This is a genomic window from Methylobacillus draconifructus (genome assembly GCF_045984385.1).
GTDB classification, from domain to species: domain Bacteria; phylum Pseudomonadota; class Gammaproteobacteria; order Burkholderiales; family Methylophilaceae; genus Methylobacillus; species Methylobacillus flagellatus_A.
This window is the reverse complement of the sequence record NZ_JBJQIJ010000001.1, coordinates 689904-789593: the sequence shown is the minus strand read 5'-3', so window position 1 is coordinate 789593 and position 99690 is coordinate 689904. Positions and strand designations below refer to the sequence as shown.

Annotated in this window: 99 protein-coding genes, 3 tRNA genes, 1 other RNA gene and 1 pseudogene (1 of these 104 cut by a window edge); 57 read left to right on the top strand and 47 right to left on the bottom strand. The window is 55.8% G+C overall.

The window, feature by feature from the left end; genetic code table 11:
• The first annotated feature begins 774 nt into the window (after window positions 1-774).
• Both ACKF11_RS03890 and ACKF11_RS03885 read left to right on the top strand, forming a co-directional pair.
• A complete protein-coding gene (locus ACKF11_RS03890; protein WP_407996020.1) occupies window positions 775-1257 on the top strand; it encodes a DUF2846 domain-containing protein in 483 nt (160 codons plus the stop codon).
• 4 nt (window positions 1258-1261) lie between these two features.
• The gene (locus ACKF11_RS03885) at window positions 1262-1924 is read left to right on the top strand and encodes a thermonuclease family protein (protein WP_407996019.1); all 663 of its coding nucleotides are present in this window, start codon (window positions 1262-1264) and stop codon (window positions 1922-1924) included.
• A 216-nt stretch (window positions 1925-2140) separates the two neighbouring features.
• On the opposite strand, the gene ACKF11_RS03880 is transcribed toward ACKF11_RS03885, so the two are convergent.
• The 3 genes from ACKF11_RS03880 to ACKF11_RS03870 all read right to left on the bottom strand — a co-directional run bounded on the left by ACKF11_RS03880 (window position 2141) and on the right by ACKF11_RS03870 (window position 4256).
• Window positions 2141-2785, bottom strand: coding sequence for a PEP-CTERM sorting domain-containing protein (locus ACKF11_RS03880; RefSeq protein WP_407996018.1), 645 nt, complete (start codon window positions 2783-2785; stop codon window positions 2141-2143).
• Window positions 2786-3238: 453 nt separating this feature from the next.
• The gene (locus ACKF11_RS03875) at window positions 3239-3745 is read right to left on the bottom strand and encodes an FxDxF family PEP-CTERM protein (RefSeq protein WP_309564978.1); all 507 of its coding nucleotides are present in this window, start codon (window positions 3743-3745) and stop codon (window positions 3239-3241) included.
• 349 nt (window positions 3746-4094) lie between these two features.
• Window positions 4095-4256: a hypothetical protein gene (locus ACKF11_RS03870; RefSeq protein WP_407996017.1), complete on the bottom strand. Its 162-nt coding sequence runs from the start codon at window positions 4254-4256 to the stop codon at window positions 4095-4097.
• 42 nt (window positions 4257-4298) lie between these two features.
• Here ACKF11_RS03870 and ACKF11_RS03865 point away from each other — a divergent pair, with 42 nt between their 5' ends.
• From ACKF11_RS03865 to ACKF11_RS03845, 5 genes are all read left to right on the top strand, one after another.
• The gene (locus ACKF11_RS03865) at window positions 4299-4490 is read left to right on the top strand and encodes a hypothetical protein (RefSeq protein WP_407996016.1); all 192 of its coding nucleotides are present in this window, start codon (window positions 4299-4301) and stop codon (window positions 4488-4490) included.
• Window positions 4491-4492: 2 nt separating this feature from the next.
• A complete protein-coding gene (locus tag ACKF11_RS03860) occupies window positions 4493-5374 on the top strand; it encodes a cytochrome c oxidase assembly protein (RefSeq protein WP_407996015.1) in 882 nt (293 codons plus the stop codon).
• 59 nt (window positions 5375-5433) lie between these two features.
• On the top strand, window positions 5434-5871 hold the full coding sequence (locus tag ACKF11_RS03855) for a DUF3293 domain-containing protein (RefSeq protein ID WP_407996014.1): 438 nt from the start codon (window positions 5434-5436) through the stop codon (window positions 5869-5871).
• Window positions 5872-6150: 279 nt separating this feature from the next.
• A complete protein-coding gene (locus ACKF11_RS03850; protein WP_309564966.1) occupies window positions 6151-6315 on the top strand; it encodes a hypothetical protein in 165 nt (54 codons plus the stop codon).
• Window positions 6316-6415: 100 nt separating this feature from the next.
• A complete protein-coding gene (locus tag ACKF11_RS03845) occupies window positions 6416-6589 on the top strand; it encodes a hypothetical protein (protein WP_407996013.1) in 174 nt (57 codons plus the stop codon).
• 202 nt (window positions 6590-6791) lie between these two features.
• Here ACKF11_RS03845 and ACKF11_RS03840 read toward each other — a convergent pair whose 3' ends face one another.
• A complete protein-coding gene (locus ACKF11_RS03840; protein WP_407996012.1) occupies window positions 6792-6983 on the bottom strand; it encodes a hypothetical protein in 192 nt (63 codons plus the stop codon).
• A 34-nt stretch (window positions 6984-7017) separates the two neighbouring features.
• Window positions 7018-7284, bottom strand: a complete 267-nt coding sequence (locus tag ACKF11_RS03835; RefSeq protein WP_407996011.1) for a hypothetical protein — start codon at window positions 7282-7284, stop codon at window positions 7018-7020.
• A 164-nt stretch (window positions 7285-7448) separates the two neighbouring features.
• Here ACKF11_RS03835 and ACKF11_RS03830 point away from each other — a divergent pair, with 164 nt between their 5' ends.
• The gene (locus ACKF11_RS03830) at window positions 7449-7862 is read left to right on the top strand and encodes a hypothetical protein (protein ID WP_407996010.1); all 414 of its coding nucleotides are present in this window, start codon (window positions 7449-7451) and stop codon (window positions 7860-7862) included.
• Between the two features lie 939 nt (window positions 7863-8801).
• A complete protein-coding gene (locus ACKF11_RS03825) occupies window positions 8802-9104 on the top strand; it encodes a hypothetical protein (RefSeq protein WP_309564963.1) in 303 nt (100 codons plus the stop codon).
• A 46-nt stretch (window positions 9105-9150) separates the two neighbouring features.
• Here ACKF11_RS03825 and glgX read toward each other — a convergent pair whose 3' ends face one another.
• The 5 genes from glgX to ACKF11_RS03800 form a co-directional block, all read right to left on the bottom strand.
• Entirely contained in the window at window positions 9151-11214 is a 2064-nt protein-coding gene (gene glgX / locus ACKF11_RS03820; RefSeq protein ID WP_407996009.1) for a glycogen debranching protein GlgX, read from the bottom strand.
• Between the two features lie 223 nt (window positions 11215-11437).
• Window positions 11438-11644 (bottom strand): cold-shock protein, encoded by a 207-nt coding sequence (locus tag ACKF11_RS03815; protein WP_407994141.1) that lies wholly within the window; start codon window positions 11642-11644, stop codon window positions 11438-11440.
• Window positions 11645-11851: 207 nt separating this feature from the next.
• Window positions 11852-12238, bottom strand: a complete 387-nt coding sequence (locus tag ACKF11_RS03810; protein WP_407996008.1) for a surface-adhesin E family protein — start codon at window positions 12236-12238, stop codon at window positions 11852-11854.
• Window positions 12239-12348: 110 nt separating this feature from the next.
• A tRNA-Asp gene (locus tag ACKF11_RS03805) sits at window positions 12349-12425 on the bottom strand.
• Window positions 12426-12484: 59 nt separating this feature from the next.
• Window positions 12485-12560: transfer RNA gene (locus ACKF11_RS03800), tRNA-Val, on the bottom strand.
• A 206-nt stretch (window positions 12561-12766) separates the two neighbouring features.
• Here ACKF11_RS03800 and ACKF11_RS03795 point away from each other — a divergent pair.
• A complete protein-coding gene (locus ACKF11_RS03795) occupies window positions 12767-13306 on the top strand; it encodes a peroxiredoxin (RefSeq protein ID WP_407996007.1) in 540 nt (179 codons plus the stop codon).
• 51 nt (window positions 13307-13357) lie between these two features.
• Here the strand turns inward: ACKF11_RS03795 and ACKF11_RS03790 are convergent, their stop codons facing one another.
• Window positions 13358-13723, bottom strand: coding sequence for a thioredoxin family protein (locus ACKF11_RS03790; RefSeq protein ID WP_407996006.1), 366 nt, complete (start codon window positions 13721-13723; stop codon window positions 13358-13360).
• Between the two features lie 481 nt (window positions 13724-14204).
• On the opposite strand from ACKF11_RS03790, the gene ACKF11_RS03785 reads away from it, so the two are divergent.
• Together ACKF11_RS03785 and ACKF11_RS03780 are read left to right on the top strand one after the other, a co-directional pair.
• The gene (locus ACKF11_RS03785) at window positions 14205-16394 is read left to right on the top strand and encodes an HDOD domain-containing protein (RefSeq protein ID WP_407996005.1); all 2190 of its coding nucleotides are present in this window, start codon (window positions 14205-14207) and stop codon (window positions 16392-16394) included.
• A gap of 10 nt (window positions 16395-16404) precedes the next feature.
• Complete coding sequence (locus ACKF11_RS03780; RefSeq protein WP_407996004.1) at window positions 16405-18612, top strand: EAL domain-containing protein; 2208 nt, start codon at window positions 16405-16407, stop codon at window positions 18610-18612.
• A gap of 165 nt (window positions 18613-18777) precedes the next feature.
• Here ACKF11_RS03780 and ACKF11_RS03775 read toward each other — a convergent pair whose 3' ends face one another.
• Window positions 18778-19293 carry a hypothetical protein gene (locus tag ACKF11_RS03775; protein WP_407996003.1) on the bottom strand — a complete coding sequence of 172 codons (516 nt, stop codon included), beginning with the start codon at window positions 19291-19293 and terminating at the stop codon, window positions 18778-18780.
• Window positions 19294-19629: 336 nt separating this feature from the next.
• Here ACKF11_RS03775 and ACKF11_RS03770 point away from each other — a divergent pair, with 336 nt between their 5' ends.
• Together ACKF11_RS03770 and ACKF11_RS03765 are read left to right on the top strand one after the other, a co-directional pair.
• Window positions 19630-20160: a DUF4142 domain-containing protein gene (locus ACKF11_RS03770; RefSeq protein ID WP_407996002.1), complete on the top strand. Its 531-nt coding sequence runs from the start codon at window positions 19630-19632 to the stop codon at window positions 20158-20160.
• Between the two features lie 249 nt (window positions 20161-20409).
• Window positions 20410-20652: a hypothetical protein gene (locus tag ACKF11_RS03765; protein WP_407994148.1), complete on the top strand. Its 243-nt coding sequence runs from the start codon at window positions 20410-20412 to the stop codon at window positions 20650-20652.
• 266 nt (window positions 20653-20918) lie between these two features.
• Here the strand turns inward: ACKF11_RS03765 and ssrA are convergent.
• Together ssrA and ACKF11_RS03755 are read right to left on the bottom strand one after the other, a co-directional pair.
• Window positions 20919-21279, bottom strand: a transfer-messenger RNA (tmRNA) gene (ssrA, locus tag ACKF11_RS03760).
• A 352-nt stretch (window positions 21280-21631) separates the two neighbouring features.
• Window positions 21632-22075 (bottom strand): hypothetical protein, encoded by a 444-nt coding sequence (locus tag ACKF11_RS03755; RefSeq protein WP_407994149.1) that lies wholly within the window; start codon window positions 22073-22075, stop codon window positions 21632-21634.
• Window positions 22076-22579: 504 nt separating this feature from the next.
• On the opposite strand from ACKF11_RS03755, the gene ACKF11_RS03750 reads away from it, so the two are divergent.
• On the top strand, window positions 22580-22855 hold the full coding sequence (locus ACKF11_RS03750) for a hypothetical protein (protein ID WP_309564951.1): 276 nt from the start codon (window positions 22580-22582) through the stop codon (window positions 22853-22855).
• 535 nt (window positions 22856-23390) lie between these two features.
• Here the strand turns inward: ACKF11_RS03750 and ACKF11_RS03745 are convergent.
• Window positions 23391-24308 carry a LysR family transcriptional regulator gene (locus ACKF11_RS03745; protein WP_407994150.1) on the bottom strand — a complete coding sequence of 306 codons (918 nt, stop codon included), beginning with the start codon at window positions 24306-24308 and terminating at the stop codon, window positions 23391-23393.
• 88 nt (window positions 24309-24396) lie between these two features.
• On the opposite strand from ACKF11_RS03745, the gene ACKF11_RS03740 reads away from it, so the two are divergent.
• The 3 genes from ACKF11_RS03740 (at window position 24397) to ACKF11_RS03730 (ending at window position 26259) form a co-directional block, all read left to right on the top strand.
• On the top strand, window positions 24397-25050 hold the full coding sequence (locus ACKF11_RS03740) for an SDR family NAD(P)-dependent oxidoreductase (protein WP_407996001.1): 654 nt from the start codon (window positions 24397-24399) through the stop codon (window positions 25048-25050).
• 228 nt (window positions 25051-25278) lie between these two features.
• A complete protein-coding gene (locus ACKF11_RS03735) occupies window positions 25279-25599 on the top strand; it encodes a c-type cytochrome (RefSeq protein WP_407996000.1) in 321 nt (106 codons plus the stop codon).
• Between the two features lie 132 nt (window positions 25600-25731).
• On the top strand, window positions 25732-26259 hold the full coding sequence (locus ACKF11_RS03730) for a thermonuclease family protein (protein ID WP_407995999.1): 528 nt from the start codon (window positions 25732-25734) through the stop codon (window positions 26257-26259).
• Between the two features lie 7 nt (window positions 26260-26266).
• Here ACKF11_RS03730 and ACKF11_RS03725 read toward each other — a convergent pair whose 3' ends face one another.
• Window positions 26267-26707 (bottom strand): hemerythrin domain-containing protein, encoded by a 441-nt coding sequence (locus tag ACKF11_RS03725; protein ID WP_407995998.1) that lies wholly within the window; start codon window positions 26705-26707, stop codon window positions 26267-26269.
• Window positions 26708-26814: 107 nt separating this feature from the next.
• The gene (gene smpB, locus ACKF11_RS03720; protein ID WP_407996035.1) at window positions 26815-27297 is read right to left on the bottom strand and encodes an SsrA-binding protein SmpB; all 483 of its coding nucleotides are present in this window, start codon (window positions 27295-27297) and stop codon (window positions 26815-26817) included.
• Window positions 27298-27423: 126 nt separating this feature from the next.
• Between smpB and ACKF11_RS03715 the strand changes: the two genes are divergently transcribed.
• Both ACKF11_RS03715 and ACKF11_RS03710 read left to right on the top strand, forming a co-directional pair.
• Window positions 27424-27861, top strand: coding sequence for a type II toxin-antitoxin system RatA family toxin (locus ACKF11_RS03715; protein WP_407995997.1), 438 nt, complete (start codon window positions 27424-27426; stop codon window positions 27859-27861).
• Window positions 27858-28193: an RnfH family protein gene (locus ACKF11_RS03710; RefSeq protein WP_407995996.1), complete on the top strand. Its 336-nt coding sequence runs from the start codon at window positions 27858-27860 to the stop codon at window positions 28191-28193. Before ACKF11_RS03715 ends, ACKF11_RS03710 begins: the two co-directional genes overlap by 4 nt.
• A 71-nt stretch (window positions 28194-28264) precedes the next feature.
• Here the strand turns inward: ACKF11_RS03710 and ACKF11_RS03705 are convergent, their stop codons facing one another.
• Entirely contained in the window at window positions 28265-28735 is a 471-nt protein-coding gene (locus ACKF11_RS03705; RefSeq protein ID WP_407995995.1) for a DUF4124 domain-containing protein, read from the bottom strand.
• A gap of 161 nt (window positions 28736-28896) precedes the next feature.
• Between ACKF11_RS03705 and guaB the strand changes: the two genes are divergently transcribed.
• The 4 genes from guaB (at window position 28897) to trpS (ending at window position 33820) form a co-directional block, all read left to right on the top strand.
• On the top strand, window positions 28897-30357 hold the full coding sequence (guaB, locus tag ACKF11_RS03700) for an IMP dehydrogenase (protein ID WP_407995994.1): 1461 nt from the start codon (window positions 28897-28899) through the stop codon (window positions 30355-30357).
• 14 nt (window positions 30358-30371) lie between these two features.
• Window positions 30372-31097: an SIMPL domain-containing protein gene (locus ACKF11_RS03695; RefSeq protein WP_407995993.1), complete on the top strand. Its 726-nt coding sequence runs from the start codon at window positions 30372-30374 to the stop codon at window positions 31095-31097.
• Between the two features lie 65 nt (window positions 31098-31162).
• Window positions 31163-32743: a glutamine-hydrolyzing GMP synthase gene (guaA, locus tag ACKF11_RS03690; RefSeq protein WP_407995992.1), complete on the top strand. Its 1581-nt coding sequence runs from the start codon at window positions 31163-31165 to the stop codon at window positions 32741-32743.
• Window positions 32744-32800: 57 nt separating this feature from the next.
• Window positions 32801-33820 carry a tryptophan--tRNA ligase gene (trpS, locus tag ACKF11_RS03685; protein ID WP_287110414.1) on the top strand — a complete coding sequence of 340 codons (1020 nt, stop codon included), beginning with the start codon at window positions 32801-32803 and terminating at the stop codon, window positions 33818-33820.
• 107 nt (window positions 33821-33927) lie between these two features.
• Here the strand turns inward: trpS and ACKF11_RS03680 are convergent, their stop codons facing one another.
• The 6 genes from ACKF11_RS03680 to ACKF11_RS03655 all read right to left on the bottom strand — a co-directional run bounded on the left by ACKF11_RS03680 (window position 33928) and on the right by ACKF11_RS03655 (window position 42514).
• Window positions 33928-34734: a DUF8611 domain-containing protein gene (locus tag ACKF11_RS03680; RefSeq protein WP_407995991.1), complete on the bottom strand. Its 807-nt coding sequence runs from the start codon at window positions 34732-34734 to the stop codon at window positions 33928-33930.
• Window positions 34735-35038: 304 nt separating this feature from the next.
• Window positions 35039-36217 (bottom strand): GIY-YIG nuclease family protein, encoded by a 1179-nt coding sequence (locus tag ACKF11_RS03675; protein WP_407995990.1) that lies wholly within the window; start codon window positions 36215-36217, stop codon window positions 35039-35041.
• On the bottom strand, window positions 36210-38273 hold the full coding sequence (locus ACKF11_RS03670; RefSeq protein WP_407995989.1) for a DEAD/DEAH box helicase: 2064 nt from the start codon (window positions 38271-38273) through the stop codon (window positions 36210-36212). The genes ACKF11_RS03675 and ACKF11_RS03670 overlap by 8 nt, the downstream gene beginning before the upstream one ends.
• The gene (locus ACKF11_RS03665) at window positions 38270-38410 is read right to left on the bottom strand and encodes a hypothetical protein (protein ID WP_407995988.1); all 141 of its coding nucleotides are present in this window, start codon (window positions 38408-38410) and stop codon (window positions 38270-38272) included. Before ACKF11_RS03665 ends, ACKF11_RS03670 begins: the two co-directional genes overlap by 4 nt.
• Window positions 38407-39747, bottom strand: a complete 1341-nt coding sequence (locus ACKF11_RS03660; protein ID WP_407995987.1) for a YopA family protein — start codon at window positions 39745-39747, stop codon at window positions 38407-38409. The genes ACKF11_RS03665 and ACKF11_RS03660 overlap by 4 nt, the downstream gene beginning before the upstream one ends.
• Window positions 39734-42514 (bottom strand): class I SAM-dependent DNA methyltransferase, encoded by a 2781-nt coding sequence (locus ACKF11_RS03655; protein ID WP_407995986.1) that lies wholly within the window; start codon window positions 42512-42514, stop codon window positions 39734-39736. Before ACKF11_RS03655 ends, ACKF11_RS03660 begins: the two co-directional genes overlap by 14 nt.
• 348 nt (window positions 42515-42862) lie before the next feature.
• On the opposite strand from ACKF11_RS03655, the gene ACKF11_RS03650 reads away from it, so the two are divergent.
• From ACKF11_RS03650 to ACKF11_RS03640, 3 genes are read left to right on the top strand one after another with little or no spacing between them, the layout of a single operon-like run.
• Window positions 42863-43360 (top strand): GreA/GreB family elongation factor, encoded by a 498-nt coding sequence (locus ACKF11_RS03650; RefSeq protein ID WP_287110415.1) that lies wholly within the window; start codon window positions 42863-42865, stop codon window positions 43358-43360.
• Window positions 43361-43372: 12 nt separating this feature from the next.
• Window positions 43373-43975, top strand: coding sequence for a nitroreductase family protein (locus ACKF11_RS03645; RefSeq protein WP_407995985.1), 603 nt, complete (start codon window positions 43373-43375; stop codon window positions 43973-43975).
• 39 nt (window positions 43976-44014) lie between these two features.
• Window positions 44015-45610, top strand: coding sequence for an ABC-F family ATPase (locus ACKF11_RS03640; RefSeq protein ID WP_407995984.1), 1596 nt, complete (start codon window positions 44015-44017; stop codon window positions 45608-45610).
• Window positions 45611-45654: 44 nt separating this feature from the next.
• Here the strand turns inward: ACKF11_RS03640 and ACKF11_RS03635 are convergent, their stop codons facing one another.
• From ACKF11_RS03635 to yegD, 3 genes are all read right to left on the bottom strand, one after another.
• Window positions 45655-46752 carry an HD domain-containing phosphohydrolase gene (locus ACKF11_RS03635; protein WP_407995983.1) on the bottom strand — a complete coding sequence of 366 codons (1098 nt, stop codon included), beginning with the start codon at window positions 46750-46752 and terminating at the stop codon, window positions 45655-45657.
• Window positions 46753-46764: 12 nt separating this feature from the next.
• Window positions 46765-51144, bottom strand: a complete 4380-nt coding sequence (locus tag ACKF11_RS03630; RefSeq protein ID WP_407995982.1) for a response regulator — start codon at window positions 51142-51144, stop codon at window positions 46765-46767.
• A 470-nt stretch (window positions 51145-51614) separates the two neighbouring features.
• Window positions 51615-52823, bottom strand: a complete 1209-nt coding sequence (gene yegD / locus ACKF11_RS03625) for a molecular chaperone (protein WP_407994164.1) — start codon at window positions 52821-52823, stop codon at window positions 51615-51617.
• Between the two features lie 278 nt (window positions 52824-53101).
• Here yegD and ACKF11_RS03620 point away from each other — a divergent pair, with 278 nt between their 5' ends.
• From ACKF11_RS03620 to ACKF11_RS03600, 5 genes are all read left to right on the top strand, one after another.
• The gene (locus ACKF11_RS03620; RefSeq protein ID WP_309564928.1) at window positions 53102-53974 is read left to right on the top strand and encodes a DMT family transporter; all 873 of its coding nucleotides are present in this window, start codon (window positions 53102-53104) and stop codon (window positions 53972-53974) included.
• Window positions 53975-54062: 88 nt separating this feature from the next.
• Window positions 54063-54153: transfer RNA gene (locus ACKF11_RS03615), tRNA-Ser, on the top strand.
• Between the two features lie 202 nt (window positions 54154-54355).
• Complete coding sequence (locus ACKF11_RS03610) at window positions 54356-54922, top strand: FxDxF family PEP-CTERM protein (RefSeq protein WP_309564927.1); 567 nt, start codon at window positions 54356-54358, stop codon at window positions 54920-54922.
• 164 nt (window positions 54923-55086) lie between these two features.
• Window positions 55087-56505: a membrane-bound lytic murein transglycosylase MltF gene (gene mltF / locus ACKF11_RS03605; protein WP_407995981.1), complete on the top strand. Its 1419-nt coding sequence runs from the start codon at window positions 55087-55089 to the stop codon at window positions 56503-56505.
• 138 nt (window positions 56506-56643) lie between these two features.
• The gene (locus ACKF11_RS03600; RefSeq protein ID WP_407995980.1) at window positions 56644-58404 is read left to right on the top strand and encodes a cation:proton antiporter; all 1761 of its coding nucleotides are present in this window, start codon (window positions 56644-56646) and stop codon (window positions 58402-58404) included.
• Between the two features lie 55 nt (window positions 58405-58459).
• Here the strand turns inward: ACKF11_RS03600 and serS are convergent, their stop codons facing one another.
• The 7 genes from serS to ACKF11_RS03565 all read right to left on the bottom strand — a co-directional run bounded on the left by serS (window position 58460) and on the right by ACKF11_RS03565 (window position 67047).
• Window positions 58460-59752 carry a serine--tRNA ligase gene (gene serS / locus ACKF11_RS03595; protein ID WP_407995979.1) on the bottom strand — a complete coding sequence of 431 codons (1293 nt, stop codon included), beginning with the start codon at window positions 59750-59752 and terminating at the stop codon, window positions 58460-58462.
• Between the two features lie 44 nt (window positions 59753-59796).
• Window positions 59797-61119, bottom strand: coding sequence for a replication-associated recombination protein A (locus ACKF11_RS03590; RefSeq protein ID WP_407995978.1), 1323 nt, complete (start codon window positions 61117-61119; stop codon window positions 59797-59799).
• A gap of 30 nt (window positions 61120-61149) precedes the next feature.
• On the bottom strand, window positions 61150-62415 hold the full coding sequence (locus tag ACKF11_RS03585) for a FecR family protein (protein WP_407995977.1): 1266 nt from the start codon (window positions 62413-62415) through the stop codon (window positions 61150-61152).
• A complete protein-coding gene (locus ACKF11_RS03580; RefSeq protein WP_407995976.1) occupies window positions 62399-63730 on the bottom strand; it encodes a surface lipoprotein assembly modifier in 1332 nt (443 codons plus the stop codon). The genes ACKF11_RS03585 and ACKF11_RS03580 overlap by 17 nt, the downstream gene beginning before the upstream one ends.
• Before the next feature lie 39 nt (window positions 63731-63769).
• Window positions 63770-64375: an outer membrane lipoprotein periplasmic chaperone LolA gene (lolA, locus tag ACKF11_RS03575; RefSeq protein WP_510338910.1), complete on the bottom strand. Its 606-nt coding sequence runs from the start codon at window positions 64373-64375 to the stop codon at window positions 63770-63772.
• Window positions 64376-64393: 18 nt separating this feature from the next.
• Window positions 64394-66691, bottom strand: a complete 2298-nt coding sequence (locus tag ACKF11_RS03570; protein WP_407994172.1) for a DNA translocase FtsK — start codon at window positions 66689-66691, stop codon at window positions 64394-64396.
• 152 nt (window positions 66692-66843) lie between these two features.
• Entirely contained in the window at window positions 66844-67047 is a 204-nt protein-coding gene (locus ACKF11_RS03565) for a hypothetical protein (RefSeq protein ID WP_407994173.1), read from the bottom strand.
• Between the two features lie 334 nt (window positions 67048-67381).
• Here ACKF11_RS03565 and ACKF11_RS03560 point away from each other — a divergent pair, with 334 nt between their 5' ends.
• The 3 genes from ACKF11_RS03560 to ACKF11_RS03550 are packed head-to-tail and all read left to right on the top strand — an operon-like array spanning window position 67382 to window position 69452.
• Window positions 67382-67852 (top strand): Dps family protein, encoded by a 471-nt coding sequence (locus tag ACKF11_RS03560; protein ID WP_309564917.1) that lies wholly within the window; start codon window positions 67382-67384, stop codon window positions 67850-67852.
• 58 nt (window positions 67853-67910) lie between these two features.
• Entirely contained in the window at window positions 67911-68861 is a 951-nt protein-coding gene (gene trxB, locus ACKF11_RS03555) for a thioredoxin-disulfide reductase (protein ID WP_309564916.1), read from the top strand.
• A 51-nt stretch (window positions 68862-68912) separates the two neighbouring features.
• Window positions 68913-69452 (top strand): Smr/MutS family protein, encoded by a 540-nt coding sequence (locus tag ACKF11_RS03550; protein WP_309564915.1) that lies wholly within the window; start codon window positions 68913-68915, stop codon window positions 69450-69452.
• 157 nt (window positions 69453-69609) lie between these two features.
• Here ACKF11_RS03550 and ispF read toward each other — a convergent pair whose 3' ends face one another.
• The 4 genes from ispF to ACKF11_RS03530 all read right to left on the bottom strand — a co-directional run bounded on the left by ispF (window position 69610) and on the right by ACKF11_RS03530 (window position 72636).
• Complete coding sequence (gene ispF / locus ACKF11_RS03545; protein ID WP_407995974.1) at window positions 69610-70092, bottom strand: 2-C-methyl-D-erythritol 2,4-cyclodiphosphate synthase; 483 nt, start codon at window positions 70090-70092, stop codon at window positions 69610-69612.
• A complete protein-coding gene (ispD, locus tag ACKF11_RS03540) occupies window positions 70089-70796 on the bottom strand; it encodes a 2-C-methyl-D-erythritol 4-phosphate cytidylyltransferase (protein WP_407995973.1) in 708 nt (235 codons plus the stop codon). The genes ispF and ispD overlap by 4 nt, the downstream gene beginning before the upstream one ends.
• Window positions 70797-70935: 139 nt before the next feature.
• Window positions 70936-71316 (bottom strand): YbaN family protein, encoded by a 381-nt coding sequence (locus ACKF11_RS03535; protein WP_407995972.1) that lies wholly within the window; start codon window positions 71314-71316, stop codon window positions 70936-70938.
• Between the two features lie 111 nt (window positions 71317-71427).
• Entirely contained in the window at window positions 71428-72636 is a 1209-nt protein-coding gene (locus tag ACKF11_RS03530) for an ammonium transporter (protein WP_407995971.1), read from the bottom strand.
• A 234-nt stretch (window positions 72637-72870) separates the two neighbouring features.
• On the opposite strand from ACKF11_RS03530, the gene pap reads away from it, so the two are divergent.
• Window positions 72871-74364: a polyphosphate:AMP phosphotransferase gene (gene pap / locus ACKF11_RS03525; RefSeq protein WP_407995970.1), complete on the top strand. Its 1494-nt coding sequence runs from the start codon at window positions 72871-72873 to the stop codon at window positions 74362-74364.
• A 71-nt stretch (window positions 74365-74435) separates the two neighbouring features.
• On the opposite strand, the gene ACKF11_RS03520 is transcribed toward pap, so the two are convergent.
• Window positions 74436-75107 (bottom strand): hypothetical protein, encoded by a 672-nt coding sequence (locus tag ACKF11_RS03520; RefSeq protein ID WP_407994179.1) that lies wholly within the window; start codon window positions 75105-75107, stop codon window positions 74436-74438.
• Window positions 75108-75409: 302 nt separating this feature from the next.
• On the opposite strand from ACKF11_RS03520, the gene ACKF11_RS03515 reads away from it, so the two are divergent.
• Genes ACKF11_RS03515 through gluQRS form a run of 3 tightly spaced genes read left to right on the top strand, consistent with a single transcriptional unit; the run spans window position 75410 to window position 77819 of the window.
• Window positions 75410-76582: a PilT/PilU family type 4a pilus ATPase gene (locus ACKF11_RS03515; RefSeq protein ID WP_407995969.1), complete on the top strand. Its 1173-nt coding sequence runs from the start codon at window positions 75410-75412 to the stop codon at window positions 76580-76582.
• Window positions 76582-76908, top strand: a complete 327-nt coding sequence (locus ACKF11_RS03510) for a DUF3301 domain-containing protein (RefSeq protein ID WP_407995968.1) — start codon at window positions 76582-76584, stop codon at window positions 76906-76908. The genes ACKF11_RS03515 and ACKF11_RS03510 overlap by 1 nt, the downstream gene beginning before the upstream one ends.
• 11 nt (window positions 76909-76919) lie before the next feature.
• The gene (gluQRS, locus tag ACKF11_RS03505; RefSeq protein ID WP_407995967.1) at window positions 76920-77819 is read left to right on the top strand and encodes a tRNA glutamyl-Q(34) synthetase GluQRS; all 900 of its coding nucleotides are present in this window, start codon (window positions 76920-76922) and stop codon (window positions 77817-77819) included.
• On the opposite strand, the gene ACKF11_RS03500 is transcribed toward gluQRS, so the two are convergent.
• The gene (locus tag ACKF11_RS03500; protein ID WP_407995966.1) at window positions 77809-79488 is read right to left on the bottom strand and encodes a sensor domain-containing diguanylate cyclase; all 1680 of its coding nucleotides are present in this window, start codon (window positions 79486-79488) and stop codon (window positions 77809-77811) included. The two genes, gluQRS and ACKF11_RS03500, sit on opposite strands and share 11 nt — an antisense overlap.
• Before the next feature lie 158 nt (window positions 79489-79646).
• Between ACKF11_RS03500 and hslO the strand changes: the two genes are divergently transcribed.
• A complete protein-coding gene (gene hslO, locus ACKF11_RS03495; protein WP_407995965.1) occupies window positions 79647-80528 on the top strand; it encodes an Hsp33 family molecular chaperone HslO in 882 nt (293 codons plus the stop codon).
• Between the two features lie 10 nt (window positions 80529-80538).
• Here hslO and ACKF11_RS03490 read toward each other — a convergent pair whose 3' ends face one another.
• On the bottom strand, window positions 80539-81321 hold the full coding sequence (locus tag ACKF11_RS03490; protein ID WP_407995964.1) for a TrmH family RNA methyltransferase: 783 nt from the start codon (window positions 81319-81321) through the stop codon (window positions 80539-80541).
• 96 nt (window positions 81322-81417) lie between these two features.
• On the opposite strand from ACKF11_RS03490, the gene rpiA reads away from it, so the two are divergent.
• The 4 genes and pseudogenes from rpiA to ACKF11_RS03470 form a co-directional block, all read left to right on the top strand.
• Complete coding sequence (gene rpiA, locus ACKF11_RS03485; RefSeq protein WP_407995963.1) at window positions 81418-82110, top strand: ribose-5-phosphate isomerase RpiA; 693 nt, start codon at window positions 81418-81420, stop codon at window positions 82108-82110.
• Window positions 82111-82749, top strand: coding sequence for a dihydroxyacetone kinase subunit DhaL (gene dhaL / locus ACKF11_RS03480; protein ID WP_407995962.1), 639 nt, complete (start codon window positions 82111-82113; stop codon window positions 82747-82749).
• A 27-nt stretch (window positions 82750-82776) separates the two neighbouring features.
• Window positions 82777-83766 (top strand): dihydroxyacetone kinase subunit DhaK, encoded by a 990-nt coding sequence (gene dhaK, locus ACKF11_RS03475; RefSeq protein ID WP_407995961.1) that lies wholly within the window; start codon window positions 82777-82779, stop codon window positions 83764-83766.
• 165 nt (window positions 83767-83931) lie between these two features.
• Window positions 83932-84060, top strand: a pseudogene (locus ACKF11_RS03470) (IS110 family transposase); the annotation flags it as partial.
• Window positions 84061-84365: 305 nt separating this feature from the next.
• Here the strand turns inward: ACKF11_RS03470 and ACKF11_RS03465 are convergent.
• The 4 genes from ACKF11_RS03465 to ACKF11_RS03450 all read right to left on the bottom strand — a co-directional run bounded on the left by ACKF11_RS03465 (window position 84366) and on the right by ACKF11_RS03450 (window position 86432).
• Window positions 84366-85097: a hypothetical protein gene (locus tag ACKF11_RS03465; RefSeq protein WP_407995960.1), complete on the bottom strand. Its 732-nt coding sequence runs from the start codon at window positions 85095-85097 to the stop codon at window positions 84366-84368.
• A 192-nt stretch (window positions 85098-85289) separates the two neighbouring features.
• A complete protein-coding gene (locus ACKF11_RS03460; RefSeq protein WP_407995959.1) occupies window positions 85290-85628 on the bottom strand; it encodes a tRNA-binding protein in 339 nt (112 codons plus the stop codon).
• A 3-nt stretch (window positions 85629-85631) separates the two neighbouring features.
• Window positions 85632-85970: a zinc ribbon domain-containing protein YjdM gene (locus ACKF11_RS03455; protein WP_407995958.1), complete on the bottom strand. Its 339-nt coding sequence runs from the start codon at window positions 85968-85970 to the stop codon at window positions 85632-85634.
• 183 nt (window positions 85971-86153) lie between these two features.
• Entirely contained in the window at window positions 86154-86432 is a 279-nt protein-coding gene (locus tag ACKF11_RS03450) for a hypothetical protein (protein ID WP_407995957.1), read from the bottom strand.
• Window positions 86433-86601: 169 nt separating this feature from the next.
• Here ACKF11_RS03450 and ACKF11_RS03445 point away from each other — a divergent pair, with 169 nt between their 5' ends.
• The 6 genes from ACKF11_RS03445 to ACKF11_RS03420 all read left to right on the top strand — a co-directional run bounded on the left by ACKF11_RS03445 (window position 86602) and on the right by ACKF11_RS03420 (window position 92536).
• The gene (locus tag ACKF11_RS03445; RefSeq protein WP_407995956.1) at window positions 86602-87105 is read left to right on the top strand and encodes a DUF3617 domain-containing protein; all 504 of its coding nucleotides are present in this window, start codon (window positions 86602-86604) and stop codon (window positions 87103-87105) included.
• Between the two features lie 17 nt (window positions 87106-87122).
• Window positions 87123-87836: a pseudouridine synthase gene (locus ACKF11_RS03440; protein ID WP_407995955.1), complete on the top strand. Its 714-nt coding sequence runs from the start codon at window positions 87123-87125 to the stop codon at window positions 87834-87836.
• Between the two features lie 205 nt (window positions 87837-88041).
• Window positions 88042-89622: a DEAD/DEAH box helicase gene (locus ACKF11_RS03435; RefSeq protein WP_407995954.1), complete on the top strand. Its 1581-nt coding sequence runs from the start codon at window positions 88042-88044 to the stop codon at window positions 89620-89622.
• Between the two features lie 12 nt (window positions 89623-89634).
• A complete protein-coding gene (gene recQ, locus ACKF11_RS03430; protein WP_407995953.1) occupies window positions 89635-91467 on the top strand; it encodes a DNA helicase RecQ in 1833 nt (610 codons plus the stop codon).
• A gap of 17 nt (window positions 91468-91484) precedes the next feature.
• Window positions 91485-91940, top strand: a complete 456-nt coding sequence (locus tag ACKF11_RS03425) for a YaiI/YqxD family protein (protein WP_407995952.1) — start codon at window positions 91485-91487, stop codon at window positions 91938-91940.
• A gap of 29 nt (window positions 91941-91969) precedes the next feature.
• Window positions 91970-92536 carry a lipocalin family protein gene (locus ACKF11_RS03420; protein ID WP_510338909.1) on the top strand — a complete coding sequence of 189 codons (567 nt, stop codon included), beginning with the start codon at window positions 91970-91972 and terminating at the stop codon, window positions 92534-92536.
• Window positions 92537-92597: 61 nt separating this feature from the next.
• Here the strand turns inward: ACKF11_RS03420 and ACKF11_RS03415 are convergent, their stop codons facing one another.
• Window positions 92598-93113, bottom strand: a complete 516-nt coding sequence (locus ACKF11_RS03415) for a BON domain-containing protein (RefSeq protein ID WP_407995950.1) — start codon at window positions 93111-93113, stop codon at window positions 92598-92600.
• A gap of 238 nt (window positions 93114-93351) precedes the next feature.
• On the opposite strand from ACKF11_RS03415, the gene ACKF11_RS03410 reads away from it, so the two are divergent.
• Window positions 93352-94050 carry a DUF2490 domain-containing protein gene (locus tag ACKF11_RS03410; RefSeq protein ID WP_407995949.1) on the top strand — a complete coding sequence of 233 codons (699 nt, stop codon included), beginning with the start codon at window positions 93352-93354 and terminating at the stop codon, window positions 94048-94050.
• Between the two features lie 23 nt (window positions 94051-94073).
• Here the strand turns inward: ACKF11_RS03410 and ACKF11_RS03405 are convergent, their stop codons facing one another.
• The gene (locus tag ACKF11_RS03405; protein WP_407995948.1) at window positions 94074-95486 is read right to left on the bottom strand and encodes a sensor histidine kinase; all 1413 of its coding nucleotides are present in this window, start codon (window positions 95484-95486) and stop codon (window positions 94074-94076) included.
• A 119-nt stretch (window positions 95487-95605) separates the two neighbouring features.
• On the opposite strand from ACKF11_RS03405, the gene ACKF11_RS03400 reads away from it, so the two are divergent.
• From ACKF11_RS03400 to cydB, 6 genes are all read left to right on the top strand, one after another.
• Complete coding sequence (locus ACKF11_RS03400; protein ID WP_048811867.1) at window positions 95606-95770, top strand: DUF1328 domain-containing protein; 165 nt, start codon at window positions 95606-95608, stop codon at window positions 95768-95770.
• 75 nt (window positions 95771-95845) lie between these two features.
• Complete coding sequence (locus ACKF11_RS03395; RefSeq protein ID WP_407994202.1) at window positions 95846-96259, top strand: hypothetical protein; 414 nt, start codon at window positions 95846-95848, stop codon at window positions 96257-96259.
• A gap of 114 nt (window positions 96260-96373) precedes the next feature.
• Entirely contained in the window at window positions 96374-97006 is a 633-nt protein-coding gene (locus ACKF11_RS03390) for a response regulator (protein ID WP_309564886.1), read from the top strand.
• A gap of 109 nt (window positions 97007-97115) precedes the next feature.
• Complete coding sequence (locus ACKF11_RS03385) at window positions 97116-97538, top strand: response regulator (RefSeq protein ID WP_407994203.1); 423 nt, start codon at window positions 97116-97118, stop codon at window positions 97536-97538.
• Between the two features lie 147 nt (window positions 97539-97685).
• Window positions 97686-99116, top strand: a complete 1431-nt coding sequence (locus ACKF11_RS03380) for a cytochrome ubiquinol oxidase subunit I (protein ID WP_407995947.1) — start codon at window positions 97686-97688, stop codon at window positions 99114-99116.
• 3 nt (window positions 99117-99119) lie between these two features.
• Window positions 99120-99690 carry the 5' portion of a cytochrome d ubiquinol oxidase subunit II gene (gene cydB, locus ACKF11_RS03375; protein ID WP_407994205.1) on the top strand. It continues 437 nt past the right edge of the window, so 571 of the gene's 1008 nt are visible here — the first part of the coding sequence; it begins with the start codon at window positions 99120-99122; the stop codon falls past the right edge of the window.

Here is a 99690-nt window from a genome sequence, read left to right as displayed (position 1 = left end):
GTTCAGTGACTTGCTTGACGGCGGCCTGTTTGAATTCTTCGGTGTAACGTTGTTGCTTGCTCATGATGTCTCCTCAACTTCCATAGTTTGAGACTCTTGAGCTGTCTAGGAAAGTGGGGGCGATTCAAGTTCCGTGCCCCAGCTGATGAGGACAGTTTACGTTCGGTTGATGAAATCAGTTTTTCTGAACTAACCTCACTCGCCAACAATGTTATCGAGCAAGGAACTGAAGGAGAAGCTCTATATCAGACAATGGCTCGCAAACTAGGACTCCAACAATTGCGAATTTCTAGTCGAGTACGTTTAGAAAAGGTTGTTCAGCCACTTCTTGCGAGTTCAAGATAGTTCAATCTGGCCGCTAGTACTAATTAAAAAATTGTTCTAGAAGTTGTAGCAGGACATTATTGAAGGAAAATGCATGAGGGCTCACATTGGGATTACATTGGCATTCACTGTAGCCGGCTGTGCTACCGGGACAAACGGTCCCGTCCAAATATCTGACAACCTCTACTTGATTGGTGGGCAGGGGAAATTCACAGAGCAGTCCGGGAGCGTTGTGAAAGCCCGATTTTTCCAGGAAGCCATTACATTCTGTAATTCCAAGGGATTGAAACTAGTACCGGTGAAAGACTCTAGCCAAGATGCCAATGATCATCAAGAGGCATCTGCCGAGGTTCAGTTTCGGTGTGAGTGACATTTTCTTTACCTACTACCAAATGATCTACGCTTGCAGGAATTAACAGCCGCACCATTCAGGTGAGGTCAGGGGGAGAGATGTTTTACAAATTTAGCATAGCCATCATCTTGGCTATCTTACTGTCCGCATGTGCTGGGAACCAAGTTAAATATAGCCAGATGCCTATACCAGAGGCTGATCCAGATCACGCTTTGATTTACATTTACCGCACAACAAACCATGCTCTTGCCTTAAGAACTGTATATTTCAATATTGATGATGTTGAACTTGCCGAGCTTAACCGTGGCAATTTCACATGGATCAAGGTTCCTGCTGGTTCGCATGATTTTTCATTCAATTGGGCATGGGATGTTAGCTTCGGAAGAAAGACCGGCAAAGTTCAGACCTTTGAAGGTGGAAAGACTTATTACTACCGATTCAACCCAGGCGCAAACATTATTGGTGCATTAATGTATTTCACGTCCGTGATGGTTGAGGTGACTGATGTTGAGGCTGCGCAAGAAATGAACAATCTGGATTACAAAGCTGCTAAAACGTCAGCTGCGATAACCATCAAATAACTCTATGAAGCTTTTAATAACGGCTCTGCTCTTCTGCGCAGTAGCCCAAGCCGCCACCCTAACCGGCAAGGTCGTCAGCGTAGCCGATGGCGATACCCTCACCATCCTAGAAGGCAAGACCCAACACAAGATCAGGCTCAACGCGATCGATGCGCCAGAGAGTAGGCAGGACTTTGGCAACGCTTCCAAGAAGTCACTATCGGAGATTTGCTTTGATAGGCCGGCAGAGGTGGTTGTCCAGGGAACAGATGACTACGGCCGCAGTATTGGAGAGGTCAGTTGCCAGGCTGCAGATGGCAGGTGGGTATCAGCCAATACTTATCAGGTCAGTACCGGTATGGCCTGGGTGTATCGCCAATATTCCAATGATCCTGAGCTTCTGAGGCTTGAGGAACAAGCACGATCGCAGAGCCTGGGCTTATGGAGCCAGCCCTCTCCTATTCCACCATGGGATTTTAGACATGGAACGAGCCAGGCCACACAGAGAGCAGCGGCCGTAGTACAGACTGTGACTGTCTCTACAGCTGGGTTCACCTGTGCCGGCAAGCGCTTCTGCACGCAGATGACGAGCTGTGAGGAGGCTAAGTTCTATTTGAGGACATGCGGGATATATCGCCTGGATCGCGATGGTGATGGGATACCGTGTGAGTCGATCTGCAAGAGGTAATCGTAGGGCAGCAGGATCTGCTGGGGCTGTGGGCTGATGGGAAAGTTGTACCGCCTTGGGAGTTTGGGAAGAGAAAGAAATAACTACAAACTCGCTCCGGCGGTTTTTTTATTGCCTGCTACTTGATGTAAGTGTGCCAGGTGACACAAAGAGCCCTAACCTTTAATGCTGAAACAAAAACAGGGGCATAAGCCCCTGTGATTGATGTGCCTTAGGTTAGGCTGATTTGCGGCGGCGTGCTGCAAAGCCCATAACAGCGAGGCCTAAGCCCAGCATTGCATAAGCAGAGGGCTCTGGCACTGAAGATACAAAGAATTGGAAAGATAGCGTATCAAATGTCCAGTACACATTCGCATTATGAATATTGCTGTTGATCGCCAAATTCCAATAGCCACCAAACCCGGTCAGCTCAGGATAATCAGCAGTGAAATCAACATACTTGCTCACTTCAAAATTGCCATTGAATGGCAATACATCAAAGTCTGTCCTGAAATAAGATTGATAGTTGAGATCAAGGCCAAACCCACCCTGCAAAGTAGCGTAGAAACTACCATTTGCAACTTCATCAGTAATCGCGCCAGAAATCTTGCCAGTAAAGCTAACCTTAGCGCCAGTAATGAATCTATCTTCGGTAAGCACCATTAAACCAAACTTATCAAGTTCTTGATATACATTACCAGCTGATAAATTTTGTCCGGAGATATTATAAGTTTTGCTTAAAGTAGTGCCATCGAAAGCGAATGTACTTTGGTCCAGCAGATTAATGGTATAGCCATTGCCCTCGAATTCAGTAACTTCCGCATGAGCGGAAAATGGCATGGCGAAAGCTGACAACAACATCGGCAGAATGAAACTACGCATGTAAATCCCCTAGTAAGTTTACAACTGTTAATTTTTATTAAGCGGGAGCAAGCATGCCTGAACATGCTCTTACTCAGCAATAGTCTGAACAGACTAGATGGGAATATTTATCATTCATGATTTGAGCGAAGCAATACCGATCTTTGCAGTCTGAACTCAGAGAAGTTAAAAATGAAGTAATCCGAATAAAATGGGTATTGAGAAAAACCAGAGTGACATTGGTCTAATTGGGGTAACTTTGGGGGTAACAAATAAAATTAAAATCCCACAATCATTGCAGATACTAAGTAAAATAAAATTGTTCGGTTGATGACGGGCCAATTGACTGTCCAAACGAATTCAAAACCATCTACAGATAACGACCTTCGATAGAGTCTTCATCTGCTTCTGTTTCAAATCTGTCTTCAAAAAGCAAAAAAGCCACCCGAAGGTGGCTTTTATCAGGTTGGAGAATTAGCCCAGGTTTTTATTCCTGCGCATAGCGACAGCACCTATCAGTGCTAGACCGACACCCAGAAGTGCATATGAACCCGGCTCAGGCACGGCCTGAACGCTAATTGCACCGCTGTAGACCCCGCCAGCTACTCCATTGGCGGTGCCTTCTACATTGATGTAATAGTTTCCGGCCTCAAGATTGGCAAAAGTGAATTCGCCGCCAGCCACAGAACCTGCAAGCCATGTGTCAGAGCTGTTGTAGAGGCTGAAGCTGAGGTCGCTAAAGCCTAGAACGTTCACATCGCCGTTGGTAAGCGGCAAGTCGCTGAGCGAGAATGTGCCTGTGGAGACATCAGCCAAGCTGAAGTTGAAGGTATTGGTGAATGTAGTATCAGCGGCTACAGTATTGGTATAAGTATTGATACCAGCATGCAGTTCGCCAAGATCCACCACATCGGCGGCATACGCGCCAGAGGAAGCAACTATGAGCGTTGCGGAACCAATCGCTGTTTTGAGAATATTCATACAGACTCCTTAAAAGTTGTTGTAGATGAAATTCCCCCCAGACAAATTATAAACAGACCTGCCTCGCCACAAAGAACTTATAGTTATTCCTATATAACTTTCAAATAACCTCATCCTTAAAAATTTCCAGAATTAATAATATGCAAACCCTTGCTATCATTGCGTTCGCGGCTCTTTCCGCCGAGCTACACCGACCAGGTGCTATCTGCTGTGTATGAGGTCCCAATGGACTATGCTTTTCATGCATTCAGCAAGGTTTTATTACATTCCATTACCAAGATTAGCCCCGTTCGGAGAATGCAATTGCATCAATTCTGATGGCGTTTTGACCCCAAATCGAGGCGGATAATTATGTTTTCACATCCCGCAGGAATATTTCTGCCACCTTATTCAGCATGTTGCGCGCGGTAGATTCGTCATAGCGCTTATAGTGGCCCTCGCCAAGCAGGTTCACCAGTTGCTGCCAAGTATTGCTGGAGATTTTGCTGGGGGAATCGATACCCTGCGCCATGAACACTTTCCAGGTGTTGACAGCAATCTCCTGGGAAATGCGGTGGCCCTGCGCGCATGGCGGCAGGTGGAGGCAAAGGATAAAGCGGACCCTGCCGGACGCAGGCAATCAAGCCGCGTCGAATCTCGCCAGGCTTTTGTCGCCTGGATTGCGCTCTTGAGCGGCATATTGTTTTCCATCGTGACCGCCATGTTATGGTTGACCGCCTGGCTGATTTCTCCCTGCTATCAATGAACATGCTATTCATTATCCTGTCCGTGGGTATCGCTTTTAGCCAAGAGGCAGAAGCTCATGGCCTTGCCGATATCCAGCCTTTGCCTTGGGTATGGACATTCGAGCCGTGGGTGCTTGCGTGCCTGCTGGCAAGCGCCTACGGTTACGGAAAAGGTGTTTTACGGCTGTGGCGCAAGGCCGGCATCGGCCATGGCGTCAGCCGCAGCCAGGCTGCCTGCTTTTCTTTCGGCTGGCTGGCCTTGGGCGTGGCGCTCTGCTCCCCGATCGATACGCTCAGCGGCTGGCTGTTTTCCGCGCATATGCTGCAGCATGAAATCCTCATGATTATTGCCGCCCCGCTGATAGTGGCGGGCCGCCCGCTCGGCGCATGTGCTTGGGCCTTGCCCGAGTCCTGCCGCCATCGGCTGCATTTTGCAACGCATATGCGCTGGCTCCGCCTCGGCTGGCTGTGGCTGACAGCCCCTTTGTCCGCCTGGTGGCTGCATGCCTTGGCGCTCTGGCTATGGCATATCCCCGCGCTGTTCCAGGCGGCGCTCCGCAATGAAGGCATCCATGTGCTGCAACATGCCAGTTTCTTTCTATCCGCACTGTTGTTCTGGTGGGCAGTGATCAATGGGATGCATACTGCCCAGCGCGGATGGAGCATGTTGCTGGTATTTACCACCATGCTGCATACCGCAGCGCTTGGCACCCTGCTAACGCTCTCCACGGCGATATGGTATCCGGCCTATCTAAGGCCGACGACGGCATTGGGTTTGGACCTATTGGAAGATCAACAGCTTGGAGGCCTGATCATGTGGGTTCCAGCAAGCTTGGCTTATTTGCTGGTGGCGCTCTTTATCAGCTTGCGGTGGCTGCTTCCCCAGCCCGGAACCGACCGGTAGGCCGGATTGCCGCTTTATTTGTAAAACACTTTTGTCGACTAACTTTTTTGGACTCTGTCATGAATATCTCGCAAGCGCAAACCGTCCTATCGCCAGAATTGATTGAGGCATATCAGGATGCCGACTATGTGGTGAACCATGAGCAACAGGCCTTCGTAATGCGAATCGGCCTTGGCAGCCCGGAAATGAACATAATCCTAGAGCAGCATGCGGATACCGCCGCGGCCATCATTTCCGCGTTCAACCCGCTCAGCAAGCCAGCGGATGAGGCCATCAACATCCAAAACACCGAGAAACTGGGCAAGGAGCTCAGGAGCCGTCATCTTGAATTCAGGAAAGGCTTGGCAAGATCAAGGTCCAACCAGTGGCCTGAGGAAAATTTCGCAGTGATCGGCATAACCCTGGATTCTGCAATGGAGCTAGGCAGGCAGTATCACCAGAACGCCATTGTGTTTTACGAGAAATCCGGCATCGCACAATTAATTCTTCTGCGATAGAAAACTGCCCGCTATTGAAGCTTTTTTATTAAGAGCCCAAACATACCGATGCTTCCAGATAAAGCTGGTACTCGAATTGCGATATGCGTTTTGCGCGAAACAGCCAAGCAGCCGGTCCGTTGCGGAAATCTGACAAACCTATCAGCCAATGACGGATGAAGTGGTAAGCGCGAACGGCATAAAGTGGAATCACGTTGCTTTTAACCAATGATCCTCGCTCCAGATGAATTACATTTTCAGCAACGTACCGTCTGGACAAGGACCCAAAGGAGATAAACCATGGCAAATACTACACAAAACAAACAAGGCGGTACCCATGAGCAGCACGTCAAGGCTGGCAGCCAAAGCCACAAAAACCAGCCGCAGTCGGCAGGCAGCAATACCCGCGGCGGTAGCCGGGAGCAGCATGCCAAGGCAGGTAGCCAAAGCCATAAAAACCGCTAAGCAAGTGTAGGCATACATCAGCGAATGGGTCCACCCTTTGCTGATGCTCGCATGCAAAAGGAAAGCCCGCGATACGCGGGTTTTCTACTAAGAGGTTCATATGGACGCCGATAATATCCTTTCCCAGATCGTCTCCTCCAACCTGAGAATGCAAGACTTGTTGATCAGTGCATTGGAAGTAGTGCCAACGAATTGCGACCTGCATGAGAAAATTCATGAAGCAGTACAAAGCAACATAGCCTTGGTAGATAGCCTGTCGAAAGATCCTGAATAATCAAGGCAGTGCTAATAAGGCCGTGTTTGAAAACTACACTCCAGACGCGGCCGCGCCGTGCTTAATTGACGCCCGGTTGTTGTGCATCCTTGCCTGATTCACGAAATTATCCCAGGGGCGATCTTTTTCAAGCGGGCGGGAACGCCGTTACTTAATGTAGTTTTCAACGCATCGACCATTCCCACGTCGGCCAATTTCACCTCTATAAGGAATTTCTGGCCACTAGCGGTTTCCATGGATCGGAAACCTGCCGAGTGGAAGTCGCCAAATACTGCATCATGGAAGTTTGTGGGATATTTTCAGATGTTTCGACCACAGAGTATTTCCCTGAGGAATAGGCTTTTAAAGTAAACAGCCTTTTAGCGTTATCCGTGGCGATTACTATCCATTTCATGGAGAAACTCCATCTGATCCATTGCAAAATTTGATCAAAAGATTTGATCCATCAATTTAATGGCATATTGACGAGCCTGAAGTTTTGCCTCTTCCCAAGATGACAGGGGCTTAACCCAAGGATGATGCTCTATGCGGTCAATCAAGACGGAATAAGTGAACCCTGCATCAACAAAATTAGACCCTTTGATTTGCACATCGAAATCTTTGTACTTAAATGACTCTATCATTTTAGCCCCCATTATTGACTTTCTACGACCGAATTTAAGCAGCTCTCCTGAAAAATACATATCAGCGGACATCTATGTCGTTTGTCAGCAAAACCCTAGCAACTTGTAAGAATTAATAACTTAAAAATAAGCGCCATAATCTTGTTTATAAATTGACAATCTCAAAAAACCCCAGGAATTAAGCAGCATAAAAAAGGTCTTATTTGTTCAACAAATGACACTGCAAGGAAATCATCATGCCGACAGATAATCTTGAACTTAACAACAATACCGACCGGGTCCGCAATGCTACGTCCGATACCGTCAACGATGAGATTGACCGTCAAACCGATCGCAATATTGAAACGTTTTCCGCGCTCGGCGAAGAGGAAATAAAAGCGCGTATCCAGCAATTGGATAAGGAGTGGGATATTGAGAGGGTATTGGAAGTCAATGCCTCTACCCTATCCCTCGCAGGGTTGGCGCTTGGGGTATTCGTCAATAAGAGATGGCTTCTGTTGCCTGCCGGTGTATTAACTTTTTTGTTGCAGCATGGCCTTCAGGGGTGGTGCCCTCCACTGCCCATCTTGCGAAGGCTGGGAGTTCGAACCAGAAGCGAAATCGATCGGGAAAAGTACGCCCTGCTTGAATCGATCAGAGGCGCTCGATAAGAGGAGCTTGAACTAAATTAGTTTTAAGCCTGTCGCCATCAAAAGGATGAACAATACGACTACTGCGATGACAAACCAAAAGAAAAAACCGGGCTCCTTCATAATCAATAAATAATGCCTTGATAGGATCTATACGCCTTTCAAATAGCATGAATTATTCGTGCTCAATGGCTGATCAGCCCAATCTCTTATTGTCCGTATATAAGTGAGCCTCGCCGGAAAGCTAGCTCGACCTGAGCCAATCAGCGGGACAATAATAGAAGTATTGCTGCAAAGCCTCTATAGGATGGGGCTGATTTTCTTGCAGGAGAATTCTGACAGGCTGAGCCGGCAGCCCGTTACAAGATACGCACGCTGGCTCGCAAGGCTCTAGGCCAGCTTACCGGCAGGAGGGTTGAAAGCAAGCCTTAGTGTTTTGGCTTTGATAAAGTTTGCTTTACAGTAGTTTTACAGCACCAAAAAATTGTATGTCAGCCAAGACATGGCAATAAACAAGATCGTAATTTCAGTCAGGCTAAATTTGAACATGATGCTTTTCCTTGTCGTCATGGTTAAGAGCATCATACCGCCGGCTGCCCAATGACTTGAAGGAGATGGTGTCCGATTTGCATGTCAGTCGTTTCTGAGTCATTACAGTGATGTTCGTGTTGCTTTTTATATATGCGAATTACATAACATCCATACGATTCTGTAGCGGTGCATAGTGGCCAGATTGAGAAATCCGGTAAAGACAGCCCTTCAAAGTATGATCAATCAGGATGGCCCCTCATACTCTCCTCTTTAATTTTTGCGTTACCGGCGTTATCAACTTCCAACAGCGGCACAATGCTTCCGCCTCCTCTTGTTCTGCTAAGCAATTCCTCTGCTTCAATCAGACGCTTTCTTACAGTACCCCTCACCTCACCGTGCTAGCTTGCCCTTTTTGAACCGGAGGTCGCCATGTCCAGCACTCGTTGCCAAAAATGCGGTAAGCAGACCGGTGCACTGAGCCTGTGGTGCCCATCTTGCGGATATAAAAAGGAAAGGCAAATAAAATGGTTTTGGGTGCTGGCGATTATATTGTCCACGCTGCTGTTTTTCGCCTATAAGAAAGCGCACACCTTTTCCGGCATGGCAATCCAGTATGACGACTCGGCAATCGCTGCATGTTGGGAAGACTACAACAGCAAGGCGCATGAAGACCCGATGAAGTCCTCAATCAAGATGTTCTGCAACAAGCTCGAAAACAGGAAAGCGGCATAAGCCAAGACTTGGCAATACTGAATACGCTTTATTTCTAGCGGCGCACCTACACGATCAGTTTGCCTTCGTAGACATAGATGGAGCGCGGCTCCAACTCCAACTCTTCCCCTTGCTGGTTGGGAATCGGCTTGAGCGGCGTATCCAGCAACAGCTTCCAATCATAACTATCGCAGTAGGGAATACGGGCAGGCACTGTCACATGCGAAGCATTGATCATGACCAATATCGCACGCCCTGTTTTGTCAGGAGGCACGAACTTGACTGTCATGGCTTTATTGCACGGATCATTCCAGTCCTCGTTGCTCATGGGTTCCCCGTTGACGTTGAACCAGGCCACGTCTGAGTTGCCATGCTCGTTCAGCTTGCCCGTGACAAATTCGGCACGCGAAATGGCGCTGTGCTTTTTGCGCAGTTGCGCCAGCTCCCCGACGAAATCGATCAAGGCGTCGTCGGCATTGTCCCAATTCACCCAGCCGATCTCGTTATCCTGGCAATAGGTATTGTTGTTGCCTTGCTGGCTATTGTTGAGCTCATCGCCCGCCAGCAACATGGGAATGCCTTGCGATAAAAACAGCGTAGTGAGGAAATTACGCTTTTGCTGGGCGCGGAGCGCCAATATCTCTTCCTGGTCGGTGTCCCCCTCGTGGCCGCAGTTCCAGCTGTGGTTGTCATTGGCGCCGTCTTGGTTGTCCTCGCCATTCGCCTCGTTGTGCTTTTCGTTATAGGAAACGAGGTCGTGCAGGGTAAAACCGTCGTGCGCCGTGATGAAGTTCACACTGGACCATGGCCGCCGATGCTGGTCGTTGAACAAATCGCTCGAAGCGGCGAAACGGCTCGCAAAGCGGGACAACATGCTCTCCTTGCCCGCCCAGAAATCGCGGGTGACATCGCGATAGTCGCCGTTCCACTCGGAGAAGCCGGGCGGGAACGAGCCAAGCTGGAAGCCTCCCGGACCGACATCCCAAGGCTCGGCAATCAGCTTGCAGCGGGTCAATATCGGGTCTTGCAACATGGCATGGAACAATGCATGGTCCCGGTTGAAGCCGTTGTCGTTTCTGCCCAGCGTCAATGCCAGGTCGAAACGGAAGCCGTCGATACCGTAGACGGAAGCCCAAAGCCGCAGGCTGTCCATGATCATCTGCATCACTTTTGGATGAGAGGTGTTGAGCGCATTGCCACAGCCGGTGAGGTTGTCGTAATAACGCGGATTGCCTGGCAGCTCCTTGTAGTAACTCAGGTTGTCTATGCCCTTCCAGCACAAGGTCGGGCCCAAGTGGTTGCCTTCGCAGGTATGGTTGTAGACCACGTCGAGGATCACCTCTATCCCGGCATCATGCAGGGCATCTACCGTCTTGGCGATTTCTTCCAGCGCGCCCGACCCCAGGTAAGACGGCTCGGGAGCAAAATACGCCAAGGTATTGTAACCCCAGTAATTGGACAGGCCACGATCGAGGAGATGGCGGTCCTGGGCGAACGCGTGAATCGGCATCAATTCAATGGCAGTGACGCCTATGCGCTGCAAATGGCTGATGATGGCGGAATCGCTAAGAGCCGCGAACGTCCCGCGGATATCGTCCGGAATAAGGGGGTGCTGCATTGTCAGGCCGCGCACATGGGCCTCGTATATGATGGTCTTGGGCCAGCGGATATCGGGCTTGGGAGATTTGACCAGAACATCAGGCTTGACCACGATGGCTTTGGGCATGAACTTGGCACTGTCGCGTTCGTCCATATGGAGGTCAGCATCCGGATCGTCGCTGATGGTGTAGCCGAACAACGCATTGTCCCACTGGATCTGGCCGGAAAGCTTGCGCGCATATGGGTCCAGCAGCAGCTTGTTGTGGTTGAAACGCAAGCCCTCTGCCGGCGCCCAGACGCCGTCGACCCGGTAACCGTAGAGCTGTCCCGGTTTTATACCTTCAAGATATCCATGCCAGACGCCATTCGTGCATTCTTTGAGAGTGATACGCTCGGTTTCCGACTCGCCATGCTCATCGAACAGGCACAGCGTCACGCTGGCAGCATGATCGGAAAATAATGCAAAGTTTGTGCCCTTGCCATCGAAATAGGCACCGCGGGGATAAGGTCTGCCTTCTTTGAGAGTGCTCATGACATCGTGGCCGGATTGTGATGGCTCGAATGTAATAGGAGCAGCTTAATATTGCCTATCAGAGGCTCGGCCGTAGCCGCGTAGGAAATTCTTACTTACCATCCTTACTCATGCTTCAAATGAGCAATCGACGCCCGTAAAAATGCCCGGACATGCCGGGCACTTGATGAGCCTCATCTGAAATGCATCTGCACTCCGTTAGCTCATTGCTTTATATCAAATCTTATTCAGGTTTGATGTTGCTGGCTTGCTTGCCCTTAGGACCATCTGTCACGTCGAAGCTGACACGTTGGTTTTCTGCCAGGCTTTTGTAACCGCCTTCGTTCACGATAGCGGAGAAATGCGCGAACAGATCACTGCCGCCGTCATCCGGCGTGATGAACCCAAAACCCTTGCTATCGTTAAACCACTTAACTACACCTGTTGCCATAATTGATTCCATTCATTTCAGTGTGGGGAAGGCACCCCAAAAGTTTGTATTTCAAATTCTGTAAAAAATCAAAGTTCAAACACCTTGATTAAGGTTTTACGTGCTTATTCCAGGGATGTCAATCAATAGTTGATAATAAATGCAAAATGACCTCGGCCGGCCATTAAGGCCATTCGCATAAAACTAATGTATCCCAGGACAACTTGCTCAGGATGACGGATTCACCATGCGCCTTACCTGGCATACCAGGCCTGCAATCGTCCTAGCGTCTTCATCATGCTGCAAGGATAGAAACTCGCGCGTGCCTGCGGTCTGGCTCAACAACTTGCCTTTAGCGTCGAATGACGCCGTAGCAAGCGTACGGTAAGTCTGCTTGCCACAATCGAACTCCAACTTCATCTGCTTGGCGAACGCCTGTTTGCCATGTACTTCGCGCTTGGCCAGTATTGAAGAATAAGCCCCTTTCTCGTCATAAGAATCCAGGTCCACCGACAACTCGGCCCCAGCTTTCTTGACCAACGACTCCCATTCCGTGGCCAGGGCGCTGGTTGGAGACAGGAACAAGGCTGCAGATAACAAGATGTATGGATACATATGCGTTAACTCCTGACAGTGAGCACGATGTTGCTATACATAAACGACCATGCATATCAGTCAAATGACGCATATAAAATAAAAAAGCGAACCCGAAGATTCGCTTTTTCTGGCGGAGCGGACGGGGCTCGAACCCGCGACCCCCGGCGTGACAGGCCGGTATTCTAACCAACTGAACTACCGCTCCATGACTCTGCACCAGGTTGTCATGCCTGATGGCTTACTGCTTTTTCAGCAGGCAAGGGATGGTGGGTGATGACGGGGTCGAACCGCCGACATTCGCCTTGTAAGGGCGACGCTCTACCAACTGAGCTAATCACCCGTGCCTGACTGAGGAGCGGCATTCTACAGCATTTTTTTGATTTGGGAAGAGGCCGAATTAATTTTTTTGCACAAACCCCAACCCCAGTAAACAGGGGCTCAATCATTTCGCCCCGGCGCGTTATACTGATGTCATTCTATTTCAATTACTTGCCAGGCCGCTTGCCTGTATAGGCCGCCTTGCTTGCATACTCTTCCGGAGAAAACATGTTGAAAATTTTTTCTATCGTTATCGTGTTGGGCTTGGCGGCCCTCCTCATCTTCCGTTCCGCCCATGCCGCGCCCGTTCCCAAACCGGGATCGCCGGCACCCAGCTTCACACTGCCGGATGCCAAGAAAGCACAGCACAGGCTCACGGATTATGCCGGCCAATGGCTGGTGCTGTACTTTTACCCCAAGGACGATACCCCGGGCTGCACCAAAGAAGCGTGCAGCTTCAGGGACGATCTGTTCCAATTGGAAAAACTCGGCGCAAAAGTGGTCGGCATCAGCGTAGACGACTCGGATTCGCATGCCAAGTTCGCCGAGAAATACAGCCTGCCCTTTCCCCTGCTCTCCGATGTGGACGGCAAAGTGGCGGACAGTTACGGCGCGTTGACCAACCTGGGCATCATCAAGATTGCAAAGCGCTATACCTTCCTGATCGACCCCAAGGGGAATATAGCCAAGACCTACCTGAGCGTGGACACTTCCCGCCACTCCCGAGAAATCATAGACGACCTGAAACAGCTCAAGACAGCGCAGTGACCATAAAAAACGCCGGGATAACCCGGCGTTTTTTTGAATTCATAACACAGCCTATGCCGATGTCTTCTCATTGAAGTGGCGATTGACTTCAGTCACATCGAAGGCGGCCCAGGCCTGGATCGCATTCTCCAGCTCGGCACGGCTCATTTCCCCGACTTGCGCATCCACCACGATCTGGTCGCGGATCGGCATCACTGCAGGAATCTGCTTCACGTTGAAATAATTGCTGATTTCCGGGTCCTCATCGACATTGACCATGGCGAACACCACATCAGGATGCGCCTCGGATGCAGCTTCGAAGACAGGCGTGAATGACACGCAGGGCTCGCACCACGGCGCCCAGAAATCGACGATCACAAACGCATTGCTTTCTATCGCTTGCTTGAAGTTACTCTTGTTCAAATGCTGCACGGCCATGATCACTCCTCGGTTCTATCTCATCGTTATCGTTACTTGGCGACTCTCATCGCCACACCAGTCTAGAGGCAGGCAACCGTGCTTGCAATGTCAAAAACTCCCGCCATTGCTAGAGTGTTTTGACCAATCGATAGACCATACCTCGTTTCATGTCGATGCCATAAAAGGCCGTACAATGAAAAACCAGCTGGATCGGCTAAATAAAAGGCTTCCAAAGCCGTTATTGACTGAAGCGCCGAGATCCGTACGCAAAAAAGTATTAACTATCTTGAAATGCAATGTTAAAGTACTTTCTTAAGAAATATTAAAAGCGATTTATTGATAAACCTAAAATCAATCTTTAATGGCACAAGGCCCCTCACGCTATAACGCCGTCCACACGGCTCGCACTCGAATAAAGTTCGGCACAATACTTATTACTCAAGCCGACAATAAGTGACTGGCCTACTATGCAAGACACCTAATGGGGAACGTTTAGAGAATGTGCAGTGCAGCAGGAGCCCAAATTGTTCTGAATAATGCCACAATCAGCGCATTACCTTCCGTTCCGCAAATCCTGACCAAGCTACTGGAAACGCTGCAGGACGAGAACTCTGGCCTAGAACAACTGGCCAACCTGATTGAAATGGACGTCGTCATCAGCGCACGCGTGCTGGAGGTCGCCAATTCGGCGGCCTACCGCCGCGACCGCCATGCCGTGCTTTCGATCCGCAGCGGCATCATCATCCTCGGCTGGGACATGGTCAAGATGCTGACGCTCAGCATCATCTGCCAACGCATGTTCAACGACTACTATGAACAGAGCAACCAGGACATCGAGCATTATTGGTACCACTCCCTACGTTGCGCCGTGATAGCCAAATCGCTTGCCACGCGCACCGGAGCCGCCTCCGCCGACGAAGCCTATGTCGCCGGGCTGCTGCACAACATCGGCAGGCTTGGCCTGCTCGCAGGATTCAAGAACAAATATCCGCCATTCTTCGCGATCGACGACTCATTGCCCGGCTACCTGGAAAGCGAGGTCGCCCATTTCGGCATCGACCATTGCGAACTCGGCGCCTGGATCATCCGCAACTGGAACATCAAATCCTTCCTTGAAGACGCGGTGGCGTACCATCATCTCCCTGCTGCGCAGGTGGAACACACGCCTGCCCTGGTCAAGATCGTCTACCTTGCCAACCTGCTGCTGACCGAACGCAGGTCGGAACGCCAATCGGCGCTGATCCTCGCCAACAAATGGTTCCAGCTCGACAGTACCGTCATCAACGACATCATGAGCCAGGGAATCTCCCAGGTGCACATCCTTTCCGACTCGCTTGGCATCAATATCGGCAATGCCCATACCAGCCAGCACAACTGGGACAAGCAAGAGCCGGACATCGAGGCTTTGGTACAGGCCCTAGGCAAGAACTTCAGCCCGACCCACGCTTCCTCATCCTCCAGCAAGAACAAGCTGGTCAAAGGCGTGATGGACACCGCCCTGATCAACCACCTCGAGTCCACCTGCGGCCAGGCAGAACAGCAAGACGGCTTTTTTGAGCTATTGTCCAAACTCTCCAAGCTGCTGTGCAATGCGCGGGAGGTGCTGTTGTTCGTGCCAGACGAGGCCAGGCAGCATCTCTCCGGCAAAGCCATTTCAGCCGACCAGGACTGGATCGAAAGCTTCCACCTTCCCATCAAGCCCGCCACCAGCATCATCACCGCGGCCTGGATCAAGAGGTCGCATTGCCATAGCTTCCAGGCTTTTGACGGGTTCAAGCCGTCGCTGCCGGACCAACAGATCATGCGGCTGTGCGGGGTGGACGGCATCCTTTGCTTCCCGATGTTTGCAAAAGACACAATCGTCGGCGTCATGGTGTTCGCGCTAGACCAGGCGGAATTCCTGATTGCAAAACAACAGCTGAACGTGCAATCCGCCCTGGCCAGAATCGTCGCTTCCCGCCTGGCGCCGGACCAAAAGCCGGCAGAACCCGAGCTTGAGGCCGCCGTGCATGAGGAGCGCCTCAAGCGCTTCGTGCATGAAACCAGCACGCCTCTATCCACGATCAAGAACTACCTCGCCATCCTCGAGCAAAAGATGCTGCTGAACGGCATGCCCAATCGCGACATCGCGATCGTGAACGAAGAAATCGACCGGGTCGGCTCGCTAATCGGCAACCTGTATTCCAAAGAACAGGATCATATTGCCGCCAGCACCGATATCAACGAATTGATCCAGGACATCGTCGCCCTGCATCGCCAGACCTACCTGAAGCCCGCTGGGGTAGAAGTCACGCTGAACCTGCATCCCAGCCTGCCCAAGGTCACGACCATCCCCTACCAATTGCGGCAAGTGCTCGTCAACCTGATCCGTAATGCGGCGGAAGCCATGCACAAGGGCGGCAAGCTCAGCATTTCCACCTTCGTGGAAAACCAGTCAGGCTCGGGCCAAGGCATCCTGATCCAAGTCAGCGACACCGGGCCAGGCATTCCCGAAAGCGTGCTCAGCAAGCTGTTCACGCCCGTAGAGACCACCAAGGGTGGGAAACACAGCGGCATCGGGCTGTCCATCAGCCACGATCTCGTCAAAGGGTTGTGCGGCAGCATTGCCTGCCGCACCTCCAGCGCGGGAACCAGCTTTGATATCCGCCTGCCCATCCAAGCCAGCCCGCAACCTGAGCTGATCAAATAAGGCAAACCCGATGGCCGCTTCCACCCCTTCGCAAGTCGTGAACAAACTGATGTCTAGGCCCAATGTATTGATTGTCGACGACAATGAGCGCCTGGCGCAAAGCCTGCAGCAATTGCTGCAATTACACGGTTACAACGCCGAAATGTGCTCATCTGGCGAGGACGCGCTGCAACTGGTCATGGACATCAAGTTCGACCTCATGCTGCTCGACCTCTCCATGCCCGATATGAACGGCTTCGACGTCCTGACCGAGCTCGCTACCCACACGGCCCCTCCTCCCGTCATTGTCATCAGCGGCACGAAAACCTTCAACGCCGCCATCGAAGCCATGCGCCTGGGAGCTTACGATTTCCTGCGCAAGCCATACCAGCCGGAAGAATTGCTGCATACGATTGAAAACGCGATCGAGAAATCGCGCCTGGAAACCCAGAATCGCAGCATCCACGCCAGGCTCGAGGAATCCGAAAACCTCTACCGCTACCTGGTCAACAGCTCGCCCGACATCATCTACACCCTGGATGACAGCGGACGCTTCACCTTCATCAACCACCGGGTAGAAACCCTGCTCGGCTACAGGCGCGAATCCCTGATCGGCAAGCACTACACGGAAATCATCTATAGCGATGATTTCGACCGCGCCTCCTATGCCTTTAATGAGCGCCGTACCGGCAACCGCGCCACACGCAACATCGAGCTGCGCTTGAAATGCAAGGACCGCGAAACTGAAGTGCGGCATTTTGAAATCAACTTCATCACCGTCGTTCTCAATGCGACCGGCACCTACGCCGGCACCCATGAGTCAGGCACCCCCTTCAGCGGCACCTATGGCGTCGCGCGCGACATCAGCGACCGCAAGAAGGTGGAAGAAGTCATCACCCGCCAGGCCTATCACGACACCCTGACAGGCCTACCCAACCGCGCCCTGTTCAAGGGCCGGCTCAATGTGGCCCTGAACCACGCCAAGCGCAACCAGCAGCAACTCGCCATCATGTTCCTTGACCTCGACCGCTTCAAATGGGTCAACGACACGTTGGGCCACTTTTACGGAGACGAGCTGCTCAAGCACGTTGCGCAACGCCTTTCAGGCTGTTTGCGCGCGCAGGACACCCTGGCGCGCATGGGCGGCGACGAGTTCACCCTGCTTTTGCATGACTTGCAGCAGCCCGACGACGCCAGCCTGGTCGCAGCCAAGATTGTGGAGGAACTCAAGCGCCCGTTCCTGCTGGACGAACGCGAAATCTTCATCTCGTCCAGCATCGGCATTGCGCTATACCCGGACCATGGCGACTCTATCGAAACGCTGATCAAGAGCGCGGACATCGCCATGTACCACGTCAAGTGGCGTGGCAAGAACGGCTATCAATACTACGAAGCCAGCATGAACGCCATGTTCCACAAAAAGCTTTCCATGGAAAACGAACTCAGGCGCGCGATCGAGAAAAAGCAAATCATCCTGCACTATCAGCCCCAGGTGGACGTGGAAACCCGCAAGATCATCGGCCTCGAAGCCCTGGCGCGCTGGCACCACCCCGAGCTCGGCATCATATCGCCCACGGAATTCATTCCCTTGGCCGAAGAAACCGGCCTCATCTTCTCGCTCAGCGAGATGCTGCTGGCAGAAGCCTGCCAGCAGATGCAGTCATGGGAGGAAGCAGGCTTATTGAGCTTCAGGCTCGCCATCAACATCTCGCCCCAGCTGGTGGAGGAGGAAAACTTCGTCGCCAAAACGCTCAACTACATCCAGGCCCAGCACCTCAAACCGGAATTCTTCGAAATCGAGATCACCGAAAACCTGTTGGTCAGGGACCTCGAGAACACCGTCGCAAAACTCAAGGCGCTGGGCAAGCAAGGCATCAAAATCGCCTTGGATGATTTCGGCACCTGTTACTCCTCCCTCTCTTACCTCAGGCAATTCCCCATCCACAATATCAAGATCGATAAATCCTTCGTCGGCGACATCAATACGCATAACGAAAGCGTGCCCATCATCACGGCCATCTCGGGAATCGCCAAAGGCTTCAAACTGGACCTGATCGCAGAAGGCGTGGAAACCTTGCAGCAGATGAGAACCCTGCACAGGATGGGATGCAGCAAAATGCAGGGCTATCTGTTCAGCAAACCCCTGCCCGCTCAAAACATCACCAAATTGCTCAAGCACCAAGCCAACCTGTTCCAGAAGAACGGCGAGCCCAATGAGGCTTTGATCACCCAGCACTAATAAACATCAGCGATTTGGCCGTCGCTCCAGTTAGGAGAAATAAGCATACGGGGTGAGAAGCTCTTTGGTGGTTGCAAACCCAAGCTACCATTCAGCTTTTCCTGGTTCCCAGATATGCAAAACGCGCCTTCAAGGCGCGTTTTGGCAACAAGGGCGAGGCCCTGATCAGGAATGGATATAATGGCCCTTATTGGATTCCCAGTCCTCAGCGAACCGACGGGAATCCTCATCGCTGCGGGAGCGGACGCCTATCAGTATCCCGCCCCTGTTCACGCCTTCCTCATATTCTTTGAGCCTGTCCTCAGGAATGGCCCAGCCCACCAAGGCTCCTACGATCCCTGCGGAGACGCCACCCGCGCCGGCGCCAGCCACTGCGGCCGCCAGGGGGCCAGCAATCACCAAGCCGAGCCCAGGCAGCGCCAACACTGTCCCGGTAGCGGCGATTGCGCCCGCAATCGCGCCGACAGAGGCGCCGATAGCCCCTCCTACCGCAGCGCCTTCAGCTGACTTGTTGCCTACCTCGGTAACAAGGGTCGTATCCTTGCCATAAAATCGTTCACGGGTCTCTTCCGACATGACAACATCGATCTCATCAGGCCGGTAACCAGCATTTGTAGCACTTAGATATGCGCGCTCGGCGCTATCCTTATCCTTGAATAATCCAGTTACAGTTCTTGTCATGGTATCTCCTAGATTTATATTTTGTTGATAAAACCCAGCGACATCACTATGAACCATTCGCGCCAAGGATGATGTACGAGAGAAGCTTAAAAAAGGGTAGGAGCTTAAGGAGGCGTGCGTAGGCGAAATGCACATCGCACAGTCTAGCTGGACCTGCGGATTATTCATGGATGAGATTGAGCTTGCCTATACCGGCAATGCGCCTTGATTGCATCACGGCATCTGGAGTACGACTATATTGTTAAATTCCGACATATCAATCAGACACCTTCTTATTAGTGCAATCATTTCAAAGTGATACGTTTCCCCTCTTCATTATCCAAGTGGGAGACCAGAATGAAAACACTGCCTTACGCATTAGCCAAGCCCTGCCTGATATTTGGGCTTGTATCATTGGTATACGCATCGTCCGGGATTGCCGCTGATCTATCCATGGCCGATAAGCACTTCATAGAAAATGCGGCTCAAGCGGGCAAGGCGGAAATCGCAGCTAGTGAACTTGCCAAGACCAAGTCCAAGAATCCGGAAGTGCTCAAGTTTGCCAACACCATGATTACCGATCATAAGAAGGCATACAGCGAATTGAGCGACCTTGCCAAGCAGAAAGGCGTTGAAATCCCAACAGAACCAAGCCTAGTACAAAAAGGAAAGGCCAAATTGCTGGAAAGCAAAGACGGCAAGGATTTCGATGAAGCTTATGCAGAGGAAATAGGCGTGGCCGCACATGAAGATGCAGTCAAGCTGTTTGATGAAACCTCGAAAGAAGCGGACGATGCCGACGTCAAGAAATTGGCGTCCAAGACCTTGCCCACCCTGCAGCATCACTTAGCGGAAGCGCGAAACCTGCAGCGCAAGGTAAAGAAATGATCGAATAGCCTCACTCTGTATTAGGAAAGCAGGGTTCGCCCTGCTTTCCGTACATCCTTTCCGAGGTAGCGCGCCGGTAGGCCAATGATAGCCTGAAGAGGCCATTGCTGAGCATAAGCAATGGAAACACCGCTCACCAATAGGGAAGCAATTAATTGAAAGCACTCACCATCTCGATTATTGCCATAATAATGCTTTTGCTGGTTAAGTGACGCACTTGGCCTCATGCTTTGAAAACGGCCCTACCTTATGACAGTACAATATCGAGTAATTGTGGAACAACTCCTTAAAACCCCAAGTACGTGGGGCGGCCCCAAATCAGCTTACTGGCCTTTGTTTTTCACGCCTTGGAGTGAAGATGCGCAGTATCATATCCTTGACGGTTTAAGACAGCATTTTCGCGAGCCTGAGTATCGGGTAGTCATTGAGGCATTATCTGAGTTACCGCAGGCTGATTCTGAGAAATCATCAAAATATGAGAATGGATTTTGAATGCTGTTTTTTAATGATGGAATTCGTAGTGCGATCTTGCCCCAATGCTTTCTTTCCCATAATCTCCTGCGGGAGATCGCTGACCGCTTCAAGACAATAGGTTGCTTTAAAAGCGTTAAACTTATTTGCATCAAATATAAATGGGTAAGTCCTGTTACCCAAAGTTATCTCATAACTCCTTGTTTGAAAGGAAATAAACAAAAACCCCGGAATCACTGGGATTACCGGGGTTTGTGTACCGCTTTGAATTGCGCTGAATTAGTATTTGGTGGAGCCGGGGGGAATCGAACCCCCGTCCGCAAGCCCTCCACAGACAGTTCTACATACTTAGCTGTGTTGTTTGATTTAACCTGATGCCCACCAACGAGCAAGCGAACAGCAGGCGAGTTACCTTGGATTTAATGTTGTATTAAGTAACCCAATACAACACGATCCTCTCTAAATGACGCTGCTGCGGTTACCCGCCCGGCCGAGAGGCCTTCCGGTGCAGCGTCCAGCCGGGATTAAGCGGCTAGAGCGTAAGTTTCGTCGTTTGCGACTATACTTGTTCTAGTTTATTTACGAGGTGACTAGGCCTCGGTATGCCCTGCGCTGCTTTGCAACCCACGTCGAAACCTGGTCGGCCCCTGATGGTTTAAAGCTATCGTATGACTCCCCTTGAGAATGAAAGTTCTCACGAGAGCCGGGAGGCGGATTATAACCTTTCTTCAGATTTCCCGCGCGTGTTTGTCATGTCTTGACGTTTGCCAAATGGGGATTGATACTGGATTATCAAGTAGCCAGGGGCTTTGTAGAGGAGTTGCTGATCGGCTCAACCATGAACTGGGAGCAAATGTCTGGGGGGAAGCCATTAATATCCCGCCTGAACCAACCAGCGCTACCAAGCATAAACGTGATTCTCACTGGCAAACATCGGCTTTTGTCTTACATTGTCCTTCAGGGAACACTAAAGACAGGTTTTGTCGCTTTGCCCGCTTAGTCAACCGGTCAACTGGTCTATCGAAGCCAACAAGGGCCATCCATCATGCAACCAGGAATATTCCAAGGGCGGATCAGAGATGATCACATAGACACGTTCTTCATTGTGCTCTTTAATAATCAACGCCTGGATCGCATGCCCCTGGGGAACCTCAAACCAGAGTGGAGCGTTGTCTTCGTCCTTTTCCATAAAGGCATGCACAGCCAGGCTCACGATCTCTGTGTCTAACTGTTTCCATTCACCAGCATCAAGCAAATCCTTGCGAGCCCATCCTCCTTGCAAGAACTCAGCAAGCTCGGGAGCGGTTTCCTCGTCACGCTTGCCCCACTTCAACCATTCGATTAGGCCCAACTTACGCTGTACGGGCAGATAAGCTTGGGGATCGGGAAAGTAAATCTCTAAATCCTCGCCCTTGGGATTGATGTATTTTACGCCGCCGGGCATAGGCTCACTCTGCGTAGGACATTAATTGGTAAAACACGAATAGCCCCACGCCATTGATCATTAACAGAATGAGCACCCAAATGCTAATTTCGGCGACTTCTTGTCGACTCAGCATACCAACCTCCTACGTAACGACTTAAGGTCAAGTGAGGTAAAACTGATACATCCAACAAATGACACCCATCAACAACGTCCCAACAAAAGCCAATCCCAGCGCAATCCAAGGTTCAAGCTCTGGTCGCATAGCGTCTCCCTTTAGGTTTTCCATTGTTTATCCTTAACTTGTTGAATCATTTTAAGAAGGATCATATAGAGGGAATTTCATTTTCACTATCGGGCGTTGTCTTACATTCTGGCACGCAAAAATCTCTTGGCCGCTTACCGCTATCGGAAAAGAATATGGCATCAATCAATGAAACTGTGAAACGCCAATGAAATGCTAGACGGCACCTTGGCGCATATTGATTGTCGTATGGTTTTACCCCTTACACGAGAGGTCTAAAGATGAGCACACCAGACAAGCGCCGTTTGAGTTCTCTGCAACGGACCCTATTAGGCTTGTTCATTGCCGTGCTGGCCGGCATAGGCATTTATCGCGTTATCGGACCGGAACCACCACTGCCTGAGCCAGCCCGTACCGAACTCGAGTCGCAGGCACGCGTTATAGAGCAGCGTGCTGCCGAGGATCAGGCTGATGGAGACAACAACCCCAGCAAATGGATGACAGTTCCATTGGCGGAAGAGCCTGTTGAACCAGAACCGCCGCGGGAGCAACATTGATAAAAGAGGTATTCCGATCCGAAAAGAAATATCTCTACTCTTCAAACCGTCAATAATGAGGCCGGCAACTCCATCTGCCGCACTGGTCTTTTAAGGCTCTGCTACGAAATAAAAAAACCTGTTTTCATCTCTTTTTGAACAGCAGTTTTTTTTTATTTTTAGATTTCCTGGCAAGGTCACTTTACCGGTATCGACAAAGAGTAGAACAGGCACAGCCCCAGCCCGCTGAATACGGATAAAAGAATGATAAAAATCAGGATGTTCGACAGGTTCTTCCGAGTCATCGTATCCAATCTCCTCAATAGCTTATAGCTTGGGTTCCCAGCATCCGATGAGGCGCATGGCGTGGAAACCTCCATCTCCGGCCTATCCATAAAGAATAACAATCTGCTTAAGTAATACTATCTTCGGAGCCGTATCGTCACTATCGGAGATTGTCCGACATTCCCTTACAGTGGAACAGCTTGAGACAAGCTTGAGGCCGATGTCTATGGAAGAGAACTGGTTGCGTATTCGCTCATCAATGATTGTTTGATCAGCCTAACCCCTTGCGTATTGATGCAGTGATTTCATCCACGAAGAGCCTGGTTTTTGTCGGAATGAGGCGTCCAGGCGGCATTACTGCATAAATCCCGCCTTCCCCCGCCCCCTCCCATCCAGGCAGGACTTCGATCAATGCTCCTTCACGTATTGCGGCAGCAGCTAACCAATCCGCAGTGAGTATGATACCGGCGCCTTGGATAGCAGCCAGGAGCAAGGCTTCTGAGTTATCGGTCACCAGCGGCCCTTCTGGGCGGATCGTCTTTCGTTGAGCGCCGTTCTTCAACCTCCATTCAGGCCAGGTCGACAGGCTGGTGAAACCCAGGCAAGGATAATGCGCCAAATCTTCAGGGCCGGCAGGGAGCCCATGCTCTGCGATGAATTTGGGAGCGGCAAGCAGCACGTAGCGGAATGGCGCAATTTTCTTCGCAGTCAGCGAACTGCTACTCAAGGAAGAGCCCAGCCTGATCGCGATGTCGTAGCCTTCGGCCACGAGGTCTACCAGGCGGTCGGTGAACCTGACGTCTACCTTGATCCGTGGGTGTTGCGCTATGAAGCCTGGAATAAGCGGAGCTATCCATTGCTTGCCGAATGTGAGCGGCAGCGATATGCGCAGCAGCCCCTGCGGGCTGGAGGCGAAACTGCTGGCTTCAAGGCTGGCGGCATCCAGTTCATCGATAATGGTGCGTATGCGCGGGTAGTAGAAATTGCCCACCTCCGTCAATACCACCCGCCGGGTGGTGCGAGTCAACAGCCGCACGCCGAGGCGGCTTTCCAGCTGGCTCACCCTGCGGGACAGGATGGTGGCATCCCTCCCAATGCGCTTGGCGGCGGCGGAAAAACTACTGGTTTCCGCCACTGCCATAAAGGCGACAAGCTCATCCAGGGAGACACGGCTTAGCAATTCATGCATTTTCTGCAGTTTTCATTTGCTGAAACTATCCATTATCCATTGATTCCACATCTATACAATATCCCTTCAATTTGACATGGAGATGGAGATGAAAACTTTCTTAAGCATTGGCACAGGCCCTGGAATCGGGTTTGAAACCGCAGCGCGTTTTGCCCGGGAAGGCTACCGCGTAGTGCTCAGCGCCCGCAATGCGGACAAGCTTGATGCGCTGGCCAAGGCATTGCGGGAAGCGAATCACCAGGTGGAGGTGCGCACAGTCGACGCCAGCAACCCGGCAAGTGTAATCGCCTTGGTCGATGAGATTGAGAATACCCTTGGGGCCATAGACGTTCTGCACTACAACGCGGCCAATCTTCGCCAGGCAACAGTGGAACAACAGCCTGCCGACAGCTTCGTCAGCGACCTGGCCGTCAACATTGGCGGCGCGCTTGCCGCGGTTCAGGCCATCAAGCCCAGGCAGGAAAATCGAGGGGAAGGCACCATCCTGATTACGGGCGGCGGTTTTGCGCTATATCCGAGCCCGGACTATTTATCCCTGAGCATCGGCAAGGCCGGTACACGCACCATCGCACTGGGGCTGTTCGAGTCGGCCAAGCAGAAGAATGTGCATATTGCCACTGTCACGGTCGCGACCTTCGTCTCGCCGGAGTCGAAAGAGGCAAAAGACATTGCGGAACAATTCTGGCAATTGCATTCGCAACCGCAAGCTTCCTGGACAGCCGAGGTGATGTATCCCGCGTAAGCCCCGAGCAACGTTCTTCATTAAACGCCCGCGCCCTGCGGGCTTTTTTATCAATACTACTGCCACATTCACTGCGGGCTACAGGCTGATCCAATGCCCCTCCGTGACAATTTGCCGCATTCATAAAACCGGCCCGAAGCCCTATCATTTAAACAATGCCTGGAACATGGTTTTTGCCGCGGGGCATTGCATCAAGGTTTTTCCAACAATATCTGGAGAAAGTGACATATGAAAAAATTCCTATGCGCAGGGTTAATGGCACATGCCCTATTCTGTATATCTGCAAACGCAGCGGATGCCGGCGCAGCGCAAGCATTGGCAAAAAAGAGCGGCTGTTTTGCCTGCCATAACGTGGATAAAAAAGTTCTGGGCCCGTCCTACAAACAGGTCTCGGCAAAATACAAAAACGATACAGGCGCCGAGGCCAGGCTGCTCGCCAAGGTCAAGACCGGCGGCAGCGGCACCTGGGGCGACATACCTATGCCGCCCAATGCCCACGTCAAGGATGAAGATATCAAGACCGTTATCGAATGGATCCTGACTTTATAATCGGGCGGCTTCCAGCCTGAATCCTTTATCAAGCCAATGATTGACTGGAATGATCAGCTGATGCTGCAGAGCATCGGCTGATCAGGCTCCCCGTTCTGGACAATGGGACGTCATGCGCGCAATAATCCACCCATGAAACCTGCCATTTCCGATATATCCGCAACCGGCATGCGCGGCAAAACACTCTTGCTAAAGGTGTTGGCTAGCGCACTGCTCGCTTTCAATGTGCATGCCGAAACGCTGACCGGCAAGGTCATCCATATTGCGGACGGCGACACCCTTACCATCATGGTGAACAATACCCAGCACAAGATCAGGTTGCTGGGCATAGACGCCCCCGAAAAAAACCAGGCATATGGCAAGCAATCGCGCGTGGCGCTCAACCGCGCCATCAATGGCAAACAGGTCACCGTGGACTGGAACAAGCGGGACGATTATGGCCGGATTGTCGGCAAGGTGGTCTACAACGGGCAGGATATCAACCTGCAGCAAATCCAGAAAGGCATGGCCTGGCACTACAAGTATTTCGAGCGGGAACAGGGGCCCGAAGACCGCTCAAGCTACGCCCAGGCAGAATACCAGGCCAAGCGCGACAAGCAGGGGCTATGGCAGGACGCCAAACCGGTTCCGCCCTGGGAATTCCGGCGCGGCAAGCCATAGCGAGCAATTATTGCGCAAGCGCCTCTTTGTAGTCACGCAGGTACTTGGTTGAAAGCTGCTGTTTTTCCTGCTGGTTGAGGATTTTGCCCGCCATCTGGAAAAACTTGTGCTCCTCCTCCTCCAGATGGTGCAGCACCTTGTGCTGCAATTCCTTGGCATGCACCAGCCATGCCGGTGAGGAAAGCTCGGTCTCGTTCAGCAATTCCAGGATTTCATCGATCTCGTGATGTTCCGCGATCCCATGCCGGGAAGGATCAATACCGTTGTCGTCCATCATGATAGGACGGTAGAAATGCCGCTCCTCCGCCCTTTCGTGGGCCTCGATTTCGAGCTGGACGTCCAGGAATAATTGCTTGCGCTCGGGCGTGTCCCCGCTGGTATTGACCAATTGCGCGAGCAGGTCGCGTTGGCGCTCATGGCTTTGCCGCAAGGCTTCGAAGATGTTCATTGTCGTGTCCCCGGTGAATGTACCAGCCATACCATACCAGGGAGCTGAACCATGGACAGTCAGCGCATCGCCATGATAAGTGTCAGATGATTCCGAGATACAGCAGGTCAGGAACCGGCCTGGGTCTTGACGTATTTCTTCATTAGCGAGCTTTGCTCGCGCTTCCAGTCTTTTTCCTTCTCGCTGTGGCGCTTGTCGTATTGCTTCTTGCCCTTGGCCAGGCCGATCTGCACCTTGATGCGCCCGCGGGTGTAATGCATGTCCAGCGGCACCAGGGTATAGCCGGCGCGCTCGACCTTGCCGATCAGCTTGGCGATCTGCTCGGAGTGCAGCAGCAATTTGCGCGTACGGATCGCATCGGGACGCACATGGGTGGACGCGGAGCCCAACGGCGTCACATGGCAACCGATCAGGTAGATCTCGCCGCGCTGGATGATGACGTAGGCTTCCTTGAGCTGGATGCGGTTTTCACGGATCGCCTTCACTTCCCAGCCTTCCAGCACAATCCCGGCTTCGTATTTTTCCTCGATGAAATAATCGTGAAACGCTTTTTTGTTCTGGGCGATACTCATGGTGTTTGCTGCTTCAATGTGATGCCGGTGCCCGGGCGTTTTCCCGCCTGGCTTGATATGCGATGGCAGGTCAATTCACGCCATTTTGCTAGCAACCGGAAAATATGACTTAAAATTGGCATTTTACTCTAGATCGCAACACGAATGGCACAGGTTGAAAAAACAGTCCTGGTCGGGCATTCCGCAGAGCGCATGTTTAATCTGGTGGACGATGTGGAATCCTATCCGCGCTTTCTGCCCTGGTGCGGCGGCGTGGACCTGCACCGCCGGGACGAAGCCGTGACCGAGGCCACGCTTCATATCGACTACCACGGCCTCAAGCAGAACTTCACCACGGAAAACCACAAGGTGTTTCCCACCAGCATGGAAATCCGCCTCAAGAGCGGCCCGTTCAAGCACCTCGAAGGTTTCTGGCATTTCATCCCGCTGGCAGACGATGCGTGCAAGGTGCAGTTCAAGCTGCAATATGAATTCTCAAGCATCCTACTGGAGAAACTGATCGCCCCGGTCTTCAGCCATATCGCCAACACCTTCGTCGAAGCCTTCGTGCAGCGGGCCGAAAGCGACAACAAGACGCCATGAGCGCCATGCTTGCCATCGAGGTCGCCTATGCGTTGCCGACCAAACAGCTCATCCTGAAACTGGAAGTGGAGCCCGGCACAACGGCAATCGAGGCCGTGAGGCAATCCGGTATTGCCGAGCACTTTTCCGGACTGGATATCGAAGCAAGCAAGCTGGGCATATTTGGCAAGGCGGTGGCGGCCAATACCGCGCTGCAGGCGCACGACCGGGTGGAGATCTACCGGCCGCTGCAGGCAGACCCGAAACTAGCGAGACGCAACCGCGCCAAGCAAAACGCCGCCGCCAGGAAAGTGCGGCGCAAGGCCCCGCCTGTTGCGGTCAGAACGCGTTGAGCGCCTGCCCTGGCCATTCATTAGGCATGCCTTACAAAGCATGGATCATGCTAGATAGTGTGACTATTTAGCTACTCTTCATCCGAGCAGTATTGCTTCACTTCCTTGGTGGCCTCTTCCAGGCCGCGCTGTATATCCTCGTCCCCCAGGTATTCGCGTTCGCCTTCGGGCGTCATCTTGTAAATACGCCCGCCCACCTTGAAATTCTGGTAATTCGCCCTGGCGTTCTGGCAATTTGTTTTCCTAGCCTCGTCTTCCACCCTTTTCTTTTCATCGTTGCGCCTTTCCTGCTCGGCCTCTGCCTGGCGACGCAAGGCCGCGGCATTGCGCACAGCCTGAGACTCGCCATTGCCCGCGGGAGCCACGGCTGACTTAGGCGCAGACCTGACGTTATCCACCAGCTCGTAAGGCACATCGCCAGGCGGTGGCGAATCGGAGTACAGCGTGACGCCGTTCTTGTCTTTCCACTTGTATACCTGGGCATGCGCCATCCACGGCAATACCATCATCATCACGAATGCCAGCCATCGAGCTTTACTCATGAACCCCCCCGAATCATCGAAATCCCGCCCACACAGTAAGCAGCTTCATCCCTGCCGTCAATTGAAAAACTCGGCTCCCAAATCATTATCGGCAAAATGTCGGGGAGATTTACCATGACGGCACTACCCGGTATAATTGCCTTTTGCCGGAAAGATATTTTATGCGTCTGTTGCAACAAGCGCTTACCTTCGACGATGTTTTACTGATACCTGCACACTCCAACGTGCTGCCCCGCGAAGTAAGCCTCGCTACCAAGCTTACCCGTTCCATCACTCTCAACATTCCCCTGATCTCCGCCGCCATGGATACCGTGACGGAAGCGCCGCTGGCGATCGCGCTGGCCCAGGAAGGCGGCATGGGGATCGTGCACAAGAACATGACCATTGCCGCCCAGGCCGCGCACGTTTCACGCGTGAAGCGCTTCGAGTCCGGCGTTGTGATCGACCCGGTCACCATCCAGCCCCATCTCACCGTACGTGACGTATTGGCGCTAACCCGCCAGCATAAGATTTCCGGCTTGCCGGTCGTGGACGGCAACAAGGTGGTCGGTATCGTCACCAACCGCGACCTGCGCTTCGAGACCAATCTCGACCAGGCCATCTCCAACATCATGACCCCGCGCGAACGCCTGGTGACGGTGCGTGAAGGCGCCAGCCTGGAAGAAGCCACCGCGCTTCTTCACAAACACCGCCTGGAGCGCGTGCTGGTGGTCAACGACGCATTCGAGCTCAAGGGCTTGATCACCGTCAAGGACATCCAGAAATCCAGCGACCACCCCAATGCCTGCAAGGACGAAAAGGGCCGCCTGCGCGTCGGCGCCGCCGTCGGTGTCGGTGACGGCACCGAAGACCGCGTTGCCGCATTGGCAGAGGCCGGCGTGGACGTCATCGTGGTGGACACCGCCCACGGCCACTCTCAGGGCGTGCTGGACCGCGTCAACTGGGTCAAGAAGAATTTCCCGCAAGTGCAAGTGATCGGCGGCAACATCGCCACCGCCAGCGCGGCCAAGGCATTGGTCGATGCCGGTGCTGACGGCGTCAAGGTCGGCATCGGTCCAGGCTCCATCTGCACCACCCGCATCGTGGCCGGCGTCGGCGTACCGCAAATCAGCGCGGTAAGCAACGTGGAAGAAGCCCTGCGCGGCACTGGCGTGCCCTTCATCGCCGACGGCGGCATCCGCTTCTCAGGCGACATTTCCAAGGCGATTGCGGCCGGCGCCTATTCCGTCATGCTGGGCGGCATGTTCGCCGGCACCGAGGAAGCGCCTGGCGAAATCGAGCTGTTCCAGGGCCGCTCCTACAAGTCCTACCGCGGCATGGGCTCCATCGGCGCGATGGAAAAAGGCTCCAGCGACCGCTACTTCCAAGACAACAACGGCAATGCCGACAAGCTGGTGCCTGAAGGTATCGAAGGCCGCGTGCCATACAAGGGCAGCGTGCTCGCGGTGATCCACCAGCTGATGGGCGGCCTGCGCGCCTCCATGGGCTATGTCGGCTGCAGCACCATCGAGGAAATGCGTACCCGTGCCGAGTTCGTGCAGATCACGGCGGCAGGCATGCGCGAATCCCACGTACACGACGTGCAGATCACCAAAGAAGCCCCTAACTACCGCGTCGACTAACCAGCGAGAAAGCCATGGCAACCGAAAAGACCGCATCCATCCCTGCTTATGCCATTCTTGGCGTGCTGCTGTTCGCAGGGTTATGCGGTCTCGGCTACCAGCTTGCGCATAGCGCGCTGCAAATCAAGCAGCTCGAGCGTACGGTGGAAGTCAAGGGCCTGTCCGAGCGTGAAGTCAAGGCCGATATCGCGATCTGGCCGATTACATTCAGCGTCGCGGACAACGACCTCAGCGCCTTGTACCAGAACATCCAGCAAAAGAACGCCAGCGTGCTCGCCTTCCTGAAGGGCAACGGCTTCAGCGCTGACGAGGCGAGCGTCTCCGCGCCTTCCGTCGTGGACAAGCAGGCGCGCGAATATGGCGACGCCGGCGCCAATTCCAGGTACCGCTACACCGCCAGCTCCACCATCACCGTGTATTCCGCCCAGGTCGACAAGGTGCGGGATACCATGATCAAGGTCGCTGAGCTGGGACAGCAAGGCATCCCGATTGCGGGCGACAGCTACAACACGCAGTTCATCTACAGCAAACTGAACGACATCAAGCCGGCCATGATCGAAGAAGCCACCAAGAGCGCGCGCGAATCCGCCAACAAGTTCGCCAAGGATTCCGACAGCACGCTGGGCAAGATCAAGCGCGCCAACCAGGGCACGTTCAGCATAGAGAACCGCGACGCCGGCACCGCGCACATCAAGAAGGTTCGCGTGGTTTCCACGGTAGAGTATTACCTTTCTGACTAATGCCAAGCGAGCTGACGCTACTTGGCCGGTCACCCTTCAACCTTATTCCCAGCGCTTGAGCTTCCATGCAACAAAAAATTCTGATTCTCGATTTTGGCTCCCAATACACCCAACTGATCGCCCGCCGCATCCGCGAGGCCAATGTCTACTGTGAACTGCACTCGTGGGACGTGTCGGATGAATTCATCCGCGAGTTCAACCCGGCAGGCGTGATCCTGTCCGGCGGCCCCAACTCCGTCTACGAGGACGAAACTCCCCGCGCGCCGCAAAGCGTGTTCGAGCTTGGCGTGCCAGTGCTCGGCATCTGCTACGGCATGCAGACCATGGCGGCACAGCTCGGAGGCTCGGTGGAAAATGCCGCCAAGCGCGAGTTCGGCTATGCTGAAATCCGCGCCCAGGGACACTCCGCCCTGCTCAAGGACATCCAGGACAAAAGCAATACCGAGGGCCACGGCCTGCTGGACGTGTGGATGAGCCATGGCGACAAGGTCACGGCCTTGCCCGAGGGCTTCAAGATCATTGCCAGCAACAGCGCAACCCCGATTGCCGGCATGGCGGACGAAAACCGCCGCTTCTACGCGGTACAGTTCCATCCTGAAGTCACCCATACCAAGCAAGGCAAAGCCCTGCTCAACCGCTTCGTACACGATATCTGCGGTTGCGACCAGAGCTGGAACATGCCGGACTATGTGGAAACCGCTGTGCAACGCATCCGCGAGGAAGTCGGCAGCGATGAAGTCATCCTCGGTCTTTCCGGCGGCGTGGATTCCTCAGTGGCTGCCGCGCTGATTCATCGCGCGATTGGCGACCAACTCACCTGCGTCTTCGTCGACAACGGTCTGTTGCGCCTCAACGAAGCCGAGCAGGTAATGGAAACCTTCGGCAAGAACCTCGGCGTCAAGGTCATCCATGTCGATGCCAGCGCCAAATTCCTCGGCGACCTCGCAGGTGTGAACGATCCGGAAGCCAAGCGCAAGATCATCGGCCGTGAGTTCGTGGAAGTGTTCCAGCAGGAAGCTGCCAAGCTACCGCAAGCCAAGTGGCTGGCACAGGGCACCATCTACCCCGACGTCATCGAGTCCGCCGGCGCCAAGACCAAGAAGGCCCATACCATCAAGAGCCATCACAACGTAGGTGGCCTGCCCGATACGCTGAAACTCAAACTACTCGAACCATTGCGTGAACTGTTCAAGGATGAAGTCCGCGAGCTTGGCATTGCCCTCGGTCTGCCGCACGACATGGTCTACCGCCACCCCTTCCCCGGCCCCGGCCTCGGGGTGCGCATCCTGGGTGAGGTCAAGCGCGAATACGCCGACCTGCTGCGCCAGGCCGATCATATTTTCATTGAGGAGCTGCGCAACACCAAGGATGCGGACGGCAAGTCATGGTACGACAAGACCTCGCAAGCCTTTGCCGTGTTCCTGCCAGTGAAATCCGTGGGCGTAATGGGCGATGGCCGCACCTATGACTATGTGGTCGCCCTGCGCGCTGTGGTCACCACCGACTTCATGACCGCGCACTGGGCCGAGCTGCCTTACGACCTGCTGGGCAAGGTGTCCAACCGTATCATCAATGAAGTGCGCGGCATCAACCGCGTGGTGTACGACATCTCGGGCAAGCCACCAGCCACAATCGAGTGGGAGTGATGGACAATATCCTCCCCGGCCAGCCTGCCCGGTTTCAGACAAATTGAGAACAAGACGATGAGCACAAAACCCATTATCCTCACAGGCGACCGCCCGACCGGCCCCTTACACCTCGGGCATTACGTCGGCAGCCTGCGCAACCGCGTGCATTACCAGCATGAATACAAGCAGTACATCATGCTCGCCGACGCCCAGGCGCTCACCGACAACATGGATGACATCGACAAGGTCCACCGCAACGTCATCGAGGTGGCTCTGGATTACCTGGCGGTCGGCATCGACCCCAAGCTGTCCACGATCTTCATCCAATCGCAAGTGCCCGAGCTCACCGAACTCGCCTTTTACTATCTCAACCTGGTGACGGTCGCCCGCCTGGAGCGCAACCCTACGGTCAAGGAAGAAATCCGCCTGCGCAATTTCGAGCGCGACATCCCCGCAGGATTTCTTACCTACCCTGTCAGCCAGGCAGCCGATATCACTGCCTTCAAGGCAACTTTGGTGCCGGTGGGAGAAGACCAGATCCCGATGATAGAGCAGACCAACGAAATCGTGCGCCGTTTCAACCGCCTCTACAAGCACCCGGTCACCAAGCAGGAAATCCTGGTGGAGACCAAGGCGCTGGTGCCGGAAATCGGCCGCCTGCCCGGTATCGATGGCAAGGCAAAGATGAGCAAATCCCTGGGCAATGTCATCAATCTGGGGGCCTCCGCCGATGAAGTCAGCAAGGCGGTGAAGAAAGTCTACACTGACCCCCTGCACATCAAGATCGAGGACCCAGGCCATGTGGAAGGCAATATCGCATTCACTTACCTGGACGCATTCGATACCGACAAGGCCGCAGTAGCCGAGTTGAAAGCCCACTACACCCGCGGCGGCCTGGCCGACAGCGTCGTGAAAAAGCGCCTGGAAGCCGTGTTGCAGGAACTGTTGACCCCTATCCGAACCCGTCGTGCCGAGCTGGCTGAAGACAAGGGTTACATCCTGCAGTTGTTGCGTGAAGGCACAGAGCAAGCGCGTGAAGTCGCCGCCAGGACCATGGACGAGGTGAAGGCTGCACTGGGGTTGAACTACTTCTGAACATCTATAGTTCGCTGACTCTAACCCTCAATTCTGCATCTATGAGATAGCCGATCATCAGAGCTTCTGCTTGCATAGTGGCATCACGGATACGTCCGACTTCACCACTACCTGCGGTTTGGTCGCTCACGCCACGCTTGCTCGACTAGTTCGGGGGTAATGGCATCCCGAAGCGCGCGTAGCGCATTGTCGGAATATCGGGGATGCTTCTGAGACCCGAACTCGAACACCATAACGTTGGCTGGATCTTCGTCTATGCGCAGGAAGTCGCGGACAGCCTTGGCCTTACTGTTTGTCAACCCCAGCTTTTCCGCCAGCGCACTCGGACTCCAGTGGTATTTTTTCTGAAGATCTACCTCACGAATGGCCACTGCACCCTCTGGATCATCGCCCGACACGAATCGAACCGCGGGAGCGTCCACAGCACGGGTGATCCGGACGCGAATTGTCGGTCCCTCTCCTTCAACATTTGTTGCCAGGGTCATTAATCGTGGAAATACCTGCTCTACTGGAACTCCCTCCTTCATGGCCTCTTCAATTCGGTCCAAGTCTCGCTTGGAAACTGCTACCTCTTCACTGACATGTGCCTCCATCGCCAAGAGTGCTGTGATTCGGCCTCTTGCCTCGTCTCTCGCCCTTCGGCCTGGAGCAAGTAGTTCTCGAATTTGCGCGTATTCCCGATTCACCAGCATTAAGAAATCAGGCAGCGGTTGAGTAGACAGAGGCAAGACCCGAACCGGAAGGTTATCCGCCAGCGTATCTTGAAAATGCTCGGTCAAAATCTCATCCAACACGGTTATCAACGCCCTCGCGTTGATATAGAGAGCGTCTTCAGGAACAACGATCATCCAATGCTGGGCTTGATCACGCATCGCGTCGATGACGCGGATGGTCCCGGCTTGTGCGGCGCTCATCCACCCTTTGGACTGAGCAATATTCAACGCCTTCTCGATACCAATGGAGGTCCCCTTTTCCTTGTCGAAGACGTCTTACCCTTTCTGAACCAACAATGCCTTAACCAACATTTCACTGGCGTGCTGGAGCATGAGCAGAACGCTTTCTGGTCTCCCATCGTCGTCGTGGTTATTGAACGCTTCTAGCCCACGCTTCAAAGACGCTATAGATTTCGCTTTCAGCGTCTTGGCTTCCCTCTTAAGCTTCACGATCATTCCAATCTTTGGCCAACTTTCGATATACGCTGCGGCGTAGCGAGCCGAACTACGTCACTCTCACCAACTTCGCCGCGCCAGGATCGTACACATACCCAGTGATACTCCCGTCCTTGATCCGTGCCACGGCCTCATCAATGACAAACAGCGGAACAAGAAACCACTCCTCCGGTTGCACTGGATGACCAAAGCGGTCATTGATTGTGATGTTCAGCCGTGCAGGTGCGAACAGTCGGTGGAACAGGTGCTCCATTCGCGTGCGGTTGATGCCCGCGAGCTTGTAGGTCGCTACAACCTCGACCTTTGTCAGCAGGTAGGTGGCATCGTGCTCGGCGTTGGCAATGCGCGTTTCCACCTTGCCGCCGGTTACCCCAATCTTGTGGATGACATCGCGATGCTCGGCCACGTAAGGGTGGTCTGACAGCGAGCGCAACACATAGATGGTGCCACTTTCCAGATCACCTTCTTCAAGTGAGTCGCTGAACAATGGCCCCATGTCCGGGTCGGTGATTCGCCGTGCGGTTTCGTCCTTGTACAGCGCACGCGCCAACGAAAGCCGCAGCAAATTGCTTTCCGTGCCGTTCGAGTAAATGACGCGCAGCCGGGCATCCTTCTTCCCCTGTGGCGAATCGAATTCTTCACCCACCTCAGCCACATACGCAGTCTGGCCATCCAGGATGAACCAGTGGCCCTCCTCGATCGTTGCGTACTGCCCGAACGGCCTGCTTATTCTCAGACCTGAAGCCAGATCACTGCGCACTTGTTCAAACAGTGGCTTGAATGCATCAAAATCCTCGCAGGGCTTGCGGTCCGCGATCTCTTCGGCGGCACGTTTTTGTGCACTGGCGCGGACGTGACGCAGAACCGTAATGTCATCCGTGCCAATCCCATCGGCCAGTTCAGCGGCCAGGTCGTCGATGTCAATGGGTTCGTCGGCTGCGCAAGCAATCGCCCCCCCGGCAAGCAACCCCTGATGGTCCAGCGGCTCCAGCAGGGCACGGCAATCCGGCAGCATACGCAGGCGATCTAGCCGCACGGCATACAGGCGTTCGAAGATGTCTCGGTCTTCACCGTGCTGCGGGGCGCGTCCATGTTTTTCCACGAAGCGCTGAATATCCTCGAAGCCAGCGATGATGCGTTCCTCGCTGGCTGGGCGTCCAGCTTTATTTTCCGGTGGGGCGAACTCGGCCAGCTCTGCCGCAAGATCGTCAAGATCAGTCTTACGCATACCTGCCCTCCGCCCTGTAGCGCATAAAGGCTGCCGCACCTTCAGCAAGATGCTTTTCCCATGGATCTTGCGCGGTCACGGATGGTGGCCGTCCGCGTTCGCGCTTGAATTCCACCGCACGTATGGCGATTACCTTGGCGTCGTCCGGAGTGATGGCGGTGCGCTTGGCGGTAATGGCCGCCGCCACTTGCTTCAAACTGTCTTCACTCATGGTCTTGGCGAGAATCGCATAGGCTTCGCCAAACGGGTTGATGCGATCAATCAGGTCGATGTCCAGCTCGCGCACATCCATCGCAAAGCGGCGCACACCTTGGATCAGCGCAGTATTGGGAGATCCTTCACTCTCGCTGGCCGTAGCAAACCGTTTGGCTTGCTGGGTCAGATTGAGAGCTGCAATGGCATGCTGGCGAACAGCCTCCTGGTCTTCGGTATCCAACTCGGGGTACTTCTCCCGGATGATCTTGCCCATTCGCACCTGCGTCAGCTCCTCCGGCACCAGTTCCTCATCAAACAAACCGCGCTCGATGCTGGACTTGTCCTGCACGAAAGCCGCAATCACTTCGTTCAAGTCTTCCTGGCAGATGCGCGCTGCTTCCTTGCTTTTCGGTTCGGTCAGGCCCTTGATTTCGATCTGGTAGGTCCCTGTCTGCTCATTGACACCAACATTGCAGCGATCCGCGTCGTATCCACCCTCACCGTAGTCGAAGCCCGGAGCTGGGCCGCTGTCGGGGTGCTTGGGTTTGAACTCGAAGCGCGGTGCCAACACCTGCTCCATCAACAAGCTGGCGGCAATGGCCTTCAAGGTATCGTTGATGGCTTCGGTGACCGCATCCTCACTGGCGTCCGGCTCCGCGATCAGATTGGTGAACCTTGCGCGGGACTTGCCCGGCGCATCGCGGGTGGCACGACCGATGATCTGTACGATCTCGGTCAGACTGGCGCGGTAACCCACCGTCAGCGCGTGCTCGCACCAAATCCAGTCGAAACCTTCCTTCGCCATTCCCAGGGCGATGATGATGTCCACGTGGTCACGATTATTCTTCTGCTCCGGGTCTTTCAACGCAGCGGATACCCGGTCGCGCTTTGAAGCGTCGTCATCAACCAAATCGGCGATACGCAACACGCGGCCATCAGGGCGTTTGACAAGTTGGAAGCCGGTGCCGGGGTCGATGCCCTGCCATTCGCCGAGCGCCTCGATGATGTGTTCCACCTCGCGCATCTTGTCCTTCGTGCTTTCGCGCGAATTGACGTTTGGGATGTGGATGATGGTTTTCTCGGCCGGATCGAGGACATTCAGGATGTCATCGACGTAAGAGCCGCTGTAGAAGAAGTAGCCGATGTCGAGTTGTTTGAGGTACTCGTAGCCGTTGAGCTGCTCGTAATAGGTGTAGGTAACGGTATCGAACTTCGCTTCGTCAGACGGAGCCAGTACCGCCTCGGCATCGCCCCGAAAGTAGGAGCCAGTCATTGCAACAATATGCACCTTGTCCCGAGCGATGAACTCACCCAGGTGTGCGCCCAGCTTGTTGTCCGGGTTGGCAGACACATGGTGGAACTCATCGACCGCGATCAGACGATCGTCGAACGCCTCCACACCGTAGGCATCCACCGCAAAGCGAAAGGTCGCATGGGTGCAGACCAGCAACTTGTCGTCACTTTTCAGAAAAGCGCCCAGCGACTTCACCTTGCCACCATTGTCATTGCCTGGCGCGTTGCACAGGTTCCATTTGGGTTCGACGTGCCAGTCGGCCCAGAAGCCATACTGCGACAGCGGCTCGTCGTTAAAGCTGGCACCAATGGACTTTTCCGGCACGACGATGATGGCCTGCTTCAGGCCCTGGTTGTGCAGCTTGTCCAGCGCAATGAACATAAGCGCCCGGCTCTTGCCAGAGGCCGGTGGCGACTTGATTAGCAGGTACTGTTCGCCGCGCTTTTCAAAGGCGCGCTCCTGCATGGGTCGCATCCCGAACGCATTGGCTTTGGCCGATACGCTGCTGCGTGCATAGGTCACGGAAACGGTGGGTACGGCGCGTTGATTGATCGTGTTGTCGTTCATGGTTCTTCATCCGCATGGGCAGCATCTACAGCGCCGCCCGTCAATTCCTGTTTGATCCATTCAGAATCGACCAGCCAGTTGTTGTAGCCTTCGAAGGTGGGGAGCAGTTTGACGGCTTTAGCCTCATCAAGGTTCATGCCTGTCTCCCCCATGGCACGCGCTCGGAGTCAGTCACGTATCGCGCCGTCAGACGATTGGTATACGTGTCGTCGTAGCCACACATGGCCAGCAAAGACAACTCCAGATACCACAAGCTCAACTTCCATGCGTCGATATAGCAATCGTGCACTTTTCTCTTGCTGGCAGGATGAATCAACTCGTTGCGGATGTCCGTTATGGCATGCGGTGCATCCAACCACTTGAAACTTGGCGCAGCCTTCTCAATTTCAGGCGTTGAGGCACAAATCTCGACGGGAATATTCAGGCTAGAAAACAGTAACCGTAAACGATCTGATGCCTTCAACCGGTCCAGCCCTTCTGGCGAGATCATCTTCCGGTCAACGACCAGATGGTGATGAGCCAATCGCTCTAGGGCGGCTTGCGCAAGAATGATGGCTGCGTCAATGCTAGGTGATCCGCCACGTGTGTTAGCCTGCAAATACCAGTAGATTGCCGAGTGCAAGCAGTCCTTCCATTCCTCAGACTGCTGCCAACGCTTTGCGAAGACCGGGAATAGAATCTCAGCCTGACTCGCTTGAAAAGGGTTAAACCAAGAATACGGGGGCTTGGGCGTACGCGGCGAGGCAAAGTTCTTCCAGGTAATCGTTCCAGCCGCATCAAATCCCACTCCGCACACGGGCGTGCACTTTGCCCCTATGACGAACGACAGAAAATTGTCCAACAGATGACATTGCTCGCTGGCATCTTTTCCGGAAAAACACTTTCCATCTTTGCGTTCCATCTTCACGACATGCGTGAGGAAACATCCCCCATCAGAATTGATTCGTTCCCAAGACTGACGTGTAGCACCATTTGGCAAAGCTTGAATAGTAATTTTCCACTCATCGGATTCAAGCACCATTAAAGCACAACCTGCAGGAGCGGATTCTTGCTGAAGCCCACCTCTGAAATCAGGGAAATTGAAGAGGTGAAATATTGCAAAAGCAGAATTCTTTTGCTGCATGTCGCACAGCGAGAATGGCTCAATTTCTGGGATCCAATCCAACGTCAATGTATCCGAATTTACGTTCCATCTCCCGGTGAATCCTTTGATCGCTTGACCATCGAACGTAAACGAAACATCTTCATCTTCCTGATTGACAAAAAATGAAAAAGGAAGATCTGATTCAGGCTCTCCCATAGTAGTCGCGTGAAAAAGCGCTCGGCAATCAGGCATGAACCTCAGCAACAGTTCTGCAGTGCCGGTGAATTTTTCATTTTTCAAGCTAACTTCTGCCGCCCCTTGAAGCAGGCCGACATTGTTAGGGGCCAAAGAGAAATCGTAAACAGGTTGTAACGGTTCAGGCCGACTCATGCTTTCCCTTTGGAGACTTCTTCTTGGTTGCACCATTTTTCGCAACCGCTGCTGTCATCTTGGTATAGAGGTCGAACAGCTTCTCCAGCCGCTCGGTGTCGTTTTTGAAGCGGCGGCCAATGTAGATGCGTTCCAGCACTTCGTCGTTGCGGTCATGGGCGGCACGCAGATCGGCTGGCATGTGCTCGGGGTCGTAGAGGTCGGCGATGGTCGCGGGGAAGTGATGCTCGCGCGCCAGCAAGATGTCCTCGGCGCAGCGCGTGAGATCGGCCTTGTTTTTCTCGGTCAGGATGGGAACTGGAAAGGTATTCCAGCCGAGGGTGTTGGAGTAACGGTAGCGCGTTTCCAGCTTGCCGCAGACGGTGGCAATCCAGACCAAGTGTAGGCGGCTGGCGATGAGCGCCATGTTCCAGAGCGGGGCGTCATAAAGGGCAAATGCAAGGCTGGAAACAATGTTGCACACGGGCAACACATCAACAGGAAGATACTGTCGCCTCTCTGATGACACACTCGGAATAGCAATCGTATATTTGCTCGCAACACCTTGGATCTGTTTGAATCGATGCGGCCGATTGGCAAAGTCTCGAGTGGATTTTGCCGGGCTATCTAGTCTCATGCGAGCAACCGCCTTCAGGCGATCTCTTATTGGCGGAATAGATGCCGCCCTCTCCGCATCATCGTCCGTAATCCATAGACAGTAGCGCCCTGCACCTCGAATTAATTCCTGCGAGCCGTAAAAGCCGTAGATAAAAGGCCTAGCTCCTTCAAATCTGTCGACTAACGCAACCGCTTCATCCTTCGACAGGATCAAGTTCCCGCCATCTTTCGGCATATTTCCAAGAAGCATTTGCGGAAGCCTAGAAATTGGCCTGTTTGTAGCAGTAATGGGTAAGGGGTTTCCTTCGATGAGATATTGATTAATCGAACTTACCAGACGACGATGGCCGTTCAGGTAGATAAACCTACTCCTATCTTCTAAAGAAGTCAGTCCGATGATGGAAACCGTAACCCCTGCGTTGTTGGCTGCACTATTCGACCAACCAAAATTTGGAACAGCAAAGAAGATAGTCAAGCCTCGCTGAAAAAGTATGGGCCAAAGTATCGAGCAATGCTCACCTTGGCAGGTTGAGTTGGTAGAAACGAAAGCCGCATCATATCCATATCGCGAAATCTCGGCGTATTTAACAAACCATCCTGTTATGTAATCCAGCGAGCGCCAATGCGGTGTCTTATCGAAAAATAGTCGCCGCAAATCTTCTTTCTGCTCTGAGGACTGCTTGTTGTACCCCAAGTAGGGAGGATTGCCACAAATATAGGTCTCTCCACCTTCGTTCTCGAAATCAATCTCTGCCTGATCGAGCGGTATCTCGAACAGATCATCCGCCCGCGTTTTCACACCCGTGCCGGTGGGCGGACAGATGCTCAGCCAATTGAGCCGCAGCGCATTACCACAGACAATCCAGTTTTCATGCCGCAAAGGCAGGAACTCGGCCAGCGCCAACTTCTGCCCCCGGTACAGCACGTCACACTGATACTCGGCAATCACCAGGGCCAGCCGCGCGACCTCCGCGGGGAAGTCACGCAGCTCGATGCCGCGAAAATTGGTGAGGGGGATGTCGGATGCGCGATCCGCCTCGCCACGTCGCTGGTTGATCTCCGCCTCAATGGCGCGTATTTCCTTGTAGGCGATGACCAGGAAGTTGCCTGAACCGCAGGCCGGGTCGAATACCCGGATGCGGGCGATGCGCTTGCGCAGATTGAGCAAGGTGCGCGGGTTGTCACCCGCCTGTTCCAGCTTTTCCCGCAAGTCATCAAGAAACAGCGGATTCAGCACCTTCAAGATGTTGGGCACGCTGGTGTAGTGCATGCCCAGCTTGCCGCGCTCCTCATCATCGGCAATGGCCTGGATCATGGAGCCGAAGATGTCGGGGTTGATCTTGGTCCAGTCCAGACCGCCAACATGCAGCAGGTAGGAACGGGCGATCTTGCTGAAACGTGGTACTTCGTTGCTGCCCGAGAACAGCCGTCCGTTGACGTAAGGGAAGTCATCGGCCCAGCGAGGAATGTTGGCGGCAGCACGATCCTCGCGCTTGGTGTTCATGGCACGGAACAGGATGGCGATGACTTCGTGCGTGTTGGAGGCGTCCCTGTCGCTCATCTGTGCGACGGTTTCGGTGAAACGGCCCTTGCCGACGAAGATGTCGGTGTCCTCGGCAAAGAAGCAGAAGATCAGCCGCGCCATGAACTTGTTCATGTCATGGCGGCGCTCTTCCTTGCCCCATTCCGGGTTGACCTTCAGCAGTTCAACGTACAAGCGGTTCAGGCGGCTGGTGGCGCGGATGTCGAAGGCATTTTCGCTGATCTGGCGAACAGTGCTGATACCGGCCAACGGCAGAAAGAAGCCGAAATAATCCGGGAAGTCCTTGAAGGCGCAGGCAATGGTTTCGCCACTGCTCAGGTCTTCGGCCTCGAAGTCCACGCCGTCGGTGGCCAAGATGAACTTCGCCTTGGCTTTGGCTGTTGCCGGGCTGGCCTTGAGCGCGGCAAGCGCCTGCGTCACCTGCCCTGCACCGCAGGTCAGGATGTGGATGTTGTTGGTCTGTAGAACACCGCCGAGGTCTGACTTGTTCGACGCGCCGGCACGCAGGCGCTTGATGGTGGTTGCCTTGTTGCCGAAGGCCTCAAGAAAGGCGTAAGGGAACTCGTCGGGGTCGAAGGGCTGCTCCGCGAGGTCGGTAATGGCTTGTTCGATTTCTACGGCGTTCATGGGCGTATGGATACGTTTCGCGAGGATGCCGACAGATCGGTATCGTTTTGCGAGTCATTCATATTTATTTTTGTCCTTTTTGCGATTACCTATCCACCCATCAACAGCAAATCCTTGACTGGCATCACACAACCAAGCCCTCCAAAATTTATTCAATTTTACCATCTTGAAGGTATCAAGAATCAATGAATCATGATGGGAACTGAAACTAAGCACTACCTTTTGCATTTAGTTTTAAGCAGCATTATTTTGTAGCATTTAAAACACTCCATCCGTTTCATATCGGGAATAAGGCGCTGCAGCTCTCTCCACTTAGGTTATAATTCAAGGTTTTATAGGTCGTGCGCCATGAGTCGTGGATTTGTAAAAGAGGACGATCTGGAGCATGCTGGCACGGATCTGCCGGAGCGTCCGCTCAGCCCGCATCCGAACTACGTCACCCCGCATGGCTTCAAGCTGTTGCAGCAACAGGCCAGTGCGCTGGAGCAAGAGCGCCAACCGCTCACGATGCGCAAGGATGACCCCGCCGTGCAACAGCGGCTGGCCATGATAGACCGCGACTTGCGCTACCTGCAAGCCAGGCTGGAATCTGCCATCGTGGTCGATCCAGCTGCGCAACCAACCGACACTGTATTGTTTGGAGCCACGGTTGAAGTGGAGGATGAAAATGGCGACAGCCATACGTTCATGATCGTCGGCGAAGACGAAGCAGATATTGCCACCAACCGCGTCAGCTGGGTGTCACCGCTGGCCAAGGCACTGATCGGGCAGAAAATTGGCGACAGTGTGACGTGGCACCGGCCGGCAGGGAACCTGGAACTGGAAATTATTGCAATCCACTATTGAGGAATCCGATACATGAATGTAATTGAAGCCATTGAGAGCCGCCGCTCGATCAAGGCATATGATCCCAGCCACACGATGTCCGAGGCTGAGATAGAAAAACTGATGTCACTCGCCATCCTTTCCCCCACGGCATTTAATATCCAGAACTGGCGCTTCGTCCTGGTGCAAGACCCAGAACTGCGCAAGCAGGTACGAGCTGTCAGTTGGGACCAGGCACAAGTCACGGATGCTTCCCTGCTGATCGTGCTCACGGCTGACCTGAAAGCCTGGGAAAAGGAACCGCGCCGCTACTGGCGCAACGCAGAACAATCTGTTCAGGATTACCTGGTCAACGCCATCGACAATTATTATCGCGGCAAGGAGCAGGTACAGCGCGACGAAGGCATGCGCTCCTGCGGCATGGCCGCCATGACGCTGATGCTGGCAGCCAAGGCGTTGGGCTACGATTCATGCCCGATGGACGGATTTGATTTCGACGCAGTCGCCAAATTGCTCAATCTGCCCGCCGACCATACGCCTGTGATGTTCGTTGCCATTGGCAAGGGCACTCAGCCTCCACGCCCACGCGGCGGCCAATTGCCGCTGAATGAGGTCGTCATCCGCAACAAGTTTTAATTCATTGACTATTCGTTTTACTTTAGGAATACAACCGACGTGTTAATCGCAAACAATATCACCATGCAGTTCGGTGCCAAGCCCTTGTTCGAGAATGTCTCGGTCAAGTTCGGCGACAACAACCGCTACGGCCTCATTGGGGCCAACGGCTGTGGCAAGTCCACCTTCATGAAAATCCTGGCCGGCGTTCTGGAACCGACCTCTGGCAATGTCGCTCTGGATGCGAACGAACGCATGGCCTTCCTGCGCCAGGACCAGTTTGCCTATGAGGATCAGCGCGTGCTGGACGTGGTGATGATGGGGCACCAGGAAATGTGGAAGGCCAATGTAGAAAAGAACGCCATCTACATGAACCCGGAAGCGACCGAAGACGACTACATGAAAGCTGCCGAACTGGAAAGTGTGTTTGCCGAATATGATGGCTACACGGCCGAGGCACGCGCAGGTGAACTGCTGCTGGGTGTCGGCATCCCCACCGATCAGCACAATGGTCTTATGAACGCAGTGGCGCCAGGATGGAAGCTGCGCGTGCTGCTGGCACAGGCCCTGTTTGCCAATCCCGACGTATTGCTGCTGGACGAACCCACCAACAACCTCGATATCAATACGATCCGTTGGTTGGAAGACGTACTCAACAACCGCGATTGCACAATGATCATCATCTCGCACGACCGGCACTTCCTGAACCAGGTCTGTACGCATACCTGCGACATGGACTACGGCACGATCAAGGTCTATCCAGGCAATTATGACGATTACATGGAGGCCTCCACCGCTGCACGCGCGCAAGCGGCCAAGGACAATGCCCGCGCCAAGGAAAAAGTGGCCGAGCTGCAGGAATTCGTGCGCCGCTTCTCCGCCAACAAGTCCAAGGCCAAGCAGGCCACCAGCCGCCTGAAGATGATCGACAAGATCAAGATCGAGGAATTCAAGCCTTCCAGCCGCCAGTACCCGTTCATCCGGTTCGAGTTCGATGAGAAAGAAAAACTGCATCGCCAGGCGGTGGAAATCGAGAATCTTGGCCATGGTTATGACAAGCCATTGTTCAGCAATTTCAACCTCATGGTGGAAGCCGGCGAGCGCATTGCCATCATCGGCGAAAACGGCGTAGGCAAAACCACCCTGCTGCGCTGCATCGCGGGAGACATCCAGCCCAACCATGGCAGCGTCAAGTGGGCAGAAAAAGCCAAGATCGGCTACTACGCCCAGGATCACGAATATGAGTTCGACGGCGGGGAATCATTGTTCGAGTGGATGACCAAGCATACCCAGCCAGGCGACGACGATCAGTCGGTGCGCAGCATGCTGGGGCGCCTGCTGTTCTCTGGAGAGGACACCAAAAAGTCTGTCAAGGTGCTTTCCGGCGGCGAAAAGGGCCGCATGCTGTATGGCAAGCTGATGCTGGCGCGCACCAATGTGCTGTTGATGGATGAGCCAACCAACCACATGGACATGGAATCCATTGAAGCGCTCAACACCGCATTGGACAAGTACAAGGGAACGCTGATTTTCGTGAGCCATGACCGCGAGTTCGTCAGCTCCCTCGCCACGCGTATTCTGGAAGTGAAGCCGGACGGCATCGTCGACTTCCTTGGCAACTACGAGGATTACCTGGCAAGCCAGGGCGTCGAGTAAGCCCTGCTCGATAAAAAAGGATGGCAGATGCCATCCTTTTTTATTCATGCCTTGCCGGCGTACCGGTCTTGGTATTGCTCCGCGATGCGCCAGAACTCATCCTTGACCGCCATGAAGGCATCGACGATATCCGGGTCGAAATGCTTGCCGCGCCCTTCGAGGATGATCTGTACCGCCACTTCATGATCGAACGCCTTTTTGTACACCCGCTCGCTAATCAAGGCATCATAGACGTCGGCAATCGCCATCAAGCGGGCGGAGACCGGGATGTCCTCCCCGCGCAAGCCGTCGGGATAGCCTGAGCCGTCCCAGTGCTCGTGATGCCACATGGCGATCTCGCGGGCATACTGCAGGAAATTGTTGTCGCGGCCGATCACCTTCTCCGCCTCGATCAAGGCATTGGCGCCCAGCCTCGCATGCCTCTTCATCACCTCGTACTCTTCTTCGGTCAGCGGGCCGGGCTTGAGCAATATGCGGTCCGGGATACCCACCTTGCCGATATCGTGCAGGGGCGCGGATTTGTATATCAGGTCGATCACCGGGGTAGTCAATTGCGCGGCAAATCGCGGATGCTCGCGCAGTTTTTCCGCCAGAAGGCGCACGTAGTTCTGCGTGCGGCGGATATGGTTGCCGGTTTCGTTGTCGCGCGCCTCCACAAGGGAAGCCAGCGCGAAGATGGTCGCATTCTGGATCAAGGCGATCTCGCGCGTGCGCTGCTCGACCTGGTATTCAAGGAACCGGCGCTGGTCCTTGAGGAACAAATGCGTCTGGATACGCGCCAATACGATCGGCGGACTGATCGGCTTCACGATGTAGTCGACCGCCCCGACGTCGAACCCGCGCTGCTCGTCCTCCATATGGATCTTGGCGGTGAGGAAAATGACCGGGATGCTCTCCGTGACCGGGTTGGCCTTGAGCTGGCGGCAAACTTCGTAGCCGTCTATGTCCGGCATCATGATGTCCAGCAGGATCAGGTCGGGCTGAGGCAGCATCTGCGCTATATTCAATCCATCGACGCCGCTGGTGGAGACCTTGACCCGGTAGAACTCCTTCAGCAGGGCATTAATGACCGACAGGTTTTCCGGTGTGTCGTCAATGACCAGGATCGTTTGCTTGCTGTTTGTATCCGATATCTTGTCCATCGCCGCTTGTCCTTAGGATAGGTTCTCATGTGAAGCCGTTGCCAATAACGGCTTCACCACGAGCAAAGCCGCATCGAATTGGTAGAAGCCTACAAGCCCCACCAGCTTGTCATATTGTTGCGCTGTCAGCATGGCTCTCAGCGCCTGGGCCTGGTCTGCAAGAAAATCCTGCACGCTGGCATCCCTCGCTTCGAGGTATTGGGTCAATCGCAACAACAATACCTGGCCTTCCTGCTGCGTGACATGAACAGATGATGACCCAGCGCCGGCTGCCTGCTGGCCCAATACGCGCGCCACGGCGGCAACCGCACTGGCAAGGTCCGATTCAAGCCGCGCCAGGGCCGGCCCGGTATCAGCATTTTCCACCAAGGCCTGCTCAAGCCCGGCCGCCGCATCAGACAATGCCTGCGCCCCCAGGTTGGCCGCCACGCCCTTCAGCGTATGGGCCAGCCTGACGGCATCGGGCCGGCGCTCCTCCTGCAAGGCGTTTCTTATCTGATCAGGCATGCCCTGCTGGCTCTGGATGAACTGCCGCAACAGTCTGCGATACAGCTCCTGGTTTCCCGCGACGCGTCGCAACGCTTCCGGGACATTGAACCCTTCAATTTCCAATTCGGCATATCCTCCTATGGCTTGTGCTGCGTCTCCCGGCGCAGCCTCGTGGCCGACATGAATACAGGCAAGGGCCTGATACAGCATATCCGGATTGATGGGCTTGGTGATGTGGGCCGCCATGCCGAGCTCGATGCAGCGCTGGCGCTCCTCGACGGTGGCATGTGCCGTCATCGCCAGCACCGGCAAGTGATCGAACGCGGGATTGGCGCGGATACGGCGTGTCGCCTCATAGCCGTCCATCACCGGCATCTGCAGGTCCATCAGTATCGCATCGTAATGCGCGCCTTGCTCGTTCAGCTTGTCCAGCGCCTCCTGCCCATGCTCGGCAATCTGCACTATCGCCCCTACGGCCTGCAACAGTTCGGAAGCGATCTGCTGGTTGATTTCGTTATCCTCGACCACCAGCAGCCGCATGCCGCTGAGATCGTAATTCGGGCTCTGCGACACATACGACCAGTTTTCCACGGATGCGCTGTAAATGCCCACCAAAGTATCAACCAGGGTGGACTGGCTGACCGGCTTGACCAGGAAGCCCTCCAGCTTCAGGTCATCGCACTCCTTGCGGATTTCCTCGCGACCATACGCGGTCACCATGATGATGGCGGGTATTTTGCCCAAGCTGGCATCGTGCTTGATCAGGCGCGCCGCCTCGAGACCGCTCAACCCCGGCATCTTCCAATCCATCAATACCAGGTCCACCGGCAATACATGCTGCATGTCCCGTACCGTCGCCACGGCCTCCATTCCGGAATTGGCATGGCTGATCTTGCACGGCAGGAAGCCGAGCTGGCTGGCAAGGATACTCCTCGCCGTGAGGTTGTCATCCACCACCAGCACGTGCAGGTCGTTGAGCTCGTTGGTCAGGGTATAAGGCCGGGCCGGATGCCCATTGCCGAACCATGCGGTAAACGTGAACGTAGAGCCCTGCCCGGGGACGCTGGTCACCCAGATATCCCCTTGCATCATGCCCACCAGCCGCTTGCAGATGGTCAGCCCCAGCCCTGTGCCGCCGTATTTGCGCGTAGTGGAGCCGTCGGCCTGAACGAACGGCTGGAACAGGCGCGAACAGGTTTCATCGTCCATGCCGATGCCGGAATCGATCACGAGGAACTGCAACTTGATCTGCTGATCGTTGGAATCCAGCAATTGGCAGCGGATGATGACTTCGCCCTCGTGGGTAAACTTGATGGCGTTGCTGACCAGGTTGAGCAATATCTGCCCCAGCCTCAAGGGGTCGCCGACCAGGTTACTTGGCACATCATCGGCAACGTCGAACAGAAGCTCGAGCCCTGCCTCGGTGGCGGTATACGCCAAGGTATTGGTCACGCTGCTCAGCACCTGGTCCAGCGAGAATTCCACTTGCTCGAGATCCATCCGCCCCGACTCAATCTTGCTGAAATCCAGGATGTCGTTGATGACGGACAACAGGGAAATGCCCGCGCTGTGAATCTTGGTCACGTAATCGCGCTGCTTGGCGTCGAGCTCGGTTTTCAGCGCCAAATGGGCAAGCCCGATCACGGCGTTCATCGGCGTACGGATTTCATGGCTCATGTTGGCCAGGAACATGGATTTGGCAAGCGTCGCCTCTTCCGCCATATCACGCGCCAGGTGCAACTGCTCTTCGGCCGCACGCTTTTCCGTGACATCCTCGAACTGCCAGACACTGTGGTGTTCGGGGTCGTCGATGTCCACCGCGTGGCCGAAGATGCGGCACCAGAACTTGCTTCCATCCTTGCGGGTAAACTGGTGCTCGCCGGTATAAGTCTCGCCTCGGCGCAATACCTCATAGCCCTTGCCTACCGCAGCGAAGTCCTCGTCGTTGCTGAACCATTCCCGGGTGGAATGGCCCAACAGCTCGCCGCTCTGGTATCCCAGCATGGTTTCGAACTTGCGGTTGCATTGCACCACGCGGCGGTTCTTCAGCTCGATGATGCCCAGCGGGGCGGAATCAAACAATGCCTTCTGCTGGTCGATCGCCACGCTGAGCGCCTGCTGCGCCTCGCGCTGGGCGGTGATATCGACGATGGACCCCACCATCCCGCCAACAGAGCCGTCCGGCAACTTGAACCCGCTCACCCAGTACAGCACCTGGTGCATCTTGCCATCGGCAAACCGCAGGGACAGCGCCTTATGCACGGTGGCGCCGGTGGATATCACATGCTCGTCCTCCTCCTGGTAGGCCATGCGGTCTTCGTATGGCAAGTACTCCATCTCCAGCACGGTCTTGCCTATCATGCGGTCGCGGGACACGCCGAACTCATGCTCATAGGCGCGGTTGCAGCCCAGGAAGCGGCTGTCGCTGCCCTTGAAGAACAAGGGGCTGGGAATATTATCGATCAACTGCTGCAGGAAGAGGCTTTGCGACCTGACCTCTTGCTCGATCCGCCTGCGCTCGGTCACGTCTTCGACGAAACCGTTGTACACCAGCTCCCCCAGCATCGTATGCCTAGGAACGGCACGCGCACGAAGCCAGCGCGTATCGGGCCCTACTTGCAGCCTGAATTCTCCGTCCCATACCTGCTTGTTGTCCTTGGCCCGGCGCAGAGCAGCCAACAGTTCCAACCTTTGCTCCGGTACCACGTGGAGGAACGCGTTCTGCCAATCCGCCAGTATCCTTTCCTCCGGCACATCGAGTAGTTGGCAGGCGCTGGCATTGACGAAGGTGAAGCGTGCTGGCGTACCGTTGCCCGCATGCATCTGGAAAACGCCCACAGGCAGATTGCCGGTCAGGCTATCCAACTGCTCCTCGGACAGCTTGACCGCGCGCTGCTCACCCAGCATGCGATAAAGCAAGCCCGCAAGCAGTGCGGAAATCAACATGCCCAATACGACGGTCGCCAGTATCGACCCGGCATGCTGATAAGACAGGCTGGCATGGGGATGCACGACCAGCGTACCGGAAAAATCGGCAATGCTGAAAGGCAGGCTGACATCCCATATTTCAGGCTCATAGGGCTGTTGAGAATCCAATTGGCGCAAAGGACTACCAGGAGCCACCACCTGCAATATGGGAAGCCTCATGCCTGCCCGGTCCAGCAGGATGACGTCCATATCCAGTTTCGCCGCTTGCTGCTCCAAGGTATGCAGCAACTGCTGGATAGACAAACGCCCGGCCACATAACCGGCAAGATGCTCAATATCCCGTTCATCACCAGCAAACACTGGCACCATGACCATGAATTGATTCGCATCCATGATGGACATCACCACGCTGTGCTTATTGGCAATGCCCTGCTCTAGCGTCTTGAAGTCCGGCGTGCCGATCAATGTATCCACCCCCAGCAAGGAAGGGTTTGCCGTTTCCTCGAAAGCCATTTCGCTATAAAAGATGGGGAAATACTCGTCACGTGCGCTGGCTGGGATAAACGCGTCACTGCCGGCGTCCTGCTCCAGCAAACGGAAGCCGGTCAGTCCGTCTCTGGCTGCGGCCTCGATCAGGCCCGGCACATCGGCAGCCTTGACCCTTGGCCGCCACTGCAGTTCTTTCAGCAAATGACTATGATGGATTGCGTTAACCGAAAATTCGGTAAACTCGGCGCGGCTGACGGATTCGCTCGCATTGAACAGCCATCCCGTGGCCTGTACAAAATCTACGGCATGCTGTATCTCGGATTGGATGGAATGGTGCAGTTCCTGCCCGGCCGCCCTCGCCAACTCAAACTGGCGCGACTGCAAGCTACTGTTATAGAACTGGGCGCGGGCGATGATCGCAGTAACCACCATGCCGAGAATGAACACGCCCAGTACCAACGGCCAGCCATGCTTTTTCTTTCCCATAAGCACTTTCGTCAAGTGTAATTGTTATGAAGTACGCGAGATGCAGCCTGGCTGCCAGTATCTCGTTACCTCTTCGACAATGCTTCTATTGGTACTTAAACACTACGTGGATGGACACCCCAATATCCATGCCTGGTCAGGACCGGCTGGAAACAAGAGCTGCGGCCGTATCGTGACGAAAACAAGCATCCACGCGCAACACCAGCCACAATGGCTAAGCCGCTGTTACATGGCAATACTTTATATGATTCAATGGAGTGACAGCAAGGATTAAGAGCCTGTTCAGAATCTTTTCATGAGTGCGTTGCCCGGCTACCCCGCTGGGATAACCCACGAGAGCATGTTCCAAAACGGGCCTGCTCCGCGCTGCAATCCTTGCTTGGCGGGGCAATGAGCATCGCCTGCGGAATGCGCCCTGACCGGACACGTTTTAGAATCATGCGTACCCATGAAAAGACGGTGAACAAGCGCTAAGAAAAATGCCGGCTGGCGAACACGCTCAGACCGCATGCGACGCTGCCATGCATGTTGCCGGAAACGAACGGCACGGCATCGCCCACCACTTCCCGGATCACCTGCTGGATGACGGGAGAGACGGCGGAACCGCCGGTCAGGTAAATCTTGTCGAGCCTGGACTCACTCGCCTGCCGTGCATCGTCGATCACCTGCCGGATTTTTTCTGTAGAACGTGTAATGGCCTCGCGGAAATCCTCGCGTGCCACCTGCACATCTAAACCATCTTCGACATACTCCAGCCCAAGCGTGTGCCGTTGGGTAGTCGACAATTCAATTTTTGCCAGCTCTGCACTGCGCACCAGATGACTGCTGAGCTTATCCTGCCATACCTTGTAAAGCCGTTCGCGCGCAGTATCCGCCTTGGCATGCACCGGCATCTCGAAGCGCGAATAGAATGCCTGCTGGCTGGGAATACTGTTTACGGCAATCGCGTCAAACGCCTTGTTGTGCAACTCGTCCGTGCCGCGCCCGAACAACGGCATGATGCTATGCCAGCCGAGGTTGACGTCCAGGTCCACCCCGCCGATGCGGTTGCCGGAATATGCCAGCAGATCGTCACTGCGCTCGCGCTTGTCCCGGTAGGATGGCCCGACCTTCACCACCGAGCAATCCGTGGTGCCGCCACCCACGTCCACCACCAGCAGCACCTCGTCCTGGTCGAGCCCCTGCTCATAATCCAGCGCCGCAGCCAGCGGTTCATACATGAAGACAATCTCTTCCAGCCCTGCCTCGGCGGCGGCATGTTCCATGATCGCCAATGCCTGCTTATCGCCCTGCTCGCCGCGGATGCCGTGATAGCGGATCGGCCTGCCGATGACTGCCTGGCGCAGATCCTTCCCGTAAAAAGCCCTGGCCTGCTCCAAGATGTGCGTCATCATCTTGGCAATGACCACCTCGAAAAAATCCATCTGGTCCTTATTGAGGTCGCTCCCCAAAAACACCTTGGGCGACTTCATGAACAAGCCATCGCCCGGGTTGCGGATATAGGCATCAATCGCCTCGGAACCATACAACAAGCCCTGCGCGTTGCCCAACTGCTGGCGTATGCTGCGCGACTCCATATCCTCGTTGAGCTCATGCTCCGGGAATGCCCGATAAATCGCCGAAGGCAGGTAAACGCTATCCTGCTCCAGTTTGGCCTGAACGACCTTTCCGTCTTTCACGACTCCCAGCGACGAATTGGAAGTCCCGTAATCTATTCCACAATGCATGATCACTACCCATGAGCGCCCGAAAGGCATGGCCGAAAAGTACGGCATTATACGCGCTCACCTGATGGAGGCAGCGAAAGAGGCTTCACAGGGCTTCGTATTGGATATTTGATGTGGAAACTCGCAACGACGTGATTGATCAGTCCGATACATCATTGCATCGATGGCCGTGATACACTCTGCAGCTACAGCATCGAACCATCTGCTGCATTCTTTCAAGTTATCCCGACATGAACCCAACCTTCAAGCATCAGCTGCTCCAAGGCATCCTCTGCATGTGTGGCGCCATTTTTCTGTTTGCAGGCAGCGACGCGCTTTCTAAATACTTGGTAGGCTTCTATGCAGTCGTCATGATCATCTGGATACGCTACGTCATCCACAGCAGTCTCATGCTGGCCGTCTTGTTCCCGCGCTCCGGCTTCGCCATTTTCAAAACCCGCAATCCAGGCTTGCAGCTGCTGCGCGGCTTATGCATGGTAGGCACCAACATGTTCTTCATTTCCGCCTTGCGTTACATTCCCCTGGCGGAAGGCACCGCGATTGTCTACCTGACCCCGTTGATCGTCACCATGCTGTCCGGTCCGTTACTGGGCGAGCGGGTCAGGCCGCTGCAATGGTTTGCCGTATCGCTTGGCTTTATAGGCGTGCTCGTGATCTTGCGGCCTGGCGGCGCACTGTTCACCCCTGTCAGCCTGCTTGCCGTAGGCGCGGCATTCACCTTCAGCCTGTATCAGATCATCACGCGCAAGCTCAACGCCACCGACAGCTCCGCCACGACCAACTTGCTCAGCGGCCTGATAGGCAGCGCCGCCCTGACATTCATTGCGCCTTTCTTCTGGCAAACCCCCAGCGCACACCATGCCATCCTGTTGCTTGCACTGGGGGTTTCCGCCCTGCTGAGCCACCTGCTGATGACAGAGGCATACCATCATGCCAACCCCGCGACGCTGGCCCCCTTCACCTATGGACAATTGATATTCGCCGGACTGATCGGCTACCTGATCTTCGGCCACGTGCCGGACCTATACAGTTTTATTGGCATCGCCATCATCTGCACCAGCGGCATACTGGTGCTATCGCAAAAACCCAGGACGGCAGCGTAAAAGGCTGCAAAGCGATTCCTTTCGCCAATAGGGCTTATAGACGATGAGTTTTACTTAGAAATGTCCGTAAGCTATAATCCGCGCTCCCGGAGAGGTGGCAGAGCTGGTTGAATGTACCTGACTCGAAATCAGGCATACGTGAAAGCGTATCGAGGGTTCGAATCCCTCCCTCTCCGCCATCCGTAATTCTATCTCTGCAATCCCAATCCAATCCCTTGCGTTTCGTTTGATTCCTCACCTCTAGTCCGATCAGACTATTTAGTCCATTCGCACTATTGAGGAGCATCGAGAGATCAGTGAATATCTGTTCCACAGGCTGACAATAAATTCAATAGAAGCTTGACCTTAGTTGTCCATACTTAAATTTTTTAGGGGTTTATCATGTTAGCTACTACATTCAAGAAAAGTGCCGTTGCACTTGCTTTCGGCCTGACATCACTGGCTGCAACCAGCGCGTTTGCTGCTGATCCAATCATTCTTCCAGTTACCGACGGTACTATTCACTTCGGTAATGATTTTGCATCTGGTGTGTCTTTTACAGACATATTTCAATTCACTCTTACCAGCCCAACAGATGTTTCCGGAACTGCGAGCTCCACTTATTTATCAATTGGCAGCTTGGTATATCAAGGCGTTGATTTGACCAGTGTTGTGCTGGCTGGTGAGAATGCAAGCCCAACTCAATTGGCACTAGACCTCGGCGGTGCTACTTCCACCACCGAAACCTGGACCTTCTCCCTTGCCAACTTGTCTGCAGGAACGTATACCCTCACCATTTCCGGTGTGGCTGGTATCACTTCCACCGAATTTGCCAAAGCCTCCTACGGCGGTAATATCACCTTCACCGCTGCGGTTCCTGAGCCATCTACCTATGGCATGCTGGCACTGGGTCTTGGTTTGGTTGGTTTTGCTGCTCGCAGCCGCAAGAACGCAAGCAAGTTCGCCTAATCAGCAATCAAGTTTTCTTCAAGGCTGCGGCTTCCGCAGCCTTTTTGTTTATTTATCTCTAACCCATTGTTAAATAAAATAAATACAAGTATTTTCATTTGCGGACAAGAACTAAAAGATGCTCAGACTGGACAAAGACAGCAATCTTTAGGAAACTTGACCGGATGCGTTCACTGGTTATCTTTTTATTAGCGCTGTTGCTGATGGGCTGTAAGGAAGCGCCCAAACCGCTGGCAGACCCTCGCACCACCAAGGAAATCATTGTGGTCACCCACAATGGACCAAGTACGTACTACTATAGCGGCAATAATCAATATGCCGGGCTTGAGCACGATCTGGTGCGAAACTTCGTACGTGAGCTCGGTCCTGAGTACAGTGTCAAATTCCTTGTAGTCAATAATATCTCCCAGGTAATTCCCACATTGCTCAAGCACAAGGCGCATTTTGCGGCTGCTGACCTCAGCATTACGCATACGCGCGAGCATTTGGTCAGGTTCACCCTGCCCTATCAGAAAGTGCAGCAGCAAATTGTCTTTAACAGCGAGCTGACAAAAGCGCCAAAAAATATCAAGGAACTGCTGGGCAGACAGATTACCGTCTCCTCCGGCACCAGCTACTCGGAACGCCTGCAACGCTTGAAGGAGCACGAGCCCCAACTCAGCTGGACGGAAACCCCCAATGCGAATTCCGACGAGCTGATGACCCAAGTCGCCGAAGGCGAGCTGGATTTCACCGTGGCAGACGGGCACTTGATTGCACTGGTACAGAACTATTATCCCAACCTTGGTGCAAGCCTGACACTGGGAAAGCCCGAGCAAGTGGCCTGGGCCTTTCCGAAAACCGGCGACAAATGGCTGTATGAAAAGGCCAATGCGTTTTTTACGCGCATCAGCCAGGACGGCACGCTGCGCAACCTGATCGACCGCTACTATGGCCATGCCGACCGCCTCAAGCCGATTGACGTCACCACCTTCATGCAGCGTTCCGAAACCTTGCTGCCTCAATACAGACGCTTGTTCCATGAAGCCCAGGAGCTGACCGGGCTGGATTGGCGACTGGTGGCCGCGATTGCATATCAGGAATCGCACTGGGACAGGTTCAACACCTCGCCCACCAATGTACGGGGCATGATGATGCTGACAGAGGACACCGCCGACAGGCTGGGCGTCACCGACCGGTTGGATGCGCGCCAGAGCATTATTGCCGGGGCACGGTATGTGCTTATGCTCAAGGACCTAATCCCGGACAGCGTACATGAGCCGGACCGGACTTGGATGGCGCTTGCGGCCTACAACATCGGTTATGCCCACCTGCAGGATGCGCGCATCCTGGCAAAACGGTTGAAGCTCAATCCTGACCGGTGGGTGGACGTAAAAAAGGCCTTGCCGTTGCTGAGCAAGGAAGAACACTTTTCAACGCTCAAATATGGTTTTGCACGCGGTGGAGCTCCTGTCGTGTTTGTGGAGTCCGTGCGTACCTACCACAAGATACTGGCGCGGCGTGAGCCCCGGCATACGCCCATCTTCCCGAGTTTCGAGGTGGCAAGCTTGAACGGCTTCGGCAATACGCTTAGCCAAGAATAAGTAGCAGAATCAAGCTTTATCCTGCCCTTGGCTCTGCCGGGATCGTTATAAAATAGGGCTGAAACAGTTCTATTCAATCAAAACATGACGCAGCCATTGGCTTCAGTCATGTCTCTACCATAGAGAAAATTTACGATTATGCACGCCGCCGCCTTCATACAGGACTTGGCTGTCATCATGCTGGTGGCAGGCATGGTCACGATTATCTTCCACCGCATGAAACAGCCGGTGGTGCTGGGCTACATCCTTGCCGGGCTGATATTGGGCCCGCACACCCCGCCCTTCTCCATGGTGCACGACAACCATACGATCGAGATCCTGGCCGAACTAGGCATCGTGTTCCTGATGTTTTCGCTGGGGCTTGAGTTCAGCCTGCGCAAGCTGCGAGCGGTAGGCGCCACTGCCGTGGTGGCGGCGCTGGTGGAAATCGTCGTGATGGTCTGGCTGGGCTACGAGATAGGCAGCTATTTTGGCTGGAAATCCATGGATTCGATCTTCCTGGGCGCCATGCTGGCGATTTCGTCGACCACCATCATCGTCAAGGCGCTCGACGAGCTCAACATGAAGCACGAGCGCTTCGCCCAGATGATCTTCGGCGTGCTGATCGTCGAGGATATCCTCGGTATCGGCATTATTGCGCTACTTTCCGGCATTGCAGCCACCGGGCAGGTATCCACCCTGGATGCCGCCGTCACCATTTCCAATCTCACCTTGTTCATGGTGGTTGCGCTTGTGCTCGGCATTATCCTTGTGCCCAAGCTGCTCGAATACGTCGCCAGCTTCAAGCGCGACGAAATGCTGCTGATCACCATCCTCGGCTTGTGTTTCGGCTTCTGCCTGCTGGTGATCAAGCTGGACTACAGCGTGGCGCTCGGCGCATTCATGATCGGCGCCATCATGGCGGAATCGCGCCGCATCCGGGCGATCGAGCGGCTGATCATGCCGATCCGCGACATGTTCAGCGCCATCTTCTTCGTCGCCATCGGCCTGATGCTCGACCCCGCCATCATTATCGAATATGCCGAGCCCGTGATCGTGGTCATCCTGGTGATCATCTTCGGCAAGATCTTCGCCTGCACCCTGGGCGCCATGGCCGCTGGCAACGACGGACGCACTTCCTTGCGCGTGGGCATGGGCTTGTCGCAAATCGGCGAGTTCTCGTTCATCATCGCCTCCCTGGGCCTGACGCTCGGCGTCACCAGCTCGTTCCTCTATCCGATCGCCGTGGCCGCCTCCGTCATTACCACGCTCACCACGCCTTACCTCATCAAGGCCGCCGACCCGCTGTCCAGCACCCTGGCCCGCAACATGCCGGCCAGGATTTCGCAATTCTTCCGGCTATACAGCGACTGGCTGGCCTCCAACAACCATGCCCCGGACAGCGACGGCGCCATCCTCGCCGGCATTTACCGCAAGCTGCTGCTGCAAGTGTTCGTCAACCTGTGCATGGTCAGCGCGCTGTTCCTGGGGGCTGTCTGGCTAGTCAATGTGCACCTGGTCAGCCTGCCGTCTCCCATGCGCGACATCATGTGGCAGCAAGCTCTCACCTGGGGTTCGGCATTGCTGCTGGCAGCGCCTTTCCTGATCGCGGCCTTCAGGAAGCTGCAATCCCTCGGCCTGCTGCTTGCCGACCATACCACGCAAGGCATGACGGGAAACGATTGTGGCCGCGTGCAGCGCTTTATCGCCAAGGCGGTGAACGTGCTGGCTGTCGTTGGCATGGCATTGCTGATCCTGGCGTTGAGCCATCGCATCATGCCGCCGCTGGATGTTTGGGTTGTGGTGCTGCTGATCGTCGCAGGACTGGTTGCCCTGCTCTGGCGCTGGTTCGTGATGCTGCACTACCGCATGCAGATTGCCCTGATCGAAACGTTGAGCCAAGAAAAGGAAGAACATTGATGCCGCAGCGAGCGATTGCTCGCTGCGGCATCAGTTGACGGAGGCTTGCTTATTTCTAGGCGTTGATGACTTCCAGCCCGCCCATGTAAGGCCGCAGCGCCTCAGGCACCACCACGCTGCCGTCCGCCTGCTGGTTGTTTTCCAGCACGGCCACCAGGGTACGGCCCACTGCCAGGCCCGAGCCGTTCAACGTATGCAGCAACTCGGGCTTGCCGCCTTCATTGCGGAAACGCGCCTGCAGGCGGCGCGCCTGGAACGCCTCGCAATTGGAGACCGAAGAAATTTCGCGGTAGGTATTCTGCGCAGGCAGCCAGACTTCCAGGTCATAGGTCTTGGCCGCGCCGAAGCCCATATCGCCGGTGCAGAGCAGCACGACGCGATACGGCAATCCCAACGCCTGCAGCACATGCTCGGCATGGCCGACCATCTCCTCCAACGCTTCATAGCTGCGCTCGGGATGCGTAATCTGCACCATTTCCACCTTGTCGAACTGGTGTTGGCGTATCATGCCGCGCGTATCGCGGCCGTAAGAACCTGCCTCGGAACGGAAGCATGGCGTATGCGCCGTAAGTTTGATCGGCAAGCTATCCAGCGCCACGATCTCGTCGCGCACGGTATTGGTCAGCGTCACCTCGGAGGTCGGGATCAGGTAAAGGGTTTCGTTGCTGTCGCCTTCCTGTCCGCCCTTCTGCGCGGCGAACAGGTCCGCCTCGAACTTGGGCAACTGGCCGGTGCCGCGCAGGGTGTCGGCGTTGACGATGTAGGGCGTGTAGCATTCGGTATAACCGTGCCTTTCCGTCTGCGTATCCAGCATGAACTGCGCCAGCGCGCGGTGCAGGCGGGCGATCTGCCCGCGCATGAGGGTGAATCGCGCGCCGGCCAGCTTGGCGCCGGTGTCGAAATCCAGGCCCAGCGGCGTGCCGATGTCGGTATGGTCCTTGATCTGGAAGTCAAAACTGCGCGGCGTCCCTACACGGCGTACCTCGACGTTGTCCTCTTCCGACTTGCCGGCAGGCACGCTTTCATGCGGCAGGTTTGGCACGTTCAACAGGAGTTGCTGCAGCTCGGCCTGAATAACTGCCAATCGTTCCTCATCTTCCTTCAACTGGGCGCCCAGGCCGGCGATTTCCGCCATGATGGGGGCGACATCCTCGCCCTTGGACTTGGCGATGCCGATCTGCTTGGAAGTGGCATTGCGCTTGGCCTGCAAATCCTGCGTACGCGTCTGCACGGTCTTACGCTCGTTCTCAAGTGCTGTAAAAGCATCGGTATCAAAAGCAAAGCCTCGGCTGGCAAGGCGCGCCACGACGTTATCGAGGTCATTGCGTAACTGCTGGATGTCTAACATGAAAATTCCTGGGTTTGATTGCAAGTGTGCATAGGCACGTTGAGTTATTTTTTCCGCTTCTTGGCACGGGCATCCTCGTCAAGCGCCCTCAAGTGCGCCATTTTCTCGGCAATTTTACCTTCAAGCCCGCGCGGCGTGGGCACATAAAACTGCATCGCCTCAAGGTCGTCGGGGAAGTAGTCCTCGCCGGCGGCATAAGCCCCCGGCTCGTTGTGCGCGTAACGGTATTCCTTGCCGTAGTCCAATGCCTTCATGAGCTTGGTCGGCGCATTGCGCAGATGCAAGGGCACAGGGCGCGACTTGTCGCTGGCGACAAAGGCCTTGGCCTGGTTGTAGGCCATATAGGCCGCATTGCTCTTGGCCGCCACCGCCAGGTAGATCACGGCATTGGACAATGCCAGCTCGCCTTCCGGCGAGCCAAGCCGTTCGTAAATCTGGCAGGCTTCCAGCGCCATGGTCTGCGCACGCGGGTCGGCGATGCCGATATCCTCGACCGCCATGCGCACGATGCGACGGCCCAGGTAAAGCGGGTCGGCACCACCATCCAACATACGTAAGAACCAATACAAAGCCGCATCTGGGTTGGAGCCACGCACGGATTTGTGCAGGGCGGAAATCTGGTCGTAAAATGCCTCACCACCTTTATCAAAGCGGCGCAGCTTGCTCGCCATGGTCGACTGCAGGAATTCGGCATTGATCTCCGATACGCCGGCCGCAATCGCCGCATTGAACAAGCCTTCGGCAAAATTGAGCAGCCGCCTGGCGTCGCCGTCCGCATAGCCGAGCACCTGCTCCACGACATCCGGCGTCAAGGGAATATCCAGCTGCATTTCCTGCTTGCCGCGCTCGAGCAACTGTTTCAATTCGTCCTCGGACAAGGCGTTGAGAACGAACACCTGCGCCCGGCTCAACAGGGCGCTGTTGACCTCGAACGAAGGGTTTTCCGTGGTGGCGCCGATGAAGGTGATCAGGCCGCTTTCCACGAACGGCAGGAAAGCGTCCTGCTGGCCCTTGTTGAAGCGGTGCACTTCATCGACGAACAGGATGGTGCGGCGGCCGCGTTGCTGCAAGGTATGCTCGGCACGCTCCACGGCTTCGCGAATGTCCTTGATCCCGGCCAGCACGGCGGACAAGGGAATGAACTCGGCATCCGCAGTATTGGCGATCAGGCGTGCTAAGGTGGTTTTACCTACGCCCGGCGGCCCCCAGAGAATCATCGAGGGCAGCTTGCCAGAGGTAAACGCCAGCCTCAGCGGTTTTCCATCCCCTAACAAATGTCGTTGCCCAACCACTTCATCTAATGTTTTTGGACGCAGACGTTCTGCAAGCGGAGCCTGAGGAGCAACAGGGTCAAATAGCCCGGTCATGATAGTAAACCATTTGGACGATCATCATGATTAACGTAGGTTAGATAAACCATCAATACGCTGCAATTCTAGGTCATGGCTATCAATAAACGGCTGTCGAGGACTATCAAGTCCATTATTTGTCCTAACGGTAAAATTAATATTTGCATTGGAAAATTGACGATCACCAAGTTGTCCGTGATTTACAATCAAATCATATCCACCATTGGTGCACACTCCTTCATGCCCAACCTCTACACCCATAGTAGTGTCAGCAAAACTTAAACGCCCATTTTGGGGGTTCAGTCTACCCATTGCCGTGCCTTTCATAGTCTCACTATTCCACCCGGAATTACCGAAAGTGTTAGTGAGTGTTAATGCAAATGTCGCGCTATAGCGACTGAAATCTACATTAAGCAGCCCATTAGCAGATACCGTTCCGTTACTACTTTCAACATTATCAGAACTGCCTGACCACTGCCCTTGAACCCCAGCCAAGTTATAAGCACTGATCAGGCGCTCCGTCGGATCACTACCCCAGACGCAATTGCCGCCCAGCCCCCCCAGACACGGGCCTCCGCTAATACTCTTGTTATCTCCCAGCACAAACCCTTGGGTTTCTGCCTGTTCGCGTTGTTGATGTTGTTGCGCATCTTCTGGCGTAGCGCCACTCGGGCCTGCCGCCGCCAGCAAGGGCTGTTGCTCGCTATAAGTGGGGCGTATCATTTCCCCGACCTCACCCGCCTGCCCCTTGTAGAGCACCAGGTTGCCCACGTTGTTTTCCATAAATACCGCGCCATCGCCCACTTTTACCAATAGTCGTTGCGCGTCGTTAAGCGATGCCGTGAACTCGGTACCACGGATGCCGATGGTAGCCACCGGTGTATCCATGCGGTAATTGGGCTTGTTGGCATGGCCGATCACGCCAGTAATCGCCCTCAAGCCGCCCTTGATCAGGTGAAAAATGCCGCGCTCGCTGCCATCTGCCTGACCGTTGAAATGGTATTCCTCGACCCTGAAGCTGGTATTGGGTTGCAAGGAAATATAACCACCATCGATAAATTTCACCTGCATGCGCCCATCTACGGTTTGCAGGGTTTCGCCAGCATCAAACTCGCTGCCCTTGCTGGCGAGCCTGGCTGTACCAGAGGCATCCAATATCTGGGCATCGCCCGCAACAAATTCGACCTTGCCAGCGGCTGCTATCGCCAATGCTGGCATCAGCAGGCACAAGGCTAGTAACCTAAATGTCATGCGATACAACTGAATATCTGGACGATACATCACGCCCTCCTTGACTTTACCAATTGAAATCATGACGTACACTCACTGACAACATATAGCGATCAAAATCATTGATCTTGGTATTTGAATCGTTGCGGATATAGCTCATCTGCGGCCTGACCAACCAGTTGCCGCCCACCAGATAGCGCAAGCCCAGGTTGATATCGTATTGATTATCCTCGCGGGCCTTAAGGAAAAACGGGTCTTCATCATCATGGTGGCGATGCTCGTAACTGAATATGCCATAAGCGACGAGCGATGGCTTGAGCGTCAACTGCCCACCTACTCTTGCGCCATAGAGGTCGTTGCTGAGGAAATCGTACCCGGACGACCTCACCTTTTCACGGCCAGCATAAGCGCTGGTAAACAGCACTGGCGTTTTATCCCCGGAAAATACGTGCGCCCAGCCGCCACCGAGCACATAGCGGTTGGCATCACGAATCTCGTTATCCGGATAACTGATACGAGATACCTGGGCAAACAGGTTGATCTGGTCCTGGTTGCTGATATCGTGCTGCCACTGCGCGTTAACACCATAGGCGCGCCTGAAGCGCTTATCGTCAACCCATATATTGGCATCTTGCACTGCCAGCGTGAAAGTGTCGACAAAGCGCCGATAGCGCAACCCGGCATTCGCATCCAGCGAGCCTATGTCGAATGCCCTTTCTTGATGATTCGAGCGTTGCGACGCATTCAGGCCAGCAAAAGCGGACAAGCCTGCAGTCACCGGCGTACTCACCGACACACCGCCGGCCAGCGTCATGAAATTATCCGAACTCGCTCGGGAAGCCCGCGACAATACCAAATCCAGGTTATTGGCGATGCCAGGCACGGCAACTGAAGCCGCAGTAGTCGCACTGTTGACATTGCTGTCATGCCCCACAGTGCCTTCGAGATATGCCGAGTAACTCGTCGTCAGCCCTTGCGCCTTGTCGATAGCGCTCATATAACGATTGATGACTTTGCTGATATCCTCAGGAGGCTGCTGGTTCAATACATTCCTGAATTCGGCACGGGCAGCATCCTGCTCGCCAAGCAGGAAATAGGCGCGGGCAATTTGCGCACGGGCATTGGCATTGTCTGGCTGCAAGGCAAGCACCCGCTCCAGCGCAAACACGCCTCGCGTGACATGCCCGCTATCGATGGCGGCCACGCCAAACAACATGTCGTATTCGGGATTACCGGAATGCTCTGACTCCACCGGCTCCAGCAATCCATAGGCCGCTGCATAATCCCGCTTGCTGATTAGTTGGCTGGCTTTGTGCAGCACATCGGCATCCTGTGCGAAGGCAACACCCTCTCCCATCAATAACCAGGCTGCCCCGACAACGACAGCCTTGTACAGCATGGTTTTGCTACTGCCTATAGACGGTTGAAACACGCTGGGTTACTCGCCAACAACATCAGCCCCCGCAGGAGCGACAAACTTGAAGCTGCCATTGGCAATCGATGGATTACGCTGCAACTTGCTGAACTGAATGCTGGTGGTATGACCGAAACTGTCGTGTAGCTCCATCTTTTGCAACTCGTCGCCCTTGAAACCCAGCAATACCTTGTCGAATCCGCTCTCTTCCGCCTTGGGCACCGCCTGCGCCCACTCCAGGCCGTCGGACCGGCTGACGGCGGTCAAGGTGAAATTGCGCTCGGCATCCTGCGCACCGGCCAGCAGAGAGGCCGGGCTGGAGCCGATCGCCTTGCCCATCGTCCGCACGGTCACCTGGTTGAGGTCGGGATCGTAGAGCCAGACCTTCTCGCCGTCGCCCACGATCTGCTGCACATAGGGCTTGTCGTAATCCCACCTGAACTTGCCGGGACGCTGCAACTGCATATTGCCTGCGACTTCCTGCACCTTGTTGCCCTGCGCGTCGGTGACGACCTGGTGGAAATGCGCCTGCATGGCGCTGGTGGACTTAAAAAACGCCTTGAGCGACTCGACACCATCAGCTTGTGCTATCAATGGCATCATCATTAACAATGCTGCTACAACCCTCATTTGCTCAATCTTTCGTGCTTATTCATGGTTATTGGGCGCAATCACTTCCCGGTTGCCATTGCTCTGCATGGCAGACACCAGCCCGGCCCGCTCCATTTCCTCGATCAGGCGCGCAGCGCGGTTGTAGCCGATGCGCAACTGCCGCTGGACGGATGAAATGGACGCACGGCGCGACTTGAGCACGATGGCGACGGCCTCGTCGTAGAGCGGGTCTGCCTCGCCGCCGCTCTCGCCAAGCTCACCTGCCTCGCCGCCATCCTCGCTGCCGCCTGTGAGAATGCCCTCGATGTAATTCGGCTCGCCTTGCTGTTTGAGGTATTCCACCACGCGGTGCACTTCCTGGTCGGAAACGAAAGCGCCATGCACGCGCTGCGGGTCGCTGGTGCCGGGCGGCTGGTAGAGCATATCGCCCTGGCCCAGCAGCGCTTCCGCGCCCATCTGGTCGAGGATGGTGCGCGAGTCTATCTTGCTCGAGACCTGGAACGCCACGCGGGTCGGGATATTGGCCTTGATCAGGCCGGTGATGACGTCCACCGACGGACGCTGGGTCGCCACCACGAGGTGGATGCCGCAGGCGCGGGCCTTCTGTGCGAGACGCGCGATCGGCTCTTCCACCTTCTTGCCGACCACCATCATGAGGTCGGCCAATTCGTCGATCACCACGACGATCAAGGGCAGTTCTTCCAGCGGTTCGGGTTCGTCCGGCGTCAGGCTGAACGGGTGCGGAATCGACTTGCCTTCCTTTTCCGCATCGCGGATCTTCTGGTTGTAGCCAGCAAGGTTGCGCACGCCCAGCATGGACATCAGCTTGTAGCGCCGCTCCATTTCCGCTACGCTCCAGTTGAGCGCATTGCCCGCCTGGCGCATGTCGGTGATCACCGGGGCCAACAGATGCGGAATCGCGTCGTACACAGACAGTTCCAGCATCTTGGGGTCGATCAGGATCAGGCGCACCTTGCTGGGTTCCGCCTTGTAGACCAGGCTCAGGATCATGGCGTTGATCGCCACCGATTTGCCCGAGCCGGTGGTACCCGCGACCAGCACGTGGGGCATCTTGGCAAGGTCGGCCACTACGGGCTTGCCGGAAATATCCTTGCCCATGGCGATCGCCAATGGCGAACTCACGTCGGCATACACCTGAGAGCCGAGAATCTCGGAAAGATAGACGATCTGGCGCTTGGGGTTGGGGATTTCCAGGCCCATGTAGGTCTTGCCCGGGATGGTCTCCACCACGCGCACGCTGATGACAGACAAGGCCCGCGCCAAGTCCTTGGAGAGGTTGGCGACCTGGCTGCCCTTGACTCCTGCCGCCGGGTCGATTTCATAGCGCGTAATCACCGGGCCGGGCAACGCGGTCACCACCTTGACTTCGATGCCGAAATCCATGAGCTTGCGCTCGATCAGGCGCGAAGTGAATTCGAGGGTCTCGGCAGACTGCACTTCCACCACGCCGCTGGGTTCATCCAGCAGATGCAAGGGCGGCAGAGGAGAATCCGGCAATGCCTCGAACAACGGCGTCTGTTTCTCGCGCTGCACCCGCTCGCTTTTCGCGATCTCGAACGTAGGCGGCACCTCGATCTGTACAGGCAGGCGGTCCTCGGTGCGCTTGCGCTCATTGCCCACGAACTCGTTGCGCTGCTGCTCGGCGGCCTTGCCCACTTTCCTGTCCTGGTAATCCTGCCAGCGCTCGATAACGTAGTGATAGCTGAACTCCAGTCCGGCGCCGAATTTTTCCGCAATCGCGATCCACGACCAGCCAGTGAACAGGCTGAAGCCCACCGCAAGCAGCAACAGCAGCACCAGTGTTGAACCCGCGAAGCCCAGTATCGCCTGCAGGCCGGCATCCACCAGTGAACCCAGCATACCGCCGGCGGCCAGCGGCAACTCCACCGTCATGGCGTAAAAATGCCCTGCCTCCAATGCAGCCGAGGACAGCAGCAACATGGCGAACCCAGCCAGGTTGAGCCAGATCAATGGCTTGCGCTCGGCATCGACGACTTCGAGGCGCAGGTATACCAGCCACATGGCGTAAAACGCCAGCACCACCCACCACCAGGCGGAAAAGCCAAACAGGTACAGCAGGATATCGGACAGCCAGGCGCCCAGCGCCCCGCCTGCGTTCTGCGTCACGTCGCCGTCGCTGGTACTGTGCGACCATGAAGGGTCGGTGCTGCGGTAAGTGAATAAGATTAAGGCGAGATAAAGGCCGACGACGACCAACACAAGCCACCAGGCTTCCTTGACGATGCCAGGGGTGGCTTCAGGTTCGGCTTGACGACGGCTATTGAGCGGCGTGCTTTTTTTCTGGAAAAACAAGATGATTCAGTACCCGGCACAAAATTAAGCTGTCCCGATTATATCAGCATCAACCCTGTTTCGCTCCGGCATGCTGCTCAGCAGCATGAAGCGGCAAATACATGATGGCCGGAGCGCGCCCCAGCCATTTCCACTCGTGCTATCGAACCGCTTCAGACACAATCGCAAAACGCATCGATGTTCCTGACCAGCGCGCCTTGATTGCCTGCGCGGCTGATACGGTCGAATGCCGCTTCTTTTTCTGCGACATTTTCTGCGGGAACATATTGAGCGTGGTTGAAACGCGGAACAACTTGCTCAGGATGCAGAACGTCGTCCGCATGTCCTGGAGGGTGACGAACTTCTAGTACCAACATATGCTGCTTCCTTTTCCTTTTGGGAGGTGAATCGACTCGACAGGAATTGTGTTCCCGTCACGCAGTTGGATGACATCCTTGTCAGATAGTTCCTACTTCGCCGTTTTACCCATGCTCATATCACCTGCCGGCTCTTTTGATGGGGCCGCGGCAATTAACCCAGGCTATCATTCCTATAAACATAATCAATTTGCACTCCCCTGTAGCGACGCCTAAACTAGCGAAACTAAGCATTGCCATAATGGTCTGGTAACAAGCAGGCTTAAGCTCATCCGCAAAGATTCCGCATGCATTGATTGCGGATGGTACTTCACCTCAAATAAAGGAGAATAAGATGGTAGATATTGGCATCAGTGAAAAAGACCGCAAGAAAATCGCTGAAGGGCTTGCGCGTTTCCTTGCAGATACTTACACGCTGTACCTCAAGACCCATTACTTCCACTGGAACGTGACCGGCCCGCAATTCCGCACCTTGCACCTGATGTTCGAGGAACAATACAACGAGCTATGGACCGCAGTCGACCAGATTGCAGAGCGCATCCGCTCCCTGGACTTCCCCGCTCCCGGCACTTACAAGGAATTCAGCAAGCTCACCTCCATCGAGGAGACCGACGGCGTCCCGCATGCCCAGGACATGATCAAGGCGTTGGTCGCCGGCCACGAGGCCGTGGTGCGCACTGCGCGCTCGGTATTCCCGACCGCGGAAAAGGCGGCTGACGAAGCGACGGCCGACCTGCTGACGCAGCGCCTGCAAATCCATGAAAAAACCGCATGGATGTTGCGCAGCCTGCTGGAAAAACCCTAATATTCCGACCTTTCGAACATCGCACCTTTAGAAATATTGCATTAGGAGTACTCACTGTATGGCAACAAAACATGCTCGCTTGCTGATCCTGGGTTCCGGCCCGGCAGGCTATTCTGCCGCCGTGTATGCGGCACGTGCCAACTTGAAGCCCGTGCTGATTACCGGCATCGCCCAGGGCGGCCAGCTCATGACCACCACCGAGGTGGACAACTGGCCAGCCGACGCCGACGGCGTACAGGGCCCGGAGTTGATGGCACGCTTCCAGAAGCATGCGGAGCGCTTCAACACGGAGATGATCTTCGATCATATCCACACCGCCCATCTCGCCGAGAAGCCGATCCGGCTGGTCGGCGATTCCGGTGAATACACCTGCGATGCATTGATCATTGCGACCGGCGCTTCCGCCAAGTACCTTGGCCTGCCTTCGGAAGAAGCTTTCGCCGGCAAGGGCGTGTCCGCCTGCGCCACCTGCGACGGCTTCTTCTACCGCAACCAGGAAGTCGCCGTGATCGGCGGCGGCAACACCGCAGTGGAAGAAGCGCTTTATCTTGCCAACATTGCCAGCAAGGTCACCCTGGTGCACAGGCGCGACAAGTTCAAGGCCGAGGCCATCCTGGTGGACAAGCTCATGGAGCGCGTCAAGGAAGGCCGTATTGTGCTGGAAACCTTCCAGACCCTTGATGAAGTATTGGGCGACGACTCCGGCGTCACCGGCGTCCGCCTCAAGGACGTCAACAGCGGCTCGACCAAGGAGATCGCGCTCAAGGGCGTGTTCATCGCGATCGGCCACAAGCCGAACACCGACATCTTCGAGGGCCAGTTGGACATGGAGGGCGGCTATATCGTCACCAAGGCCGGACGCGAAGGCAACTTCACTGCCACCAGCGTGCCCGGCGTATTCGCTGCCGGCGATGTGCAGGACCACATCTACCGCCAGGCGGTGACCAGCGCCGGTACAGGCTGCATGGCGGCGCTCGATGCCGAGCGCTACCTGGACCAATTGTCCTAAACCACACTCCCGCAGGGCCTCCCTGCGGGCCTCTTTTTCGGTTGGCAGCAGATGGCAGAACAAGACGACAAGGACGATGAAAGCAGGCTGTTCCTTGATGCAGTCAAGGATGTGCGCCCGCTCAAGCCATCCCGGCTATACCATCAGCCGCCTTCTCCCAAGCCCATTCCGCGCCAGTTCCTGCGCGACGAGCGCCAGGCCCTGGCCGATTCCTTGAGCGACGGCTACATTCCCGCCCACGAGCTCGAAAGCGGCGAAGAGCTGCTCTACCTGCGCGATGGGCATTCCCCCGACATCCTGAGCAAGCTGCGCCGCGGCCATTGGGTGGTGCAGGCCGCGATAGACTTGCATGGCATGGTCAGCGACGAAGCGCGCGTCTATGTTGCCGAATTCCTTGCCCACTGCAGGAAGCGCGGCATCCGCTGCGTGCGCATCATCCATGGCAAGGGCCTGAGCTCGCGCAACCGCGAGCCCGTGCTCAAGCACAAATTACGCAACTGGCTGATGCAGAAGGATGAAGTCATCGCCTATGCCCAGGCTCGGCAGCAGGATGGCGGCAGCGGCGCCGTCATCGTCCTGCTCAAGGCATAAGCATATATCCGTTATACCGGCTCAATCCGAGCCTGCTAGATCACACGAAATGACGAAGGGCTCCGGGGGCATCCATGCAAATCGCCCGGCATTGCAACATGCGGAAAACCCCAGTTCAGAGCTGTTTTGTGAAAGCAACCGGAGCCCCCGCAGCGCTTTAAATCTGGTAGCGCTGGATCAGGCATACCGCCTGTGCCGCAATACCCTCGCCGCGCCCGGTGAAACCCAGCCTTTCGCTGGTGGTGGCCTTCACGTTGACGCAGTCCGCCGGGATACCGCAGTCCTCCGCGATATGCTGTACCATTTGCGCGATGTGGGGCGCCATTTTGGGCGCTTCCGCGATAATCGTCGCATCAATGTTCACGACGTTGTAATGCCTGGCCTTGAGCAAGGCTACGACATGGCGCAACAAGGCCCGGGAATTTGCTCCCTTGAAGCGCTCATCGGTATCGGGGAAATGCTTGCCGATATCGCCCAATGCCGCAGCCCCCAGCAAGGCGTCGCTGACGGCGTGCAGCAGCACATCGGCATCCGAGTGCCCTTTCAAGCCCTTCTCAAACGGGATGTCCACCCCGCCGATGATGCAAGGCCGCCCTTCCACCAATTGATGCACGTCAAATCCGTTTCCTACTCTGATCATGATGTTGTCTGCTCCCTGGCATCTGCAAGCAGAATCGCTTCTGCCAATTGTAAATCCTGCGGATAGGTAATCTTGAGGTTTCTCAGCTCGCCGGGCACCAGCTTGGGACTGTAGCCGAGCGCTTCCACCGCCTGCGCTTCGTCCGTCGGGGCTCCGCCGGCCTGGCGCAACGCCTTTTTCAACAAGGCGTAACGGAACATCTGCGGCGTCTGCGCCTGCCACAGGCCGTCCCTCGGCTCCGTATTGGCGACGCGCTGCCCGGCATCGGCTCGCTTGAGCGTATCGGCCAGCGGGATCGCGAGCAGGCCGCCCACCGCGTCGTCCTGCAAACTGTCCAGCAACCGGTCCAGCATTGCCATGCTCAAACCAGGCCGCGCCGCATCATGCACCAATATCCAGTCGTCATCCGCCGCTTGTGGCGCAATCGCTTCCAGCCCATTCAATACCGTGGCTGCGCGCGTTGCGCCGCCCAGCGCATGGACCGATACCTTTGCGTCAAGGCCGGCGGCGCTATATTCGCGCCACAAATGGTCATCCGGCGCGATCACGACATGAACGGCGCTGATGCGGGAAGCAGCGGAGAAAAGGGACAAGGCATGATGGATGAGCAGCTTGCCGTTCAACGGCAAGTATTGCTTGGGCAATTCGGATCCCATGCGGCTGCCTGTGCCGGCTGCCGGGATCAGGACATGAAATTTCGACATGGGCGGCATTCTAGCATGGGCCGGCACCAGCTCAGCCCTGGCTCGGAGAAGCTGACAAGCGCGTTAATGCGTTGCCCTGCCGCAGGCAGTACAAAAATTACGACACGGTCGGGCAATTGTAAGAGGGGTTTGGTCATTCCTACTTGCACGGCACAGGTTCCGGGCGCAGCAACAGCCAGACCGCCACGGTCGCCATGGTGACGGTCACGCCCCATTTGGCCCATAATGGCGCTGGCGAGAACCATAACCCGGTTGCGCTGCACGACATCATGAATACCGCAAGATATTTCGCCTTGCGCGACACTGCGCCGCGCTCGCGCCAGTCGCGGATGTGATGGCCATACTTGGGGTGATTGAGCAGGTAATGCTCCAGTTGCGGCCAGCCATGCCCGCCTGCCCATGCCGCCAACAGCACGAACGGCACCGTGGGCATAATCGGCAGGAACGCCCCGATCACGCCGAGAATCAGCGCAATCACGGCTAGTAAGCGCCACAACAATATCTTAGTCTGCCTGAGCATCAATACGTCTCGTCACTATGAGCTTCGCAAGATACCATGTTCACGGCCCAATCGCCCAGACAGAGCCCTGAATCGGGCGGCTGGCACTATTTCCCCAGCAAGTTGTTACCGCTATTCATCCTGCCCTGTAGCCAGGTTGGGCGTAGCCGCGATCTTGTGGATGGAAAGGTCGGCGCCGTCATACTCCTGCTCGGCATCCAGCCGCAGTCCGACCAGCAATTTCAATATGCCGTAGACTGCAAAACCGCCGCTCAATGCAATCACCAGGCCCAAGGCAGTGCCCAGCAGTTGCGACGTCAGGCTGACGCCGCCCATGCCGCCCAGCGCAGTCGCGCCAAAGATGCCGGCAGCCACGCCGCCCCAGGCGCCGCAAATGCCATGCAAGGGCCAGACACCGAGTACGTCGTCAATCCTCCAACGGTTCTGGGTCAAGGTAAAAGTCCAAACGAACACCGCGCCTGCCACCAGCCCAATCACCAGCGCGCCCAGCGGGTTGACCACATCCGAGCCCGCGCAAATCGCCACCAAACCAGCCAAGGGGCCGTTATGCACGAAGCCGGGATCGTTCTTGCCGGCAAGCAATGCCGCGAGCGTGCCGCCAACCATGGCCATCAATGAATTGAGGGCCACCAGGCCGGTCACTGCATCCACGGTCTGGGCGGACATGACGTTGAAGCCGAACCAGCCGACCGTGAGTATCCACGCCCCCAGCGCCAGGAAGGGAATGCTGGATGGCGGGAAGGCATGCAGCCTGCCGTCCTTGCTGTAGCGTCCGATACGCGGGCCGAGGAGCAATACGGCCGCCAGCGCGATCCACCCGCCCATCGCATGCACGACGACAGACCCGGCAAAATCGTGGTAGGGAGCGCCGAAAGCCGCTTCCAGCCAGCCCTGGAAGCCGAAATGGCCGTTCCAGGCGATTCCTTCAAAAAAGGGATATACCACGCCGACGATGACAAAAGTCGCGGCCATCTGCGGGTTGAATTTGGCCCGCTCGGCAATGCCGCCGGAAATGATGGCAGGGATGGCGGCGGCAAACGTCAGCAGGAAAAAGAATTTCACCAGCTCATACCCATGGTGCACAGAAAGCGACTCCGCCCCTTGCAGGAAGCCCACGCCATAGGCAACGCCATACCCGATGAAAAAATAGGCAATGGTGGATACCGAGAAATCCACCATGATCTTGACCAGGGCGTTGACCTGGTTCTTGCGGCGCACGGTGCCCACTTCGAGGAAGGCAAACCCTGCATGCATGGCAAGCACCATAATGGCGCCCAGCAATATGAAAAATACGTCGTTTCCCGACTGTGTTGAGTCCATGTCATCTCCTCCGTTTATTTTATAGCTGGGAATACATAGCAAAAACTACGCCACCCACCATAACTTTGTTTTTAAATAGTTTTATAAATCTATTGAAATAAGGACGCACCAAATATGAACCATAAATTGTGCATTGCACCAATACAGTGCAACTCCATGGAAGACTTGACTACGGAGCTTTGACACTTGCAGAGAAATTCTGCACCATGGATCGATCTCATCAGGGAATACGCCATGTTTGAATCCGCTGAGCTCGGCCACAGTCTCGACGACGACCTCTACAAAAAGGAAGTGCCCGCCTTGCGCGAGGCGCTGCTAGACCTGCAGTTCGACCTGGCGGAATCCAAGGCCTTCCCCGTCCTGATCTTGATCGGCGGCGTGGATGGAGCGGGCAAGGGGGAAACCGCCAACTTGCTCAACGAGTGGATGGACCCGCGCCTGATCCATACTTGCGCTTTTGGCCCAGCCACGGAAGACGAGGCGGAGCGCCCCCGCATGTGGCGCTTTTGGCGCGAACTGCCGCCCAAGGGCAAGATCGGTATTTTCTTCGGGTCATGGTATACCGCGCCCATCCTGGAAAACATGTCGAGCGGAAAATTACGCAAGAAGCTCGACAGCCGCCTCAACGATATTGTGCGCTTCGAACGCATGCTCACGGATGAAGGGGCGCTCGTCATCAAGCTCTGGTTCCATCTCTCGAAAAAACAACAGAAAAACCGCATTGCCGAGCTGGAAGCCAATCCAAAGACGCGCTGGCGCGTCACGGAGCAGGACAAGCAGCATCTCAAGCACTATGACGAATTCCGCACGCTCACCGGCCATATCCTGCGCGAGACCAGCACCGCCAACGCGCCCTGGCTGGTCATCGAAGGCTTCGACCCCAATTACCGCAGCCTGACCACGGGCAAATACCTGCTGGAGACCATACGCAACCGCCTGGACAGCAAGGCGCCCCCTCCCCGCAAGGCGGCAGCGCCCGCGCTCGCATTGACGGCGGCGGACAGCCTCAATGTGCTGAACACATTGGACCTGAAAAAATCCCTGGACAAGGACGATTACGAAGAACGCTTGGAGGAATATCAGGGCAAGCTCAACCTGCTCACCCGCCATGAAAAATTCCAGCAGATTTCGGTGATCATCGCTTTCGAGGGCGTCGACGCTGCCGGCAAGGGCGGCGCCATCCGCCGCGTCACCCAGGCCATGGATGCCCGCACCTATAGCATCGTCCCGATCTCGGCGCCTTCTGACGAGGAAAGCGCCCAGCCTTACCTGTGGCGCTTCTGGCGCCAGTTGCCCAGACGCGGGCGCGTCACGATCTTCGACCGCACCTGGTACGGCCGTGTTTTAGTGGAACGGGTGGAAGGATTTTGCAGCACGCAGGACTGGATGCGCGCCTATGCCGAGATCAACGACTTCGAGGAACAATTGGTCAGCCACGACATCGTGCTCGTTAAATTCTGGCTGCATATCGACCAGGAAGAACAGTTGGCGCGCTTCAAGGCCAGGGAGGACACTGCATTCAAGCGCTACAAGATCACGGATGAAGACTGGCGCAACCGCGAGAAATGGGACGATTACCAGCGCGCCGTCTGCGACATGATAGACCGCACCAGCACGGAGCAGGCGCCTTGGACCCTGGTCGAATCCAACGACAAGAAATATGCCCGCATCAAGATACTCAAGACCATTTGCGAACAGCTGGAGCGCAAGCTCGACGCATTGAAATAAGCAGCGCGGCGTATGGGCGTATGCGAAAACCCGGTCGCCGGAAAAGCATTGGGAACAGCTACGCGGCCCTCTCAGGCGATATTGTCCGCGCGCTCGATCTGGATGTGGCTGACCGCGTCCGGGTCGCCGATCCAGAAATAATAGAACTCGCGCACCACGGCGAGAAACAACCGCTGGGTGGGCTTCATGGTGAAAATGCCGACCGTGGCGTTCACCGCCTGGCGATACACCTTGTGGTCGCGTTCAGGCGCATCCCGCAGCTTGAGCAATAAGAGCTTGACCAGCCGCATCCGGGTATCGACCAACGCCTGGTCCGCCCCCTCCTGGCGCAATGCATAGCTATAGGCCTTGAGCGGCCAGGTGTCGGCCACGCCGAACTTCTCGCTGTCCAGGCGCTGCCATAACGTCTTGAGATCCTGCTCGACAGGCTGCCACTTGGCCGGGTTGAGCTCGAACTCCTGACCGGCATTCAAGGCGGCGATGGCCTTGATGTCGTGGTTCCAGAAATGGTAGTACTCGCGCACCACGGAAAGGAAGAACGGCCATTGCTCGCGCTCTACTTCGGTCAGCAGGTGTTCGACGGCCTCCCGGTAGATCAGGCCGTCCGCCGGTTGCCCCGCAATGGCGGGCAACAGCGCTAGAAGCCAGTGCTCCCGCTGTCTCAGCCCCTCATTGTCGACTCCCTTGTTCTTGAGCAGCTTGAGATAGGCATTCATGGCCTCGCGTTCGCGGATATCGTTCATGGACTTGGTACAACTCGCTTGCAGTCAATTCAGAAAACAGTTTCCAATAGAAACGCCATGGCAGTGTAAGCATATTAGCGGCATCCGCCAAATTAAATTTAGGCTATTGAGCGTAGGAATCCATGACCCCATATAAAACCTAAGCGCGCTTCGTTTCCCGAGCGCGGCTGGCCCAGCTTCGGAATGCGGACAAGGCAGCCGGGGCCGGACATAATGACAGCGGCGTTCAACCTCATTTAATATGGCGTCTGCCCATCGGCTATTGACGGCCCTTTTAACCCGCATCCCGGATTGGATTTGGCATGAATCAGGAACAGGCTCTGGCCTATATGCACACGCTGCTGCGCTCCATGCTGGAGAAGAAGGCATCCGACTTGTTCATCTCCGCGGACTTTCCGCCCGCGATGAAGATAGACGGCAAGATGACGCCGGTCACCCAGCAGAAACTGAGCGGCGAGCACACCAAGGCCTTCGCCTACGCGCTCATGAGCGAAAAGCAGCGGTTGGAGTTCGAGCAGAGCAAGGAATGCAATTTCGCCATCTGGCCCAAGGAGATCGGCCGCTTCCGCGTCAATGTCTTCATCCAGCAGGAAAAGGTCGGCATGGTGCTGCGCACCATCACCACGCAGATTCCGCGCTTCGACGACCTCGGCCTTCCGCCCGTGCTCAAGGAAGTCATCTCGGCCAAGCGCGGCCTGGTGATCCTCGTCGGCGGCACCGGTTCCGGCAAGTCCACCACACTCGCGGCATTGATCGACTACCGCAACGAAAACAGCCACGGGCATATCATTACCGTGGAAGATCCGGTGGAATACGTGCATGCGAGCAAGAACTGCCTGATCACGCACCGCGAGGTCGGGCGCGACACCAACGATTGGTTCAGCGCGCTTAAGAACACCTTGCGGCAGGCGCCTGACGTGATCCTCATCGGCGAAATCCGCGACCGCGAAACCATGGAGTTCGCCCTCGCCTTTGCCGAGACCGGCCACCTGTGCATGGCAACCCTGCACGCCAACAGCGCCAACCAGGCCATAGACCGCATCATCAACTTCTTCCCGGAAGAACGCCATGCGCAGCTGCACATGGACCTGTCGCTCAACCTGCGCGGATTCATCTCGCAGCGCCTGGTGCCGAAGAAAGGCGGCGGACGCTGCGCCGCGATTGAGATCCTGCTCAATTCGCCCTTGGTCGCCGATCTCATCCTCAAGGGCGAAACCAATATGATCAAGGACGCGATGGCGAAATCGGTCGAGCTGGGCATGCAGACCTTCGACCAGGCCCTGTTTGCACTATGCGAGGAAGGCCGCATCACGGAAGAGGACGCACTGCGCAACGCCGATTCCTACAACGAGCTGCGACTGCGCTTCAAGCTGCACGGCAAGCATGCCGCCGCGGAGGACAACAGCGCGCGCATCGACACACTCTCGCTGCATGAAGACGAACCCGAAGAAGAACCCGACCTACTGAAGCCATAATGGAACTCTATTTGCTCATCATTGCCGTCATCGGCGCCTGGTACTGGATAGACAGCATCGCCAGCCGCGAACAAGCCATTGCCTGCGGACGGGAACTGGCGGAACGCTGGAACCTGCAACTGCTGGACGAAACCGTTTCCTGCAGCAAGGTCTGGTTCGGCCGCAACAGCCGCGGACGCATGCAATTGCGGCGCACCTATCACTTCGAGGTCAGTGCGCGCGGCAGCGACCGCCTTTCCTGCGAGCTGGTCATGCTGGGCCGCCACCTGCAAAGCTGGCACATCCCGCCCTACCTGCAACCTGTGCCGTCCAATCCCCTTTACTAGGGCCCGCTGCGGTGGCACAGACTCCCAAGGCCAGGGGCCGCTTCGCCCCCTCTCCCACCGGGCCGCTGCATATTGGCTCCCTGATTGCCGCAGTTGCAAGCTACCTGGACGCGCGCAGCAAGCAAGGCGAGTGGCTGGTGCGCATCGAGGACCTGGACCTGCCCAGGCAAATGCCCGGCGGCGCCGGCTTGATCCTGCGCACATTGGAGGAATACGGCTTTGAATGGGATGGCGAGGTGGTGTACCAAAGCCAGCGCGATGCGTATTACCAGGATGCCTTGCAGCAGCTGGCCTCACGCGGCCTGCTCTATCCGTGCGGCTGCTCGCGCAAGGAGATTGCAGATTCCGCCGTACATGGCACTGACGGCCTGGTGTATCCGGGCACCTGCCGCCACGGCTTGGCTCCCGGCAAAAGCGCCCGCGCATGGCGCATCAAGGCGGACGACCGCCCCATCAGCTTCCATGATGCGGTGCAGGGGAAAATCAGCCAGGTGCTGTCGCGCGATATCGGGGATTTCGTCCTCAAGCGTGCCGACGGCCTATTTGCCTACCAGCTCGCGGTAGTCGTGGACGACGAGATGCAAGGCATCACGCATGTCGTGCGTGGCGCCGACCTATTGGACTCCACGCCGAGGCAGATTTTCCTGCAGTGGGCGCTGGGTTACGCCACCCCTTCCTACCTGCACGTGCCTGTCGCAGCCAACGCCGCAGGGGAAAAGCTCAGCAAGCAGACGCTGGCACAGGCGCTGGACAGCCGCGACAAGACCGGAGACCTCTGGCAGGCCTTGGCATTTCTCGGGCAACAGCCGCCTGAGGCGCTACGCCGGGATACCCATGCCGCGTTATGGCAATGGACCTGGCAGCACTGGCAGCCGGACAATATCCCGCGCCAGCGCGCCGTCAAGGTTTAGGCAGGTCTGTAGCGCCTAATGCCGCTTCCAATCGGTTGCGGCCGGCGGCCTTGGCACGGTAGAGCGCCTTGTCGGCCAGCCTGAGCAACTCCTCCCCGGTGTGCGCATGGTCCGGGAAGAAGGCCAGCCCGAACGAGGCGGAGACCTGCCCGAGCGAGCGTCCGAAATGCTGTAGCTGCAGGGCAAAAATCACCTGGCGCAAATGCTCCGTGCGCTCCATGACGATCGCGGCATTAGTTTCCGGGAAGATCAGCACAAACTCCTCGCCGCCGAAGCGGCAGACAATATCGCTGGATCGCGAGTTCGACACCAGCAGCGCGCCGATCTCCCGCAGCAGGAAATCGCCCGCATCATGGCCGAAGTTATCGTTGAAGGTCTTGAAATGGTCCAGATCGAGGATCACCACCCCCAGGGGACGCTGCTTGCGTTGGGCGATCGCGAGCTCGCGCTGCAGCGATTCCTCCATATACCTGCGGTTGAACAGGCCGGTGAGCGGGTCGCGCACCGACAGGTTGCGCAACGTCTCCTGCATTTTCATGCTTGCCATCGCCAGGGCGACCTGGCTGGCAAGAGTAACAGCCAGCTTGCGCTGCACCTCTTCCAATGGCTCTCCCTGATGTTTCTCCAGGTGCAATACGCCAAGCACGTTCCCTTGCGCCACAACCGGGATGCACAAGCTATAAACGCCCTCGGCATCCTGCTGGTGGCGGCATGGCAATGAATCATGCTGCCCGCCGGCGGCATGGGGTTCGCCGCGGCGCAGTGCCCAGCAATCGTCCGGCTGGAAAATGGGGGCGCTTTTCAGGGTGCCGCCCCAGCTCGCCTTTTCCTCGACCTGGTTGCGTGATTCGCGGTACAGGTAGATGGCGCCGGCATCGACATTGAGCAATTGCACGGCGAATTGGCGGATGACGTCCAGGGACTCATCAATGCTGGTACAGGCCTGCAACAGGCTGCTCAGCTCCCCCATCAGCGACAGGTTGTGCACCGTCAGCTGGTTCTGGATCTGACTCTTGAGCAAGCCGGCCTCCACCTTGCGGCGCTGGCGGAGCTCCCGGTACATATTGGTCAGCACGAATCCAAGCAGGGCCAGGAAACTCACGCCCATGAACAGCAGCACCATGTCAAGGTTCAACTGCTTGCTGGCGCTGTTGGAGAGGCGGCTTTTCAGCAAGGCATCCTCATGGGCGTGCATTTCCCCCAGTGCCACGCGTGCACGCTCGAACAACGGGATCGCCTTGTCGCTGTATTCGACATAAGGAATATTTTGCGCATCGAGGTCTGCAATATTGCCGGCGGTCTCCTCCAACAGGAGGCCAAGCGCCTCCTGGAGTTGGGATAAGCGCTCCTGCTGGTAGGGGTTGTCAGCCGTCATGCCTTGCAGCACGTCAAGCTTCGCAGGCACGTTATGGCGTACTTGGCTGATCTGCATCAAATGCTCGGCATGGCGGCGGATGAAGTAGCCCTTGCGGCCGATTTCCAGCGTGTCCAGCTCGCCCCGTACGTCATGTAGGGCCTGCAGCACGTTATAGGTATGCTTGAGCCACGCACGCGAATTGATCAGCTCGTCGTTGGCCTTGACCGAGAGCCAGGCGAACAGCGGCACAATCACGATGATCAGGACAACGGCTAGCTGGCGCATATTGAAGAATCGAATGATTTTTTTCACTAGGTTCTGCTGCTTATTTTTCTTATTGCCAAATTATATAGATAAATCATAATTTTAAAACCGGACTACTTCCCTACGCTGCATCCGGCCCTGATTCCGGCCCCTCGCGGTGGTATCATTGTCGCTCATCAGCAACTTCCATCACGCCTTGGGATTCCATGCAAATCAGTGACCAACTGCACCGCTTCCTGTTTGAAAGTACTTCCGTGCGCGGCAATATCGTCCACCTGGACGAAAGTTTCAGCCAGGCATTGCAACACCATGACTTTCCTTCTGTCTTGAGCCAGGCGCTGGGCGAGCTCATGGCTGCGAGCGTCTTGCTGGCCGCCACGCTCAAGCTGCAAGGCGGCGCATTGGTGCTGCAGGTGCAGGGCAAAGGGCCCTTGAAGCTGTTGGTGGTGGAATGCACTTCGGACCTCGGCATACGCGCCACGGCAAAATGGTCGGAAGAGCTCGGCGGGATGAGTTTCAGCGAGATGGTCAGCGACGGTCATTTCGTCATCACGCTGGATCCGCGCGACGGCGGCCAGGCTTACCAGGGCATTGTGCCGGTCGAGGGCGCCAGCATCGCCGAAATACTGCAGAACTACATGCAGCGCTCGGAGCAGATCGATACCCGCATGTGGCTCGCCTGCAACGGCAAGAGCGCAGCAGGCATGCTGGTGCAGAAACTGCCCGACCAGCCCGATAATGCCGACCCCGACGCCTGGAACCGCATCACCATGCTGGCGGATACGGTGCAGGACGAAGAACTGCTCGACCTCGCCGCGGTGTCATTGATCAAGCGCCTGTTCAACGAAGAAGACGTGCGCCTGTTCAAGGAACAAGCCATCAAGTTCCATTGCAGCTGTTCTCGCGAGAGCGTGGGCAACATGCTGCGCATGCTGGGGGAAGAGGAAGTCGCCGACATCCTGGCCGAGCAACACACCATTGATATCAATTGCGACTTCTGCAACGCGGAATATCATTTCGACCAGGTGGATGCCGAGCAACTATTCACTGCGGAAATCGTCCTGCCCGGCAACAACGTCCGCCACTAGCCGGACTATCCTAACTATGCGCCGCCTTCTGGCGGCTGCGCTCAAACAGGCATACCGCAGTTGCCGCCGCTGCGTTCAGCGACTCCACCTGCCCGGCCATGGGAATGCTCACCTGGCGGCTGGCGGCGGCAATCAGCGCCTCGCTCAAGCCGGCCCCCTCATTGCCGATCACGAACGCCGTCGGCTGTTGCAAATCCATGCCGTAGAGCGGCTCCCCCACCAGCGTAGTCGCCAGCGTCTGCCCGGCAAATGCCTGCGCCGCCTGCGCCAGATCGGCGCGCTCGACAATCGGCAATACGAATTGCGCCCCTTGCCCGCCGCGCAAGGCCTTGGGCGACCAGGCATCCGTGCAGCCCAGTGACAAATAGACCCCCTCGACCCCGGCCGCGGCTGCAGAACGCAGCATGCTGCCCAAGTTGCCCGGGTCCTGGATATCTTCAAGCATCAGGAGGAAATCCGGTTGCTCGGGCACCGGCAATTGCGGAATATCCACCAGCGCAAGAATCCCGGTCGGCGTCGCTACAGGCGACAGCTCGGTGAACATCAAGGTCGTGAACATCACCGTCGGCACATCGGAAAGCTCCTGCAACAGGCCGACCACCTCATTGGTGGATTCGCCCTCGGCAATCACCAGCAGTTTCGGCATGCCGAAACGCTCGATATAGGCCGTGAGCAAATGCGCCCCGTCCAGCAAGGTTTCATTGTTCTTGCGCCGCTCCCGCGCATTGTCTGCCAGTTTCTTCAATTGCTTGAACAGGCTGTTATCGCGGGAAGTGATATGTTTAAATGTCATGAAAAATCGCACGGGACTTGAGATGCAGAGCATTTTACCCGAACAGCAAGTTAAAGCCCGTGCAAAAACGCCAGCGTAACCCGGAGGAGAAACCCGATGAACGACAAACAGCTAGTCGCCATCCAGGCGGCAAGCCATGTTCAAGATGGCATGGTAGTGGGCCTGGGCACCGGCTCCACAGCCAATTACTTTATCGAGGAGCTCGCGCGCCGCCACCGCGAGGAAGGCCTGCGTATCACCGCAGCCGCCAGCTCGGTAGCCAGCACCATCCATGCACAGCAGCAAGGCTTGCCCTTGGTAGCGCTGGAACACCTCAATAAACTTGACCTCTACGTGGACGGCGCCGATGAAGTCACCACCAACCTTGCCCTGCTCAAGGGGCGCGGCTACGACCTCGTGCGAGAAAAACTGCTGGCCCGCGCCAGCGAGCGCTTCATCGTGCTGGTCGACAAAAGCAAGCTGGTGGGCCACCTGGGCGATAAATTCCCCATCCCGGTCGAAGTCATCCCGTTTGCCTGGCAACTGGTCCAGGCCTCATTGCAACAACTCGGCGTCGCAAGCACCCTGCGGCAGAATGCCGCCAAGGACGGCTGGGCCATCACCTCACACGGTAGCCTGGTGCTGGAGCTTGCGCTGCCCAAAACCTTCAAGAGCGATGAGCTCAACCAGCTGCTTAACGACGTCCCGGGCATTGTCGAACATGGCGTGTTTGAGGAGCTTGCCGATGCCGTATTCGTGGCCGACAACGGCCAGGTGGAAGAAATCTGGAAGAGGCCTGGAAATATTTAAATGAGAACCGAATTCATCCTTGAAGCCATCGCCGCGGTCAATGATGCCGTGCTCAACAGCGAGGCCGAGCTGGAGTCGCTTGACCGCGAGATCGGCGACGGCGACCATTTCATCAACCTCAAGCGTGGCTGCGCCGCCCTGCTCGCCATGCGTGACGAGCTCGCGCCGCTAGCGCCTGCCGACGCGTTGCAACGCATCGGCATGAAATTGCTTTCCACCATAGGCGGCGCCTCCGGCCCGCTGATCGCGACCTTCTTCATGACCATGGCCAAGGTGGAAAAAGCCGGCGACATCAGCAGCCTGGCCGAAATCGCCGCCGCCTTCCATGCCAGTGTCGAGGCCGTCAAGCAGCGCGGCAAGGCCGATGCAGGCGAGAAAACCATGCTGGATACCCTGATCCCGGTAGCGGAGACTTTCAGCCGCCTCACAGCAGCGAACGCTGGCCCGGTCCAGGTATTCGACGCCCTCCAGCAGGCCGCAGAACAAGGCATGCTATCCACCAGGGACATGATCGCCACCAAGGGCCGCGCCGCCTTCCTCGGCGAACGCGCAATCGGCCATATCGATCCCGGCGCGCGCAGCAGCCAGATCATCATTCACACCATTACCGAACTGGCAAAACAGCACCAGGCCGCCTGAAGCCGGCGCAAAGGAGGAGAGAAAAACATGAAAAAATTCATCAACAACGTCGACGACATCCTCACCGAAAGCCTGAGCGGCTTTGCCGCGGCGCATGCGGACATCATCAGCCTCAACCTGGCACCGCACTTCCTTACCCGCAGGGAAAAAGCAGAAAACAAGGTCGCCATCATCTCCGGCGGCGGCTCGGGCCATGAGCCGCTGCACAGCGGCTATATCGGTTACGGCATGCTGGATGCCGCCTGCCCCGGCCATGTGTTCACCTCCCCTTCCCCCGACCAGATGCTGGCAGCGGCCGAAGCCGTGCATGCCGGCAAGGGCGTACTGTTCATTGTCAAGAATTACGCCGGCGACGTGATGAACTTCGAGATGGCGGCCGAGATGCTGCCGTTCGAGAACGCCACCGTGCTCACCAGTGACGACGTCGCGGTGGAAAACTCCACCTACACCACCGGCCGCCGCGGCGTGGCTGGCACCGTGATCGTCGAGAAGGTCGTGGGCAGCCTAGCCGAGACCGGGGCCGACCTCGCCGCCTGCAAGGCGCTCGGCGACAAGGTCAACCGCCGCACCGCCTCCATGGGCGTCGCCCTCACCAGCTGTACGGTGCCCGCAGCGGGCCGGCCGACCTTCGATATTGGCGAAACCGAACTGGAAATGGGCGTCGGCATCCATGGTGAACCGGGGCGCAAACGCGAACCAATGAGAAACGCCGATGCCATCGTCGCAGACCTGGTCGCTGCCATTCTGGAAGACCTCAAGCCGACACCGGACAGCGAAATATTACTCATGGTCAACGGCTTCGCGGCCACTCCGCTCATGGAGCTGTATCTGCTCTACCACAGCGCAGCCAAGCTGCTGCAAGCGCACGGCCTGGTCATCAGCCGTTCATTGGTAGGCAACTACACCACTGCCCTCGATATGGCGGGCGCTTCCATCACCGTGACCCTGCTTGACGATGAAATCAGGCAGCATTGGGATAGCCCGGTGCACACTGCCGCGTTGCGCTGGCAGTGCTGAAGCGTTGGATGAAAAAAACCATTGCCAAATCCAGCTTTTCCGCAAGTTGACGGCCACTGATACCGTTGGGTTCAAGATAAATTATAGAGATAAACTCATCTGAATGAAGAAGGTTGAGCTATTCGGATTCCATCTGGCGCAATGCCCGTTGGTTATTGCGCCCTACGTGAACTGGCACGTAGCAAATCCAAAATGTCTTCCTTAGGAGCCACCATGCGTAAATTGGTGCATCTGTGTTTCGGCGTGCTCAACACCAGAAAACCATATCAACAGGATTATGCTCAATCCACTTGACTTGAAAGACGGTATCTACGCGGGCTAACGATTTATACAGTTCACGCCGTAAGAGATCGTAGAGTTGGTAGCTGCTGCTGATACTGCTGCATTAGCTGCTTCGTAATATGCGTCCTCGGCATCACTAGCTGCACTATAAGAAAAATAAAATGCTCCTATCGCGCACAGTGCTGTGAATAAATTAGAGATTATTAATATTTTAAGTAACTTATTCGTTTCCATTATTCTTTCCTAAAGGCTTAGCCAGCGTAGGGCGCAATGCCCGTTGGTTATTGCGCCCTACACTAGCTGGCTTGAACCAATTGTTATATTGCGGCTTCAATTTTATTTGGATAAATGAAACCTTCTATGGTCATGATTGGTACGCTGGATGGATGGCACATGATGTCAAATTTTCCAATATTTTTTGAGGCTGTATATGACGTATCAAGATCGCTTACGATCTGTTTGATTTTTAGCTCTTCAATTTTTCGACAACTATCGGCGATGACGTTGGTGATGTTGTATACAAATTTGTACATATCAAAGCCAAGTTCATAGGTTTTTCCATCTAATTTTAAGCTTGGCTTGTCACAGAATTTTTCCAGGTTTTGTAAAATATCAGGGCCGTAGTCGAAGCAGCTAAATATTGAATCCAGCTCGCTCTCAATGAATACTTTTTTATTTTTATAGTTCTTGTTGCTCTCGGGGACAGTGTTGTTATCTATGAATGACTTTAAGCTCTTGGCGAAAGTTTCTAACGGAATTATTAGATGCTGTAAGTGGCTCACAATCGTATTCTTATCTGCTGATACGTAGAGTCGAATTTCGTCCACGTCGCCACTATGATGAAAGTAGTTTCTTACTATTCTTAAGATTTTGAACTCCGGCGTGCTTTTTATATCGCAACCAAAGAGCTCTTTCAGTTTGTCAGCAGTTGAGTGCAGGTTATTCAAGTACGTGTACAAAGTATTGATGTCTCTGTTCTGTGAAAATCTAAAATCCAGCAATTCATATTGGCTATGGAAGTAGCGATCTATGAATGTGTGTTTTTCCATGTAGCACCAGATCCAATATAACTATATTTAGATAGCCAGATAGTATTTAAGCATAACAACCTAAGTCAAGCACTATGCCAATCACTTCAATACCATAGGTTTGGTATCAGCAATTTAGCCCGCCTAAAATTTAGCAGATGATCAGATCACGCTATATTACGTATAGCTAAACCTACTCACAAACAAACTATTTCAAAGTAACTTCGTCCCCTTCAGCACCACCTTATCCGGCACGCACAAAGCCACCGCGCCGTTCTCATCATGAAACCCAGTCACTAGGCATTGCGACTGAATCGGGCCGATCTGCTTCGCAGGAAAATTCACTACCGCCACTACCTGCTTGCCGATCAATTCATCCAGCTGGTAATGCACGGTGATCTGGGCGCTGGATTTCAGCACGCCGATCTCCGGGCCGAAATCGACATGCAATATGTAGGCGGGCTTGCGGGCTGCGGCGAATATCTCGGCGGCAACCACTTCGCCCACGCGCAACTCCACCTTGAGAAAATCCTCGAAGCTGATGTCGTTCATGGCTCAGGCCTTCTTCACGAACTCCGATTTCAGCTTCATCGCGCCGATGCCGTCGATCTTGCAGTCGATATTGTGGTCGCTGTCCACCAGGCGGATATTCTTGACCTTGGTGCCAACCTTGACCACCAGCGAAGAACCCTTGACCTTGAGGTCCTTGATCACGGTAATCGTGTCGCCGTCCTGCAGCAGGTTGCCGTTGGCATCCTTGACGATGAAATCGCTGCCTGCCGCCTCTTCGCTGTCGGTCGTCCACTCATGCGCGCATTCCGGGCAGATGAATAGGCCGCCATCCTGATAGGTATAGCTGGAACTGCATTGGGGACAATTAGGTAATTCGCTCATTTTGACTCGCTTCTGGATTAAACAAAGAAGTTGCATGGCAAGCCCGGCACATCACCGGCTGCCGATTAACCAATATCACAACATGGTTATTATACACTCCCTGCCCTGGTATCCCTGATCGGCCTGGAACTATGCACGATTCTCATGCCGACACCGCCAAGAGAACATCCCTAGCGAAATGCTTTACTCATCGCTATCGGCATACGTCAGCCGACAATAATAAGGCGAGCTCTTCTCGTTCTTGAGGAACGCACAGCCGCGCTTGATCTCGTCAATGACCAGGTCGCAGCTATTCGCCGCATTGCAGGGCGGATGCGTCGCGGGGCTGACGTTCCTGCACCATTTCACCAGCATCTCGGCGTGGCGTTTGCCCGCCTCCTCGGTACAGCTTTTCTCCCCGGCATTGGCTGGAAGCACTTGGAAAAAAGCAATCAGCATGAACAAGGCGACGTAGGGCTTCATAGGGGGTCCTCGCATAAGAGTGGATAACTTCATAGCGGCATCGGTCAGCATATTTTAATGCTCCCTGCCTGCAAAGGCAGCGCACTTTCCTTGCTTGCTTCGCCTGATTCCAGGCTGCCGCCTCCCGGGTGTTATACTTGTTCCACTATTATCGACACCACGCCAGCCCATGCCCAACCGCATTGCAAGATTATGTTTGTGCGCCCTGTTCCTCAGTCCCTTGCCCGCGCTTGCCATCGACCAGATCAAGCCGGGCCAGTGGGAAACCTCCGTGACGATACAAGGCCTGCCCGCCATTGCATCTGAGCAACTGGAACAGTTGCGGCAATTCGGCATCGAGCTGCCGGTAGGCGGCAATGCGATCGTGACGCAGCAATGCATTACGCCTGAGCAGGCCAAGCTGAAGCAGCCGCTGCTGCCGCAGACGGAAGACGGCTGCAGCGTGCGCAACTACCAGCACAACGGCGACAACGTGACCGGGGACGTCAGCTGCAACGGCGCGATCAAGGGCAACGGCCGCTTCGACATGACCTTGCTCAGCGACAGCGCTTTCCAGGGCAGCATTTCCATGCAGGGCACTGCGCAGGGCCTGCCCGTGAACCAGAACTCATCCATCAGCGGCAAATGGGTCAAGCCCGCCTGCGATGCCGATCTTCCTACTTATCAGCCCTAATTCTTTATTCCAACCTTATGCAACTTGAACGTATCCTGCATTCGCAGGGCTTTGGCTCCCGCAAGATTTGCCGCTCGTTGATCCGCCACGGCGAGGTCACGGTGAACGGCGAGGTGTGCGATTTCCCCTTTTCCGAGTTTGATCCCGAGAACCTCAATTTCACCGTGCGCGGCGAAGCATGGCAATTCCGCGCACAAGCCTACCTGATGCTGAACAAGCCGGCGCACTATGAATGCTCGCACAAGCCGCAGCACCACCCGAGCATTTTCAGCCTGCTGCCCGCGCCGCTGCTGGAACGCGGTGTGCAGAGCATAGGCAGGCTGGACGAGGACACGACGGGACTGCTGCTGCTCTCCGATGACGGGCAGTTCATCCACCGCATGGGCTCACCCAAGTGGAAAGTGCCCAAGGTCTACGAAGTCACCACCAAGCATCCTTTGGATGAAACGCAAATCGCCTCGCTGCTGGGCGGCGTGCACTTGCTGGACGAACCGGCGCCGGTTGCCGCGCTGGCTGCAGAAGTGGTCGGCGGCCATGTGCTGCACCTGACGCTGGCAGAAGGGAAATACCACCAGGTCAAGCGCATGCTGGCCGCGGTGAGCAACCGGGTCGAGGCATTGAAGCGCATCCGCATCGGCGGCCTTGCCTTGCCGGACGACCTGGCACCGGGGGAATGGCGCTGGCTGGATGCGGACATGCTGGAAGCAGTATCGCCAGTCCGCCAGGCATAGCGGTCTCGCAATATATATCTAAAAAACTCTCATCATTCATTGCCCAGCTTATGGGGTTTTGCCGTATAATCTGCTTTCCCTGCGCTACATCCAATCCGCGCAGCGGTCCTGAATCCTAACAGATACCTTCCTGCTGTCTGCCTAGATTGGAGTTATGTCATCGTAACAGGCCGACAAAAACACCCTTGAATAATGGAGTTTCAGCTTGTCTTCCGACGTAAGCATTGCGCTTTCCAACATACAATTTTCCGATCTCGGCCTGGCAGAACCCATTCTGCGCGCCATTGCCGATACCGGCTACACCAACCCGACCCCGATCCAGGCCCAGGCCATTCCCCTGGTGCTGAACGGCGGCGACCTCTTGGCAGGCGCCCAGACGGGCACAGGCAAGACAGCGGGCTTTACCCTGCCCTTGCTGCACCTGCTGCATTCCAAACCGGTCAAGGTAAAGGCAGGCCAGCCGCGCTGCCTGATCCTGACGCCGACGCGCGAGCTTGCCGCCCAGGTGGAAGAATCGGTACAAACCTATGGCAAACACCTGAAATTGAAATCCATGGTGATGTTCGGCGGCGTAGGCATCAACCCGCAGATCGAGCGCCTGAAAAAACCGCTGGACATCCTGGTCGCCACGCCCGGCCGCCTGCTCGACCACGCGGCGCAGAAAACGATAGACCTGTCCGCAATCGAGATCCTGGTGCTGGATGAGGCGGACCGCATGCTGGACATGGGCTTCATCCGCGACATCAAGCGCGTATTGGCCCTGCTGCCCAAGCAACGCCAGAACTTGCTGTTCTCGGCCACTTTCTCCGACGAAATCAAGGAACTGGCCGACGGCCTGCTGCACAACCCAGGCTACGTGGAAGTGGCGCGGCGCAACACGGCTTCGGAGCTGGTCGAGCAGGCCGTGCACTTGGTCAGCCAGGGACACAAGCGCGAACTGGTCGCGCACCTGATCCGCCACCATGACTGGAAGCAGGTGCTGATATTCACCCGCACCAAGCACGGCGCCAACCGCCTCGCGGAAAAGCTCAGCAAGGACGGCATCGCCGCTGCCGCGATTCACGGCAACAAGAGCCAATCCGCCCGCACCAAGGCGCTGGCCGAGTTCAAGGACGGCACCCTGCCGGTGCTGGTGGCGACCGATATTGCCGCACGCGGCCTCGACATCGACCAATTGCCGCAGGTGGTGAATTTCGAATTGCCGAACGTGCCGGAAGACTACGTACACCGCATTGGCCGCACCGGCCGTGCCGGATGCACGGGCGCTGCCGTCTCCCTGGTCGACAACGAGGAAGTCAAACTGCTCAAGGGGATCGAACGCCTGATCAAGCGCGAGATTCCGCGCCTGGATATCCCTGGTGACTTTGCGCCCAGCGAACAGCCTGCCGCAGAAAGCCGCCCGCCAAGACAACAGCAGCCTGCACAAACCCGCCAGGCCAGGAACAACCGCCCCCAAGGCCAGCGCGAGCGCGACGACGCCAGTGGCAATAACGCCGAGCCGCGCTCAGGCAACAAGCCACGCCAAGGCAGGAACAACCAAGGAAAAAACCAAGCCAGGCCGCAGCGCGCGCAAGGCCAACAACAGCCAGGTCAGCAGCAAGCACAAGGTCAGCGCAGCAAGCCCCAAGCCCAAACCGACCAAGCCAACAAGAAGCCGGAAAAATTCTTGTCCGAAGCCGCACGCCACCAGGCCATGCCGCAGGTGGGGCTGTTCGTGCCGCCGCAGCCGCCCAAGCGCCAATTCCACAACAATCCTGGGCAGCGTCCCAACCGGGGCCGCCGCTAGAGCCTAGCCAGCATGCAGGCGAACACTGCCGCCCAGCAGTTGCTGGAGCAAACCTTCGGCTACAGCGCCTTCCGCGGCGAGCAGGAAGCCATCGTCAACCATGTGGCTGACGGCGGCGATGCGCTGGTGCTCATGCCGACCGGTGGCGGCAAGTCGCTCTGCTACCAGATTCCCGCCCTGTTGCGGCAAGGCGTCGGCATTGTCGTTTCCCCGCTCATCGCCCTGATGCAGGACCAGGTGGATGCCTTGCGCCAGCTTGGCATCCAAGCCGCCTTCCTCAATTCCAGCCTGGACGGCGATAGCGCGCGCAACGTCTACCAGGCTCTGATGCGCGGCGAGATGAAGGTGCTGTATGTCGCGCCCGAGCGGCTGATGACGCCGAACTTCCTCAGCACCTTGCATGAAATTCAGCAACGCTTCGGCATCGCCCTGTTCGCGATCGACGAGGCGCATTGCGTATCGCAATGGGGGCACGACTTCCGGCCCGAATACCGCCAGCTCACAGTGCTGCACCAGGAGTTTCCCGAGGTGCCGCGCATCGCGCTCACCGCTACCGCCGATACGCCGACCCGCAACGAGATCGTCGAGCGCCTAGGCCTGGAAAGCGCGCGGCAATTCGTTTCCAGCTTCGACCGCTCCAACATCCGCTACCGCGTGGCATTGAAAAACAACGCTCGCAAGCAGTTGCTCAGTTTCCTCGAATCCGAACACCCCAACGACGCAGGCATCATCTATTGTCTGTCGCGGCGCAAGGTGGAGGAAACGGCGGCCTGGCTCAAGGAGCAAGGCTGGGATGCGCTGCCCTACCATGCCGGGCTGGATGCAAGCCTGCGCCAGGCCAACCAGCAGCGCTTCCTGCGCGAGGAAGGCATCATTATGGTCGCGACCGTGGCCTTCGGCATGGGCATAGACAAGCCCAACGTGCGCTTCGTCGTCCACCTCGACCTGCCCAAGAGCATGGAGGGCTATTACCAGGAAACTGGCCGCGCCGGACGCGACGGCCTGGATGCGGACGCATGGATGGTGTATGGCCTGGGCGACTTGGTCAACATGCGCCAATTGCTGGACAACAGCGACACGCCGGAGGAAAGAAAGCGCCTGGAACGCCAGAAGCTGGACGCCCTGCTCGGCTATTGCGAATCCACCGCCTGCCGCCACCAGGCCATCTTGCGCTATTTCGGCGAGCAGCATCCGGGCAATTGCGGGCAATGCGACAACTGCCTCAACCCGGTGGACACCTGGAACGGCACCGAGGCCGCGCGAATGGCGCTTTCATGCGTATACCGCAGCGGCCAGCGCTTCGGCGCGGGCCACCTCATCGACATCCTGCTGGGCAAGACAACGGAACAGATCAAGCGCTTCAACCACCATTCGCTGACCACCTTCGGCATCGGCAAGGCCCTGAGCCAGGCGCAATGGAGCAGCGTGTTCCGCCAGCTGGTGGCGGCCGGGCTGCTTTCCACCGACATGGAAGGCTACGGCGGATTGAGACTTACAGAAGAAGCCAGGCCGTTGCTGCGCGGGGAAACGGAAATCTGGCTGCGCAGCGATTCGCCTGTCACGCGCACAGCAAGCAAGGCCGAACGCGCCAGCCGCAGCCGCGAAGCCTACAAGGAAGTGCAGGACGACCCGCTCTGGCTCGCGCTCAAGGTCAAGCGGCTGGAGCTCGCCCGCGAGCAGGAAGTGCCGCCGTATGTCATTTTCCACGACAGCACCCTGCTGGAAATCCTCAACCAGAAACCCGGCAGCCTGACGGAAATGGGCCGCATCAGCGGCATAGGCGCCGCCAAGCTGGCGCATTACGGCGACGCGTTCCTGGAGGTATTGGAAGAATATGCAAACTAACGCAAAGGCCTGCCGCCATGCAGATCTGGGTTGATGCGGACGCCTGTCCGGTAGCGGTGAAGGAAATCCTGTTCCGCGCTGCGGACCGCACCGGCATCATGGTCACGCTGGTCGCCAACAAACTGCTGCGTGTACCGCCCTCGCCCCATATCCGCGCCTTGCAGGTGCCAGGCGGGTTCGATGTGGCAGACAAGGAAATCGTGCAAAAACTTCAGCCGGGCGACCTTGTCATTACCGCGGACATTCCGCTTGCGGCGGAAGTGATCGCCAAGGAGGCCCACGCGCTCAACCCGCGCGGGGAAATGTACGACAAAGGCAGCATAGGCGAGCGGCTTGCCATGCGGCACTTCATGGAGGATCTGCGCAGCAGTGGCGTGGAACTGGGCGGCCCCGCCTCGTTCAGCCAGGCAGACCGACAGGCGTTTGCGGCTGCGCTGGACCGCTTCATTGCGCGGCGGGCGCCAGGGAAATAGAAGGACTGAATGAAGGGAACATGATGACAATGAAAAGCGTATTTTGCCTGATGCTCGCATGCTGCCTATTGGCTTGTACCGGCACCGGCACGCCCCAGGGCTTGCAGCCCGTCACCCATTTCAAGCCCGACCAATACCTGGGCACCTGGTACGAGATCGCGCGCCTGGACCATTCGTTCGAGCGAGGCTTGCAACAGGTCACCGCGACCTATAGCAAACGCGAGGACGGCGGCCTGAAAGTGATCAACCGCGGATACGACCCGGAAAAGCAGGCCTGGAAAGAGGCGGAAGGCAAAGCCTATTTTGTCGACAGCCCGGATACCGGCAAATTGAAGGTATCTTTCTTCGGCCCGTTCTACGGCGCCTACAACATCCTGGTGCTGGACCACGTCAATTACAATTTCTCGCTGGTAGCGGGGCCCAATCACGAATATCTCTGGATACTCTCGCGCACGCCGGAGCTGTCCTACCCGGTCAAGGCGGAACTGATTGCCAGGGCCCAGCACTTTGGCTTCGACACAAGCAAACTGATTTTCGTCGAGCATGGCGCACAGCCCGGCATGAAGCTGCCGCACCAGGACACCATGCGTCGCTAGCGGTAGAAAGTAAAAAAGCCTGTGGTTGTCCACAGGCTTTTTTATATGGCTACTTGCTCGCTTAGCCCTTGACGATCAGGTTGTTCTTGACCGACTTCACTCCTTCAACCGCCTTGGCCACTTCGCCGGCTTTCTGGATCTGGGCCTTGCTGTTGACGAAACCGCTCAACTGCACCACGCCCTTGTAGGTTTCCACGCTGACTTGCAGGCCCTTGAAGCCTTCCTCCTTCAGGATGTTCGCCTTGACCTTGGCAGTGATGGTGCTGTCATCCACTACGCGGCCCACTTCTTTTTTCTGCTGGGCGGTTTTGTAGTTGCTGTACTCTTCCTGGCTCAGCTTGGCGTCCTTGTTCTTGTCGGCGGCATTGAAGTGCTCCTTGGTGTAGAAGCTGTCGCGGCTGGCCTCGGTATAGTTCAAGTGGCCGTCGTTATTGGTGTCCAGTTCATGGAACTGCTTTACGTCCGGGCTCTGGTTGAGCTCGTCGGAAACCGATACCGCCCACGCACCGCTTGCAGCGGTTCCCAGCAATACACTGATGGCGGCGGAAATGATATTGGTCTTGATAGAACGATGCATATTGCTCTCCTCTGTAGGTAGGACGGTAAATCGTGGAACATGCATGCATGGTAATGTCATCCGACATCCCTCACCGTCAGCGCGCCGCTGCAAATCGTGTCAGAGGCAGCTGACAACCTGGCTGCGGATTCGCCTTTCCAAACTCGCCTTTTATGTATGCGTGGGTTACAGTCACACCCTCAACAATCAACCTTGCCGGTCGTCACGACGACAGATTGGATCAAGAGAAGGAAATTGCATGAGATTTAATACCATACGCTTGCTGCGCGGATTGTCGATTGGGGTAATGAGCACGAGCGCCTGCTGGACATATGCCGAGGTCGAGGAAGATAGCCGCTTCTGGTTCAACCTGACCATGGAAGGCAAGCTGGCGAAGGAAAGCCGCATCGGCTGGTACGCGGAGTTGCAGCCGCGCTTGAAGGAGGAAGGGCGGGAGCACGACCAGACCATCATCCGGCCAGCCGTCAATTACTGGGTTTCAGACCGCGCAAGCATCTGGCTGGGCTATGCCGACGTCAGGACGCACACGGCGCAAGGCACCAACCACGAGCAGCGCTGGTGGCAGCAATTCATGTATACCTTTCCCCCGACCTCGAACGGCATCGTCATCACGAGCCGCACGCGGCTGGAACAACGCAATTTCGATACCGGACACGACACAGGCCACCGGGTGCGCCAATTGGTGCGCGCCATCAAGAAGATTGAAGGGACGGAATCGCTGAGCTGGCTGTTATGGGATGAACTGTTCGTCAGCACCCGCAGCACGGACTGGGGTGCCATGAGCGGTTTCGACCAGAACCGCGCGTTTGCCGGAATAGCCTGGCAGGCGGCGCAAAATGCCCGGCTCGAGATCGGCTATGTCAACCAATATGTCCGCGGACATGAGTTCGACCGCATGAACCATGTCCTTTCCACATCGCTGTTCCTGCGTTTCTAGCTAAAGCCCCTTACAACCTGCTCTTAAAGCTTGGTCGGGATGATCGCCACCAGGTGGAATCCCTGGTTGGGCGCGCTGGTGATATCCACGCGCCCGCCGATCGCCATGATGCGGTTGCGGATACCGGAAAGGCCGTGGGTGCTGGCGGCGGCCTTGTCCAGGTCAGCCCCCACGCCATTGTCCTCGATCTCCAGCTTGAGGTAATCCAGCGCATCCACCATATGTACCGAGACCTTGGTGGCGTAGGCATACTTGCTTGCGTTATTCAGGCTCTCCTGCACCACGCGATAGGCGATCAGGCCTAGCGTTTCGGGCAGCTCGATCTGCTCATTCGGCAGGATGAGGTCCAGCTTCCAGTCGTTGCGTTCAGCCATATCCTCGATCAGGGACTTCAATGCCGGCCAGAAGCCGATGGTGGTGATGATGGAAGGATGCAGGTTCTGCACCACCTGCCGCTTGAACTGGATGCCCTGGTTCAGGTAGCGCATGGTCTTATCGAGCTTTTCCACGATCTCCGGGTCCTGGTCCTTCACGCGGCGTATCGTCCAGGAAATATCCATCTTGGTGGCCGTGAGGATGGAGCCCAGCTCGTCATGCAGGTCGCGCGCCAGCTTTTGCCGCGCGCGCTCCACGTCGGACTGGTAATCCAGCGCCAGCGTCTTCATCATATAAGAGTTGCTGCGGATGCGCTCCTCGTAAGCTGCGCAGTCGCGCGCCAGCTGCTGGCGCAAATGGTCGCGGCTGTTCATTTCCTGCACGAGTTGACGGATCACCATGATCACGAGCAGGAGGAGGATCAACGCCGTGCCGATCAAGGCAATCCGGGTGATGACGATGGTCTGTTCGCGCTTCTTCACCAGCTGCGATTGAGCTTCGCGCTGCTGATCGAGCAGTATCTGGGAATATTGCATAAACCTCGCCATTTCGATGACGCCCTGGTCCAGCTTGATCACCTGCATCGCCTCTTCCGCCTTGCCTGACTGCACCAGGGAAATGGCCAGCTTCATTTCCGCATTTTTGGCTTCCAGGGTCGAGTTCAAGGCAATCAGCCAATTTTGCTCCTGCTTGCCGCGCATGACGACCGTCTGGCCGTTGAACAAGCCTTCAATCTTGCGGATATGGCGGCGTGAAGCCTCGATTGCCTGGTTGAAGGTAGTCACCAGTTCCTGGCGCTGGGTCAGCAGGTATCCGCGCTGCGCGCTCTCGGCCAGGTTGAGGCTGGTACGCAATTGCTGCAGCACATTGATATTGCGCTGCACTTGGTCTATCTGGGCGTTTTGCTGCTCAAGCTCGACCAGCCAGGCGTCAGTGAACATGACGGAAACCAATGCCAGGATCATGGAGGCAAACAAGATCGCCAGCACCCTTCCGCCAAGCCGCCTGATCAAGCTTTCGCCCCATCCGGTTATTTTGTTGCCGATGGCTTTGATATTCATGGTATTCCAAACATCGTGTAAGTCTTTTCTGACAAGCGATTCAGTGGCTGTCTGCTAATTCCGGGCCGATCAAAAGCCTACAGTGTAAACCGTACACCGAACAACCAAGGAGAAAAATAATGTTGCATTATTCCGTGATATTTTTCGTGATCGCGCTGATTGCAGCTTTTTTCGGCTTTAGCGGTATTGCGGCAGGTGCGGCAGAAATTGCCAAAATCCTGTTCTTCGTTTTCCTGATCATCACCATCGTGTCGCTGGTTGCCGGCATTTTCCATAAACGCTGACCAACTGCTCGATATCCACCAGGAAAATAGTCCAGATTCACCGAAATCCCCCCATAGACAGTATTGGAGCACGACATGTTCAACAGCAACACACAATCCGAGATTAAAGACCAAGCCTCCGAGTTGGCGGGAACCGCCCAGGAAGCCTTGAGCGATAGCGCCAAGGCCGGCAAGGCCTCCGTTCGCAAGCTGGGGCGCAAACTGGAAAGCAAGGCCCGCGACAGCAAGAAAGAAGCGATCGCATTGCTGGAAAGCCTCAAGGACGTGCTGGACCCGGATGCGCACGGCAGCGCCACCGAGCATGTCATCCAGCAGCTCACGGAAAACTTCTCCGACTGGTCCGAGTCGCTGGACAAAGAACTGTCGCAGGTATTGAAGAGTAGCCGCATCCAGTCAAGCAAATGGCTGCGTAAGCGCTCGTTGCTCACATTGTCGCTTGCCGTGGGAGCTGGCGTCCTGGTCGGATATGCCTTGAGCAAGGACGATTAATACATTGTCCATGTCGACCTCATGGCATGGTCTTGAAGATGGCTTGCGGATACCGGCAAGCCATCTTAGTATCCATAAAGAATGACCAACCAATAATAAGGATCGTCAGCACACATGAAAAAGATATTATTAGTTGATGACCACAATATTGTCCGACAGGGATTGCGCAACCTCATCGAGCTGGAATCCGACCTCGAGGTAGCCGGCGAAGCCGCGTCCGGGCTGGAAGCCATCAAGCTGGTCAGAAGTAACCAGTATGATGCCATCGTCATGGACATCGCCATGCCCGACAAGAATGGCGTGGACACCCTGCACGACTTGCGCCATGTCGCACCCGAACTACCGGTATTGATCTTGAGCGGCTACGGCGAGGAGCAATATGCGCTCAACCTCATGCGCAGCGGCTGCAAGGGCTATTTGTCCAAGGATGCCGATTCGGACGAGATCATCAAGGCGATCCGCACCGTCGCCAACGGCAAGCGCTACATTTCGGCGGAACTGGCCGAGCTCATGACCAACGAGCTGAGCAACCCCTCGGAAAAGCTTCTCCACGAAACCCTCTCCGACCGTGAGTTCCAGGTATTCTTCAAGCTCGCGAGCGGGCTGAGCGCCACTGAAATCGGTGAGGAACTCTGCATCAGCGTGAAAACCGTCAGCACCTACCGTACCCGCATCATGGAGAAAATGAGCTTGAAGACGAATGCGGACCTCACCTACTACGCCATCAAGAACCAGCTGATATCATAAGCATGGCTGCCGTCAACGTAAGAAGATGTAGGATTAAGGCGGATGGCACCCCCCCCCTGCTGCCCGATAGAATTCACAAGCAATGATTTTTGAGCCTATGAATACGATCATGAAAGAAAGCCGCAGTGGTGTGGAACCGGGTACTAGAGCAATGAAAGTGTTGCTTGTCGAGGATTCGCGGCTTTTGCGCGAAACGATCATGGACATCTTGTCCGACTGTAGGGGCTTGTCCTTCGAAGGGGTCGCGCTGAGCCAGGATGAAGCCATTGCGCAGCTTTACGAGCAGCCCTATGACTTGCTGCTGGTGGATATCGAGCTGGCCCAGGGCAATGGCTTCGAAGTGATCAAGGCCACGCAGCGGCCGGACTTCCCCTTCCCGCGCCCGGCCTACCTGATCCTCACCAACCATGCTTATCCGCAATACCGCCAAATGGCGAATGAATTGGGCGTGGACCACTTTTTCGACAAGTCCATGGACTTCGACCTTGCCATCGAGACGATAGAAGCCCAGGCAGCGCGATTTACCGCATAAGCCACCGTTACAATCTGTGATGGTGTTTATTGATGAATCTGGGCCTGTTGAGGCAAAGGGGCACACAGTAAGCTAGCAGTCTTGCGTTTCAGGCACAGTTTACCAGGCGTGCCTGCAGGTTGGTTATCAAGGAGTCAGAACACCGCCATGCCAGACATCTCAGCGCTCGACCTAGCGCGCATCCAGTTTGCCTTCACCGTCTCGTTCCATATCATCTTCCCGGCAATCACCATCGGCCTTGCCAGCTACCTGTTCGTGCTCGAGGCCATGTGGCTCAAAACCGGACGCGAAGTGTACAAGGACCTTTACCACTACTGGCTGAAGATATTCGGCGTCAATTTCGGCATGGGCGTGGTGTCGGGGCTGGTCATGGCCTACCAGTTCGGGACCAACTGGAGCGGCTTCTCCGCCTTTGCCGGCAGCGTCACCGGGCCCTTGCTTACCTACGAGGTGCTCACCGCCTTCTTCCTTGAGGCCGGATTTCTCGGGGTGATGATGTTCGGGTGGAGCCGGGTCGGGCCAGGACTTCACTTGCTTTCAACTGCGATGGTGGCATTGGGCACATTGATTTCAGCCACGTGGATTCTGGCATCCAATAGCTGGATGCAGACCCCGCAAGGCTTCGAGATCGCGAACGGCATCGTGGTGCCGGTCGATTGGTGGGCAATCATTTTCAACCCTTCTTTCCCTTACCGGCTGGTGCATATGGGAATTGCCGCTTTCCTGGCGACCGCCTTGATGGTGGGCGCGGCCGGGGCGTGGCACCTGTTAAAGGGACAGACAACCGAAGCGACGCGCACCATGCTGTCGATGGCGATGTGGATGCTGGTCGGCGTTGCCCCGCTGCAGGCGGTAGTCGGCGATTTCCACGGCCTGAATACGCTCAAGCACCAGCCTGCCAAACTGGCTGCCATCGAGGGACACTGGGAGCATCATGAAGGCGGCGTGCCCTTGTTGCTGTTCGGCCTGCCGGACATGGAGGCGGAAACCACGCACTTTTCTGTTGGCATCCCGCACTTGGGCAGCCTGATCCTCACGCACAGCTGGGATGGCCGGGTGCCGGTGCTCAAGGATTTTCCTCCTGAAGACCGCCCCAATGCCAGCATCATCTTCTGGTCTTTCCGCGTCATGGTCGGGCTGGGGATAATGATGATCGCGCTGGGCCTATGGAGCGTATGGCTGCGTTACCGCGGCAGCTTGTATACTCACAGGGGTTTCCTGCGCATGGCATTGTGGATGGGCCCTGCCGGCGTGATTGCCATACTGGCGGGCTGGTTCACCACGGAAATAGGACGCCAGCCCTGGGTGGTTTATGGCATCATGCGTACCGCTGATGCGGTTTCCAACCATGATATATCCTCCCTTGCGGGATCGTTAGCCTTGTTTGTCGCAGTCTACTTTTTTGTGTTCGGCATTGGGATCAGCTACTTGATGCATCTTATGCGCCTGCCCGTTCGGCACGGGTCGCCGGAACCCGAAGGCGGTCCGGGCCAGCCAAGGCAACCTATGCGTCCGCTGTCTGCCCCCGACGCCTCTTTCTCGCTAGAATCGCAATCGCATAACGCTAAGGAATCGTAGTAGATGGATTTTGATTTACCAATGATATGGCTGGCGGTGATCCTGTTCGCCATCGCAATGTACGTGATCATGGACGGGTTCGACCTCGGGATCGGCATCCTCTTCCCGTTCGTCAAGGATAAGCATGACCGCGACGTGATGATGAACACCGTGGCTCCCGTCTGGGACGGCAACGAAACCTGGCTGGTGCTGGGCGGCGCCGGCCTCATGGCGGCCTTCCCGCTGGCGTACGCGGTGGTGCTGAGCGCCCTGTACCAGCCGATTATCCTGATGCTGCTGGGGCTGATTTTCCGCGGCGTGGCGTTCGAGTTCCGCTTCAAGGCGCCCGAGCGCGAGCAGGCGTTCTGGGACAAGGCCTTTATCGGCGGCTCCGTCACTGCGGCATTCTTCCAGGGGGTGACGCTAGGCGCCTATATCAACGGCATCGTGCTGAGCGGCAACGCATTCTCCGGCGGCGCATTTGACTGGGTCAGCCCGTTCTCGCTGTTTACCGGGCTGGGCGTGATGGTCGCCTATGCCATGCTGGGCAGCACCTGGCTCATCATGAAGACCGAGGACAAGCTGCAGCAACGCA

Coding starts and splice junctions, on each gene's coding strand:
- ACKF11_RS03890 (WP_407996020.1), top strand. CDS start 775: ATGTTTTACAAATTTAGCATAGCCATCATCTTGGCTATCTTACTGTCC.
- ACKF11_RS03885 (WP_407996019.1), top strand. CDS start 1,262: ATGAAGCTTTTAATAACGGCTCTGCTCTTCTGCGCAGTAGCCCAAGCC.
- ACKF11_RS03880 (WP_407996018.1), bottom strand. CDS start 2,785: ATGCGTAGTTTCATTCTGCCGATGTTGTTGTCAGCTTTCGCCATGCCA.
- ACKF11_RS03875 (WP_309564978.1), bottom strand. CDS start 3,745: ATGAATATTCTCAAAACAGCGATTGGTTCCGCAACGCTCATAGTTGCT.
- ACKF11_RS03870 (WP_407996017.1), bottom strand. CDS start 4,256: ATGGCGCAGGGTATCGATTCCCCCAGCAAAATCTCCAGCAATACTTGG.
- ACKF11_RS03860 (WP_407996015.1), top strand. CDS start 4,493: ATGCTATTCATTATCCTGTCCGTGGGTATCGCTTTTAGCCAAGAGGCA.
- ACKF11_RS03855 (WP_407996014.1), top strand. CDS start 5,434: ATGAATATCTCGCAAGCGCAAACCGTCCTATCGCCAGAATTGATTGAG.
- ACKF11_RS03850 (WP_309564966.1), top strand. CDS start 6,151: ATGGCAAATACTACACAAAACAAACAAGGCGGTACCCATGAGCAGCAC.
- ACKF11_RS03845 (WP_407996013.1), top strand. CDS start 6,416: ATGGACGCCGATAATATCCTTTCCCAGATCGTCTCCTCCAACCTGAGA.
- ACKF11_RS03840 (WP_407996012.1), bottom strand. CDS start 6,983: ATGAAATGGATAGTAATCGCCACGGATAACGCTAAAAGGCTGTTTACT.
- ACKF11_RS03835 (WP_407996011.1), bottom strand. CDS start 7,284: ATGTCCGCTGATATGTATTTTTCAGGAGAGCTGCTTAAATTCGGTCGT.
- ACKF11_RS03830 (WP_407996010.1), top strand. CDS start 7,449: ATGCCGACAGATAATCTTGAACTTAACAACAATACCGACCGGGTCCGC.
- ACKF11_RS03825 (WP_309564963.1), top strand. CDS start 8,802: ATGTCCAGCACTCGTTGCCAAAAATGCGGTAAGCAGACCGGTGCACTG.
- glgX (WP_407996009.1), bottom strand. CDS start 11,214: ATGAGCACTCTCAAAGAAGGCAGACCTTATCCCCGCGGTGCCTATTTC.
- ACKF11_RS03815 (WP_407994141.1), bottom strand. CDS start 11,644: ATGGCAACAGGTGTAGTTAAGTGGTTTAACGATAGCAAGGGTTTTGGG.
- ACKF11_RS03810 (WP_407996008.1), bottom strand. CDS start 12,238: ATGTATCCATACATCTTGTTATCTGCAGCCTTGTTCCTGTCTCCAACC.
- ACKF11_RS03795 (WP_407996007.1), top strand. CDS start 12,767: ATGTTGAAAATTTTTTCTATCGTTATCGTGTTGGGCTTGGCGGCCCTC.
- ACKF11_RS03790 (WP_407996006.1), bottom strand. CDS start 13,723: ATGGCCGTGCAGCATTTGAACAAGAGTAACTTCAAGCAAGCGATAGAA.
- ACKF11_RS03785 (WP_407996005.1), top strand. CDS start 14,205: ATGTGCAGTGCAGCAGGAGCCCAAATTGTTCTGAATAATGCCACAATC.
- ACKF11_RS03780 (WP_407996004.1), top strand. CDS start 16,405: ATGGCCGCTTCCACCCCTTCGCAAGTCGTGAACAAACTGATGTCTAGG.
- ACKF11_RS03775 (WP_407996003.1), bottom strand. CDS start 19,293: ATGACAAGAACTGTAACTGGATTATTCAAGGATAAGGATAGCGCCGAG.
- ACKF11_RS03770 (WP_407996002.1), top strand. CDS start 19,630: ATGAAAACACTGCCTTACGCATTAGCCAAGCCCTGCCTGATATTTGGG.
- ACKF11_RS03765 (WP_407994148.1), top strand. CDS start 20,410: ATGACAGTACAATATCGAGTAATTGTGGAACAACTCCTTAAAACCCCA.
- ACKF11_RS03755 (WP_407994149.1), bottom strand. CDS start 22,075: ATGCCCGGCGGCGTAAAATACATCAATCCCAAGGGCGAGGATTTAGAG.
- ACKF11_RS03750 (WP_309564951.1), top strand. CDS start 22,580: ATGAGCACACCAGACAAGCGCCGTTTGAGTTCTCTGCAACGGACCCTA.
- ACKF11_RS03745 (WP_407994150.1), bottom strand. CDS start 24,308: ATGCATGAATTGCTAAGCCGTGTCTCCCTGGATGAGCTTGTCGCCTTT.
- ACKF11_RS03740 (WP_407996001.1), top strand. CDS start 24,397: ATGAAAACTTTCTTAAGCATTGGCACAGGCCCTGGAATCGGGTTTGAA.
- ACKF11_RS03735 (WP_407996000.1), top strand. CDS start 25,279: ATGAAAAAATTCCTATGCGCAGGGTTAATGGCACATGCCCTATTCTGT.
- ACKF11_RS03730 (WP_407995999.1), top strand. CDS start 25,732: ATGAAACCTGCCATTTCCGATATATCCGCAACCGGCATGCGCGGCAAA.
- ACKF11_RS03725 (WP_407995998.1), bottom strand. CDS start 26,707: ATGAACATCTTCGAAGCCTTGCGGCAAAGCCATGAGCGCCAACGCGAC.
- ACKF11_RS03715 (WP_407995997.1), top strand. CDS start 27,424: ATGGCACAGGTTGAAAAAACAGTCCTGGTCGGGCATTCCGCAGAGCGC.
- ACKF11_RS03710 (WP_407995996.1), top strand. CDS start 27,858: ATGAGCGCCATGCTTGCCATCGAGGTCGCCTATGCGTTGCCGACCAAA.
- ACKF11_RS03705 (WP_407995995.1), bottom strand. CDS start 28,735: ATGAGTAAAGCTCGATGGCTGGCATTCGTGATGATGATGGTATTGCCG.
- guaB (WP_407995994.1), top strand. CDS start 28,897: ATGCGTCTGTTGCAACAAGCGCTTACCTTCGACGATGTTTTACTGATA.
- ACKF11_RS03695 (WP_407995993.1), top strand. CDS start 30,372: ATGGCAACCGAAAAGACCGCATCCATCCCTGCTTATGCCATTCTTGGC.
- guaA (WP_407995992.1), top strand. CDS start 31,163: ATGCAACAAAAAATTCTGATTCTCGATTTTGGCTCCCAATACACCCAA.
- trpS (WP_287110414.1), top strand. CDS start 32,801: ATGAGCACAAAACCCATTATCCTCACAGGCGACCGCCCGACCGGCCCC.
- ACKF11_RS03680 (WP_407995991.1), bottom strand. CDS start 34,734: ATGAGCGCCGCACAAGCCGGGACCATCCGCGTCATCGACGCGATGCGT.
- ACKF11_RS03675 (WP_407995990.1), bottom strand. CDS start 36,217: ATGCGTAAGACTGATCTTGACGATCTTGCGGCAGAGCTGGCCGAGTTC.
- ACKF11_RS03670 (WP_407995989.1), bottom strand. CDS start 38,273: ATGAACGACAACACGATCAATCAACGCGCCGTACCCACCGTTTCCGTG.
- ACKF11_RS03665 (WP_407995988.1), bottom strand. CDS start 38,410: ATGAACCTTGATGAGGCTAAAGCCGTCAAACTGCTCCCCACCTTCGAA.
- ACKF11_RS03660 (WP_407995987.1), bottom strand. CDS start 39,747: ATGAGTCGGCCTGAACCGTTACAACCTGTTTACGATTTCTCTTTGGCC.
- ACKF11_RS03655 (WP_407995986.1), bottom strand. CDS start 42,514: ATGAACGCCGTAGAAATCGAACAAGCCATTACCGACCTCGCGGAGCAG.
- ACKF11_RS03650 (WP_287110415.1), top strand. CDS start 42,863: ATGAGTCGTGGATTTGTAAAAGAGGACGATCTGGAGCATGCTGGCACG.
- ACKF11_RS03645 (WP_407995985.1), top strand. CDS start 43,373: ATGAATGTAATTGAAGCCATTGAGAGCCGCCGCTCGATCAAGGCATAT.
- ACKF11_RS03635 (WP_407995983.1), bottom strand. CDS start 46,752: ATGGACAAGATATCGGATACAAACAGCAAGCAAACGATCCTGGTCATT.
- ACKF11_RS03630 (WP_407995982.1), bottom strand. CDS start 51,144: ATGGGAAAGAAAAAGCATGGCTGGCCGTTGGTACTGGGCGTGTTCATT.
- ACKF11_RS03620 (WP_309564928.1), top strand. CDS start 53,102: ATGAACCCAACCTTCAAGCATCAGCTGCTCCAAGGCATCCTCTGCATG.
- ACKF11_RS03610 (WP_309564927.1), top strand. CDS start 54,356: ATGTTAGCTACTACATTCAAGAAAAGTGCCGTTGCACTTGCTTTCGGC.
- mltF (WP_407995981.1), top strand. CDS start 55,087: ATGCGTTCACTGGTTATCTTTTTATTAGCGCTGTTGCTGATGGGCTGT.
- ACKF11_RS03600 (WP_407995980.1), top strand. CDS start 56,644: ATGCACGCCGCCGCCTTCATACAGGACTTGGCTGTCATCATGCTGGTG.
- serS (WP_407995979.1), bottom strand. CDS start 59,752: ATGTTAGACATCCAGCAGTTACGCAATGACCTCGATAACGTCGTGGCG.
- ACKF11_RS03590 (WP_407995978.1), bottom strand. CDS start 61,119: ATGACCGGGCTATTTGACCCTGTTGCTCCTCAGGCTCCGCTTGCAGAA.
- ACKF11_RS03585 (WP_407995977.1), bottom strand. CDS start 62,415: ATGATTTCAATTGGTAAAGTCAAGGAGGGCGTGATGTATCGTCCAGAT.
- ACKF11_RS03580 (WP_407995976.1), bottom strand. CDS start 63,730: ATGCTGTACAAGGCTGTCGTTGTCGGGGCAGCCTGGTTATTGATGGGA.
- lolA (WP_510338910.1), bottom strand. CDS start 64,375: ATGAGGGTTGTAGCAGCATTGTTAATGATGATGCCATTGATAGCACAA.
- ACKF11_RS03565 (WP_407994173.1), bottom strand. CDS start 67,047: ATGTTGGTACTAGAAGTTCGTCACCCTCCAGGACATGCGGACGACGTT.
- ACKF11_RS03560 (WP_309564917.1), top strand. CDS start 67,382: ATGGTAGATATTGGCATCAGTGAAAAAGACCGCAAGAAAATCGCTGAA.
- trxB (WP_309564916.1), top strand. CDS start 67,911: ATGGCAACAAAACATGCTCGCTTGCTGATCCTGGGTTCCGGCCCGGCA.
- ACKF11_RS03550 (WP_309564915.1), top strand. CDS start 68,913: ATGGCAGAACAAGACGACAAGGACGATGAAAGCAGGCTGTTCCTTGAT.
- ispF (WP_407995974.1), bottom strand. CDS start 70,092: ATGATCAGAGTAGGAAACGGATTTGACGTGCATCAATTGGTGGAAGGG.
- ispD (WP_407995973.1), bottom strand. CDS start 70,796: ATGTCGAAATTTCATGTCCTGATCCCGGCAGCCGGCACAGGCAGCCGC.
- ACKF11_RS03535 (WP_407995972.1), bottom strand. CDS start 71,316: ATGCTCAGGCAGACTAAGATATTGTTGTGGCGCTTACTAGCCGTGATT.
- ACKF11_RS03530 (WP_407995971.1), bottom strand. CDS start 72,636: ATGGACTCAACACAGTCGGGAAACGACGTATTTTTCATATTGCTGGGC.
- pap (WP_407995970.1), top strand. CDS start 72,871: ATGTTTGAATCCGCTGAGCTCGGCCACAGTCTCGACGACGACCTCTAC.
- ACKF11_RS03520 (WP_407994179.1), bottom strand. CDS start 75,107: ATGAACGATATCCGCGAACGCGAGGCCATGAATGCCTATCTCAAGCTG.
- ACKF11_RS03515 (WP_407995969.1), top strand. CDS start 75,410: ATGAATCAGGAACAGGCTCTGGCCTATATGCACACGCTGCTGCGCTCC.
- ACKF11_RS03510 (WP_407995968.1), top strand. CDS start 76,582: ATGGAACTCTATTTGCTCATCATTGCCGTCATCGGCGCCTGGTACTGG.
- hslO (WP_407995965.1), top strand. CDS start 79,647: ATGCAAATCAGTGACCAACTGCACCGCTTCCTGTTTGAAAGTACTTCC.
- ACKF11_RS03490 (WP_407995964.1), bottom strand. CDS start 81,321: ATGACATTTAAACATATCACTTCCCGCGATAACAGCCTGTTCAAGCAA.
- rpiA (WP_407995963.1), top strand. CDS start 81,418: ATGAACGACAAACAGCTAGTCGCCATCCAGGCGGCAAGCCATGTTCAA.
- dhaL (WP_407995962.1), top strand. CDS start 82,111: ATGAGAACCGAATTCATCCTTGAAGCCATCGCCGCGGTCAATGATGCC.
- dhaK (WP_407995961.1), top strand. CDS start 82,777: ATGAAAAAATTCATCAACAACGTCGACGACATCCTCACCGAAAGCCTG.
- ACKF11_RS03465 (WP_407995960.1), bottom strand. CDS start 85,097: ATGGAAAAACACACATTCATAGATCGCTACTTCCATAGCCAATATGAA.
- ACKF11_RS03460 (WP_407995959.1), bottom strand. CDS start 85,628: ATGAACGACATCAGCTTCGAGGATTTTCTCAAGGTGGAGTTGCGCGTG.
- ACKF11_RS03455 (WP_407995958.1), bottom strand. CDS start 85,970: ATGAGCGAATTACCTAATTGTCCCCAATGCAGTTCCAGCTATACCTAT.
- ACKF11_RS03450 (WP_407995957.1), bottom strand. CDS start 86,432: ATGAAGCCCTACGTCGCCTTGTTCATGCTGATTGCTTTTTTCCAAGTG.
- ACKF11_RS03445 (WP_407995956.1), top strand. CDS start 86,602: ATGCCCAACCGCATTGCAAGATTATGTTTGTGCGCCCTGTTCCTCAGT.
- ACKF11_RS03440 (WP_407995955.1), top strand. CDS start 87,123: ATGCAACTTGAACGTATCCTGCATTCGCAGGGCTTTGGCTCCCGCAAG.
- recQ (WP_407995953.1), top strand. CDS start 89,635: ATGCAGGCGAACACTGCCGCCCAGCAGTTGCTGGAGCAAACCTTCGGC.
- ACKF11_RS03425 (WP_407995952.1), top strand. CDS start 91,485: ATGCAGATCTGGGTTGATGCGGACGCCTGTCCGGTAGCGGTGAAGGAA.
- ACKF11_RS03420 (WP_510338909.1), top strand. CDS start 91,970: ATGAAAAGCGTATTTTGCCTGATGCTCGCATGCTGCCTATTGGCTTGT.
- ACKF11_RS03415 (WP_407995950.1), bottom strand. CDS start 93,113: ATGCATCGTTCTATCAAGACCAATATCATTTCCGCCGCCATCAGTGTA.
- ACKF11_RS03410 (WP_407995949.1), top strand. CDS start 93,352: ATGAGATTTAATACCATACGCTTGCTGCGCGGATTGTCGATTGGGGTA.
- ACKF11_RS03405 (WP_407995948.1), bottom strand. CDS start 95,486: ATGAATATCAAAGCCATCGGCAACAAAATAACCGGATGGGGCGAAAGC.
- ACKF11_RS03400 (WP_048811867.1), top strand. CDS start 95,606: ATGTTGCATTATTCCGTGATATTTTTCGTGATCGCGCTGATTGCAGCT.
- ACKF11_RS03395 (WP_407994202.1), top strand. CDS start 95,846: ATGTTCAACAGCAACACACAATCCGAGATTAAAGACCAAGCCTCCGAG.
- ACKF11_RS03390 (WP_309564886.1), top strand. CDS start 96,374: ATGAAAAAGATATTATTAGTTGATGACCACAATATTGTCCGACAGGGA.
- ACKF11_RS03385 (WP_407994203.1), top strand. CDS start 97,116: ATGAAAGAAAGCCGCAGTGGTGTGGAACCGGGTACTAGAGCAATGAAA.
- ACKF11_RS03380 (WP_407995947.1), top strand. CDS start 97,686: ATGCCAGACATCTCAGCGCTCGACCTAGCGCGCATCCAGTTTGCCTTC.